General features: G+C 67.8%; 101 protein-coding genes and 2 riboswitches (2 of these 103 cut by a window edge). Of the genes, 58 read left to right on the top strand and 43 right to left on the bottom strand.

From position 1 onward, the window contains the following. The 3 genes from ACUTR7_RS16475 to ACUTR7_RS16485 form a co-directional block, all read right to left on the bottom strand. Positions 1–382: the 5' portion of a putative toxin-antitoxin system toxin component, PIN family gene (locus tag ACUTR7_RS16475; RefSeq protein WP_012206055.1), read on the bottom strand. It extends 35 nt beyond the left edge of the window; only the first 382 of its 417 coding nucleotides appear in the window; the start codon lies at positions 380–382; its stop codon lies off the left edge, out of view. Next, positions 379–606, bottom strand: a complete 228-nt coding sequence (locus tag ACUTR7_RS16480; protein ID WP_012206056.1) for an AbrB/MazE/SpoVT family DNA-binding domain-containing protein — start codon at positions 604–606, stop codon at positions 379–381. Before ACUTR7_RS16480 ends, ACUTR7_RS16475 begins: the two co-directional genes overlap by 4 nt. Positions 607–670: 64 nt before the next feature. Further along, complete coding sequence (locus ACUTR7_RS16485; RefSeq protein WP_445609300.1) at positions 671–1,426, bottom strand: GntR family transcriptional regulator; 756 nt, start codon at positions 1,424–1,426, stop codon at positions 671–673. 138 nt (positions 1,427–1,564) lie between these two features. On the opposite strand from ACUTR7_RS16485, the gene ACUTR7_RS16490 reads away from it, so the two are divergent. The 9 genes from ACUTR7_RS16490 to tsaA all read left to right on the top strand — a co-directional run bounded on the left by ACUTR7_RS16490 (position 1,565) and on the right by tsaA (position 10,738). Then, positions 1,565–2,359: an SDR family oxidoreductase gene (locus ACUTR7_RS16490; RefSeq protein ID WP_445609301.1), complete on the top strand. Its 795-nt coding sequence runs from the start codon at positions 1,565–1,567 to the stop codon at positions 2,357–2,359. Between the two features lie 62 nt (positions 2,360–2,421). Continuing rightward, entirely contained in the window at positions 2,422–3,354 is a 933-nt protein-coding gene (locus tag ACUTR7_RS16495) for a 3-keto-5-aminohexanoate cleavage protein (protein WP_445609302.1), read from the top strand. A gap of 46 nt (positions 3,355–3,400) precedes the next feature. After that, on the top strand, positions 3,401–4,279 hold the full coding sequence (locus ACUTR7_RS16500) for an SMP-30/gluconolactonase/LRE family protein (RefSeq protein WP_445609303.1): 879 nt from the start codon (positions 3,401–3,403) through the stop codon (positions 4,277–4,279). Positions 4,280–4,400: 121 nt separating this feature from the next. Continuing rightward, positions 4,401–4,793 (top strand): hypothetical protein, encoded by a 393-nt coding sequence (locus ACUTR7_RS16505; RefSeq protein ID WP_445609304.1) that lies wholly within the window; start codon positions 4,401–4,403, stop codon positions 4,791–4,793. Continuing rightward, complete coding sequence (locus ACUTR7_RS16510; RefSeq protein ID WP_445609305.1) at positions 4,750–5,721, top strand: MFS transporter; 972 nt, start codon at positions 4,750–4,752, stop codon at positions 5,719–5,721. Before ACUTR7_RS16505 ends, ACUTR7_RS16510 begins: the two co-directional genes overlap by 44 nt. 37 nt (positions 5,722–5,758) lie before the next feature. After that, entirely contained in the window at positions 5,759–7,105 is a 1,347-nt protein-coding gene (locus ACUTR7_RS16515; RefSeq protein WP_445609306.1) for an MFS transporter, read from the top strand. 147 nt (positions 7,106–7,252) lie between these two features. Further along, positions 7,253–9,526: an AsmA family protein gene (locus tag ACUTR7_RS16520; protein ID WP_445609307.1), complete on the top strand. Its 2,274-nt coding sequence runs from the start codon at positions 7,253–7,255 to the stop codon at positions 9,524–9,526. Between the two features lie 352 nt (positions 9,527–9,878). Beyond that, complete coding sequence (locus tag ACUTR7_RS16525; protein WP_013802017.1) at positions 9,879–10,241, top strand: winged helix-turn-helix domain-containing protein; 363 nt, start codon at positions 9,879–9,881, stop codon at positions 10,239–10,241. Continuing rightward, entirely contained in the window at positions 10,238–10,738 is a 501-nt protein-coding gene (tsaA, locus tag ACUTR7_RS16530) for a tRNA (N6-threonylcarbamoyladenosine(37)-N6)-methyltransferase TrmO (protein ID WP_013802016.1), read from the top strand. The genes ACUTR7_RS16525 and tsaA overlap by 4 nt, the downstream gene beginning before the upstream one ends. Before the next feature lie 29 nt (positions 10,739–10,767). Here the strand turns inward: tsaA and ACUTR7_RS16535 are convergent, their stop codons facing one another. The 6 genes from ACUTR7_RS16535 to ACUTR7_RS16560 all read right to left on the bottom strand — a co-directional run bounded on the left by ACUTR7_RS16535 (position 10,768) and on the right by ACUTR7_RS16560 (position 19,431). Then, positions 10,768–14,154 (bottom strand): error-prone DNA polymerase, encoded by a 3,387-nt coding sequence (locus tag ACUTR7_RS16535; protein WP_445609308.1) that lies wholly within the window; start codon positions 14,152–14,154, stop codon positions 10,768–10,770. Beyond that, the gene (locus ACUTR7_RS16540; protein WP_445609309.1) at positions 14,147–15,646 is read right to left on the bottom strand and encodes a Y-family DNA polymerase; all 1,500 of its coding nucleotides are present in this window, start codon (positions 15,644–15,646) and stop codon (positions 14,147–14,149) included. The genes ACUTR7_RS16535 and ACUTR7_RS16540 overlap by 8 nt, the downstream gene beginning before the upstream one ends. A gap of 6 nt (positions 15,647–15,652) precedes the next feature. Next, positions 15,653–16,525 (bottom strand): translesion DNA synthesis-associated protein ImuA, encoded by an 873-nt coding sequence (imuA, locus tag ACUTR7_RS16545; RefSeq protein WP_013802013.1) that lies wholly within the window; start codon positions 16,523–16,525, stop codon positions 15,653–15,655. A gap of 90 nt (positions 16,526–16,615) precedes the next feature. Beyond that, a complete protein-coding gene (locus tag ACUTR7_RS16550) occupies positions 16,616–17,980 on the bottom strand; it encodes an HD-GYP domain-containing protein (protein ID WP_013802012.1) in 1,365 nt (454 codons plus the stop codon). 102 nt (positions 17,981–18,082) lie between these two features. Further along, on the bottom strand, positions 18,083–18,721 hold the full coding sequence (locus tag ACUTR7_RS16555; RefSeq protein WP_012206068.1) for a 3-oxoacid CoA-transferase subunit B: 639 nt from the start codon (positions 18,719–18,721) through the stop codon (positions 18,083–18,085). Between the two features lie 2 nt (positions 18,722–18,723). After that, entirely contained in the window at positions 18,724–19,431 is a 708-nt protein-coding gene (locus ACUTR7_RS16560) for a CoA transferase subunit A (RefSeq protein WP_013802011.1), read from the bottom strand. A gap of 73 nt (positions 19,432–19,504) precedes the next feature. Between ACUTR7_RS16560 and ACUTR7_RS16565 the strand changes: the two genes are divergently transcribed. Together ACUTR7_RS16565 and ACUTR7_RS16570 are read left to right on the top strand one after the other, a co-directional pair. Beyond that, positions 19,505–20,047, top strand: coding sequence for a PAS and helix-turn-helix domain-containing protein (locus ACUTR7_RS16565; RefSeq protein WP_012206070.1), 543 nt, complete (start codon positions 19,505–19,507; stop codon positions 20,045–20,047). A 264-nt stretch (positions 20,048–20,311) separates the two neighbouring features. Further along, a complete protein-coding gene (locus ACUTR7_RS16570; protein WP_013802010.1) occupies positions 20,312–21,763 on the top strand; it encodes a catalase in 1,452 nt (483 codons plus the stop codon). Between the two features lie 66 nt (positions 21,764–21,829). Here ACUTR7_RS16570 and ACUTR7_RS16575 read toward each other — a convergent pair whose 3' ends face one another. Then, positions 21,830–22,270, bottom strand: coding sequence for a nuclear transport factor 2 family protein (locus tag ACUTR7_RS16575; protein WP_445609310.1), 441 nt, complete (start codon positions 22,268–22,270; stop codon positions 21,830–21,832). A 47-nt stretch (positions 22,271–22,317) separates the two neighbouring features. Then, complete coding sequence (locus ACUTR7_RS16580; RefSeq protein WP_445609311.1) at positions 22,318–24,339, bottom strand: oxidoreductase; 2,022 nt, start codon at positions 24,337–24,339, stop codon at positions 22,318–22,320. A 159-nt stretch (positions 24,340–24,498) separates the two neighbouring features. Here ACUTR7_RS16580 and ACUTR7_RS16585 point away from each other — a divergent pair, with 159 nt between their 5' ends. Next, positions 24,499–25,038 (top strand): PadR family transcriptional regulator, encoded by a 540-nt coding sequence (locus tag ACUTR7_RS16585; RefSeq protein ID WP_016446262.1) that lies wholly within the window; start codon positions 24,499–24,501, stop codon positions 25,036–25,038. A gap of 48 nt (positions 25,039–25,086) precedes the next feature. Here ACUTR7_RS16585 and ACUTR7_RS16590 read toward each other — a convergent pair whose 3' ends face one another. From ACUTR7_RS16590 to ACUTR7_RS16630, 9 genes are all read right to left on the bottom strand, one after another. Continuing rightward, the gene (locus ACUTR7_RS16590; RefSeq protein WP_445609312.1) at positions 25,087–26,010 is read right to left on the bottom strand and encodes an SMP-30/gluconolactonase/LRE family protein; all 924 of its coding nucleotides are present in this window, start codon (positions 26,008–26,010) and stop codon (positions 25,087–25,089) included. Between the two features lie 22 nt (positions 26,011–26,032). Then, positions 26,033–26,932, bottom strand: a complete 900-nt coding sequence (locus tag ACUTR7_RS16595; protein WP_445609313.1) for an amidohydrolase family protein — start codon at positions 26,930–26,932, stop codon at positions 26,033–26,035. Between the two features lie 4 nt (positions 26,933–26,936). Then, complete coding sequence (locus tag ACUTR7_RS16600; RefSeq protein WP_445609314.1) at positions 26,937–27,893, bottom strand: tripartite tricarboxylate transporter substrate binding protein; 957 nt, start codon at positions 27,891–27,893, stop codon at positions 26,937–26,939. 39 nt (positions 27,894–27,932) lie between these two features. Then, a complete protein-coding gene (locus ACUTR7_RS16605; protein ID WP_445609315.1) occupies positions 27,933–28,937 on the bottom strand; it encodes a Bug family tripartite tricarboxylate transporter substrate binding protein in 1,005 nt (334 codons plus the stop codon). Positions 28,938–29,007: 70 nt separating this feature from the next. After that, complete coding sequence (locus ACUTR7_RS16610; RefSeq protein ID WP_445609316.1) at positions 29,008–29,940, bottom strand: NAD(P)-dependent oxidoreductase; 933 nt, start codon at positions 29,938–29,940, stop codon at positions 29,008–29,010. Continuing rightward, a complete protein-coding gene (locus tag ACUTR7_RS16615) occupies positions 29,937–30,623 on the bottom strand; it encodes an RraA family protein (RefSeq protein ID WP_445609317.1) in 687 nt (228 codons plus the stop codon). The genes ACUTR7_RS16610 and ACUTR7_RS16615 overlap by 4 nt, the downstream gene beginning before the upstream one ends. A gap of 60 nt (positions 30,624–30,683) precedes the next feature. Next, a complete protein-coding gene (locus ACUTR7_RS16620; RefSeq protein ID WP_445609318.1) occupies positions 30,684–31,682 on the bottom strand; it encodes a Bug family tripartite tricarboxylate transporter substrate binding protein in 999 nt (332 codons plus the stop codon). Then, positions 31,679–32,614 (bottom strand): amidohydrolase family protein, encoded by a 936-nt coding sequence (locus tag ACUTR7_RS16625; protein ID WP_445609319.1) that lies wholly within the window; start codon positions 32,612–32,614, stop codon positions 31,679–31,681. The genes ACUTR7_RS16620 and ACUTR7_RS16625 overlap by 4 nt, the downstream gene beginning before the upstream one ends. An 83-nt stretch (positions 32,615–32,697) precedes the next feature. Beyond that, entirely contained in the window at positions 32,698–33,699 is a 1,002-nt protein-coding gene (locus tag ACUTR7_RS16630; protein ID WP_123693724.1) for a Bug family tripartite tricarboxylate transporter substrate binding protein, read from the bottom strand. 127 nt (positions 33,700–33,826) lie between these two features. On the opposite strand from ACUTR7_RS16630, the gene ACUTR7_RS16635 reads away from it, so the two are divergent. Further along, entirely contained in the window at positions 33,827–34,615 is a 789-nt protein-coding gene (locus ACUTR7_RS16635) for an IclR family transcriptional regulator (RefSeq protein WP_416136096.1), read from the top strand. A gap of 40 nt (positions 34,616–34,655) precedes the next feature. Here the strand turns inward: ACUTR7_RS16635 and ACUTR7_RS16640 are convergent, their stop codons facing one another. The 3 genes from ACUTR7_RS16640 to ACUTR7_RS16650 all read right to left on the bottom strand — a co-directional run bounded on the left by ACUTR7_RS16640 (position 34,656) and on the right by ACUTR7_RS16650 (position 37,505). Then, the gene (locus ACUTR7_RS16640) at positions 34,656–36,209 is read right to left on the bottom strand and encodes a YdgA family protein (protein ID WP_445609320.1); all 1,554 of its coding nucleotides are present in this window, start codon (positions 36,207–36,209) and stop codon (positions 34,656–34,658) included. A gap of 56 nt (positions 36,210–36,265) precedes the next feature. Further along, a complete protein-coding gene (locus tag ACUTR7_RS16645; RefSeq protein ID WP_445609321.1) occupies positions 36,266–36,511 on the bottom strand; it encodes a hypothetical protein in 246 nt (81 codons plus the stop codon). 91 nt (positions 36,512–36,602) lie between these two features. Then, positions 36,603–37,505: an alpha/beta fold hydrolase gene (locus ACUTR7_RS16650; protein ID WP_445609322.1), complete on the bottom strand. Its 903-nt coding sequence runs from the start codon at positions 37,503–37,505 to the stop codon at positions 36,603–36,605. Positions 37,506–37,638: 133 nt separating this feature from the next. Here ACUTR7_RS16650 and ACUTR7_RS16655 point away from each other — a divergent pair, with 133 nt between their 5' ends. Next, positions 37,639–38,565: a LysR family transcriptional regulator gene (locus ACUTR7_RS16655; protein WP_012206087.1), complete on the top strand. Its 927-nt coding sequence runs from the start codon at positions 37,639–37,641 to the stop codon at positions 38,563–38,565. Positions 38,566–38,685: 120 nt separating this feature from the next. Beyond that, positions 38,686–39,267: a peroxidase-related enzyme gene (locus ACUTR7_RS16660; RefSeq protein ID WP_026061994.1), complete on the top strand. Its 582-nt coding sequence runs from the start codon at positions 38,686–38,688 to the stop codon at positions 39,265–39,267. Here ACUTR7_RS16660 and ACUTR7_RS16665 read toward each other — a convergent pair. Further along, complete coding sequence (locus ACUTR7_RS16665; protein ID WP_445609323.1) at positions 39,236–40,729, bottom strand: aminotransferase-like domain-containing protein; 1,494 nt, start codon at positions 40,727–40,729, stop codon at positions 39,236–39,238. The genes ACUTR7_RS16660 and ACUTR7_RS16665 overlap by 32 nt on opposite strands. Positions 40,730–40,825: 96 nt before the next feature. Here ACUTR7_RS16665 and ACUTR7_RS16670 point away from each other — a divergent pair, with 96 nt between their 5' ends. Further along, entirely contained in the window at positions 40,826–41,620 is a 795-nt protein-coding gene (locus ACUTR7_RS16670; RefSeq protein ID WP_349613779.1) for an arylamine N-acetyltransferase family protein, read from the top strand. 4 nt (positions 41,621–41,624) lie between these two features. Here ACUTR7_RS16670 and ACUTR7_RS16675 read toward each other — a convergent pair whose 3' ends face one another. Continuing rightward, positions 41,625–42,629, bottom strand: coding sequence for a LacI family DNA-binding transcriptional regulator (locus ACUTR7_RS16675; RefSeq protein ID WP_445609324.1), 1,005 nt, complete (start codon positions 42,627–42,629; stop codon positions 41,625–41,627). Positions 42,630–42,858: 229 nt separating this feature from the next. Here ACUTR7_RS16675 and ACUTR7_RS16680 point away from each other — a divergent pair, with 229 nt between their 5' ends. Both ACUTR7_RS16680 and ACUTR7_RS16685 read left to right on the top strand, forming a co-directional pair. After that, positions 42,859–43,827 carry a Bug family tripartite tricarboxylate transporter substrate binding protein gene (locus tag ACUTR7_RS16680; protein WP_445609325.1) on the top strand — a complete coding sequence of 323 codons (969 nt, stop codon included), beginning with the start codon at positions 42,859–42,861 and terminating at the stop codon, positions 43,825–43,827. Between the two features lie 43 nt (positions 43,828–43,870). Continuing rightward, complete coding sequence (locus ACUTR7_RS16685) at positions 43,871–45,028, top strand: L-talarate/galactarate dehydratase (RefSeq protein WP_445609326.1); 1,158 nt, start codon at positions 43,871–43,873, stop codon at positions 45,026–45,028. 6 nt (positions 45,029–45,034) lie between these two features. Here the strand turns inward: ACUTR7_RS16685 and ACUTR7_RS16690 are convergent, their stop codons facing one another. Genes ACUTR7_RS16690 through ACUTR7_RS16700 form a run of 3 tightly spaced genes read right to left on the bottom strand, consistent with a single transcriptional unit; the run spans position 45,035 to position 49,612 of the window. Continuing rightward, positions 45,035–46,381 (bottom strand): sigma-54-dependent transcriptional regulator, encoded by a 1,347-nt coding sequence (locus tag ACUTR7_RS16690; RefSeq protein WP_013801992.1) that lies wholly within the window; start codon positions 46,379–46,381, stop codon positions 45,035–45,037. After that, positions 46,378–48,258: a sensor histidine kinase gene (locus ACUTR7_RS16695; RefSeq protein WP_034394780.1), complete on the bottom strand. Its 1,881-nt coding sequence runs from the start codon at positions 48,256–48,258 to the stop codon at positions 46,378–46,380. Before ACUTR7_RS16695 ends, ACUTR7_RS16690 begins: the two co-directional genes overlap by 4 nt. Positions 48,259–48,304: 46 nt before the next feature. Then, a complete protein-coding gene (locus ACUTR7_RS16700; protein ID WP_043821572.1) occupies positions 48,305–49,612 on the bottom strand; it encodes a dicarboxylate/amino acid:cation symporter in 1,308 nt (435 codons plus the stop codon). Positions 49,613–50,488: 876 nt separating this feature from the next. Between ACUTR7_RS16700 and ACUTR7_RS16705 the strand changes: the two genes are divergently transcribed. Together ACUTR7_RS16705 and ACUTR7_RS16710 are read left to right on the top strand one after the other, a co-directional pair. Continuing rightward, on the top strand, positions 50,489–53,995 hold the full coding sequence (locus ACUTR7_RS16705) for a Dyp-type peroxidase (RefSeq protein ID WP_445609327.1): 3,507 nt from the start codon (positions 50,489–50,491) through the stop codon (positions 53,993–53,995). 86 nt (positions 53,996–54,081) lie between these two features. Continuing rightward, a complete protein-coding gene (locus ACUTR7_RS16710; protein WP_445609328.1) occupies positions 54,082–55,329 on the top strand; it encodes a hypothetical protein in 1,248 nt (415 codons plus the stop codon). 39 nt (positions 55,330–55,368) lie between these two features. On the opposite strand, the gene ACUTR7_RS16715 is transcribed toward ACUTR7_RS16710, so the two are convergent. Continuing rightward, the gene (locus ACUTR7_RS16715; protein ID WP_074922952.1) at positions 55,369–56,943 is read right to left on the bottom strand and encodes a methyl-accepting chemotaxis protein; all 1,575 of its coding nucleotides are present in this window, start codon (positions 56,941–56,943) and stop codon (positions 55,369–55,371) included. A 259-nt stretch (positions 56,944–57,202) separates the two neighbouring features. On the opposite strand from ACUTR7_RS16715, the gene ACUTR7_RS16720 reads away from it, so the two are divergent. The 5 genes from ACUTR7_RS16720 (at position 57,203) to ACUTR7_RS16740 (ending at position 60,744) form a co-directional block, all read left to right on the top strand. Beyond that, positions 57,203–58,186, top strand: a complete 984-nt coding sequence (locus ACUTR7_RS16720) for a MerR family transcriptional regulator (protein ID WP_445609329.1) — start codon at positions 57,203–57,205, stop codon at positions 58,184–58,186. Beyond that, positions 58,147–58,779, top strand: coding sequence for a lipocalin family protein (locus ACUTR7_RS16725; RefSeq protein WP_445609330.1), 633 nt, complete (start codon positions 58,147–58,149; stop codon positions 58,777–58,779). The genes ACUTR7_RS16720 and ACUTR7_RS16725 overlap by 40 nt, the downstream gene beginning before the upstream one ends. Continuing rightward, on the top strand, positions 58,776–59,834 hold the full coding sequence (locus ACUTR7_RS16730) for an NAD(P)/FAD-dependent oxidoreductase (RefSeq protein ID WP_445609331.1): 1,059 nt from the start codon (positions 58,776–58,778) through the stop codon (positions 59,832–59,834). Before ACUTR7_RS16725 ends, ACUTR7_RS16730 begins: the two co-directional genes overlap by 4 nt. A gap of 20 nt (positions 59,835–59,854) precedes the next feature. Then, entirely contained in the window at positions 59,855–60,034 is a 180-nt protein-coding gene (locus ACUTR7_RS16735; RefSeq protein WP_013801983.1) for a DUF2256 domain-containing protein, read from the top strand. Positions 60,035–60,135: 101 nt separating this feature from the next. After that, on the top strand, positions 60,136–60,744 hold the full coding sequence (locus ACUTR7_RS16740) for a DUF4337 domain-containing protein (protein WP_012206105.1): 609 nt from the start codon (positions 60,136–60,138) through the stop codon (positions 60,742–60,744). 86 nt (positions 60,745–60,830) lie between these two features. Here the strand turns inward: ACUTR7_RS16740 and ACUTR7_RS16745 are convergent, their stop codons facing one another. Then, complete coding sequence (locus ACUTR7_RS16745) at positions 60,831–61,322, bottom strand: hypothetical protein (RefSeq protein ID WP_034394802.1); 492 nt, start codon at positions 61,320–61,322, stop codon at positions 60,831–60,833. Between the two features lie 136 nt (positions 61,323–61,458). On the opposite strand from ACUTR7_RS16745, the gene ACUTR7_RS16750 reads away from it, so the two are divergent. Both ACUTR7_RS16750 and ACUTR7_RS16755 read left to right on the top strand, forming a co-directional pair. Then, positions 61,459–61,950 carry a helix-turn-helix domain-containing protein gene (locus ACUTR7_RS16750; RefSeq protein ID WP_445609332.1) on the top strand — a complete coding sequence of 164 codons (492 nt, stop codon included), beginning with the start codon at positions 61,459–61,461 and terminating at the stop codon, positions 61,948–61,950. Beyond that, positions 61,947–62,354, top strand: a complete 408-nt coding sequence (locus tag ACUTR7_RS16755) for a VOC family protein (RefSeq protein WP_013801980.1) — start codon at positions 61,947–61,949, stop codon at positions 62,352–62,354. The genes ACUTR7_RS16750 and ACUTR7_RS16755 overlap by 4 nt, the downstream gene beginning before the upstream one ends. A gap of 392 nt (positions 62,355–62,746) precedes the next feature. Here the strand turns inward: ACUTR7_RS16755 and ACUTR7_RS16760 are convergent, their stop codons facing one another. Next, positions 62,747–63,655 (bottom strand): LysR family transcriptional regulator, encoded by a 909-nt coding sequence (locus tag ACUTR7_RS16760; protein ID WP_096916606.1) that lies wholly within the window; start codon positions 63,653–63,655, stop codon positions 62,747–62,749. Positions 63,656–63,782: 127 nt separating this feature from the next. On the opposite strand from ACUTR7_RS16760, the gene ACUTR7_RS16765 reads away from it, so the two are divergent. Continuing rightward, positions 63,783–64,535: an SDR family oxidoreductase gene (locus ACUTR7_RS16765; RefSeq protein ID WP_141831574.1), complete on the top strand. Its 753-nt coding sequence runs from the start codon at positions 63,783–63,785 to the stop codon at positions 64,533–64,535. Between the two features lie 63 nt (positions 64,536–64,598). Beyond that, complete coding sequence (locus ACUTR7_RS16770) at positions 64,599–65,273, top strand: glutathione S-transferase family protein (RefSeq protein ID WP_445609333.1); 675 nt, start codon at positions 64,599–64,601, stop codon at positions 65,271–65,273. Positions 65,274–65,284: 11 nt separating this feature from the next. Here the strand turns inward: ACUTR7_RS16770 and ACUTR7_RS16775 are convergent, their stop codons facing one another. Further along, the gene (locus ACUTR7_RS16775; RefSeq protein WP_445609334.1) at positions 65,285–66,169 is read right to left on the bottom strand and encodes a LysR substrate-binding domain-containing protein; all 885 of its coding nucleotides are present in this window, start codon (positions 66,167–66,169) and stop codon (positions 65,285–65,287) included. Between the two features lie 135 nt (positions 66,170–66,304). Between ACUTR7_RS16775 and ACUTR7_RS16780 the strand changes: the two genes are divergently transcribed. From ACUTR7_RS16780 to ACUTR7_RS16805, 6 genes are read left to right on the top strand one after another with little or no spacing between them, the layout of a single operon-like run. After that, the gene (locus ACUTR7_RS16780) at positions 66,305–67,579 is read left to right on the top strand and encodes a ribulose-bisphosphate carboxylase large subunit family protein (RefSeq protein ID WP_034394822.1); all 1,275 of its coding nucleotides are present in this window, start codon (positions 66,305–66,307) and stop codon (positions 67,577–67,579) included. A 3-nt stretch (positions 67,580–67,582) separates the two neighbouring features. Next, positions 67,583–68,989, top strand: coding sequence for a four-carbon acid sugar kinase family protein (locus tag ACUTR7_RS16785; protein WP_445609335.1), 1,407 nt, complete (start codon positions 67,583–67,585; stop codon positions 68,987–68,989). A gap of 41 nt (positions 68,990–69,030) precedes the next feature. Continuing rightward, positions 69,031–69,804 (top strand): SDR family NAD(P)-dependent oxidoreductase, encoded by a 774-nt coding sequence (locus ACUTR7_RS16790; protein ID WP_445609336.1) that lies wholly within the window; start codon positions 69,031–69,033, stop codon positions 69,802–69,804. Between the two features lie 33 nt (positions 69,805–69,837). Further along, entirely contained in the window at positions 69,838–70,848 is a 1,011-nt protein-coding gene (locus ACUTR7_RS16795; protein WP_445609337.1) for a TRAP transporter substrate-binding protein, read from the top strand. Between the two features lie 15 nt (positions 70,849–70,863). Further along, complete coding sequence (locus ACUTR7_RS16800; RefSeq protein ID WP_062794161.1) at positions 70,864–71,385, top strand: TRAP transporter small permease; 522 nt, start codon at positions 70,864–70,866, stop codon at positions 71,383–71,385. After that, complete coding sequence (locus tag ACUTR7_RS16805; protein WP_445609338.1) at positions 71,382–72,680, top strand: TRAP transporter large permease; 1,299 nt, start codon at positions 71,382–71,384, stop codon at positions 72,678–72,680. Before ACUTR7_RS16800 ends, ACUTR7_RS16805 begins: the two co-directional genes overlap by 4 nt. On the opposite strand, the gene ACUTR7_RS16810 is transcribed toward ACUTR7_RS16805, so the two are convergent. Further along, entirely contained in the window at positions 72,677–73,567 is an 891-nt protein-coding gene (locus ACUTR7_RS16810; RefSeq protein WP_096916612.1) for a LysR family transcriptional regulator, read from the bottom strand. The two genes, ACUTR7_RS16805 and ACUTR7_RS16810, sit on opposite strands and share 4 nt — an antisense overlap. Before the next feature lie 119 nt (positions 73,568–73,686). On the opposite strand from ACUTR7_RS16810, the gene argC reads away from it, so the two are divergent. Further along, the gene (argC, locus tag ACUTR7_RS16815) at positions 73,687–74,661 is read left to right on the top strand and encodes an N-acetyl-gamma-glutamyl-phosphate reductase (protein ID WP_445609339.1); all 975 of its coding nucleotides are present in this window, start codon (positions 73,687–73,689) and stop codon (positions 74,659–74,661) included. 125 nt (positions 74,662–74,786) lie between these two features. Here argC and ACUTR7_RS16820 read toward each other — a convergent pair whose 3' ends face one another. Both ACUTR7_RS16820 and ACUTR7_RS16825 read right to left on the bottom strand, forming a co-directional pair. Continuing rightward, on the bottom strand, positions 74,787–75,368 hold the full coding sequence (locus ACUTR7_RS16820; protein ID WP_013801954.1) for a GDSL-type esterase/lipase family protein: 582 nt from the start codon (positions 75,366–75,368) through the stop codon (positions 74,787–74,789). Positions 75,369–75,516: 148 nt separating this feature from the next. Further along, positions 75,517–75,936, bottom strand: coding sequence for an acyl-CoA thioesterase (locus ACUTR7_RS16825; protein WP_199960985.1), 420 nt, complete (start codon positions 75,934–75,936; stop codon positions 75,517–75,519). A gap of 218 nt (positions 75,937–76,154) precedes the next feature. On the opposite strand from ACUTR7_RS16825, the gene ACUTR7_RS16830 reads away from it, so the two are divergent. The 4 genes from ACUTR7_RS16830 to ACUTR7_RS16845 all read left to right on the top strand — a co-directional run bounded on the left by ACUTR7_RS16830 (position 76,155) and on the right by ACUTR7_RS16845 (position 81,053). Beyond that, on the top strand, positions 76,155–77,855 hold the full coding sequence (locus ACUTR7_RS16830) for an electron transfer flavoprotein-ubiquinone oxidoreductase (RefSeq protein WP_063325586.1): 1,701 nt from the start codon (positions 76,155–76,157) through the stop codon (positions 77,853–77,855). Positions 77,856–78,259: 404 nt separating this feature from the next. After that, entirely contained in the window at positions 78,260–79,231 is a 972-nt protein-coding gene (locus ACUTR7_RS16835; RefSeq protein ID WP_012206114.1) for an ABC transporter substrate-binding protein, read from the top strand. Positions 79,232–79,354: 123 nt separating this feature from the next. Then, positions 79,355–80,242, top strand: a complete 888-nt coding sequence (locus ACUTR7_RS16840) for an ABC transporter permease (protein ID WP_043825488.1) — start codon at positions 79,355–79,357, stop codon at positions 80,240–80,242. Between the two features lie 16 nt (positions 80,243–80,258). After that, complete coding sequence (locus ACUTR7_RS16845) at positions 80,259–81,053, top strand: ABC transporter ATP-binding protein (protein ID WP_012206116.1); 795 nt, start codon at positions 80,259–80,261, stop codon at positions 81,051–81,053. A 67-nt stretch (positions 81,054–81,120) separates the two neighbouring features. Here the strand turns inward: ACUTR7_RS16845 and ACUTR7_RS16850 are convergent, their stop codons facing one another. The 3 genes from ACUTR7_RS16850 to ACUTR7_RS16860 all read right to left on the bottom strand — a co-directional run bounded on the left by ACUTR7_RS16850 (position 81,121) and on the right by ACUTR7_RS16860 (position 83,917). Then, the gene (locus ACUTR7_RS16850) at positions 81,121–81,507 is read right to left on the bottom strand and encodes a cupin domain-containing protein (protein ID WP_445609340.1); all 387 of its coding nucleotides are present in this window, start codon (positions 81,505–81,507) and stop codon (positions 81,121–81,123) included. A gap of 76 nt (positions 81,508–81,583) precedes the next feature. Next, a complete protein-coding gene (locus ACUTR7_RS16855; protein WP_063325588.1) occupies positions 81,584–82,396 on the bottom strand; it encodes an AraC family transcriptional regulator in 813 nt (270 codons plus the stop codon). 60 nt (positions 82,397–82,456) lie between these two features. After that, positions 82,457–83,917, bottom strand: coding sequence for an MFS transporter (locus tag ACUTR7_RS16860; RefSeq protein WP_445609341.1), 1,461 nt, complete (start codon positions 83,915–83,917; stop codon positions 82,457–82,459). Between the two features lie 93 nt (positions 83,918–84,010). Between ACUTR7_RS16860 and ACUTR7_RS16865 the strand changes: the two genes are divergently transcribed. Together ACUTR7_RS16865 and ACUTR7_RS16870 are read left to right on the top strand one after the other, a co-directional pair. Further along, a complete protein-coding gene (locus tag ACUTR7_RS16865; protein WP_012206120.1) occupies positions 84,011–84,901 on the top strand; it encodes a LysR family transcriptional regulator in 891 nt (296 codons plus the stop codon). A gap of 255 nt (positions 84,902–85,156) precedes the next feature. Further along, positions 85,157–86,638 carry an amino acid permease gene (locus tag ACUTR7_RS16870; RefSeq protein WP_013801947.1) on the top strand — a complete coding sequence of 494 codons (1,482 nt, stop codon included), beginning with the start codon at positions 85,157–85,159 and terminating at the stop codon, positions 86,636–86,638. Between the two features lie 52 nt (positions 86,639–86,690). Here the strand turns inward: ACUTR7_RS16870 and ACUTR7_RS16875 are convergent, their stop codons facing one another. From ACUTR7_RS16875 to ACUTR7_RS16885, 3 genes are all read right to left on the bottom strand, one after another. Continuing rightward, positions 86,691–87,047 carry a VOC family protein gene (locus ACUTR7_RS16875; protein ID WP_071956184.1) on the bottom strand — a complete coding sequence of 119 codons (357 nt, stop codon included), beginning with the start codon at positions 87,045–87,047 and terminating at the stop codon, positions 86,691–86,693. An 84-nt stretch (positions 87,048–87,131) separates the two neighbouring features. Next, positions 87,132–87,899, bottom strand: a complete 768-nt coding sequence (locus tag ACUTR7_RS16880) for a helix-turn-helix domain-containing protein (RefSeq protein ID WP_445609342.1) — start codon at positions 87,897–87,899, stop codon at positions 87,132–87,134. 5 nt (positions 87,900–87,904) lie between these two features. After that, positions 87,905–88,360, bottom strand: a complete 456-nt coding sequence (locus ACUTR7_RS16885) for an Lrp/AsnC family transcriptional regulator (RefSeq protein WP_012206124.1) — start codon at positions 88,358–88,360, stop codon at positions 87,905–87,907. Positions 88,361–88,727: 367 nt separating this feature from the next. On the opposite strand from ACUTR7_RS16885, the gene ACUTR7_RS16890 reads away from it, so the two are divergent. Next, on the top strand, positions 88,728–90,437 hold the full coding sequence (locus ACUTR7_RS16890) for a sensor histidine kinase (RefSeq protein WP_445609343.1): 1,710 nt from the start codon (positions 88,728–88,730) through the stop codon (positions 90,435–90,437). Between the two features lie 51 nt (positions 90,438–90,488). Here the strand turns inward: ACUTR7_RS16890 and ACUTR7_RS16895 are convergent, their stop codons facing one another. After that, positions 90,489–90,980: a DMT family transporter gene (locus ACUTR7_RS16895; RefSeq protein ID WP_445609344.1), complete on the bottom strand. Its 492-nt coding sequence runs from the start codon at positions 90,978–90,980 to the stop codon at positions 90,489–90,491. 98 nt (positions 90,981–91,078) lie between these two features. Here ACUTR7_RS16895 and ACUTR7_RS16900 point away from each other — a divergent pair, with 98 nt between their 5' ends. After that, positions 91,079–91,996, top strand: coding sequence for a LysR family transcriptional regulator (locus ACUTR7_RS16900; protein ID WP_445609345.1), 918 nt, complete (start codon positions 91,079–91,081; stop codon positions 91,994–91,996). Between the two features lie 15 nt (positions 91,997–92,011). Here ACUTR7_RS16900 and ACUTR7_RS16905 read toward each other — a convergent pair whose 3' ends face one another. After that, positions 92,012–93,616: a fatty acid--CoA ligase gene (locus ACUTR7_RS16905; RefSeq protein WP_445609440.1), complete on the bottom strand. Its 1,605-nt coding sequence runs from the start codon at positions 93,614–93,616 to the stop codon at positions 92,012–92,014. A gap of 169 nt (positions 93,617–93,785) precedes the next feature. Next, a riboswitch (glycine riboswitch) is annotated at positions 93,786–93,897 on the top strand. A gap of 15 nt (positions 93,898–93,912) precedes the next feature. Then, positions 93,913–94,031, top strand: a riboswitch (glycine riboswitch). Positions 94,032–94,090: 59 nt separating this feature from the next. On the opposite strand from ACUTR7_RS16905, the gene gcvT reads away from it, so the two are divergent. The 14 genes from gcvT to ligD form a co-directional block, all read left to right on the top strand. After that, positions 94,091–95,224 carry a glycine cleavage system aminomethyltransferase GcvT gene (gene gcvT / locus ACUTR7_RS16910; protein WP_445609346.1) on the top strand — a complete coding sequence of 378 codons (1,134 nt, stop codon included), beginning with the start codon at positions 94,091–94,093 and terminating at the stop codon, positions 95,222–95,224. 136 nt (positions 95,225–95,360) lie between these two features. Next, on the top strand, positions 95,361–95,735 hold the full coding sequence (gcvH, locus tag ACUTR7_RS16915; RefSeq protein WP_012206130.1) for a glycine cleavage system protein GcvH: 375 nt from the start codon (positions 95,361–95,363) through the stop codon (positions 95,733–95,735). A 71-nt stretch (positions 95,736–95,806) separates the two neighbouring features. After that, positions 95,807–98,698, top strand: coding sequence for an aminomethyl-transferring glycine dehydrogenase (gene gcvP, locus ACUTR7_RS16920; protein ID WP_445609347.1), 2,892 nt, complete (start codon positions 95,807–95,809; stop codon positions 98,696–98,698). A 154-nt stretch (positions 98,699–98,852) separates the two neighbouring features. After that, positions 98,853–101,072, top strand: coding sequence for a PAS domain-containing hybrid sensor histidine kinase/response regulator (locus ACUTR7_RS16925; protein WP_043824706.1), 2,220 nt, complete (start codon positions 98,853–98,855; stop codon positions 101,070–101,072). A gap of 32 nt (positions 101,073–101,104) precedes the next feature. Next, entirely contained in the window at positions 101,105–101,791 is a 687-nt protein-coding gene (locus ACUTR7_RS16930; protein WP_445609441.1) for an RluA family pseudouridine synthase, read from the top strand. A 340-nt stretch (positions 101,792–102,131) separates the two neighbouring features. Then, positions 102,132–103,253 (top strand): branched-chain amino acid ABC transporter substrate-binding protein, encoded by a 1,122-nt coding sequence (locus ACUTR7_RS16935; protein ID WP_013801936.1) that lies wholly within the window; start codon positions 102,132–102,134, stop codon positions 103,251–103,253. Between the two features lie 97 nt (positions 103,254–103,350). Next, on the top strand, positions 103,351–104,277 hold the full coding sequence (livH, locus tag ACUTR7_RS16940; protein ID WP_012206135.1) for a high-affinity branched-chain amino acid ABC transporter permease LivH: 927 nt from the start codon (positions 103,351–103,353) through the stop codon (positions 104,275–104,277). Then, complete coding sequence (locus ACUTR7_RS16945) at positions 104,277–105,515, top strand: high-affinity branched-chain amino acid ABC transporter permease LivM (RefSeq protein ID WP_034394889.1); 1,239 nt, start codon at positions 104,277–104,279, stop codon at positions 105,513–105,515. The genes livH and ACUTR7_RS16945 overlap by 1 nt, the downstream gene beginning before the upstream one ends. A gap of 52 nt (positions 105,516–105,567) precedes the next feature. Continuing rightward, entirely contained in the window at positions 105,568–106,335 is a 768-nt protein-coding gene (gene livG, locus ACUTR7_RS16950; protein ID WP_034394891.1) for a high-affinity branched-chain amino acid ABC transporter ATP-binding protein LivG, read from the top strand. 8 nt (positions 106,336–106,343) lie between these two features. Next, a complete protein-coding gene (locus tag ACUTR7_RS16955; protein WP_034398706.1) occupies positions 106,344–107,045 on the top strand; it encodes an ABC transporter ATP-binding protein in 702 nt (233 codons plus the stop codon). Between the two features lie 167 nt (positions 107,046–107,212). Next, on the top strand, positions 107,213–108,124 hold the full coding sequence (gene pdxK, locus ACUTR7_RS16960) for a pyridoxine/pyridoxal/pyridoxamine kinase (RefSeq protein ID WP_013801933.1): 912 nt from the start codon (positions 107,213–107,215) through the stop codon (positions 108,122–108,124). Next, on the top strand, positions 108,121–108,897 hold the full coding sequence (locus ACUTR7_RS16965; RefSeq protein ID WP_445609348.1) for an SDR family NAD(P)-dependent oxidoreductase: 777 nt from the start codon (positions 108,121–108,123) through the stop codon (positions 108,895–108,897). The genes pdxK and ACUTR7_RS16965 overlap by 4 nt, the downstream gene beginning before the upstream one ends. Before the next feature lie 289 nt (positions 108,898–109,186). Continuing rightward, entirely contained in the window at positions 109,187–110,185 is a 999-nt protein-coding gene (locus ACUTR7_RS16970; protein WP_063325598.1) for a hypothetical protein, read from the top strand. Between the two features lie 141 nt (positions 110,186–110,326). Next, positions 110,327–112,449, top strand: partial view of a DNA ligase D gene (gene ligD, locus ACUTR7_RS16975; protein WP_445609349.1) — the 5' portion only. The gene runs 493 nt beyond the window's last position; only the first 2,123 of its 2,616 coding nucleotides appear in the window; its start codon is at positions 110,327–110,329; its stop codon lies off the right edge, out of view.

Genomic DNA, 112,449 nt, shown 5'->3' on the forward strand with positions numbered 1-112,449 from the left:
TCACGATCAGGCCGGGAAAGCTGTCTCGCAGCGCCAGAAGGTCGCCGTCGCCGGTGATGAGCGCCTGGGCCCGGCCCACATGCGCCAGCACCAGGAACACCTGGTCCTTGTCGTCCCGGCACAGCGGCAATGCAGGCCAGGGCTGCGGCAGTGTGACGACATCGGCCCAGGGCAGGAAATCCTCCAGCAAGGCCTGTTGCTCGGCCGTTGACAGCTTGAACTTCGGGTAGGCGAGCACACGCAGCAATTCGCTGGCCGTTTCCCTGCAGACCAGGGGCTTCAACTGCTGGTGCTGCCAGGCCCGGCGTATCCACGCAAGACGGCCGGACGTGAACAGCAATGCCGAGAGCACGACGTTGGTGTCCAGGACGACACGCATCATTTGCGCGCCCAGGAGGTCGCCTCCTGCACATCCTCTTCGGTGATGCCCATCTGCTGCAGCTTGTCGCGGACGGCCTGTGCGCGCTGGACACGCTGCACGTGCACGGGCGTGAGCACGATGCGGCCGTTTTCCACGGCCACCTCGAAATACTCTGCGGCCTCCACCTCGGACACCACGGCCTTGGGCAGGGTGATCTGGTTCTTCGACGTCAATTTGGCAAGCATGGCCGGCTCCTGCAAATGAGAGAAAACACGGAAATCTTACTTCCTTACCTCATTCCTCTGCGTCTCACCGGGCTTCTTCACCTGGCGAGGCTGGCCCGCTCAGTCCACTCACGCCGTTCAACCCGCTGTCCGCCGTCACCAGCACGCCCGCCGAAACGATGTAGTCGGCCGCGCTTTCGATGTCGCCGCGCAGCGCCTCCTTGGCGGCTGGCGCATCGCCGCGCCGCAGCGCCTCGACCAAGCGCGCATGGTGGCCGACCGCCACCTGTTCGCTCACGCGGCGCGAGCCCGAGCGCATGTCGTGGTTGAGGATGGGGCCTATGCGCAGCCACAGCGCCTCGATCATCTGCAGCAGCATGGGCATGCCGGCCGCGCTGTAGACGGCGAAGTGGAAATCCTTGTTGAAGGCGATGAGCCGCGCGCCGTCCGGCGAGGCGCTGGCCATCTCGGCCGCAAAGCGGTACTGCAGTGCGGCGATGCGTTCCAGCTCGGCGCCCGGCAGTTGCCGGGCCGCCTGCTCCGTGGCCAGGCCTTCGAGGTTGACGCGGATGCGCGTGATCTCGCGGAAGGCGCCTTCCGTCATCAACGGCACGCGCAGCGCGCGGTTGGGCGTGAGTTCCAGCGCCTGCTCGGCCACGAGCCGGTGCACGGCCTCGCGCACGGGCATGACGCTGACGCCCAGCGCGCTGGCCGTGGTGCGCAGCGAGATCTGCTCGCCCGGAATCATCTGGCCCGTGATCAGCAATTCCCTGAGCTGTGCATAGACATCGCTGCTGAGGGTCTGCCGTTTGAGTGGGGTGACTAGTTCGTTGATGGCCATGGCGGCGATGGTAGCGCGGCGCCGCCGCTGTCATGGCGCATAGGGTATTCACCATATTTGATCTGTGATCACAGATACAAAATCCAAACCCAACCCGAATCCCTTTCACCTTTGTTTGAGTTCCCAAGGAGTCCCCGCATGTGGAAAAACGATCTTCTGGCCGGCCAGCGCGTCCTGGTGACGGCGGGCGCCGCCGGAATCGGCCTGGAAATCACCCGCGCCTTTGCCGAGGCCGGCGCGCGCATCATGGTCTGTGACGTGGCCCAGACCAGCCTGGATGCGCTGGCTGCCGCTCTGCCCGGCGCCAGCGGCCGTCTTGCCGATGTGTCGGATGCCTTGCAGGTGCAGGCCCTGTTCAAGGCCGTGGACAACGAGTTGGGCGGCCTGGACATCCTCGTCAACAACGCCGGGGTGGCCGGCCCCACGGGCGCGGTGGAGACGCTGGACCTGGCCGACTGGCAGCGCACGCTGGATGTGAACATCACCGGCGCCTTCCTGTGCACGCGGCTGGCCGTGCCCCGGCTCCGGCAATCGGCACGCGAGGGCCGGCAGGCGGCCATCGTCAACCTGTCTTCGGCGGCAGGCCACCTGGGCATGCCGGGCCGCACGGCCTATTCGGCGTCCAAGTGGGCGGTGATCGGCCTGACCAAGTCGCTGGCGCTGGAGCTGGGCGCCGACGGCATCCGGGTGAACGCCATCCTGCCGGGCGCCGTGGACGGCCCGCGCATCCGCGATGTGATTGCCGCCAAGGCGCAGGCGCGCGGCCTGCCGCTGGAGGACGTCACGCGCAGCTACACGCACCAGGCCGCGCTGGGCCGCATGGCCACGGCGCGCGACATTGCCAACATGGCCGTGTTTGCCGCCAGCCCGCTGGCCGGCCATGTCACGGGCCAGGAGCTGGCCGTCGATGGGCTGACACAGGCGCTGAGCTGAGCGCCCTCTCCTCCTCTCCTCCTCCCCTCCTCTCGCCTTTTCACCGTTTGCAAGGACCTTCCATGGCCACCCGCACCAAAGCCATCATCACCTGCGCGCCCACGGGCGCCATCCACACGCCCAGCATGTCGCCCCACCTGCCCGTGACGGCCGAGCAGATTGCCCGCGCCGCCATCGATGCCGCCGAGGCCGGCGCCGCCATCGTGCACCTGCATGCCCGCGATCCGCGCGACGGGCGCCCTTCGCAGGACCCGGAGCTGTTCCGCCCCTTTCTCAAGGCGATCCGTGCCGAGTGCGATGCCATCGTCAACATCACCACGGGCGGCAGCCCGCACATGACGGTGCCAGAGCGCATGCGGCCCGTGACCGAGTTCCAGCCCGAGCTGGCCTCGCTGAACATGGGTTCGATGAACTTCGGCCTGTTCCCCATGCTGGAGCGCTTCAAGGACCTGGAACACGCCTGGGAGCGCGAGCACCTGGAAAACAGCCGCAACCTGGTCTTCAAGAACACCTTTGCCGATATCGAAGGCATCCTGCGGCTGGGCCAGGCCCAGGGCACGCGCTTCGAGTTCGAGTGCTACGACATCAGCCACCTGCACAACCTGGCGCATTTCGTGGACCGGGGGCTGGTGCAGGGGCCCGTGTTCGTGCAGTCGGTGTTCGGCATCCTGGGCGGCATCGGCGGCCACCCGGAGGACCTGATGCACATGCGGCGCACGGCCGACCGCCTGCTGGGCAGCAACTACCAGTGGTCCATCCTGGGCGCCGGGCGCAACCAGCTGCCGCTGGCCACCATGGGCGCGGCCATGGGCTCGCATGTGCGCGTGGGGCTGGAAGACTCTCTGTGGATAGGCCCGGGGCAGCTGGCCACCTCCAGCGCCGAGCAGGTGCGCCGCATCCGCACCGTGCTCGAGGCCCTGAATATCGACGTCGCCACGCCTGACGAGGCGCGCAGCATGCTGGGCCTCAAGGGTGCGGCCAACGTCGCCTTCTGAATCGCCTTCCCGGGCCAGCCCCCATGCCACCGAACAGGAGACTCCCATGCAGATCGATATCGTCGCCGACCTCAAGACCACGCTGGGCGAAGGCCCGCTGTGGGACGTCGGGCAGCAGCGCCTGTACTGGATAGACAGCTTCGACGGCCGCATCTTCCGCTGCACGGCCGACGGGCGGGAACTGCGCGCCTGGGAAGTCGGCCAGAAGATTGGCTCCATGGCACTGCGCCGCGACGGCCGCTCGGCCCTGGTGGCGCTGCACGGCGGCGTGCACACGCTGGACCTGGAAAGCGGCGAGCTGGAGCTGGTCGTCGCCCCCGAGTCCCACCTTCCCGGCAACCGGCTCAACGACGGCAAGGTGGACCGGCAGGGCCGCTTCGTCTTCGGCTCCATGGACACCCTGGAAGAGCAGCCTTCGGCGCGGCTGTACCGGCTGGACACGGACCTGAGCCTGCATGTGCTGGACGAGGGCATCATCTGCTCGAACGGCCCGTGCTGGAGCCCGGACGGCACGACGCTCTATTTCTCGGACACGTGGAGCGGCGAGATCCGGGCCTACGACTACGACACGGCCACGGGCCATGCCAGCGGCCGCCGGACCTTTGCCCCGGTCGACACCAGCGGTGGTGGCGCGGCCGACGGGGCCACGGTCGATGCCGAAGGCTGCCTGTGGCAGGCCCTGGTGTACGCGGGCCAGCTGGTGCGCTACACGCCGGACGGCCGGGTGGACCGGGTGATAGAGATGCCGGTGCGCAAGGTGACCAGCGTGATGTTCGGCGGGCCCGGGCTCGACACGCTGTACGTCACCTCCATGGGCAAGCCGCCGTTGCCGCGTTTCCCGGCCGACGGCCAGTCCCGTGGCGCGCTGTTTGCCGTCAAGGGGCTGGGCGTGCGTGGCCTGCCCGAGCAGCGCTTCGGCGCCTGAGCGCGGAGCCGGGCATGCAGGCCCGGAGCCTTCGCACCGCAACGCCGCCCGCCCCGCGAAGCGGCGCCTTCATCCACACAACAATGAAACGGCACCCACCGCTGGTGCCCGGGAGACCGCCATGGCCCAGGCCCCGCGCGCTTCGCTGCGCCAGATCCACCGCTATTCATGGGTATCCCTGCTGGTCTGCTGGCTGATCTGGGTACTGAATGCCTACGACCGCGAGATCGTGCTGCGGCTGGGGCCGACCATCTCCCGGCACTTCGGCCTGTCGGCCGACGAATGGGGCACGGTGGCCACCATCGTGATGCTGGCCCTGGCCGTACTGGACATTCCCGGCGCGATCTGGAGCGACCGCTACGGCGCGGGCTGGAAGCGCGCACGCTTTCAGGTGCCCCTGGTGCTGGGCTATACGGCGCTGTCGTTCGCCTCGGGGCTTCAAGGCGCTGAGCGGCAGCCTGGCGGGCTTCGTGGCGCTGCGCGTCGGCGTCAACCTGGGCGCCGGCTGGGGTGAGCCCGTGGGCGTGAGCAACACCGCCGAGTGGTGGCCGGTGGAGCGGCGCGGCTTCGCGCTGGGCGCCCACCACACGGGCTATCCGGTGGGCGCCATGCTCAGCGGCCTGGTCGCCGGCTTTGTGCTGTACGCCTTCGGCGAGGAGAACTGGCGCTATGTGTTCTTTGTCGCGCTGGTCGTCGCCATCCCGCTGATGTGGTTCTGGGCGCGCTACTCCACGCCGCAGAAGATGGAACTGCTGTATGCCGACATCGCCGCCCGGGGCATGACCCCGCCGCAGGCCAGCGTGGCGGCGCAGGTGGAAAAAGGCCAGGCCTGGCGCACCCTGCGCAGCACGCTGGCCAACCGCAGCATCGCCCTGACGGCTGGCAACACCCTGCTCACGCAGGTGGTCTACATGGGCATCAACGTGGTGCTGCCCGCCTACCTCTACAACATCATGGGCCTGTCGCTGGCCGAATCGGCAGGCATGAGCGTGGTGTTCACGCTCACCGGCATCCTGGGCCAGCTGGTCTGGCCGGCTCTGTCGGACGTGATCGGGCGCCGCGTCACCCTGGTGATCTGCGGCTTGTGGATGGCCGCCAGCGTGGGCGCCTTCTACTTCGCCGACACCATGGCCCTGGTCGTGGTGATGCAGCTGCTGTTCGGCCTGGTCGCCAATGCGGTCTGGCCCATCTACTACGCGGTGGCCTCGGACTGCGCCCAGCCCGCGGCCACCTCCACGGCCAACGGAATCATCACCACCGCCATGTTCGTGGGCGGCGGCATCGCGCCCGTGCTGATGGGCAGCCTGATCGCCCTGGGCGGCGGCTGGACCAGCCCCGGCGGCTATGCCCTGTGCTTCCTGGTCATGGCCGGCTGCGCGCTGGGCGGCGTGGCCCTGCAGCTGGGCACGCGCGGCAACGCCGCCTCCACCGCCACCGCCTGACTCCGCTTTCCTCCACCCATCTTTCCAAGGATTCGCCATGGTCCATCACCCATCGCCCTCCCCTGTTCACGCGCCGCCCGCACGGCCGCAGCCTGCCGCCGGCGACAGGCAGTCGCTGCTTAACGCCCGCATCTTCCGCAGGCTGATGCCGCTGCTGGTGCTGTCCTATGTGATCAGCTTCATAGACCGCACCAACATCGCGCTGGCCAAGTCGCACATCGCGGTGGACCTGGGCATCTCGGCGGCCGCCTACGGCCTGGGCGCGGGGTTGTTCTTCCTGAGCTATGCCCTGCTGGAGGTGCCCAGCAACCTTGTCATGCACAGGGTGGGCGCGCGGTTCTGGATCACACGGATCATGGTGACCTGGGGCCTGCTGTCGGCCGGCATGGCCTTCATCACCGGAGAGACCTCGTTCTACGTGATGCGCGTGCTGCTGGGCGCGGCCGAGGCGGGGCTGTTCCCCGGCGTGATGCTCTACCTGACCTACTGGTTCGGCCGCGAGGAACGGGCCCGCGCCATCGGCTACTTCCTGCTGGGCGTGTGCATTGCCAACATCCTCAGCGGCCCCGTGGGCGGCGCGCTGCTGCAGATGGACGGCATCCTGGGCTGGCACGGCTGGCAGTGGATGTTCGTGATCGAGGGCCTGCCCGCCGTGGCCCTGGCCTGGGTGGTCTGGAAGAAGCTGCCCGACGGCCCGGCCAGCGCGCCCTGGCTGACGGCCGCCGAATCGCGCGAGGTACTGCAACGCCTGCAGGCCGAGCAGGACCAGCAGGCCAGCGCCGGCCAGGTGGGCCACTCGCTCCGGGACTGCCTGCGCGACCGCCAGATCTGGCTGGCCATCCTTGTCTACTTCTGCCACCAGATCAGCATCTACACGGTGATCTTCTTCCTGCCGGGCATCATCGGCACCTACGGCCAGCTCTCGCCGCTGCAGATCGGCACGCTCAATTCCGTGCCCTGGATTGCAGCGGCCATCGGTGCGGCCTGGCTGCCGCGCTTTGCCACCCACCCGCAGCGCTGCCGGCGCATGCTGCTGGCGGGCCTGGTCACCATGGCCGCCGGCCTGCTGGTGGCCGCGCTGGCGGGCAAGGCCTCGCCAGCCCTGGGCCTGCTGGGTTTCAGCCTGACGGCGCTGATGTTCTTCGTGGTGCAGTCCGTGGTCTTCCTGTTTCCCGCCTCGCGGCTGGCGGGCGCGGGGCTGGCGGGCGGCATAGCCCTGGTCAATACCTGCGGCCTGGTGGGCGGCTTCATCGGCCCCACGGTGATGGGGATGATCGAACAGGCCACGGGCAGCACGCGCAACGGCCTGTTCATCATGGCGGGCCTGCTGGTGGTGGCCGCCCTGGCATCCACCCGGCTGCGCCAGGGCCAGGAGACGCCGTGATGACGGCCCCTTCCCAGCCGCAGGCCGCGCTGTAGGTCAATCTCCTGTATGCGGGCCTGCCGGCTGCCCGCCAGCGCGTCCCGGGCCTTGGCAAGCGTTTTCATGGCGATAGGATGGACCGAACCCCATTTAGCGGCCCCCTGCGCCATGACAGACACAGCGACCGACACAGCGAACCACAGCCCCGCCACACCAGCACCCCACCGCCCAGCCCGCCGCCGCTGGCTGCGCGCCCTTTTGTGGACGGTGTCGGCCCTGGTGCTGCTGCTCGCCGCGGTTGTGGTCCTGATCGCCACCTTCGACTGGAACCGGGCCAAGCCCTGGGTCAACGAGCGCGTCAGCGAAAGCACCGGCCGCCACTTCGCCATTGAAGGCGACCTGCGCCTGCGCTGGACCTGGCCCCAGCCCCTGGACCAGGGCTGGCGTCATTGGGTCCCGGGCGTGACCATCGAGGCCGAGCAACTGGCCCTGGGCCAGCCCGAAGGCTGGCAGGTCGAGCAGGAGCCGGCCAAGGGCAGTGCCGAGCTGCCCGCCCTGCCTGCGCCGCCCGACCAGTTGAACAAGGGCCGCCTGCCCGAGGAGAAAGCCAAGGAACAGCCCAAGGGAAAGGCGAAGGACAAGGACGAAGGCAAGGACAAGGACTCGCAGGCCAGCCCTTCCGCGCCCAAGATCGACAGCGACAGCATCGTCCTGGCCGACGAGAAAATGGCCCCACCCCCGCGCGACGCCGACACCATGGCCACGGCCGCGCGCGCCACGGCCAGCCTGCGGCTGTGGCCGCTGCTGGGCCGGCATGTGCTGCTGGACCATCTGCAACTGGAAGGCCCTGACCTGGTCTTTGCCCGGCGCAAGGATGGCAGCAACAACTGGACCTTCAAGCGCCCCGAGTCCACAGGGCCGCGCTGGCGCTTTCAGATAGCGCAATTGAGCCTGCGCGGCGGCCTGGTGGGCTGGAGCGATGGCGTGCGCCAGATGGCGGTGCGCGCACGTCTGGACAGCCTTGTGCAGCCGCCCAGTCCAGACTTTCCGTATGGCATGCGCGTCGGCCTGACCGGCCGCATCGCCAAGGCCACGGTCGAGGCCCAGGGCCTCATCGGCCCCGTGCTGGACCTGCAAAGCGAACAGGCACGCTTTCCCGTGAAGCTGTGGGCCCATGCGGGCAGCCTGCGCGCCCGGGCCGAGGGCATTCTCGACAATCCCAGGGCGCTCAAGGGCATGGACCTGCAGGTGCGCCTGCGCGGCTCCAGCATGGCCGACCTGTTCCCGCTGACGGGTCTGCTGCTGCCGCGCACACCGCCTTTCGACACCAATGGCCATCTGGTCGGCAGCCTGGAGCCGGGGCGCGCCGTCTGGGACTACGAGGAATTCGATGGCCGCGTGGGCCAGAGCGATCTGCGCGGCACGCTGCACTACGCATCGGGCAAGCCGCGCCCCAAGCTCAGCGGCGATCTGGCCTCGCGCAAGCTGCGCCTGGCCGACCTGGGGCCGGTGGTGGGAGCACCGTCCACCAAGCAGGGCCAGAAGACCCGGCAGGCGGCCAGCGGCAAGGCCCTGCCCACGCAGCGCTTTGACACCAGCAAATGGAACGCCATGGACATGGATGTGCGCTTCAAGAGCGACCGCATCGAGCGCCCCCAGGCCCTGCCCATCGAGGACTTCAGCGTGCATGCCGTCATGGACAACGGCGTGCTGCGCCTGTCCCCGCTGCGCTTTGGCATGGCCAAGGGCCGGCTGGATATCGAGGCCGTGGTGGACAGCGGCGCCAAGCCGCCCAAGGCCAGCCTCCAGGGCAAGGTGCAGGGGCTGCAGCTGTCGGCCCTGTTCCCCGAGATCGAACTGATGAAGAAAAGCCTGGGCAGCATGGATGGCGCGCTGGGCCTGGAGGGCCGGGGCCAGTCCATTGCCGAATGGCTGGGCACCAGCTCGGGCGACATCCGCCTGTATGTGCGCGATGGCCGCTTCAGCAAGCAGCTCCTGGACCTGGCCGCACTGAACCTGGGCAGCGTCATCGTCACCAAGCTGTTCGGCGCCGACAAGGAAGTGCAGCTCAACTGCGCCGTTGCCGACCTGACCGTGAAGCAGGGCATTGCGCGCACCCGCAACGTCAAGCTGGCCACGCCCGAGGCCATCATCGAGGCCACCGGACAGATCAGCCTGGCGCAGGAGACCATGGACCTGCGCATCGTGCCCGAGTCGCTGAAGTGGAAGTTCTTCTCTCTGCGCACGCCCCTGTATGTGCGCGGCAGCTTCGCCAACCCCAAGGTGGGCGTGGAGCCAGGCCCGCTGCTGCTGCGCGCGGGCGCGGCCGTGGCCGCCGCCGTGGTGGCGCCGGCGGCCCTGGCCCTGGTGCCGCTGACGGTGCCGGCCGCCGAGGAAGATGCGCAATGCCAGCGCCTGCTGGCAGAAAGCAGCAAGAAGTAAACGCGTGGCCAGGATGCGCGGCAAGCGCCGCGCTGCATTGGCGCAAAAAGGCTAGCAAACCCGGTGGCAATGTGACGAAATAGCGCCGCAGCACACAGGCATCGAGACGCGGCGCCGGCAGGTCAAGAGCCTCGCCAATGCACTCGCAGACGATGCGCAGGCAGCGGGCGCCCTGGCGGCAGCGCCAGCGCGCCGGCCCCGACGGCCCGTGTGCAGGAACGCCCTGCCAGAGCACCCCTTCGCTGTAGCGATCCATGCATTGCGTATTTCCCCTTAGCCCCTGTGACGGCGCAAGCCGTTGATTTCGCTTAACCTTGACGTTCGCTTTTCTCCTGTGCCAAGTCCTTTCCCCATGTCCTCCAAAGTCCAGTTCCGCCTGCGCGTATACAACGACAGCACCATTGCCATCGGTCCCGGCAAGGTGCAGTTGCTCGAAGCCATTGCCGAGGCGGGCTCCATCTCGGCTGCAGCGCGATCGCTGGGCATGTCCTACCGGCGCGCCTGGGTGCTGGTCGACGAGATGAACCGCGCGCTGCAGACGCCGGCCGTCAACACCAGCGCCGGCGGCGCCCATGGCGGCGGCGCCTCGCTCACCTCCACGGGCGAAGCCATCGTCAGGCATTACCGCTCCATAGAGACCACGGCGCGCATGGCGGCGGCGGCCGATATCGCCGCGCTGACACGCCTGCTCAATCCCCAGGGAACGAGCGCATGAGCGCGGCCGGCTCCACGGCGCAGGCCGTCGCCTGCCGCCCCATCGGCCATGTGCGCAGCCGCTTCACCGACCCGGTGGGCATGCCCATACAGACGGCGGGCGCGGCCGACGAGGCCGGGCGCGTGGAGCTGCTGCCCGAGTTCGAGGCCGGGCTGCGCGACATCGAAGGCTTTGACTACCTGATCCTCATCACCCACCTGCACCAGGCCGTGGAAAAGCTGGAAGTCGTGCCCTTCATGGACGACAGCAGCCACGGCGTGTTCGCCACGCGCGCCCCGGCGCGGCCCAACCGGCTGGGCCTGTCCATCGTGCGCCTGGTGCGGCGCGAAGGACTGCTGCTGCATTTCCTGGGCAACGACATGCTGGACGGCACGCCCGTGCTCGACATCAAGCCCTACGTGCCCAGGCTGGATGTGCGCCAGACCGAGCGCATAGGCTGGTTCGGCAAGCGTATCGACCAGATGCCCGACATCCGCGCGGACGACCGCATGGCCTGAGCCTGCAGCGGCAGCAACGGCAACAGCCCTCAGTGGAAATTGCGGCTCGCCACGCCGGCGCCGCCCAGGCGGCCCAGCCAGCGGCTCATGTCGCGGGCGCGGTGCACGATGAGATGGCGCACGGCGGGCACCTCCTGGCTGGCCTGCTCTGCAGGCGCTGGCTCGCCGCAGTCCTTGCCGCCGCCCCAGTCCGAGCTGCTTTGCCAGATGCCCTCCACCGCCAGCAGCCGCGCGCCCAGCAAGGGCTCGCCCCAGCGCGTGACGGTATCGGGCCAGACCACCAGGTTGACCGTGCCCGTCTCGTCCTCCAGCGTGATGAAGACCGTGCCCTTGGCCGTGGGCGGGCGCTGGCGCACGGTGACGATGCCGCAGGCCCGCACGCGCATGCCCGCCAGCGTGTCGCGCAGCTCCAGCGCCGTGCGCAGCCCGTGGCGGCGCAGGCGGTCACGCAGCAGGGCCAGCGGATGGCGGCGCAGGCTCAGGCCCGTGGCCGCGTAGTCGAACAGGATTTCCTCGCCCTCGGGCGCGGCGGCCAGTTGCACGGGCGCCTCGTGCACGGGCACGCCCGCAAACAGCGGGGGCTGTACCTGCAGGGCCGCCGCATCCCACATCTGCTGGCGGCGGTGGCCTGACAGGCCCTGCAGCGCATCGGCCGCCGCCAGGGCCTGCAACTCGGCGCGCTGCAGCCGGGCGCGCAGGGCCAGGTCCTCGGTGCTCCTGAACGGCGCCTGCGCGCGGACCTGCGCCACGCGCTCGCCCGAAGTCTTTGGCAACTGCGCCACCATGCACAGTCCCAGGCGCACGGCCGGCTGCGGCAGCTCGACGCCGGCAATGCGCTCATGCGGCGCCTCCAGCGTGCAGTCCCAGTCGCTGTGGCACACATCGACGGGCAGCACGCGCACGCCGTGGCGGCGCGCGTCCTGGATAAGTTGCGAGGGGGTGTAGAAACCCATGGGCTGGGCATTGAGCAAGGCCATCAGGAAACAGGCCGGCTCATGGCGCTTGAGCCAGGCGCTGGCATAGGCCAGCATGGCGAAGCTGTAGGCATGGCTTTCTGGGAAGCCGTATTCGCCAAAGCCCAGCATCTGGCGGAAGATGGCCTGGGCAAATTCGGCGCTGTAGCCGTTGGCCAGCATGCCGTCGATCAATGGGCGCTCGAAGCGGTGCACGCCCCCCTTGCGCCGCCAGGCGGCCATGGAGCGGCGCAGCTCGTCGGCATCGCCCGCCGAGAAACCCGCCGCGATCATGGCGATCTGCATCACCTGCTCCTGGAAGATGGGCACGCCCAGCGTGCGCTTGAGCGCCTTCTCGAGCGCGGGCTTTTCCAGGACCAGCTCGCCCCCCTGCCGCCGACGCTCTCGCGCCTGCAGATAGGGATGGACCATGCCGCCCTGTATGGGGCCGGGCCGCACGATGGCGACCTCGACCACCAGGTCGTAGAACACGCGCGGCCGCAGCCGGGGCAGCATGCTCATCTGGGCGCGGCTCTCGATCTGGAAGGTGCCCACGGTGTCGGCGCGGCAGATCATGTCGTAGGTGGCGGCGTCCTCCTTGGGAATGTCGGCCAGCTCCCAGCGCGGCCCGCGCAGCGCGGCGCGTGCCTTCAGGCTGCCGCGCAGCACGGTGAGCATGCCCAGGGCCAGCACATCGACCTTGAGCAGATTCATGGTGTCCAGATCGTCCTTGTCCCACTGGATGACCGAACGGCCCTGCATGGCGGCCGGCTCCACGGGCACCAGCCGCGTCAGCGGCCCGTCGGTCAGCACAAAGCCGCCCACGTGCTGGCTCAGGTGGCGCGGGCTGTCGCGCAGTTGCAGGGCCAGCTCCAGCCACAGCCGCGCACGCTGGGGCGACAGTTGCGGGCAGTCGTCGCCCAGCCGCTCGCGCAGCCGGGCCAGGCGCAGCAGCTTGGAGCGCACCCAGCCCAGGGCGGGGTCATCGGGTTCGGGCTCCGGCTCGGCCGCCTGGTCCTCGGCATCGCTGAACCAGTGGTGCTGCCGGGCCATGGCGTCGATCAGCGCCGCATCCACGCCCAGGGCCTTGCCCGCATCGCGCAGTGCGCCACGCGTGCGCCAGCAGCTGACCACGGCCGTCAGCGCCGCACGGTCACGGCCGTATTTTTCGTAGATGTACTGGATGACGGTCTCGCGCCGCGCGTGCTCGAAGTCCACGTCGATATCTGGGGGCTCGCTGCGCTCGCGGCTGATGAAGCGCGCCATCAGCAGCGTGGTCTTGTTCGGGTCCACGGCCGTGATGCCCAGGCAATAGCAGACGGCCGAGTTCGCGGCCGAACCGCGCCCCTGGCACAGGATGCCTTCGCTGCGCGCATAGCGCACGATGTCGTGCACGGTGAGAAAGTACATCTCGTAGCGGCATTCGGCGATCAGCTCCAGCTCATCCTTCAACTGCTTGGCGACCGATTCGGGAATGCCTTGCGGATAGCGCCCCGCCGCTCCCTGCCAGGTATGCCAGGCCAGGGTCTGGCGCGCGTCCATGCCGGGCAGCACGGTTTCCTGCGGATAGTGGTAGCGGATCTCACTGAGCTTGAAATCGCAGCGCGCGGCAATCTGCAAGGTTGCATCCAGCATGGCACGTGGATAGATGCCGCCCAGCCGCAAGCGCGAGCGCAGATGCCGCTCGGCATTGGGGTGCAGCTCGAAGCCGCACTCGGCCACCGTGCAGCCCAGGCGCAGCGCCGTCACCAGGTCCTGCAGCGGCTTGCGCGAGCGCGCATGCATGTGCACGTCGCCGCAGGCCACGCAGGACAGGCCCAGCAACCCTGCCACGTCCTGCAGGCTTTGCAGCCACAGGCTGTCGTCTGGAGCCAGCAGCAGCTCCACGCCCAGCCAGCAGCCCGGCCCCAGCTGCGCCACGGCGGCCTGCACGGCCTCGGCCATGGCGGGCACATCGCCGGGCAAAAGCTGCGCACGCTGCGGCACAACGATGCATTCGCAGCCTTCACGCAGCAGATGCCAGGGGCTGTCGGCATCGACCAGGTACTGGCCCTTTTCGGCACGGGCGCGCGCCGCGCTGATGAATTCGCAGAGGTTGCCCCAGCCGTTCAGATCGCGCGCCAGCGCCACCACGCGCAGCGGGCCCCAGGCGAATTCGCTGCCATGGATCAGGGCCATCTCGCAGTCGCGCGCGGCCTCGAAGGCCCGCACGGCGCCGGCCACCGAGCATTCGTCGGTCAGGGCCAGCGCCTGGTAGCCCAGGGCCTTGGCGCGCTGAACCAGTTGGGCGGGCGAAGAGGCACCGCGCAGAAAGCTGAAGTTCGACAGGCAGTGCAGCTCGGCATAGCCGGGCAGGCCCGGGCCCGATGCCATGCCGGACACCGGCCCGGTGGCCTGGGGCGGGGGCTGCAGCCGCTGCAGCTGCGGGGGCGGCGCCTCCAGCAGGATGTCCTGTTCAGCCATAGATGCCTTGCGCAAACCAGGCGGCGGGCGACAGCAGGGCCGGCATGCCTGGCAGCCGCTCCGATGCAGGCGTGCGCTCGCGGTAGATCCAGACATGGCCGACAGCCGCGTTGCTCGCCACGAAATAGTCACGCACGGCCAGCGCCGCATCGGCCTGCGGCTCTCCCCACCAGCCGGCCTCCAGCCGATAGGGGCCGGCCAGCAATTGCAGCGGCCCCTGCCAGCAGGGGCGGCTGCCCTGCAGGAGCAGCGGCTGGGGCGGATCAAGCAGCCAGGGCGGCAGCAGGCCCTGCCAGGGGTTGGCCGCCTTGCGCGCGTGCGCGGGCCGCCGCGGTGCCTGCGGGGTCTGCAAGGCCTCGCAGGCCGGGGTCCAGCGCTGCATGGCCTCGGGCCGGTGGTCCGATTGCAGCTGCGCCACCCGCACGCCCTGCGCACCACGGCGGGCCGAGACGCGCTCCACCCATTCATGCCAGGCCATGCCGCTGGCCGCGCCTGTCGAGCCTGCCGCCTCGCCCAGCGGCGCCGGGCCGGGCGCGGCCGGTGGCAGGCAACTGCCGGCATCGGCCGCGAAAGGCGCGGTGTCCAGCGCCACCAGCTCCAGCATGTCCGCAGGCGCGCGCCAGGGCGTGCGGGCCAGGCGTTCGCGCAGCAGGCGCTCCATGTGCTCCAGCGCCTGGGCGGGCCGGGCCGTGCGGATGTCCAGCGCTTCCCAGGCCGGCAGCTCCGTGCCGTCCACACGCCGCAGATCGTGGTGCCAGCGCAGTTGCAGGCCCAGCACGCCCTGATGGCGGGCCTGCAGCCAAGCCTGCAGCGCACGCAGCAGGGGCCGGGCGGCCTGCAGCAGGGCCTGGGCGTCGCTGGCCGGATAGCCCAGGTCGGCGCGCAATGCAAAGTGCTCGGGCAGCTCCAGCCAGTCCAGCGCATGAGGGCTGCTGCCATAGGCCTGGTCCAGCGCCAACAGGGCCGGCAGCCCGATGCGCCGCGCCAGGCCCGCGCGCGGCAGGGCGCGCAGCTCGCCCCAGCGGCGGCAGCCCATGCGCTCCAGGGCCGGCGCATGCGGCTCCAGTGCGGGCAGTGTCCAGATGGGCAGTGCGTCGGCAGGCGGCCAGGGCTGGCGCGAATCCGTACCCTGCATGCGCCAGCGCAGACGCGCCAGCGCCTGCCACGCCGTGGCGCCCCGGGCCCAGAACGGCATCCGGGGGCCGCCCGCCTGGCCGTCCTCGGGCTGCTGTTCGCGCAGCGCGCGCAGCAGGCCCAGCAGCATGGCCTGGCGACCGCCCCACAGGCGCTCCACGCTGCCCACCTCCATCAACGCCACGGCCTGCCCTGCCCCGTACCAGAGGGCCACGCGCGGCGTCCAGCGCAGGGCCCACCAGGCCTGCTGCGCGCAGGCACTGCCTTCGCCATCACTGTCGCCGTTGCCCTGGCCATCGCCCTGCGCGACATGCAGCGGCCAGGCGATCCAGTGCAGTGCTTGATTCGGCTGTGCCATGGCATCTCACCCCAGGGTGTGCGCTGCCGCCTGCAGGGCGGGCGCCTCGGCGGGCAACAGTTGCCCGTGGCCATGAAGCCAGCGCTGCGCCTCGTCCGCCTGCCGGGTGCGCCGCTGGGCCTGGGCCTGCAGCACGTCCTGCCAGGCCCAGTGGTGCAGCGGCAGCTTCAAGGGATGCTCCAGCGCAGGCCCCCGGCGCTTGAGCAACTGCACGCGCAGGCAGGCTGGCGTGCCGCCTTCGCCCGGCTCCCCCAACTCTGTCTCCACGCGCAGCCGCAGCGGCGCGGGCGAGGCCACCGTCTGCAGGGCGGCCGAGGCCTCGCGCCACAGCCACAGAATGCGCCCCTGCGCAGCGGCCGCCCATTGCAGCCGGCGCAGCGTGGCCATGGGCAGCCCGGCTGGCAGCCAGGCCAGCACGGCCAGCACGTCGCGGCAGCGCAGTGCCTGCTCACAGACCCAGGCCAGCCCTGCCCCATCGCCTGCCGGGTGGGCGCCGGGGTGGGTGTCGGCCTCCACGCAGCACAGCCGGTGCGCCGCCACGCCTGCCGCTTCCAGTCCCGGTGCAAAAGGCCTGCAAGGCGGCGCCACCAGCACCACCTGGCCCGCGCTGCGCTGCATCAGGGCCGCCAGGCCCGGCAGCAGCAGCGGCCACTCGGCATGGCCATGCGCGGGTTGCAGCAGCTCGACCATGGCACCCAGCGGCCAGCCCCCGCCCGGCAATTGCGCATCCAGCAGCGCATGGCCCGAAGGCTGAACGCGCTGCTGCAGCGCCTGCTGCCAGCCATCGCCACGCCACACGCCCTGCAACTGAGGCAGCACACGCGCCGCACCCGCCATGGGGGCGGGCTGCGCAGGTTGGGAGGCGTGGGGCGTGGTCATGGGGGAAATCTCAAATACTGTATGAATATACAGCACTCTTGATTTCCGAGAGATCCACGGATGTAAAAAAGCCGGGCAAGCCCGGCTGTCTCAGTGCGCTGGCGCTCTCGCTGCGCCGCCCGCTGGGGGTGTGGCGTCGATCTGCATGCAGGCTTCGCACCATTGCGCGACCGCTGTGTCCACGGCGTGGGTGCGGGCATTGATGGCGGGCCAGCGGCGCAGGCAGGCGTTGACGATGGCCTGCAGTTGCCACAGCGCCTCGCGGCTGAGCAGGGCCAGCTCGCTCATGCCCTGCACATCGTCCTTGAGGTAGGCCAGCAGGTCGGTTTGCTGGCTGGGATGCAGGCCGGCCTCGGCCAGCTGCTTTTGCAGGCCGCCGATGCTGGAGTCGATGTAGACGGCCGCCTGGTGGTCGGGCATGGCCTGCCAGCGCTCGGGGAAGGCCTGGCTGAACGTGTCCCACATCTGGAAGGCGGCAGACAGGGCGGCCACGCTGTGCGTGACCTCGGCCTGCAGCGGCGGCAGCGGCGTGCCCGGCGAGATCTCGTCGTACAGCAGCGGCAGCAGGATGCCGACCAGATCGGCCGGATAGCGGCGGTGGTTCATGCGCAGCATCAGCGACAGGCGCTGGCCAGGCAGGTCCTGGAATTTGTCGAAGAAGGCCGAGACCACCTCGGCCAGCAACAGGATACGGCCCATTTTGGAGATGGCTTCGCCATGCACGCCGCGCGGATAGCCCGTGCCGTCCATGCGCTCGTGGTGCTCGAGCACGGCCATTTCCACGTCCTGCGAATACGCGCCCGCGCCCCGCATGATGAGCATGCCCGTGACCGAGTGCGCCACCAGGTGCTTGCGCTCGGCGCCCGTGAGCCGGTAGTTGGGGTCGGTCCAGGCCGGGTCCATGTAGAGCATGCCCACGTCGTGCAGCAGGGCCGCCGTGGCCAGCGGGCCGCATTCACGCTCGCTCCATTCGCTTTGCAGCGCCAGGTAGATGGCCACCAGCATCATCTGCAGGCTGTGGGCGAACAGCTCGGGCCGCTGCTCGCGCATGACCGTGAGCTTGAAGGCGATCTGCGGCGGCAGCACCATCAGGCGCAGCGGCGCCAGCAGCCGGTCCGTGCCGCCCAGCGACTGCACCAGGCGGCGCATCAGGTCCACGGTCTCGCACTGCACCATGGCCTGGGCCTCGATGGCCAGCACGTCCACGCGGTTGTCCACGCCCAGGTGCTTGTCGATGGGGTCGCGCAGCTTGTGCTTGACCAGGCGCTCGTACATGTTGCCGTCGATGCGCGCACCCTTGTCCACGAGCTTGACGCCCTTGTCGTTGAAGATGGGCTCGCCGGTGACCACGTTGCAATGCTCGGCCATGTCGGTGACGGCGCGCAGGAAATGCACGCCCTCGTCCTTCCATCCCTGCGCTGTCGGTGGATTGCGCACGGCCGCGACATCCGTCATAGAGGCTCCCATTGGCTCGAAATCTGAAATATAAGCAAAAGAGCCCGCGCAAGGCGGGCTCTCGTTGCGCAGGCCTGCCAAGGCAGGCCGTGCACGGCAACATCAGCGAATCAGCGTCACGCCGGTCTTGGACTGGATGTCCTCGAAGCTCACTTCGGGGGCCAGTTCCACGAGCTTCAAGCCCTGCGGCGTCACGTCCATCACTCCCAGGTCGGTGATGATACGGTCCACCACGCCCACGCCGGTCAAAGGCAGGGTGCAGGCGGGAAGAATTTTGAGGTCGGTCGTGCCGTCCTTCTTCTTTGCCACATGTTCCATGAGCACGATGACGCGCTTGACGCCCGCCACCAGGTCCATGGCGCCGCCCATGCCCTTGACCATCTTGCCGGGAATCATCCAGTTGGCCAGGTCGCCCTTCTCGGACACCTGCATGGCGCCCAGGATGGACAGGTTGATCTTGCCGCCACGGATCATGGCGAACGACTGGTCGCTGCCGAAGATGGACGAGCCGGCAATCGTCGTCACGGTCTGCTTGCCGGCGTTGATCAGGTCGGCGTCCACGGCATCCTCGGTCGGGAAGGGGCCGATGCCCAGCATGCCGTTCTCGGACTGCAGCCACACTTCCTTGTCACCCGTGTGGTTGGCCACCAGGGTGGGAATGCCGATGCCCAGGTTGACGTAGAAGCCGTCTTCGAGTTCTTGGGCCGCGCGGGCGGCCATCTGGTCTTGGGTCCACGGCATGGTCAGGCTCCTTGTTTTTCTGTGATGGTGCGCTTTTCGATGCGCTTTTCGGGATTCGGGTTGTGCACGATGCGGTGCACGTAGATGCCGGGCAGGTGGATGTCGTCCGGTGCGATCTCGCCGACCTCGACCACCTCTTCCACTTCCACGATGCAGACCTTGCCGGCCGTGGCGGCGGCAGGGTTGAAGTTGCGCGCCGTCAGGCGGAACTGCAGGTTGCCGCTCTTGTCGGCACGGTGGGCCTTGACCAGGGAGACATCGGGCACGAGCGAGCGCTCCATCACATAGGTCTCGCCGTCGAATTCGCGCAGCTCCTTGCCCTCGGCCACCATGGTGCCCACGCCGGTCTTGGTGAAGAAGGCGGGAATGCCGGCGCCGCCTGCGCGCAGCTTTTCGGCCAGCGTGCCCTGGGGCGTGAATTCCAGCTCCAGCTCGCCGGCCAGGTACTGGCGCTCGAACTCCTTGTTCTCGCCCACATACGACGAGATCATCTTCTTGATCTGGCGCGTCTCCAGCAGCTTGCCGAGGCCAAAGCCGTCCACGCCCGCGTTGTTGGAAATCACCGTCAGGCCCTTGGCGCCGCTGTCACGCAGCGCGTCGATCAGGGCCTCGGGAATGCCGCACAGGCCGAAGCCGCCTACAGCCAGCAATTGCCCGTCGGCCACGACGCCCTGGAGCGCCTGCTCCGCGGAGGGGTAGAGCTTTTTCACACATGTCTCCTTCAGATTGGATGCGCTACGATACTACGTACTTGCATAGGTAGTTTTTCGTAAAGATTTGCCCATGGATATAGATTACCGGCTGGCGTTCGAAGCCGCCCCCGTCGGCCTCGTGATCTCGCGCAATCGCACCATGATCGACTGCAACCGCCAGGTCTGCGAGATGTTCGAGGCCTCGCGCGAGGTGCTGATCGGCCAGACCTTCCAGATCCTCTACCCCAGTGCCGACGAGTACGAGCGGCTGGGCGCGCGCATCGCGCCCATTCTCAACGCCCGGGGTTTCTACTCGGACAACCGCATCATGAAGCGCGCCAACGGCGAAACGTTCTGGTGCCATGTCACGGGCCGCACGCTGGACCGCAGCGACCCGCACGCATCGGGCATCTGGAGCTTCGAGGACCTCAGCGCCCACCGTCCCGTCAAGGCCGAGCTCACGGGGCGCGAGCGCGAGGTGGCCGCCCGCCTGCTGGAGGGGCTTACCTCCAAGGAAATCGGCCGCGCCCTGGCCATCAGCCACCGCACGGTGGAGATCTACCGCGCACGGCTGATGCGCAAGTACGGCGCCTCCACGGCCGCCGATCTGGTCCACAAGCTGGTCTCTGGCTGACAGGGCGACGGCCTACACGGGCCGTATCCGCCCGCGCAACACAATGCCTTGGCAAAAAGCATGCCCGGCACGGCGCATGCGGGAGGCGGTGAAATTTTTTGGCTATGGCGCAGTTGAGATTTGCCAATCGCCAAAGCCTTGCCGCATCCATAGAACGAAACAACAATAAAAGCAATTCGATAGCACGCAGCTATTGATTTTCCAAGCGCCGCGCTGCCTGCGTGCAAGCCGGCGCCGCTACCACCCCTCGATCAAGGAGAGACCATGACCCACAAGCTCACCACCGCCGCAGGCGCCCCGGTTGCCAACAACCAGGACTCGCTCACGGCCGGCCCGCGTGGCCCGATGCTGCTGCAGGACCTGTGGCATCTGGAAAAAATGGCCCACTTCAACCGCGAAGTGATTCCCGAGCGCCGCATGCATGCCAAGGGCTCGGGCGCCTTCGGCACCTTCACCGTGACGGGTGACATCACGCGCTACACCCGCGCCAAGGTGTTCTCCGACATCGGCAAGCAGACCGAAGTGTTCGCGCGCTTTTCCACCGTGGCCGGCGAACGCGGCGCGGCCGATGCCGAGCGCGACATCCGCGGCTTCGCCGTCAAGCTCTATACCGAGGAAGGCAACTGGGACCTGGTGGGCAACAACACGCCGGTGTTCTTCTTCCGCGACCCGCTCAAGTTCCCCGACCTGAACAAGGCCGTCAAGCGCGACCCCTACACCAACCTGCGCTCGCCCGAGAACAACTGGGATTTCTGGACCGGCCTGCCCGAGGCGCTGCACCAGATCACCATCGTCATGAGCGACCGGGGCATTCCGCGCGGCTACCGCCACATGCACGGCTTCGGCTCGCACACCTACAGCTTCATCAACGCCAGCAACGAGCGCCACTGGGTCAAGTTCCACTGGGTCTGCCAGCAGGGCATCGAGAACTTCGGCGATGCCGAGGCCGCCGCCGTGGTCGCCTCCGACCGTGAAAGCAGCCAGCGCGACCTGCTCGAAGCCATCGAGCGCGGCGAGTTCCCGCGCTGGAAGCTGTGCGTGCAGATCATGCCCGAGCATGAAGCCGAGACCTACCGCTTCCACCCCTTCGACCTGACCAAGGTCTGGAGCAAGAAGGACTACCCGCTGATCGAAGTGGGCGTGATGGAGCTCAACCGCAACCCGCGCAACTACCACGCCGATGTGGAGCAGGCCTCGTTCACGCCGGCCAACCTGGTGCCGGGCATCGGCCCCTCGCCCGACCGCATGCTGCAGTCGCGCCTGTTCTCGTATGGCGATGCCGCGCGCTACCGCCTGGGTGTGAACCACCACCAGATCCCCGTGAACGCGCCGCGCTGCCCCTACCACGCCTACCACCGTGACGGCGCCATGCGCGTGGACGGCAACTACGGCGGCACCATTGCCTACGAGCCCAACACCAAGGGCGAGTGGCAGGAGCAGCCCGCCTTCGCCGAGCCGCCTCTGGCCCTGCACGGTGCGGCCGACCGCTGGAACTACCGCGAGGACGATGCCGACTACTTCACCCAGCCCGGCGACCTGTTCCGCCTGCTCACGCCCGATGCGCAGCAGCGCCTGTTCGAGAATACGGCGCGCAACATCGCCGGTGTGTCCGAGCACATCGTGCAAAAGCACATAGCGCACTGCACCCAGGCCGACCCCGCCTACGGCAAGGGCGTGGCCGATGCCATTGCCCGCCAGAAGGCCGGCACGCTCTGACCGGCTGACGCCCACGGCAAAACGCCCCCGAAACTTCGGGGGCGTTTTTCATGGCGCGCCCTGCCCTCAGGCCACGGCCTTGAAGGCGGGAAGCTTGTCGCCCAGCCGCTTGCCCATCTCCGTGCCCAGGGCCTGCAGGCCGCTCATGGGGCGCACCATGACCTCGAATTCCCGGATCAACCCCTGCTCGTCGAAACGGATGAAGTCGATGCCCTTGAGGTTCTTGCCGCCCACGCTGGCGCTGAACTCCAGCACCACGTCCAGGCCGTCATCGCCGGCCATCTGGCGGTGGTAGGTGAAGTTCTCGAACACCTGGACCACGGTGGACAGCGCCAGCATCAGCGCGGGTGCCGAGGCATAGGGCGTGTTCGCCATGGGCGAGCGGAACACTGCATCGGGATGGACGATGGTGTGCAGCTCGCCCAGGTCGCTGGCGGCAACCATGCGATGCCACAGCTCCAAGGAGCGGGCGACTGCGGGATAGGCGTTCTTCGGGGGCTGGGACATGCTTGTCTCCTGGTGGTTGAGGTGGAAAACGGAATCGGGCGGCGCCCTCAAAGGCTGGCCGCCAGCGTGGTGCCTTGCAGAATGGCGCGCTTGGCGTCGAGTTCGGCCGCCACGTCGGCGCCGCCGATCAGATGCACGCTGCAGCCCGCCGCGCTCAGGGCCGCATGCAGCTCGCGCTGCGGCTCCTGGCCCGCGCAGAGCACGACGTTGTCCACCTCCAGCAGTTGCGGCTGGCCGTCCACGGTGATGTGCAGCCCGGCGTCGTCGATGCGCTCATAGGCCACGCCCGAGCCCATGGCGACGCTGCGCGCCTTCAGCGAGGTGCGGTGTATCCAGCCCGTGGTCTTGCCCAGTTGGTCGCCCACCTTGGTGGACTTGCGCTGCAGCAGGTGCACGCGGCGCGGCGAGGGCTCGGCCTGCGGCTGCGCCAGGCCGCCGGCCCGGGCGTAGTCCGTGTCTATGCCCCACTCCGCATAGAACTTGCGGGGCGCCACGGCGCCGCTGTCGCCGGCATGGGTCAGGTACTCGGCCACATCGAAACCTATGCCGCCCGCGCCGATGATGGCCACGCGCTCGCCCACGGGCCTGTCGCCCTGCAGCACGTCCAGATAGCCGAGGACCTTGGGATGGTCCACGCCGTCGATGGCGGGAACGCGCGGCCGTATGCCCGTGGCCAGCACGATCTCGTCATAGCCGCCCTCGATGAGCTGGGCGGCCTCCACGCGGTGGCCCAGTCGCAGCGCCACGCCGCCCAGCTCCAGCTGGCGGCGGAAATAGCGCAGCGTCTCGTGGAACTCCTCCTTGCCGGGCACCTTCTTGGCAATGTTGAACTGCCCGCCGATCTCGCTGGCCGCATCGAACAGCGTCACCGCATGGCCGCGCTGCGCGGCGGTGACGGCGAAGCTCAGGCCCGCCGGGCCGGCGCCCACCACGGCGATGCGCTTGGCGGCGGGCGCAGGCGCAATCACCAGCTCGGTCTCATGGCAGGCGCGCGGGTTGACCAGGCAGGAGGTGATCTTGCCGCCAAAGGTATGGTCCAGGCAGGCCTGGTTGCAGGCAATGCAGGTGTTGATCTCGTCGGCACGGCCCTGGCGTGCCTTGCGCACGAAGTCGCCATCGGCCAGCAGCGGCCGGGCCATGGAGACCATGTCGGCATAGCCCTCGGCCAGCAGGCGCTCGGCCACTTCGGGCGTGTTGATGCGGTTGGAGGTGATCAGCGGGATGCCCACCTGCCCCATCACGCGCTGCGTGACCCAGGCATACGCGGCGCGCGGCACCTTGGTGGCGATGGTGGGAATGCGCGCCTCGTGCCAGCCTATGCCCGTGTTCAGCAGCGTGGCGCCCGCGGCCTCGATGGCCTGGGCCAGCGCGATCACTTCCTCCAGCGTGGAGCCGCCTTCCACCAGGTCCAGCATGGACAGCCGGTAGATGATGATGAAGTCCGGCCCCACACGCTGGCGCGTGCGCCGCACGATCTCCACCGCAAAGCGCATGCGGCCCGCGTAGCTGCCGCCCCATTCGTCATCGCGGTGGTTGGTGCGCGCCGCAATGAACTCGTTGATCAGATAGCCCTCCGAGCCCATGATCTCCACGCCGTCGTAGCCCGCATGGCGGGCCAGGGCTGCGCAGCGCACGAAGTCCTCGATGGTCTGCTCCACCTCGTCGCCCGTCAGCGCATGCGGCACGAAGGGGTTGATGGGCGCCTGCAGCGCGCTGGGCGCCACCAGCCCGGGCTGGTAGGCATAGCGGCCGAAGTGCAGGATCTGCATGGCGATCTTGCCGCCCTCGCCATGGACGGCCTGCGTGACGATGCGGTGCTGGTCCGCCTCGTGCTCATTGACCATCATGGCGCCGCCCTTCATGGGCCGGCCGCGCTCATTGGGGGCAATGCCGCCCGTGACGATCAAGCCCACCTCGCCGCGCGCCCGCTCGGCGTAGAAGGCGGCCATGCGCTCGAAGCCATTGGGCGCCTCCTCCAGGCCCACGTGCATGGAGCCCATGAGCACGCGGTTTCTGAGCGTGGTGAAGCCCAGGTCCAGTTCGGCATTCAGGTGGGGGTAGTGGGTCATGCCTGTCTCGCTTTTTATGCAACTGATTGCATGAATGTAGTCAGCCTCCTTTATTTATGCAACTGGTTGCGCAAAAAATTGCAGAAATGACTGCAGCGCTTGGCCACACCTCCATGCACGCCCGTAAGATGGCGCCCAGCGCCAGTCCCTTTGTTGCCGATGTCCCTGCCACACGCCCTTCTCACCGCCTTGGTCGAGCACCCCTGCTCGGGCTCGGAACTTGCCGAGCGCTTCGACCGCTCCATCGGCTATTTCTGGAATGCCACGCACCAGCAGATCTACCGCGAACTCGCCCGGCTGGAAGAGGCGCAATGGATCGAGGCCCTGCCCGCCGAATCCGGCCGGGGCCGCAAGCGCCAGTACCGCATCCTGCCCACGGGCCGCAAGGAGCTCAAGCGCTGGGTGGCCGAGCAGGAAGACCCCAAGCCGCTGCGCGAGGAATGGATGGTCCGCCTGCGTGCCGAGGCGGTGGTGGGCCCCTGCGGACTGCAGGACGAAGTGCAGCGGCTGCTGGCACTGCACCAGGCGCAGCTGGACGTCTACCAGCGCCTGGAGCAGCGCGACTTCCTGGACAAGCCGCCCACGCGCGAGCGGCGGCTGCAGCACCTGGTGCTCAAGGCCGGCATACAGCAGGAGCAGTTGTGGATAGGCCTGCTGCAGGAAGCCCGGGAGATCCTGGACATGCCGGCCAGGCCCTGAGGAACGGTTGCGACGACTGAGACGGCTGAGAAGGTCGCGACGGCCGCCTCAGCCCTTGTTCAAGCCGTGCAGCACCAGCCCCGGCGCCTCCAGCCGGGCACGCAGAATGCGCCCGTGCGTGGAGTCCGTCACATACAGCGTGCGGCGGTCCGCGCCGCCAAAGGCCTGGTTGGTGAGCGAGCTTCCCGGCACGCCACGCAGCACCTGCACGGGCTCGGCGCGGTGGTTGAGCACCCACACCAGGCCCAGGCCCGGGTTGGCCACCAGCAGCCGGCCCTGTTCATCCACGGCCAGCCCGTCGGGGCCGCTGGGGCCGTAGGAGGTGAAGAACTGCCCCACCTTGGCCACGCTGCCATCGGGCAGCAGGGGCACGCGCCAGACGCAGTTGCCGCGCGTCACGGCCAGGTAGAGCACGCGGCCATCGGGCGACAGCGCCACGCCGTTGGGGCTGGGCACGTTGGCCAGCAGCAGGTCCAGCCGGCCGTCCGGCCGCAGGCGGTACAGGCGGCCGCTGGGATCGTGCAGGCCACTCTGGCCCTGGTCGGTGAAGTAGAGGTTGCCTTCGGCATCGAAGACCAGGTCGTTCACGCCCTTGAAGCGCTCGCTGTTGCGCCTCTGCAGATAGGGGCTGATGCGCCCCGTGGCCACATCCAGGCGCATCAGGCCGTTCTTGTAGTCGGTGATCAGCAGCGTGCGCTCGTCAAGGAACTTCATGCCGTTGGGCTCGCCGTCGTACTCGGCCACCAGGGTCCAGGCGCCTTGCGGATCGATGCGGAAGACGCGGCCCCAGGGAATGTCGGCCACGTACAGATGGCCGGCCGCGTCGAACACCGGCCCTTCGAGGAAGGAGTCGGTCACGGCGCCGCTGCGGTTGGCATCGGCCCAGTCGCTGCGCTCGGGGCGGCGCAGGGCGTCGGGCATGGTGGTGAACGATTCGAGGTCGCAGACCTGGGGGGCTTGCAGCAGGAACATGGTGTCTGTCTTTCTTGGAGTGTCAGGCCGCGCCGTCGAAGCCATACAGCCTTGCGGGGTTGTCCACCAGGATGCGGTCCATGGCCTCGTCCGTGCCGGCCCATGCCTGCAGCAGGTCCACCAGGTCGGCGTCATTGACGGAGCCCGGCGCCTCGGTGGTGTGCGGCCAATCGCTGCCCCAGACCAGGCGCTCGGGTGCGGCGCGCACCAGGTCGCGGCCCAGCGGCAGCGTGTCGGCATAGGAAGGGCCGCCCACCGATGAACGCATATAGGCGCCGGAGAGCTTGACCCAGGTGTTGCCACCATCGAGCAGCCGGCGCAGCGCGGCATGGGCCGCGCCCTCCACGCCCTCCATGCCTTCAGCCGGGTCGATGCGGCCCAGGTGGTCCACGACCAGGGGCACGGGCAGCGCGCCCAGCACTGGCGCCAGCGCCACCAGCTGTTCGGGCTGCACAAAAATCTGCACATGCCAGCCCAGCCGTGCAACCCGGTGCGCCAGCGTGACCAGCATGTGGGCCGTGGTCTCGCCCCAGGACTGCGGCGAGACAAAGTTCACGCGCAGCCCGCAGACGCGGTGCGCGGCCAGCCGGTCCAGCTCGGCATCGGCCACGTCGTGGGCGACCACGGCCACGCCGCGCGCCACATCGCCCAGGCGCTCCAGCGCATCCAGCGTGCAGGCGTTGTCCGTGCCATAGGTCGAGGGCGTGACCACCACGGCGCGCGAAGTGCCCAGGCGCTGCTGCAGTTGACGGTACATGGCCACGTCGGCCTGCGGCGGCGTGCGCGGCCAGTGCGGCGAGGGCGCAAAGCGCGCATCGAAGATGTGCATGTGGCTGTCGCAGGCCAGCGGCGGCAGCGTGCGCAAAGGCCGGTTCGTGCCGGCCGAATGCGCAACGGCGATGGTCGATGCGTTCATGGCCATGCGCTCAGTCCAGCACGATGGCGCCCTTGCGCACCACCTCGCCCCACTTGGCGTCTTCCTTCCGGAGGAAGGCCGCGAACTCGGCCGGCGTCGATGCCATGGGCTGGGCGCCCAGGTCGCTCAGTCGCTGGCGCACCTCGGCTTCCTGCAGCACCTCGGACAGCGCCTGGTGCAGGCGCGCGGCCACGGGCTCGGGCGTGCCCGTGGGCAGGAAGATGCCGTTCCACTCATAGGCCTCGTAGCCGGGAATCACGGTCTCGGACACGGTGGGCACATCGGGCAGGCGGGCCGAGCGCTGGGGCGCGGCCACGGCCAGGGCGCGCAGCTTGCCGCCCGTGACCAGCGGATAGGTGGCCGCCATGGTGCCGAACATGAAGTCCACCTGCCCGCCCATCACATCGGCAATGGCCGGCCCGCCGCTCTTGTAGGGCACATGGACCATGTCCAGCTCCAGCCGCTGGCGAAACAGCTCGGCCGCCAGGCGCTGCACCGTGCCGCTGCCGCCCGAGGCGAAGTTGATCTTGCCCGGCTGCGCCTTGGCCCTGGCCGCCAGGTCCGCCACGCTGCGCACGGGCGAGTCGGCCTTGACCACGACCACATTGGGCATGAGCAGCACCAGCGACAGCGGCTGCAGCGCGCTGCGCGCATAGGGCAGCTTGGCAAACAGATGCGGGTTGATGGAAAACGGCGTGGCGTCGTAGAGCACCGTGTACCCGTCGGCGCGCGCCTTGGCCACCTGGCTGGCGCCAATCGTGCCGCTGGCGCCGGGCCGGTTGTCCACGATGATGCTGGTGCCCAGCCGCGCGCCCATGCGCGTGGCCAGCAGGCGCGCGGCCGCGTCGGCGCCGCCGCCGGGCGCATAGGGCACGACAAGGGTGATGGGACGCTCGGGAAAGGCGGCCTGGGCCACGGCGGCGGCCAGGGCGCAGGCCGCGATCAGGGTTCTGGCAAGGAATTTCATGGCTTGTCTCCAGATTTTTTCGAGGGGGCGGCGGCCGAATCAATCCGCCTTCAGGTTCAGTTCGCGGGCGATCTGCGCATAGGACGCCGCTTCGCTGGCCACGCGCTGCGCGAAGGCGCTGCCGCAGCTCGACTCGGCATCCATGCCCAGGCCATGCAGCTTTTCCGCGGCCGATGCGCTCTTGGCAAACTCCACTGCCACGCGCTCCAGCGCCTGGGCCACGCTGTCGGGAATGCCGGCCGGCGCGAGCACGCCATACCAGACATCGGCCGAGTAGTCGCCACCGCCCGCTTCTGCAAAGGTGGGCACCTGGGGCAGCAGGGACGCGCGTTTGGGCGAGGCCACGGCCAGCGCCGTGAGCTTGCCGCTGCGCACCTGGGGCAGCACCGAGCCCAGCGTGGCGAACGAGCTGTCGAGCTGGCCGCCCATGAGGTCGGTCACCACGGGCGCCGCGCCCTTGTAGGGCACGTGGTTGAGCTTCAGGCCCTTGGCCCGCGCAAACATCTCGGTGGCGAAATGGCCCGAACTGCCCATGCCCGCCGTGCCGGCCGTGACGCTGCCGGGCCGGCTGCGCGCCTGGTCCATGTACTCCTGAAGGCTGCGCGCCGGCATGCCCGGCCCCACGACCAGCACCGTGGGGCTGCTGGCCACCGTGCACAGCGGCCGGAACGAGCGCACCACGTCGAACTTCACGCGGCCCTGGTACAGCGCCGGGATCATGCTGTGGTTGGTGGCGCCGAATAGCAGGGTGTAGCCATCGGCCGGCGCACCAGCCACGGCCTGCGCGGCCACGATGGTGTTGGCCCCGGGCTTGTTGTCCACCACGAAGGGCTGGCCCAGCGCCTTGCCCGCATGGTCGGCAAAGGCGCGCGCCACCACGTCGGTGGGGCCGCCCGCCGCAAAGCCCACGACCAGCCGCACGGGCTTGGCCGGATAGTCCTTCTGCGCCAGCGCGGGCTGGGCGCCCAGCGCGGCCAGCCCCACGGCGGCCAGCAGGCCGCCGCGCAAGGCCAGGCGGCGGACCTCTTGGAAATTCCTCGACATCGCTTGTCTCCTCAAATCACATGCATGCACATGCATCGGCCAAGGGCGCGCACGGCGCCCCTGCCCTGGCTCAGGCGCCGGCCGCCGCAGGCACGCGGGCCAGCACCTCCAGCACATTGCGGGCCGCGCCCACGCCCATGTTCACGTAGGCATCGCCGGTCACGCCGCCGATATGGGGGCTGAGCACGAAGTTCTTCTCGCCCTGGAACGGATGGCCGGCCACCATGGGCTCCACCGCAAAGCTGTCCAGCCCTGCAGCCGCCACCTGGCCCGAGCGCACGGCAGCCAGCAGCGCGGCCTCGTCGATCAGGCCGCCGCGTGCGGTGTTGACCACGATCACGCCGCGCCTGCAGGCCGCCAGTGTGGAGGCGCCGAGCATGCCCCGGTTTTCCTCGGTCAGCGGGCAGTGCAGCGAAATCGCGTCGGACTCGCGCCAGATGGTTTCCAGGTCCACGGGCTGCACGTAGGCGGGCAGGTTCTTTGCGAAGGGATCGAAGCCGATCACGCGCATGCCCAGCGCATCGGCCATGCGCGCAAAGCGCAGCCCGATGGCGCCCAGCCCCACCAGGCCCACGGTGCGCCCGCCCAGCTCCAGGCTCTTGTGCGTGGCCTTGTCCCAGTGGCCTGCGTGCATGCGGGCATCCAGCGCCACCACCGACTTGGCGCAGGCCAGCAGCAGGGCCAGTGCCTGCTCGGCCACGGCCGCCGCGTTGGCGCCGGCCGCAGCCACCACGGCAATGCCGCGTTCGGCGGCGGCCACCTTGTCGATGGTGTCCGTGCCGCTGCCGTGCTTGGAGATCACGCGCAGCGAGGGCGCCGCGTCCATCACGGACGCGCCCACCTTGCCGTAGCGCACGATGATGGCCACGGGATCATGGGCGCGGCACAGCGCGACCAGGTCCTCTTCGGTGGGCGTCTTGCCCGCATAGACGATCTCGTGCTGCGCCAGCAGGTCCAGCGCCTGTTGCGCCAGATCGGCGCCGGTGACGATGATGGTGCTCACAGCGATTCCCCTTCCTTGAGCACGCCGGCCGCGCGCAAGGCGGCGGGCAGCCATTTCGATGCGGTGTCGCCGCGCGCAATGGCCTCGATGCGGGCGGCCTCGTCGGCCACCTTCTTCACGGCCAGCTCCAGCATGGCGGGTGCCTTGGCGCGCTCGATGACGACCACGCCATCGGCATCGCCCACCACCAGGTCGCCCGGGTGAACCGTCGTGCCACCAGCGGAGATGGCGTGGTTGATGCGGCCCGGCACGAACTTGGTCGGGCCTGCGGGATTGAAGCCTGCGCTGAACACGGGGAAGTCCAGCTCCAGCAGCTCCAGCCGGTCGCGGATGGCGCCGTCCACGATGACGCCGGCCAGGCCCAGCTTCTTGCAGGCGCTGAGCATCAGCGTGCCCATGAGCGCCGCCGCCTGGTCGCCCTTGCCGTCGATGACCAGCACGTCGCCGGGCCGGGCCAGCGCAATGGCGGCGTGGATCATGAGGTTGTCGCCGGGGCGCACCTCGACGGTGAAGGCCGGGCCGGCCACCTTCATGCCCTGGTGCACGGGCGCCACGCGCGCATGCATGGTGCCGCGGCGGCCCGCCACGTCGGCCAGGATGGCGGCCTGAAAGCCTGCTGCGCGTTGCACGACTTGGGCGTCCACGCGCTCTATGTCACGGATGATTTCTGGGAGTTGGCTCATGGTGGTTGGTGGTTCAGTGAGGTGGGGAGGAAAGAAAAAGAAGGGGAAATGCCGAAGGCCTCACTCGGCCTTGATGCCGGCCTCGCGGATGAGTTGCGCCCATTTGGCGGAGTCGGATTTCTGCAGCTCGCCCAATTGCCGGGGCGTGCCGCCGACCAGGGTCACGCCCAGCCGCTCGGCCAGCGCCAGGACGGCCGGGTCCTTGAGCGCCTGGCCGATCTCCTGGTTCAGGCGCTGCACGATGGCGGCCGGCGTCCTGGCCGGCGCAAAGACGGCCTGCCACTGTTCGACCACGAAGTCGCCGATGCCGGCCTCGGCCATGGTGGGCACGTCAGGCAGGGCCTTCAGGCGCTCTGCCGAGGTCACGGCCAGCGCGCGCAGCTTGCCGCCCTGCACATGGGGCAGCGCCGCGGCCACGGGGGCGAACATGAACTGCACCTGGCCCGCCAGCGTGTCCTGCAGCGCGGGCGTGTCGCCCTTGTAGGGCGCATGGATGAAGCGCACGCCGCCCTTTCTTTGCAGCAGCTCGCCCTGCATCTGCAAGATGGTTCCGCTGCCGCCCGAGGCAAAGGCCAGCTGGCCCGGCTGCGCCTTGGCGGCGGCCAGCAGATCGGCCACCGACTGGAAGGGCTGGGCCGCGCCCACCACCAGCAGATGGGGGATGGTGCCGATGGTGATGACCGGCTCGAAGCCCGCAATCGGGTCATAGGGCAGCTTGCCCATGAGGTGGGGCGCGATCGCCTGCGGGCCGATGGAGGTGCCCAGCAGCGTGTGGCCGTCCGGTGCCGCCTTGGCCACGTAGGCCGCGCCGATGGTGCCCGTGGCGCCCGCGCGGTTGTCCACGATCACGGTGCTGCCCAGGGCCTTGCCCAGTTGCAGTGCCACCTGGCGGCCCAGCACATCGGTGCTGCCGCCGGGCGGGTAAGGCACGACCCAGGTGATGAGCTTGCCTGCCGGCCATGCGGGCTGCGCGTGGGCGGCGGCGCTGCACAGCGCCCCCAGCAGGGCGGCGCCGCCTGCGGCCAGCAGTGCGCGGCGCGCGGGATGGAAGGTGTTCATGATTTGTCTCCTGCTTGTGTGCAAAGCGATGTCGGCGCTGCGGTCTCGAAGCCGTACAGCGCCCGGGGGTTGTCCACCAGCACGCGCTGCAGCGTGGCGGCACCGCCGGCATGGGAGGTCCAGTCGGCCAGGCGGTCGATCTGGCGGGCGTCATCGGGCAGGGGCTGCATGCCTGCCGAGGCGCTGACATGGGGCCAGTCACTGCCCCAGAGCACGCGCTCGGGCGCGCAGCGCAGATAGCTGGCGGCCAGGGCATCCAGCGCCGGGTCTTCGACCGACTGCAGCGCGCTGACGATGTAGCCGCCGGACAACTTGACCCAGGCCCGGCCGCCCTCCAGCAGCTCCAGCAGCAACGCATGGCCCGCATGGCGCCCCGCCTGCACCGGGGCGATGCGGCCGAAGTGGTCGAACACCAGCGGCACCGGCAATTGCCGCAGCACGCCGGCCAGGGACGCCAGCAGGTCCGGCGCCATCAGCAGCTGCAGGTGCCAGCCCAGCGGCGCGATGCGGCGGGCCAGCGGCGCCAGCAGCTCGGCCGTGCCCGTCACGCCAAGCGACAGGTTCATCCGCACGCCGCGCACGCCCAGGCCGTGCAGGCGCTGCAGCTGGTCATCGCTTTCGCTGCCATCGATCACGGCCACGCCCCGCGCCTGCGGGCCGAGGGCGGCCAGCCCGTCCAACATGCAGCGGTTGTCGCTGCCGTAGGTGGACGGCGTGACCAGCACGCAGCGCGAGGTGCCCAGGCGCCGCTGCAGCGCGCGGTAGTCGCCGGCCGAGGCATCGGGCGGCAGCAGCCGCGCGCCCGGGGTTGCCGGGTAGCGGCCGTCATAGACATGCACATGGCAGTCGCAGGCATCCGGGGGCAGCACGGCACGGGGCCGGGCGCTGCCCTGCGAGAAACGGACGGGCACGGCAAGGCTGTCGCAGTCCATGGCGAGATCTCGATGGAGGAAAGGAAAGGAAGGGAGGTGGGAGCGAGAAGGAAGCGAAAGGGCTGGCGCCCCTGCCCCCGGGCTCAGTCCAGGCTGGCGCCCGAGTCCTTGACGATGCGTGCCCAGCGCGGCACCTCGGCGCGCAGCAGCGCGGCGAACTTCTCGGACGAGCCGCCCAGCACCTCGCCGCCTTCGGAGCGCAGCTTCTCGGCCACCTCGGGCACGAGCAGCGCGTCGTTGATGGCCTTGTTCAACTGCTGCACGATGGCCTGGGGCGTCCCGGCCGGGGCCAGCACGCCGAACCAGGTGACGGCCTCGAAGTCCTTGTAGCCCGACTCGGCCAGCGTGGGCGTCTGCGGCAGCTGGTCGGAGCGCTTGAGCGAGGTCACCATCACCGCGCGCAGCTTGCCGTTGCGCACCTGGCCCAGCAGCGTGGGTACGGCCGACATGTAGAAGTCGATCTGCCCGCCCACCAGGTCGGTCATGGCCTGGGCCGCGCCCTTGTAGGGCACATGGCGCAGCTTGATGCCGGCCGCGTTCTCGGCCAGTTCGCCGGCCAGGTGCGCCACCGTGCCGTTGCCCGAGTAGCCCAGCGTGAGGCCGTCGGGCTTGGCCTTGGCGGCCTTGACCAGGTCGTCAAAGGTCTTGTAGGGCGAGTTGGCGGGCGCGGCCATCACGATGGGCGCGGAAGACACCAGCGCCACGGGCACCAGGTCCTTCAGCGGGTCATAGGGCAGCTTGGCGTACAGCGAGGGGTTGATGGCCAGGTTGCTGGTCTGGCCCATGACCAGGGTATGGCCGTCCGGCGCGGCCTTGGCCACGGCATCCACGCCCAGGTTGCCGCCGGCGCCGGGCCGGTTGTCCACCACCACGGTCCACTTGTTGTGGTCCGCCAAGCGCTGGGCCACGGTGCGCGCGATCATGTCCGTGCCGCCGCCGGGCGGAAACGGCACGACCAGGCGGATGGGCTTGCGGGGATAGGCGTCCTGGGCCTGGGCAGCGCCCATGGGCACGATGGCGGCAACGCCAACCAGGGCGGCAAGAAGGCGTGCGTTGAGGCAACGCGAAAGCGAGGGAATCGGCATGGCGGTTTGTCTCCGTTTGTTGTGTCCAACGCCCGCATGGCTGCGGTGCGTGGGACGAACTTTATGAAAACGTTTCAACCCATACAATGCCGTTTCATACAGCGCAACCAATTGCATGCCTTGCACCATGAACAAGCCCCCCAGCACCCCTTCCCCGGCGCAGCCACCCGATGACATGGCCAGCCCGGCCAAGGACGGCGGCGTGATTGCCGTCACGCGTGCCTTGCAGTTGCTTGGCGCCTTCGCCCTCGGAGAGTCGCACCTGTCCCTGGCGGAACTGAGCCGGCGCTGCGCGCTGCACAAGACCACGGTGCTGCGGCTGGCGCGTACGCTGGCGCAGTCGGGCTTCATGGTGCAAAGGGACGATGGGGACTGGCGCCTGGGCCCGGCCGCAGGCTGGCTGGGTGCGCGCTACCAGGCGGGCTTCGATGTGCAGAACGTGCTGGAGCCCGCGCTGCGCGCGCTCACGCAGGCCAGCGGCGAGAGCGCGGCCTTCTATGTGCGCGAGGGCAATGTGCGCACCTGCCTCGTGCGCGTGGAAGGGCCGCAGGCGCTGCGCCACCATGCGCGCATGGGCGAGGGGCTGCCGCTGGACCAGGGCTCGCCGGGGCGCGTGATCCTGGCCTTTTCAGGCGAACCGGGGCCGGTGTACGAGCAGATCCGCCAGCGCGGCTACCACTGGTCCATCGGCGAGCGCGAACAGGGCGTGGCCACGGTGTCGGCGCCGGTGTTCGGCATGCACTGGCGGCTGATGGGATCGGTGTGCATCTCCGGGCCGGCATCGCGCCTGCCCGAGTCCCGGCTGGAAGCCATGGCGCAGACCGTGGTGGCGGCGGCCAACCAGCTGTCCTATGCGCTGGCGGGCAGCGCCAGCACACAGGCCCCTGTGGTGCGCGCCAGCCAGTGGCACCCCTGAGACCCCCTTCCGGGGCGACGCCCGGAAGGTGGATGGCCGCTTACTGCAGCGCGCCCATGGGCAGGGCGATGGGCTTGCCGTTGAGCGTGACCTGGCCGGCCTGCATCTTGAGCGCGCTGACCAGCTTGTCGCCTTCCAGGCGGGCATAGCCCGTGGCCTGGGCCATGCCCAGCATGCCTTCCACATCCTCGGCCGAGACATCGGGCTTGCCCGATGCCTTGATCAGCGGCTCCAGCCAGGCCTTGGGCAGGCTGGCATTGGCCTGCAGTGCCGAGGTCTTGAGCAGCGCCGGCATCCAGCCAGCCTGGGCGACCTGCTCCTGCGTGGGCGCGCTTTGCACTTCGGCGCCGTACTCCAGATGGCCGGTCTGGTCCTGGTAGGTGGCCTGCAGCTTCATGGAGTAGGCCGGCAGGGCCGCCACCAGGCGCGGGGCGTTCTGCATCAGCACGCCCATGCCCTGCTCTTCCAGCGATTCCAGCGCCTTGGCCAGGCCCTCCTTGCGGTAGCCCTCGACCATGACGCGCTGGAAGCCGCGCAGCGCCTCGATGTCCAGGCGCTGGATCTTTTCCTCGTAGCCCACGGACTCGAAATCGATGGGGCCGATGCGGCCCGTGCCCTTGACCTGGGTGGTCATGCCCAGCGTGGTCTTGTCGGACTCGATGACCGAGCTGCCGTCCACGTTCTTGAGGTCCAGCAGCGTCTTGGCCTCGCCGCCTTCGGCGGGCGTGCTGCTCATGCCGAAGCGGGCGATGCGCACGCTGGCCTTGCCGGGGCCCAGGCCCCACAGGCCGTCGATGACCTTGTTCTCGAAGCTGCTCTCCAGGCCCGTGAGCATGATGCTGGTGCGCTCCACCGGCACTGCGGCCGGCTGGGTGGGGAGGGCCTCGTCGTTGTCGGATTCCTCCTCCTCGCCCTCTTCCTCTTCCACGCCCATGGACTTGTCGCGGCTGGGCAGGCCCAGCAGGGCCACCTCGGGCCAGCGCCAGGTGCCCTTGACGCTGCCACCGCCCAGGGCCGTGTCCAGCACCATTTCCTGCCAGCGCATGGTGACTTCCTGGTCGCCCAGCTCGCCGGCGGGCAGCAGCAGGCGCACATCCTGGCCGCCCGTGAAGTGGTGCACGCTGGTCAGCGTGGGGGCTGCGGCCTTGGCCAACATCTGCGTGCTCTTTTCGTCCAGGCCATCGAGCGCAAAGCGCGTCTCGGAAACCGCTGCCGCCAGTCGGCCACCGGCCAGCGGGCCGTGGCGCACCGTGGTGTCCACCACCAGGCGCACGGGCTTGGACGCAGCGACCGGTTCTGCGGCGGCGGGCGCTTCAGCTGTGTCGGCTGCTTTTGCCGCGTCAGCCGTTTCAGCCGCCTCGGCGGCCTGAGCTTCCGCCGCAGGCCACTGCAGCACCAGCTTGGCCTGGGAGGAGAGGAATCCCTTGTGGTACTCGTCGGTCACGACGACTTTCTCGCCCAGCACCTTGCGCAATTCGGCCACGGCCTCCTTGTAGCCAGCCTCGGCCCGCTGGCCGGTATACCACGTGGTTCCTCCATACCCCACGACGGCCAATGCCACGGCAGCGGCCACTACGGTTTTCTTGTTGCTCATTGTGAATATCCCGTGATGAATAAGACCCTCCCCCTCGGGCGGGCCGCGCGACTGTATCAGTTCGGCGTTTCACCACAGATCGCCAATGGGCTGCGCATTGACGCAGCCATGCCTCCTGTCGCAGGCACGCATGTACGCAGGCCCTTGCCCAGGGCTTGCCAGGCCTTGCCTGCAGCGGTTTTCAGGATCTGCGCCCCCGGCATTGCCCGCGCAAGACAGGCACCCGGATTTTTCAATTGCTTACCATTGCCGCACATGATTGGCATGCCAATTGAATTCGGAGGAAAACGCCATGGCGTCATGCATATGGCGTCACGGATATGGCGTGAATGCACCTTTCCCCTCTTTGCCGGCTTGCCCGAATGCCGTACCGAGTGCCTCCAATGACGGCACTTACCCGGCCTGCAGCAGAAATGGCAGGGCCGCGTCCAGCAGTGCATCGGGCGCCTCCTCGGCGATGTAGTGCCCGCAGGCCAGCGGCCGGCCGCGCACATCATTGGCCACGAGCTGCCACTCGCGCAGCGGATCGAAGCAGCGGTGCACCACGCCCTCCTCGCCCCAGAGCACCAGCAGCGGCATGGACAGCCTGCGCCCGAGCTGGCGGTCTTCGCGGTCATGCTCCAGATCGATGCCGGCCGAGGCGCGGTAGTCCTCGCACATGCCGTGCGCGCTGCCCGGCAGCGCCAGGCAGCGCTGGTACTCGGCCAGCGCCCGCGGATCGAAGGGCGCCAGGCCGGCGCTGCGCCTGCCCATGATCTCGCGCACATAGGCGGCGGGATCGGCCTCGATCAGGCGCTCGGGCAGCGGCGCGGGCTGGATCAGGAAGAACCAGTGCCAGTAGGCGCGCGCAAAGGCCTCGCCGGTCTGCTCGTACATGGCCAGCGTGGGCGCGATGTCCAGCAGCACCAGGCGCTGCACGCTGGCCGGATAGTCCATGGCCAGCCGGTGCGCCACGCGCGCGCCCCGGTCATGCGCCAGCACGCTGAAATGCTCATGGCCCAGCCGGGCCATCAGCCGCAGCAGGTCGCGGGCCATGGTGCGCTTGCTGTAGTTCACATGCTCGGGGTCGCCGGCCGGGCGCGAGGAGTCGCCATAGCCGCGCAGGTCGGCCAGCACCACGGTGAACTGCTGCGCCAGCCGGGGCGCGACGCGGTGCCAGATGGCGCTGGTCTGCGGGTGGCCGTGCACCAGCAGCAGGGCCGGACCCTGCCCGCCCACCCACGCGTTGATCTCCACCCCGTCATCGACCGTGATGCGCTGCTGGCGCAGGCCCGGCATCCATGGATCTGTGTGCATCCCGGAGATTCCTTCTACGTTGTTCATGACTGTCAGCCTGCCATGCTAATCAGTAAACCAGGCTGCATAAATAGCAAAATACTGCATTGATCCATCAGTTCAATTTACGAATCAACCATCCACCGCATCCACCATGGACGGCTTTTCCGACCTGCGTTTCTTCTCGCTGCTGATCCGCGAAGGCAGCCTGGCCGCTGCGGCCCAGCAGATGGGCGTGACGCCGCCCGCCGTCAGCCGCCGCCTGTCCCTGCTGGAGCGGCGCCTGGGCGTGCGCCTGCTGCAGCGCACGACACGGCGCATCCACCTGACGCCCGAGGGCGAAGCCTACCTGCTGGACGGCGCGCGCATCCTGGCCGACCTGGAGGCGCTGGAGCGCAGCATCTCGGGCACGCGCGCCACGGCGCGCGGCCCGCTGTCCATTGCCTGCACGCTGGGCTTTGGCCGCCAGCGGCTGGCGCCCGCGCTGTCGGCGTTTGCGCGCGCCTATCCCGAGGTGCAGGTGCAACTGCAGCTGACGGACAGGCCCGTCAACCTGGTCGAGCAGGGCTTTGACGCCGTCGTGCGCTTTGGCGCCCTGCCCGACTCCGCCCTCACCGCCCGCCTGCTGCTGCCCAACCGCCGCGTGCTGTGCGCCGCGCCCTCCTACCTCAACGCCCACGGCGAGCCGCGCCAGCCCGCCGACCTGCAGGCCCACCGCTGCATCGTGATCCGCGAGAGCGACGAAACCTATGGCAGCTGGCGCCTGAGCCGGCGCACGCGCCAGGGCCTGAGCGAGCACAACATCAAGGTCAACGGCGTGATGAGCACCAACGACGGCGCAGCAGCCCTGGCCTGGGCACTGGACGGCCACGGCATCCTGCAGCGCTCGCTGTGGGACGTGGCCGCGCCGCTGGCCGCAGGCGCGCTGCGCGAGGTCCTGCCCCAATGGCAGCTGCCTGCGGCCGACATCTACCTGGTGCACGCCACGCGCAGCGAGATGTCGGCCAGGATCCGCGCGCTCACCGGCTTTCTGGGCGACTGGTTTGCACAACGGCCTGAGCCGGACATGGCGCCCGCCTGAGCCCGGGCGCAATCTGCAACCTCGGCGGCAGGCAGGCTGTCATGCGCGTTCACCCCGCGCAGCGCAGGCCATGCGAACATGGCCCGCAACGACAACCACCACCCCCAGGAGACAAGACCCATGGCTACCGCCCGCTACCCCCAGCCCGAACTGTCCAGCCTGCCCGAGGACATCCGCACCCGCATCCTTGAAGTGCAGGAAAAGGCGGGCTTCATCCCCAACGTCTTCCTGGCCTTTGCGCGCCGCCCTGCCGAATGGCGCGCCTTCTTCGCCTACCACGATGCCCTCATGCTCAAGGAAGAAGGCAGCCTGACCAAGGGCGAGCGCGAGATGATCGTCACCACCACCAGCGCGGCCAACCAGTGCCTGTACTGCGTGGTGGCCCACGGCGCCATCCTGCGCATCTACGAAAAGCAGCCCTACGTGGCCGACCAGGTGGCCGTCAACTACCGCAAGGCCGACATCAGCGCCCGCCAGCGCGCCATGCTGGACTTCGCCATGAAGGTCTGCGAACGCAGCCATGAAATCTGCGAGGCCGACTTCGAAGCGCTGCACGCCCACGGCTTCGACGACGAGGACATCTGGGACATCGCCGCCATCACCGCCTTCTTCGGCCTGTCCAACCGCATGGCCAGCTTTGCCGGCATGCAGCCCAATCCCGAGTTCTTCCTCATGGGGCGCGTGCCGCGCGAGAAGAAGTAGGCTGGCCGACATGCGCCCCCTGGCGCGCCGCAGCACCCTCGACCAAACCCCGGCATATCTCCCCCACCTGCCCCACGGCCCCCAGCAGGCGCGGCGTGGGCTCGTTGGCGCAGTTCAGGCGCAGGTGGTTGGGCAGGTCCGAGCGCGATGAGAACAGCGGGCCGGGGCTGACGCCAATGCCCAGCTCCAGCGCGCGGCGGTGCACCTCCAGTGCATTCACCTGGCGCGGCAATTCCACCCACAGCAGAAAGCCCGCGCGCGGGGCCGAGACGCGGGTGCCGGGCGGAAAGCTGGCCTCGACCCTTGCCGTGACGGCCTGCACCCCGGCCTGCACGCGGGACTTGAGACGGCGCAGGTGCCGGTCGTAGTCGCCGCTGGCCAGCACCTCGCTCACGGCGGCTTCCAGCAGCGGCGCACCGGCCCAGTCGCCCGCCAGGCGCACCTGCAGCACCTGGCCATGGAAGCGGCCCGCCGCAATCCAGCCCACGCGCCAGCCCGGCGCCAGGGTCTTGGACACGGAGCCGCAGTACAGCACGTTGCCGCTGCCGTCGAAGGCCTTGCAGGCCGGCGGGCGCTGGCCGTCGCCCGCAAGGTCGCCATAGACATCGTCTTCGATCAAGGGAATGCCCGCCCGCTCCAGCAGCGCCACCAGGGCCTGCTTGCGCTCCACCGGCATGCTGGCGCCCAGCGGGTTCTGCACGGTGGGCGATGCCAGCACGGCAGCCGGCCGGTGGCGGGCAATGGCCTCGGCCAGCGGCTCCAGCAGCAGGCCTTCGCGGGGATCGGTGGCAATCTCCAGCGCCTTCAGGCCCAGGTCCTCCAGCAGCAGCAGGCTGCCGAAATAGGCGGGCCGCTCTACGGCCACGACATCGCCGGGCTTGCACACGGCGCGCAGGGCCAGCCGCACGGCCTGGGTGGCGCCGGCTGTCAGGACCAGGTCATCGGGGCCGAAGCGCGCACCCCATTGCGCGGCCCGGGCTGCGATCTGGCCGCGCAGGTCGGCACGGCCCGGCGGCATGCTGTAGGTCTGCCCGTGCGCGTCCAGGCGGCGCCCGGCGGTCTGCAGCGCGCGCTGCAGCCGGGCCGTGGGCAGCCAGGCCGGATCGGGCAATGCCGCACCCAGCGGGATCAGGCGCGTGTCGGGGCTGCTGAACAGCGAGCGCGCCAGGGCCGACAGGGTCACGGGCACGGGACGCGACGACGGGCGGGACGCCTGCAGCGCCGCGCCGCCCGTTGCCTGCCGCACAAAGTAGCCCGAGCGCGGGCGCGCCACGATCAGGCCCTCGGCCTCCAGGCAGCGCAGCGCCTCCAGCGCGGTGGGCAGGCTGACCTGTTCGCGCTCGGCCAGGCTGCGGGCGGAGATCAGCCTGTCGCCGGGGCGCAGTGCGCCGCAGGCCAGCGTCTGGCGCAGGGCCTGGGCAATGCGGCGGTACTGGGGCAAGGGTTCGTTGGTGGTGGGCATGCCAATCTGTACAGGTCAGTTTTCTTGGATTCTGCTTATACAGGCATTGGTGGCCCCGATTTATCGTTGCAGCCATCAAGCAACCCGAGGAAACCCATGCAAGCCAGCAATTTCGATCTCCAGGCCTATTTCCGCCGCATCGGCTTCAGTACCGGGGACTCCGCCCAGGCGAATGCCGCCACCCTGCATGCGCTGATGCGCCAGCAGCTGTTTTCCGTGCCTTTCGAGAACCTGGACGTGCAGGCCGGCAAGATCGTCTCTCTGGTGCCCGAAGACATTGCGGGCAAGATCCTCGGCGGCGCCCGGGGCGGCTACTGCTACGAGGTGAACGGCCTGTTCGCCATGGCGCTGCAGGCCCTGGGCATTGCCTACCGCTTTGTGGCGGCGCGGCCCATGTTCTATCCGGCACGCCGCCCCCGCACCCACATGGCCCTGGTGGCCGAGGTCGAGGGACGGCGCTGGCTGTGCGACCTGGGCTTTGGCAGCTACGGCATACGCGCCCCCATGGCCCTGGACGTGCTGGACACCGAGGTCCGCCAGGACGGCGACACCTTCCGCCTGAGCCTGGACGACCAGGGCGAATACCTGCTGCAGGCCCGCGTGGACGGTGAATGGGCCAACCAGTACGCCTTCAACCTGTCGCCCCAGGAGTGGGTGGATTTTGCGCCCGCCAACTACCTGAACTCCACGCATCCGGACGCCATCTTCGTGCAAAAGCGGGTGGTGGTGCTGCACCAGCCGGCCGGCCGCATGATCCTGGTGGGCGACGCGCTCAAGACCATCACGGCCAGCGGCACCGAGACCAGGCAGCTGGCCCCTGATGAGATCCAGCACGCGCTGGGCAGCCTGTTCGGGCTGGCGACCGAGCGCCAGGCGGCTGCCGTGTGCTGACCCTCTAAGCTCGGCGGGTCGAATCCCGCTCGATCAGCTCGAACCCCAGGTCGAACGCCGAGCGCACGGCACTGTGGCCCTTGCAGCGGGCCAGCACGAGTTCGGCGGCCAGGCGGCCTATGCCCGGTCCGTCCACATGCACGGTGGTCAGCGACGGCAGCAGGTGGGCCGCGAAATCGGCATTGCCGAAGCCCGAGACGGCCAGGTCCACGGGCACGCGCAGGCCGCGCGCCTGGGCTTCCACCAAAATGCCGTGGGCCAGCATGTCCGAGCTGCAGACCACGGCCTGCAGATCGGGCTGCTGCGCCAGCAACTGGCCCAGCGCCTGCCGGCCCAGCTCCAGGCTGCCGGGCGCGGATACGGTGACCGTGGGCACCTCGCGGCCCCAGGCTGCGAGAAAGCCCTCGCGCCGCTGCTGGGCCCGATGGTCGCTGCCCGTGGCCATGCCCACGCGCTGCAGGCCGCGCGAGAGGAAATAGCCGGCCAGCGCGCTGCCCACCTTGAGGTGGGAAAAGCCCACCACCATGTCCAGCGGCCGGTCGCTGAAGTCCCAGGTTTCCACCACGGGAATGCCGGTCCTGCGCAGCCGCTCGCGCGCCTTGTCGGACTGCACCAGGCCCATCATCACAATGCCGTCGGGCTGGCGCCCGATCATGGCGTTGAGCACCTCTTCCTCGCGCTGCTCGTCGTAGAAGGTCTGGCCCAGCAGCAGTTGATAGCCCTCCTGCGCCAGCGTGGCCGTCAATGACTGCACCGTGGGCAGGAATTGCGACACCGACAGCGCAGGCACCACGCCGGCCACCATGCGGCTGCGCCTGGACTTGAGCCCCCCCGCCAGCAGGTTGGGGATGTAGCCCGTGGCCTCCACGGCCTGGCGCACGCGCTCGCGCGTCTTCTCCGAAACGATGGAAGGATTGCCCAGTGCGCGCGAGGCCGTGATCAGCGAGACGCCGGCCGCCTCGGCCACGTCGTGCAGCGTGGCGGGCCTGGGTGGTGTGGGTGTGTTCATGGGCAAGCGCGATCGCGGGCTGGTATCGGGGACGGGCCTGAAGATAGCAGACCGCCCTCCACGCACGGGCGCCAGGCCTGCCCTGCATCGCAGAAATCGTGATTGACAGCCAAAATGACAACGATATCATTTTGCGGGAAGCGCAAATCCTTGCATCTAAAAAATGGCATCGGCGCTTTTTCATTTCCCCGGAAATGACAACGATGTCATTCACAAATCAGGAGACAAGATGAATCACATTCTTCGTGCCATGGCGCTGGCCCTGGCCGCGCTCGCTGCCTTTTCTGCATCGGCCCAGGCCTGGCCCGACAGGCCCGTCACCCTGGTCGTGCCCTTTCCCGCCGGCGGCTCCACCGACCAGGTCGCGCGCGCCGTGGCGCCCAGGCTGGGCGAGAGGCTCAGGCAGTCCTTCGTGGTAGAGAACAAGGCCGGCGCCACGGGCACCATCGGCGCAGCCTTCGTGCAGCGCGCGGCGGCGGACGGGCAGACCTTTCTCGTCACCTCGCTGGGCCCGCTGGTCATCGTGCCCCACCTGATCAAGAACCTGCCCTACGACGCCCTCAAGGACTTCGACCTGATCACCGTGGCCGTGCAGTCGCCCAACGTGCTGGTCGTGCCTGCCGCCTCGCCGCACAAAAGCGTGGCCGACGTGGTCGCCCACCTCAAGGCCCATCCGGGCAAGATGAGCTTTGCCTCGGCCGGCCACGGCTCCAGCGACCACCTGACGGCCGAACTGTTCTGGCAGCAGACGGGCACCCAGGGCGTGCACATCCCCTACAAGGGCGGCGCGCCCGCCCATGCCGACCTGATCGGCGGCCAGGTCGACGCCTCGTTCCAGAACATCAATGCCGTGATCCAGCACATCCGGGCCGGCAAGATGCGCGCCCTGGCCGTGACCAGCCCGCGCCGCTCGCCCGTGCTGCCGGACCTGCCCACGCTGGCCGAGGCCGGGGTGAAGAACGTGGAAGTCGCCTCCTGGCAGGCCATCGTCGCGCCCAAGGGCCTGCCGCCTGCGCTGCGCGACAAGGCCCATGCGGCCTTTGTCGAGGCGCTCAACGATCCCCGGGTGCGCGAGCAGTTCGTCTCCATCGGCTACGAGATGGTGGCCGGCACGCCCCAGCAGTTCGCCGAGTTCCAGCGCCAGGAATACGCGCGCTGGAAGACGGTCATCGAGGCCGGAAAGATCAGGATCGACTGATGCCTGCCCCTGTCCTTTTTCCAACCACCGCACTCCCGCAGCCATGACCTCTTCCGCGCTCTCCGAAACCACCAGCCAGGACCGCATCCAGTGGATACGCCTGTCGTCCTGCTACCTCCCCCTGGCCCGGCCCATCAGCGATGCCAAGGTGCTCACGGGCCGCCAAAAGCCCATGACCGAGGTCGCCATGCTGTTCGCCGAGATCCAGACCCGCGACGGCCACCGGGGCCTGGGCCTGAGCTACGCCAAGCGCGCAGGCGGCCCCGGCCAGTTCGCCCATGCCAGCGAAATCGCGCCCACCCTGCTGGGCGAAGACCCCAGCGACATCGCACGGCTGTGGACACGCATGTGCTGGGCCGGCGCCTCCGTGGGCCGCAGCGGGCTGGCCGTGCAGGCCATCGCGGCCTTCGACGTGGCGCTCTACGACATCAAGGCGCGCCGCGCGGGCCTGCCGCTGTCCAAGCTGCTGGGCTCGCAGCGCGAATCCGTGCGCTGCTACAACACCTCGGGCGGCTTTCTGCACACGCCGCTCGATGAGCTCAAGCGCAACGCGAGTGCCTCGCTGGAGCGCGGCATTGGCGGCATCAAGCTCAAGGTGGGCCAGCCCGACTGCGCGCTGGACATACGGCGTGTGGAGGCCATGCGCGCCCACCTGGGCGATGCCGCGCCCATCATGGTCGATGCCAACCAGCAATGGGACCGCCCCACGGCCCAGCGCATGTGCCGTGTCTTCGAGGAATTCAACCTGGTCTGGATCGAGGAGCCGCTGGACGCCTACGACCACGAAGGCCATGCCGCGCTGGCCGCGCGCTTCGACACGCCGATCGCCACCGGCGAGATGCTGACCAGCGCCGCCGAGCACGGCGATCTCATACGCCACCGCAGCGCCGACTTCCTCATGCCCGACGCGCCGCGCGTGGGCGGCATCACGCCCTTCCTGCAGATCGCCGCCCAGGCCGAACTGGCCCACCTGAGCCTGGCGCCCCACTTCGCCATGGAGCTGCACGTGCACCTGGCCGCCACCTGCGCCAACGAGCCCTGGGTGGAACACTTCGACTGGCTGGAGCCGCTGTTCAACGAACGCCTGGACATCGCCGATGGCCGCATGCTCGTGCCCACGCGCCCCGGCCTGGGGCTGAGCCTGAGCGAGCAGGCGCGGCGCTGGACGCGCGAAAGCGTGGAGTTCGGGGAGCGGGGTTGAGGGTGCCTACCCATCCAGTCCGTACTTGCGGATCTTGTCGTGCAGCGTGGTCTTGGGCATGGACAGGGCTTCGGCCGTGCGCGCCAGGCTGCCGGCGTGGCGGCGCAGGGCGTCGGCGATGAGGGCGCGCTCGAAGGCCTCGACAGCGGCGGACAGCGGCCGGGGCGCGGCGTCCTGCGCCGTGGTGCCGGCCGGCTGGCCGAAGGGGGGCGAGCCGGTCTCGATGCCCAGCACCGTGCGCTCGGCCACGTTGCGCAGCTCGCGCACGTTGCCGGGCCAGTCATAGCCCAGCAGTTGCTGCACGCGCGCGGTGGTCAGCTCGGGCACGGGCCGCTGGTGGCGCGCGGCGCCCTGCAGCGCGAAGTGCTCGAACAGCAGCGGCACGTCCTCGCGCCGCTCGCGCAGCGGCGGCAGCGAGACGGTGGCCACGTTCAGGCGGTAGTAGAGGTCGGCGCGGAACAGCCCTTGCCGGCTCAACTCCAGCAGATCGACCTTGGTGGCCGCGATCACGCGGCAGTCGATGGGGATCAGGGTGTTGGAGCCCAGGCGCTCCAGCACGCGTTCCTGCAGCACGCGCAGCAGCTTGATCTGCATGGGCAGGGGCATGCTCTCGATCTCGTCCAGGAACAGCGTGCCGCCGCTGGCGTGCTCCAGCTTGCCGATGCGCTTCTTGCCCGCGCCGGTATAGGCGCCGGCCTCGCTGCCGAACATTTCGCTGTCGAACAGCGTGTCGGGCAGGCCGCCGCAGTTGACGGCCACGAAGTTGCCTTCGCGCCGCGCGCTGGCTTCGTGCAGGCAGCGCGCCACCAGTTCCTTGCCCGTGCCGGTCTCGCCCTGGATCAGCACATCGGCCGCGCTCTGCGCCAGCCCCGTGAGCATCTGGCGCAGCTGGCGCATGTTGGGCGCGCGGCCTATCAGCCGGTGCTCCAGGCTGTCGCGCTGGTCCAGCTGCTGGCGCAGCGCCCGCACTTCCAGCACCAGGCGGCGGCGCTCCAGGGCGCGGCGCACGGCGCCGACCAGGGTTTCGGGGGCGAAGGGTTTCTGGATGAAGTCCTGGGCGCCGTCCTTCATGGCCTGCACGGCCATGGAGATGTCCCCGTGGCCGGTGATCAGCACCACGGGCAGCTCGGCATCCATGGCCACCAGTTCGCGCAGGAATGCCATGCCGTCCATGCGCGGCAGGCGGATGTCGCTGACCACGATGCCCGCGAAGTCGCGCGACAGGCGCCGGCGCGCCTGCTCGGCGCTGCCCACGCTTTCGCAGGCGATGCCTTCGAGCTGCAGCGCCTGCTCGCAGCCGAGCACGATGTCGGGGTCATCCTCGATGATCAGGACTTTGAGGGCGTCGGTCATGGTGTGTCGGCAGAAGGTGTGGAGGGTGCCAGGGCCAGGCTCAGCGTGAAGACGGCGCCGCCGCCCGGATGGTTGCTGCCCGTCAGCGTGCCGCCGCATTCACGCACGATGCCGGCCGACAGCGCCAGCCCCAGGCCCAGGCCCACGCCCTCTTCCTTGGTGGTGAAAAACGGCTGGAACAGATGGGCCTGCGCCGCTTCGCTCAGGCCCGGGCCGTGGTCGCGCACGGTGACCTGGGCGCGGCCATCGGCCACGGCGCAGGCCAGCTCCAGGCAGGGCGCGGGCTGGCCGCGCATGGCGTCCAGAGAGTTGTTGATCAGGTTGATCAGCACCTGCTCGATGCGGTTGCGGTCGCACCAGGCCACGGCCTCGGGCACGCCGTCATCGCGCAGGATGCGGGCGCCGGTCTCGGCCACGCGCGACTCCAGCACGGCCAGCGCATTGTCCAGCGCATGCGCCAGCGGCACGGCCTGGCTGGCGCCGCTGGACTTGCGCGCAAAGTTGCGCAGCTGGCCGGTGATGCGGCCCATGCGGTCGGCCAGCTGCGCCATGCGCTCCAGGTTCACGCGCGTGGTTTCGGTATCGCCGCGCTCCAGAAAGCGCTGGCTGTTGCCGGCCAGGGTGCGCAGCGCCGTCAGCGGCTGATTGAGTTCATGGGCGACGCCCGTGGACAGCTGGCCTATCACGGCCAGCTTGCCGGCCTGCACCAGTTCGTCCTGGGCGGCGCGCAGCGTGGCCTCGGCGTGGGTGCGCTCGGCCACCTCGGCCTGCAGCGCCTCGTTGGCGGCCGACAGGTCGGCCGTGCGCTGCTCCACCTTGCGCTCGAGCTCGTCGTGCGCGGCCTGCAGCGCCTCGCGCGCGGCCAGCCGGTCGCGCAGGTGGCGGCGGCGCTCGTTGACCATCATGGCCAGCAGCAGCACAAAGGCCGCGCCCACGGCCGCGGCCAGCGCGCGGCTCTGGGCCAGCTGATCGACCTGCTCCAGGTGCGAGAGCACGGTGATCGTCCAGGGCGTACCCGGCAGCTGGCGCGACTGGGCCAGGAAGCGGCCGCTGACCGGGTAGACCGAGCCTGGCGATTCCTCGCCATGGCGGGCAATGCGCACCAGGCGCGCGCCCTGGCCCAGGTCGCGCAGCACCTGCAGGCCCAGCGGCTCCAGCGCGCGGCGGTTGTACTGGCGCGTGTGGTCGAAGGCGGCGCGCGTGCCCTCGTCCAGCGTGCGCAGGGTGGTGAATTTCCAGTCGGAGACCGTGCCCAGGATGACGACGCCGTTCTCGTCGCCCACCAGCACGGGCGCCTCCACCGTGGACCACGATTGCTCCAGCTGGTCCAGGCTAACCTTGACCACGGCCACGCCCAGCGTGTGGGTGTCGTCGCCCAGGGTGGAGGCCAGGTAGTAGCCGGGCTCGCCGCGCGTGGTACCTATGCCGAAGAAGCGCGCGCTGCCCGTGGCCATGGCGGTGCGGTAGTAGGGGCGAAAGCTCAGGTCCTCGCCCATGTAGCTGTCGGTGCGCCGCCAGTTGCTGGAGGCCACGACGTGGCCGCGCGCATCGACCAGGTAGGCGGTCAGCGTGCCCGCGCGGTCGTTGAGCTGCTCCAGGTAGGCGTTGACGCGGTTGGTGAGCTGCTCGTCGCCGGGCTCGGCCAGCAGCCTTTGCACATTGCCTTCCAGTGCCAGCACGTCGGGCAGGAAGGCGTATTTGCCGATCTCGCGCTGCAGGCTGGCGCCGTACAGCTCCAGCCGGTGCATGCCCGTGGCACGCAGATCGGCGATGCCCAGCCGCTGCGCCAGCAGGTACGCACCCCAGCCGCTCAGCCCGCTCAGGGCAAGCCACAGCAAAAGCAGGATGAGCTGGCGCAGGGGGCGGCGGGCGGGCATGGTGAAGGCACCGATGTTATCAGTGCCCCCCAGCGCCGCCTGGGCCTCAGGCCGAGACAGCGGGCCGCCCTTGCTCGGAATGGTCCGTGGGCAGCAGGGACTCGTCGTCATCCGTGGCCGCGGTCGGATCGACGGCGCCTTCCCACTTGGCCACCACGGCCGTGGCGATCGCATTGCCCAGCACATTGGTCAGCGTGCGGCCCATGTCCAGGAAGTGGTCGATGCCCAGGATCAGCAGGATGCCCGCCTCGGGCAGGCCGAACATGGGCAGCACGGCGGCCACCACCACCAGCGAGGCGCGCGGCACGCCGGCAATGCCCTTGCTGGACACCATCAGCACCAGCAGCATGGTGATCTGGGCCGTCAGCGTCATGTCGATGCCGTAGGCCTGGGCGATGAAGATGGCCAGGAAGGTGGTGTAGACCATCGAGCCGTCCAGGTTGAACGAGTAGCCCAGCGGCAGCACGAAGCCGATGATGCGCGGCTTGATGCCGAACTTCTCCAGCTGCTCCATCAGCTTGGGATAGGTCGATTCGCTGCTGGCCGTGGAAAAGCCCACCAGCAGCGGGCCGCGGATCAGGTTCAGCAGGCGGAAGATGTCACGGCCCAGCACGCAGTAGCCGGCCACGATCAGCAGCACCCACAGCGTGGCCAGGGCCAGGTAGAAGCACAGCATGAACTTGCCGAACACCGACAGCATGCCCAGGCCATGGATGGTGATGGTGCCGGCCACGGCACCGAACACGCCCACGGGGGCGAAGCGCATCACGTAGTCGGTGACCTTGAGCATGATGTGCACCACTTCGTCCATCAGGCCCACCATGGAGCGCGCGGCCTGGTTGTGCAGGTTGCCCAGCGCAATGCCGAAGAACAGCGCGAACACCAGGATCTGCAGCACCTCGTTGGTCGCCATGGCCTCGAAGATGTTCTTGGGGAACACGTGGGCGATGAAGTCCTTGAGGTTCAGCGCCGAGGTCTTGAGGTTCAGGCCCTCGGCCGACGACGGCAGGGCCACGCTCAGGCCATGGCCGGGCTGCAGCACGTTCGCATAGATCAGGCCGATGGCCAGCGAGCAGAACGAGGCCACGATGAACCAGCCCAGCGCGCGGCCGCCGATGCGGCCCACGGCCTTGGCGTCGCCCATGTTGGCCAGGCCCGACACCAGGGTGGCGAACACCAGGGGCGCGATGATCATCTTGATCATGCGCAGGAAGACATCGGTGAGGATGCCGAAGTAGCTGGCGATTTCCTTGGCGGCCTCGGGCGTGGGTGCGTAGCTGTTGCAGGCATAGCCCACCAGCACGCCGAGGACCATGGCCACGAGCACCATGGTGGTCAAGCGGTTGAATTTCATGCGGATTTTTTCGTTGGACGTATTTCGGTCTTGCAAGCGAGCCCGGCCACCACGGCTGCCGGCCACGGGCCGGATGCCACAGCGAAGACGGGCTTGTCTCCCTGCATACACAACCACGATGCACGTGGCCTGCGCCTGACAGTGCACAGACCGTGCCAGCCGCATCCGGCACCTGCACCCCGCGCTAACTGCTTGATTCGCCTATATCGACCTTACTTTTATGCATAAGGTGACACGGAAATCCGAACGATGGAACGCCTGCATCGTTCGGAAAACCGGATGGCCGGGCCTGCCGCCTCCGACCTGCCTGTGCGCCCTGTCCACGCCTCTTTTTTTGGGGGTGGCGCTGGGCCGTGGACCTGACGAGCACCGTCGCCATTGGAAAACCCTGACTCCGGGAAATGCGGGCTTGTCGATCGAATCGCCAATCGAGCCGATGCTATAGGGATGGATATTCAATGGATTCATTGCGGGCCTGGCATTGGCGACATCGCTTGAAATCGCTCGTAATCGCTCGTAATAGCGAGAGCACGCAAGACTCCCGATAACGATATGGCAATATCAAATAACCAAGATGTCCAGGGTATTTATGGATGGATCGCCCGGGCGTGACAAACCGAATCATTCGTTGTAATGAAGCAGGCGTCTGCGCGTATAGCACAAGGCGAACAAATATCACTCTATCCGAGTAAACAAGAAGAATTTATATTCAGTTGGAAAATTTTTTACATTTGGTTTAACTTGCGATCCGGTTCGGGACGTGGGGTATTGAGCGGCATCCATCGCCGCCTGCTCCGCAGTCTTGCTGCCGGAGTACCGCTTTGAACAGTCTTTACGAGCGTTGCTTCTTTTCAATCCCCATCGCAAGGAAGTCGCATGTTTGCCAACGTCGTCAAGGGTGCTCAACGCGGCCTGTTGCTGCGGGCCTTATTCGGCCAGGTTCTCACCATCACGCTACGGGACCATGGACCTGCCAGCCAGCAGGCGGTGCTGGATGTGGTGCGCAAGCTGGCCCAGGCCAGCGAGGCTGCGCCCCAGCCCTCGGGGCTGGTGGCTGCATTTGCACCGCAGTTGTGGGGCCGCTGGCAGAACCGCGAGATTCCGGTCAGCCGCAAGGTGCTCGACCATTCGCCCAAATTGCGCAATACCGGCGGAGATGTGCTGCTTTTCCTCAAGGCGCCCGATGCAGAGACTGCGCGCCGCCTGGTGAGCGAATGCATGTCCGCGCTGGAAGCACTGGCCAGCCACATCGACGTAGTGGAGGCCGGCAAACGAGAGGATGGCCGTGTCATCGGCGGCCGCTATCTGGACGGCATCACCAATCCCAACGATCCCATCAGTCTGGCCGCGGATATTTTGCTGGGCGATGCGTATGCGGGCGCCTCATTCGCCTTCACCCAGAAATTCCTGTTTGATTGGCGCGCCATTGCCGCCATGTCGCCGGACAGCGAAGACGCCATGATCGGCCGCGATACGGATGGAGCCATCTTGCCGCAGGCACCTGGAGACGCGCATATCCACCGCGCCCATGTGCGTGATGCCAATGGCGACAACCGCAAGCTGCTGCGCCAGGCACTGCCATTTGGCGAGCAGGCCGGCCACGCGGCGCGCGAGACGGGGCTGATGTTCGTGGCCTTCTGCAACGAACAGGAGCGTTTCGAGAAAATCCTGCACCACCTGATGGGTGACATGCCCGATCGCCCCGTCGATCGGCTGATGAGCGTGGTGCAGGGCGTGGCGGGCGCCTACTGGTATGTGCCGGCGGCTGCAGAGCTGGACGTGGCCCAAGTGGCCAGCGTGGCCGATACCGAGGAAGACCCGCACTGGGACGTGCGCAGCCCCAACGGCTACATGTTCTACAACTCGCAGGACTACCTGCACCAGATGGCCGAGGGCGGCTATGCGCCCGGTGACCCGCCCGGCCCCCGCCTGCTGGCCTTGCTGGGGCGCACCTTCTCGCACTGGAGCGACGGCTGGCTGCGCCGCCAGCCCTTTCCGCGCCTGCCGCACCTGTCCACGCTGACGACACCGGACGAAGCGCCGGTGCTGCAGGGCTCGGCCCTGCTGCGCAAGGGGCTGGCCAACCAGAAGACGCTGGCCGACCTGCTCTCGGCCCCGCACTCGCGGCTGGCGCAGGACAACCAGCTGCTGCGCATCTACCCCGAAGAGTTGCTGGTGGGCATCATTCCCGACTTCACGCTCGGGCGCGGCAAGGAAGTGGTGCCCTACCTGAGCGAGCAGGAGACCATTGCAGCCTGGCTCAAGGGCGAGCTCAACGAATGGTCGGCCATGGGCCATGTGGTGCCGCACTACCAGCGCCTGGTCGATCTGGGCCTGGGCGGCCTGCTGGCGCAGCTGCAGCAAAAGCAGGCACAGCCCGGCCTGGCGGCGGCGCAGCAGGAGTTCTATCAGGGGGCGATCTGGTCGCTGCAAGGCGTGCAGCGCTACCTGCTCAACTGGGCCGAACATGCCGAGCAGTCCGTGGCCCGCGCCACCACGCCGCAGGACGCACAGAACATGCGCGACGTGGCCGCCCGCCTGCGCCACCTGAGCAGCGAGCCGCCGCGTGATTTCCATGACGGCGTGCAGCTGATCTTTTCCTTTCACTGCTGCCTGCACCTGCTGGGCGAGCTGACGGCCCTGGGGCGGCTGGACCAGATCCTGTGGCCGCTGCTCCAAAAGCATCCGCTGGACGAGGCCCGTGCGCAGGAGATCATCGACTGCCTGTGGCTGAAGATGGGCGAGAACGCCTTCGTGAACCGGGCCAACATCACCGACTACGTCAACTACGGCACCACGGCCGTGTGCGGGCTGGGCGGCAACTTCCCTCAGGGCGGCGGCATCAACCAGTGGGTGCAGCAGATCACCGTGGGCGGCTATGTGGCCAATGACGATGCCCAGCCCACCGGCGGCGTCAACCCGGTGACCATGCTGTGCCTGAAGGCGGCGCGCCGCATACCGGTGAACGCGCCCACGCTCTCGCTGCGGGTCTACAAGGACATGCCCCAGGAGGTGCTGGACGCGGCGGCCCAGTCGCTGCTGGCAGGCGGTGCCCACCCCATCCTCTACCAGGATGACAAGCTGTGCGAAGCGCTGCGCCGTTCGGGCAAAGACGTGTCGCTGCGCTGGTCGCGCGACTATGCCGCCGACGGCTGCTACGAGCCGATGCTGGCAGGTGCCACAGAGTTCGCGTTTGCCAACGTCACGCCCATGACGGCGCTGGAGCAGGCGCTGAACCAGGGCGCCACCTATGGCGCGGCCGGGCCGATCTACCTGCGCGGCCTGAAGCAGACGTTCCGTTCCCCGCCCGCACATGAGATAGACAGCTTCGAACAGCTGCAGTCGCAGTTCCTGCGCCAACTGGAATGGCTGGTGATCCAGACCTACAACGTCATCCTCGGTGCCTACGGCAATCTGGGCGACATCTGCCCCAGCCCCCTGCTGTCCACGCTGATCGACGGCTGTGTCGAGTCCGGCCGCGACCTGACCAACGCCGGGGCGCGCTTTCACATGATTGCGCCGCTGTGCGTGGGCGTCTCCAACACCATCGATTCCCTCTATGCGATCAAGAAGCTGGTGTACGACCGCGAGACGGCGATTGCCACGCTCCCCGAGCTGGTGGACTGCCTGATCAACGACTGGGGCTACACCCCGGTCGAGCCCTACCAGAACGCGTTGATGGGGCCTGCGGCGGCGGGCGAGCGCGCACGCCGCTACCAGGAATGGCGCGACATCGCCCTGCAGCTGCCCAAATGGGGTAGCGGCCACAAGGACGTGGATGAACTGGGCAATTGGGTGATGGACCACCTGATCCACCTGTGCGTGGATGTCATCCGCCAGCCCCATCCCGCGCTGCAGCCGGTGCTGGACGGCATTGCCAAGACCTATGGCGCGTTCGAATTCGTCGTCACCCCGGGCATCGGCACATTCGAGGGCTACGTGGGCGATGGCGCGCCCTGCGGCGCCACGGCCGATGGCCGCCGCAACGGCATGCCCATTGCGTCCGACCTGTCACCCGTGCCGGCGCCGCAGGACCTGGCGGCGGCCCCGGCCTTCCGCAACATCTACCAATCGCTGGAAAGCTGGCGCAACGAGGCCATTGACTACGGGCTCTCCAACGCCTCCCCGGTGGACATGAACATCTCCGAGAACTTCCCGCTGGAGGACCTGAAGCGCTTCCTGCGCGTCTATGCCGACGGCGGCACGGGCTCCAACCTGATCACGCTGACCTGCGCCGATCTGGCCACCTACCAGGCCGCAAGCAAGGACCCGGAACGCTACGACCTGCTGCGCGTGCGCATGGGTGGCTGGACCGAGTTCTACGCCGTGATGTTCCCCATGCACCAGGAGCAGCACCAGCGCCGCCAGTACTTCACGCCCTGATCGGCCGGCCCGCGCACCTTCAACCCACCGCCCTCCCACCTCACCGCGCATTCACAACGCACAGCGCGGGCCACCTGAAAACCACCATGATGCTGCGTGTCCTTTTATTGCTGCTGTGCGCGCTGTGCCTCAACCGCGCCGCCCTGGCGGCCTCTCCAGCCCTCAATCCGAACGACTGGAACCTTGTCCTGGTGCCCGGCTTTGAAAGCCAGGCCGCCGAAGGCAACAACCTCTCGCCCACGGGCCTCAACCACGCGCTGCGCTTTGGCCAGTTGCTCAACGGCTTGCTGGCAGGCAAGGCGGGGCAGGTGCGCCAAGTGTATGCATTCACCTATGCGGGCTCGCCCAGCATGGTGCCGCTGCAAACCATCGAGCCCTATGCGCTGCTGAACAACTTCGGGGTGAGCTCTCAGAAACTCAGCCAGGGCGATGCCAGCGTCTACAACTCCCCGGCGTACTTCGTGCAGCAGTTGCTGGGCAACCAGCCGCGTGGCACCTATGTGATGGCCATGCCGCCCGAGATGATCCAGGCCATGGCAGGCAGCCTCAGCAACGATGCGCTGGCACTGAACGGCACCCACCAGTACGTGGTGCTGTCGGGCCAAAGCCAGCCGTTTGCCTTGGGCATCTACAGCGACGGCATTGCCGATGACCCGCAGTTCCCCAGGCTGCCCCTGCCCCCGCGCGCCGCCTGTGCCCAGCCGCCGGTCACCATCCAGGCCAGGGCACCGGGCGGCTGGCAGCCTTACACCGAACAAAAGGTGTACCTGGTGCGCCACGTGGAAGCACACCCCAGCGGCAACTTCGAAAACGGCAACTACGTGTGCCAGGGGCAGTGGCGCGCGCTGGGCGCCAACGCCCGGCTCAGCGACATCATGAAGCGCAAGCCGGACCACATCTTCACGTCCGACCCCGACAACATCATCGGCTGCAACGGAACATGCTCGTACATCCGCCCCTCGCTGACCGTCGCGCCGTTCGCCATCGAGCACGGCCTGCCCCTGACGCTGGCCGAGTTCCAATGGAACGATGCCATCGACCTGGCACAGGCGCTTTTCAACCGTGCCTCCCCCTACTTCAGCCGTGCGGCGCAGGGCGGCACGGTTCTGGTGGGCTGGGAACACGCCCATATCGAAAAGGCCGTGCAATACCTGCTGACCGGCATGTACCGCAACCCGGCCGCCGCAGCGCAAGTGCCGCCCTGGAGCTTTGACGACTACGACAGCGTGTGGGAACTGTCCACCGACAGGCAAGGCAACCTGACCTTCCGCAACACCTGCGAGGCCATTTCCACCACCGCCTTGCCCAGCACCTGCCCGGCGTTTTTCCAATAGCCAGCAGGGCCGGGGGCAACTGCGCTGCTCGCTGGTGCCTCAACCCTGCGCCTGGGGCCCCAGGCGAAAAACGCTCACGGACTGCACAAGGTCATGCGCTTGCTGCCGCAGGCTCGTGGCTGCCGCCGCCATTTCCTCCACCAGGGCCGCGTTTTGCTGCGTCGCCTGGTCCATCTGCATGACCGCCTCGCCCACCTGCGCCACGCCGCTGCGTTGTTCGGCGGAAGCCGCGCTGATCTCGCCCATGAGGTCGGTGACGCTGCGTATGCTCATCACCACTTCGGCCATGGTGCCCCCCGCGCGGTCGGCCAGCACAGAGCCCTGTTCGACCCGCTCGACGCTGTCGGAGATCAGCGCCTTGATCTCCTTGGCCGCCGCCGCGCTGCGGCCGGCCAGGCTGCGGACCTCGGAGGCCACTACAGCGAAGCCGCGGCCCTGTTCACCGGCACGCGCAGCCTCCACCGCAGCGTTCAGCGCCAGGATGTTGGTCTGGAACGCGATGCCGTCGATGACGTTGATGATGTCGGCGATGCGGCGCGAACTTTCACTGATGCCCTTCATCGTGTCCACGACCTGGGTGACCACCTCGCCCGCCTGCCCGGCCACGCCGCTGGCCTGCTGCGCGAGCGCGTTGGCCTTGCCCGCGCCATCCGCGTTCTGGGTCACGGTGGCTCCGAGCTGCTCCATGGAGGCCGCCGTCTGTTCAAGCGCGCTGGCCTGGCTTTCGGTTCGCGAGGACAGGTCGGTGTTGCCCTGGGCAATCTGCGTGCTTGCACTTGCCACGGATTCGCTGCCGCTGCGCACGACGGCCACGACCTGCGATAGCGCATCACTCATCTCGCCGAGGCTGCGCAGCAGGGTCCCCACTTCATCGTGGGTGGTGGCCTCCACCCGCTGCGTCAGATCCCCGCATGCCACCGCGCGTGCCACCTGGATGGCCCGGCCGATGGGGCCGGTGATGGAGCGCGTGACCCAGGTCCCCAGCAGAGCGGCCAGCACGACGGCCACCAGCGCGCCGCCCAGCTCGAACGCCAGCGTCATTGCCGCCAGCGACTCGGTGCGCGTCAGGCGCTCGGCCATGAGCTGCTCCTCCTCTCGCACCAGGTCCGCCTGCAGTGCGCGCAGCCCATCCATGGCCGCCTTCTCGCGCCCCAGGGAGAACTCGCGAACCAGATCCTCGACCGTCGCCGTGCCATCCTGAACTTGCCGCCGCAGAGCCTGCAGCGGCTGCACCGCCTGCACGAATTCACGGTGGCGCAGCCGGATACCGTCCAGGCGGCGCTGCTGGGCGGGGTTGTCCTCGGTCAGGCGTACGGCCTCCTGCCAGGAGGCCTCGAACTCCTTGAGTCCTTCATCCCAGGGGGCAAGAAAACGGGAGTCACCCGACAGGAGATAGCCCCGCGAGGCCGTCTCCATGTTGACCATGCCCGTGAGCATGCGCTGTCCCTGAGACATGACCTTGAAGGTGTGCTCGTTCCATTGCTGGGCCTCCTTGAGCCGGGACTGGCTGCTCACGGCCAGCGCGATGACAAGAAGAAAAATGGCGATGACGCATGCGAAGGCAGCTGCGAGACGGCGGGCCAGTGGCCAGTTGGACAAATTCATGATGATCATCGGTACGAACTGCGTGGCCGGAAAGACTGCACAAGGGCGCGGCGATCATGGTGTGAAGCCTCGCCTGCGCCTGGGGCAGTCATCTCCTGGCCGGGATCTACAAAGCACTCGCGCCAGCGGCTGCCGGGTGGCGGCCAGCGGGCCTGCGCTTTGTTTCTCTATGTAATATATTGGACAAAACATATTTTTGTCCTAGACAATTCGCAAAATCCCTCAAAACATCCCGGCCATGGCCGGACGTTTTGCTCCCTTCAGATCAATGACGCCACTTTCTGACCCCTTGCCTTTGGCGCCTGGCCCCGGGCTGCCCATCTCGGCCGTCGAACGCGAGACCGGACTTGCCAAGGACACCCTGCGTGTCTGGGAAAGACGCTACGGTTTTCCAAGGCCTGAACGGGATTCGGCAGGCGATCGCCGCTACCCGGCAGACCAGGTTCGACAACTGACCCTGATCCGGCGGCTCATGGATACGGGACTGCGCCCCAGCAAGCTGATGGGCGTGGATCTGGACGGCCTGCAGACGCTGCTGGCCCGCGCCGACACCTCGCCGGGCAAGGATTTGTCCAGGACAAATTCAGAGAACGCAGCAGACTCTGACCGCTTCGCCCCCATGCTCAACGCCATTGCCGCCCATGATCCCGGCCAGCTCAGGCATTGCCTGAGCCTGGCCCAGTCGCGCATGGGCCTGGCCGGTTTCGTGACCACGCTCGTGGCCCCGCTGACCACGGCGGTCGGCGATTTCTGGGCACAGGGGCGTTTTGAAGTGTTCGAAGAGCACCTGTACACCGAGGTGCTCACCGGCGTCTTGAGGCAGGCGATCGCCTCGCTCGCCCCCCCTTCCCCGCCGTCCGCGCCCAAGGTGTTGCTGACCACGCTCCCGCAGGAGATGCATGGACTTGGGCTGCTCATGGTCGAAGCCCTGCTGGCCCTGGAAGGCTGCAACTGCGTATCGCTGGGCACCCAGACGCCCATCGGCGACGTGGCACAGGCCGCGCGGGCGCATCGCGCCGACATCGTGGGGCTGAGCTTCAGCAGCGCACACAACGGAGCGATGGCGCAGGCTTGCCTGGGCGAGCTGCGCAGCCACCTGCCGCCGGCCATCGAGTTGTGGGCCGGTGGAGCATGCCCGGCGCTTTATTCCAGCCCGGTCGCGGGCATCACGCCGGTGCGCCATCTCACGGATCTGCAACCGCTGGTCGCCCGATGGCGGCAGACGACAAGAACATCAAGGACATACGCATGAACTTTCCCGCCCCCCGCCCCGTCTTCACCGCCAGGCGGCGCACCCTGCTGGCAACGGCCCTTGGCGCCGGCCTGCTGGCCAGCGGTTGCGCCAGCATGCGCCCGCCCGGCTCGGTCACGCCCGTCTCACCGTTCGACCTGCAGCGCTACCAGGGCCTGTGGTACGAACTGGCTCGGCTGGACCATGGTTTCGAGCGGGGCATGACCGATGTGACCGCCGAGTACACGCCGCAGGCAGACGGCAGCGTGAAGGTGGTGAACCGGGGGTTTTCCGTGCCCCGGGGCCAGTGGCAGCGCGCCGTCGGCAAGGCCTTGTTCACGGGCAAGCCGGACACGGCTTCGCTCAAGGTCTCCTTCTTCGGCCCGTTCTACGGCGGCTACCATGTGGCCGCCCTGGACCCTGACTACCGCTGGGCGCTGGTCCTCGGGCCGGACACGCAGTACTGCTGGATACTGGCCAAAGAGCCGAAACTGCCCCCGCAGACGCTGCAATCCATCGTCGCCAAGGCCGCGGAATTGGGCGTAGATACCGGCGCGCTGATCTGGGTCAGCCATGAGCGCCACCAGGAAGCGCACAGCCAGGAGGCCTTGTGAACGGCGCGCCCCCCGTCGCGGTAATCGGCGCGGGAATGGCAGGTCTGGCATGTGCACAACTGCTGGCCGAGGCCGGCTGCCGCGTGGATATCTTCGAGAAAAGCCGAGGCCCATCGGGGCGCATGAGCACGCGGCGCGCGCAGGATCCGCAGGGTGTGTGGCAGTGCGATCACGGCGCTCCATCGTTTGCGGCCCAGGACCCGGAGTTTGTGCAGGAGGTGCGCCAGTGGGAGCAGTACGGCGTTGTCGCCGCCTGGCGTCCGCGCGCAGTGCGCCTGCAGGGCAACGACGTGGTGCCAGCAGATGCAGGCCCCGACCGCTGGGTGGGCGTGCCGCGCATGACCTCTCCCGCAGCGTTTCTTGTCCAGCGGCTTGCACAACAGGGGCATGGCGCACGGCTGCACCTGCAAGCCACGGTTCAGCAGTTGCAGTACGAATCTGCCTGCTGGACTGTGCACTGTGCCGAACACGGGCAGATCGGATCGGAATACTGCGCCCTGGTTTTGGCAGTGCCTGCACCGCAGGCGGCAGCCTTGCTGGAGCCGGTCTCGCCCTATGCGGCGGCACTGGCTGCCAGCGCGCGCATGCAGCCTTGCTGGGTGGCCATGCTGCGCACCGACGCCCCCCTGCCGCTGGACTGGGATGCGGCAGAAATCACGGATGGCCCGCTGTGCTGGGTGGCACGCGACAGCGCCAAGCCAGGGCGGCAGGGGCCGCAAGTGCCGCAAGGACCTCAGACCTGGGTGCTGCATGCCAGTGCACGCTGGAGCCAGGATCACATCGAATCGGACGCCGAATCCGTGGCCCGGCAACTGCTGCAGGCATTCGAGGCCCTGGCCGGGCCACTGGCCGACTCTCTGCCAGGCAGCCTGCGCGTCACTGCCCACCGTTGGCGCTATGCGCTGCCGGCGCCGCACCTGGTCAACCGCTGCTGGTGGGACGCGCCTGCGGGCCTGGGCCTGTGCGGCGACTGGATGTGCGGCGCAGGCGTCGAAGGCGCCTGGCTCAGCGGACGGGCGCTGGCCCGGCGCGCCCTGGCCACGCTGACGCGCTGAACCACAGGAACGCCCGCGCCATGCACAAGAAGCCCCACCTGCCCTCCAAGCTGTGTGCGTGCTGCGGTCTTGCGTTCACATGGCGCAAAAAATGGGCACGTGATTGGGACGAGGTCAAATACTGCTCGCAGCGCTGCCGCACCGCGCGACTGCCGCCTGATCCCACTCCCCCATCTGCAGGCCGCCAGCCAAGGCGCTGACCTCCAAGCGGGCCATGCGCCCCGCACATCCTGGGAGCCCTGGATTGCCGCCAGGCCGGCCCCATAATGCGCCACCCCATTGCATCAAGGAATTGGCACCTATGTCTTCCGGCGGCTTTCACGTCCACGGCCCACACGATCACGAACTCGAACATGCTGCCCAGGGCGAGCATGGCCAAACCGCCCACCACGGCATCGGCGGCGGCAGCCTGACCAACCAGATCGCCATGTGCACGGCAGTCATCGCCACGGTGGGAGCCATCTTCGCGTACATGGGCGGAGCCACCCAGGCCAATGCCGGGCTGTACAAGAACGACGCAGCCATCAAGAAGACCGAAGCGGCCAACCAGTGGGCCTTCTTCCAGGCCAAGAGCACCAAGCAATCGCTGTCCGAGTTCGCGCGTGATCTGGCGACCACGGAGGACAGGCGGGCCGCCTACCAGGCCAAGGTGGAGCGCTACGAAAAGGAAAAGGACGACATCAAGCGCGATGCCGACCGCCTGGAAGCCGAGGCCCGGCAATGGGACGAGAAGTCCGAGATGCAGATGCATCTGCATCACCGCTGGGCGCAGGCCACCACCGCGCTGCAGGTCGCCATTGCCCTTGCAGCCATCGCGCTGCTGACCAAGAAGAAATGGCTGGAATACGCCATGCTCGGCGTGGCAGCGCTAGGCCTTGGCGTGGGCGGGCTGGCCATGCTGCACATCTAGAGCGTGTGGCAAAGCCGCAAAGCCGCATATCCGCCTTGGAAGGCAGCTGTGAAACAGCCCCCTGATTCCCCGGCCTTGCCCGCGGCTCAGTCCTCGCTGGGACGGGGGTAGCCTGCCTCTGCCCAGGCTTGCGCAGACGTCCGGGTGAGCTGATGGTCCGGCCTGACTCCCACCTTGGCCAGCTCGCTGCCGTCGGCGGCAGTGGCGGTGAGCGTGGCGCTGGGATTGTCCTCATCGGGCTCGATATCCAGAGAGACGGTCACGCGTGACCCGCTCACCACGATCTGCACATCCTTGTGCAACTGCGCTGCCAGATGCTGCTCATGCCGGCGCATCACCTCGTGCGCCGTCTTCACCAGCGTGTTGAAGGCGGAAACGTCCAGCGGCTTGGGATTTTTCTTGTCGCGGCCCATGGTCCACGGGCCGACCAGGCTTGGCTCCACCTGGCCGTCCTGGGTCATGGCAACGGCCCAGCCATCGTCGTCTTCATTCTTGATGACGCGGGCCTCCCAGCCGTTGTGATGCCAAAGGCGGTCTTCGAAGATTGAGACGACTTCTTGTTCGAGTTCTGCGGACATGTCCAGACCCTTCCCTTGTGGAAACTATCGAGCCCGAAATTCTACTGTCCATCCATACAGTTCGTGCGCAGGGGTCTATTCCCAAACCGTGGACTCCCAAGAGACGAAAATGCTTCCCGATGGCACCGGAGACGGCATGAACAACGACCTTGCACACCAGGATCCTGAACTGTTGCGCCGGCTGCTGCGCGCGAAGGACAGCATTGACGCCGCATCGCACGAGGCCTGGCCTGTCGGGCGACTGGCGCAGGTCAGTGGCGTGTCCGAAGCGCACTTCGCCCGGTCGTTCAAGCAGGCCTTCGGCAGTCCGCCGCACCGGTACTTGCTCACGCGGCGCATCGAGCGGGCAATGACGCTGCTGCGCGAAACCGATCTGGCCATTACCGACATCGCCTTTGATACAGGCTGGGCAAGCCTGGGCACCTTCGGACGCACCTTCCGCGATATCACAGGCGACAGTCCCAGCGCAGTCCGGGTGCGCGCCCGGGCGACGATGCGCGAGCTGGGCCGCGTGCCCGCCTGCATCCTCAGCGCCGCGCACCGCCCCGACCTCACGACCGCAGTTTCGGAGAAGCGACGCCGGGCAACAAGCGATACAAACGAACCCGAACAACAGGAGATTCCATGATTCAAGGCGTTGAAGTGGTTGGTTTGTATGTGCGCGATCAAGACGAAGCACTCGCGTTCTATGTCGACAAACTCGGGTTCCGCGTCCACACGGACGTGGCAAACGGCGACTATCGCTGGCTCACGGTGCAGCACCCGGAACAGCCGTCGTTCCAGCTCGGCCTGTTCACCCCCGGCCCGCCCGTGCTCGACGCAGCAACGGCGCAGGCAGTGCGCGCGATTGTGGCCAAAGGCGCCATGCCGCCCCTCGTACTGACCGTGGACGACTGCCGCGCGGCCTACGACCGAATGCTCGCAAGCGGGGTGGAATTCACGCAGGAACCCGTGGCACGGTACGGCACCGTGGACGCAGGCTTCCGCGATCCGTCGGGGAACGGGTGGAAGATGATCCAGGCGCGCCGCTAAGGGAGGCCGCCTTGAACTGGAACCACCGGATCCGGCAGATCCACCGCTGGCTGTCAGTCGCCTTCACGGTCACCGTCATCGCCAACTTCATTGTCCGGGCGCAGGGGGAACCTCCCTCCTGGGTCAGCTACTCGCCGTTGCCCCCGCTCTTTCTCTTGCTGTTGAGCGGTCTGTACCTCTTCGTGCTGCCGTACGCCTGCATGCGACGCAGTGGAACAAGGAAGCCAGGCGATGCGAGGTAGGTGTCTTGGCCCTTGAATGGCCGCCAGCAACCGAAGGCCACAGCCGGGCGTCGCCAGCCGGCTGCTGGCCGGTGGCTTCAGGCTGGGAACAGTCTTTCGGGGGCGAGCTGATCGACTGTCCGCAGTCGACCCCATAAGGAACATATGCAACTAACTCCCCTGCTCCTGGCCAGCGGCACCGAATGCGGGAATCCTGGAGAACACGTCGCTCATGAAGTCCATGAACGCGATGGCCCGTGTGGGAAGCAAGCGGTTTGCGACGTAGACGATCTGAACAGGCACATGCGGGGCGGTATGTTCCAGCAGGATGCGCTGCAAGGCCCCGCTTTTCAGCCCCCCCTCGAACAACCACGCGGGGCCGTGTCCAACCCCCAAACCGGCGATGACCGCTTCGCGAACCGCGTCGGGCGAGTTGACCCTCAACCGGCCTGAAACCGGAACTTCGGCGTCACGGAAGCGCCATGTCGCACCGGACGACAACAAGGTGTAGACCACGCAGTCGTGGTCACGCAGTTCATCGGGTGTCTGTGGCTCTCCGCGTTTGGCCAGATAGCCCTTGCTGGCAACGAACACCCGCTCGTACGAGCCGACGCGCCGAGCTCGCAGCGCACTGTCTTCAAGATGTCCAATGCGAATGGCAAGTTCAGTCCCCTCGTTGACGAGGTCCACGTAGCGATCGCTGATTTGCAGGTCCAGGGCCAGCCTCGGGTAGCGCTCCAGAAACGCGGGGACGTGGGGCATCACGAAGGTGTGTGCCAGTGAGGTGGGACAGGCCACGCGCAAGAGCCCTGAAGGATCGACGCTGTCCCGGAACGACGATTCCGATTCGTCCACGGCATCCAGGATGCGCCGCGCGTCGGCGTAGTAGCGCTCACCCTCCGGCGTCAGGGAGAGCTTGCGTGTGGACCGGTGCAGCAGCCGTGTCTGCAGGTGCTCTTCCAGCGCCGCAACGTAGCGGCTCACGTTGGGTTGTCCCAGGCCCAGGTCGCGCCCCGCAGCAGAGAAGCTGCCTGTCTCCACCGCGCGGGCGAAGCAGGTCATCCAGAGCAGTCGGTCCATGTTTTTCCTTTTATTCATGCCATTTTTGCATGAAATATATTGAAAAACCATATCTTATGTATTTCAAGACATGAATGCACATTACTCCCAGGCGGCCGCGGTTGGTCGTCACCCCAAGGAGAATTTCATGTCACGCCTGCAAGGCAAACGCACCCTCATCACCGGCGGCACCAGCGGCATCGGCCTGGAGACCGCCAAGCAGTTTCTGGCTGAAGGTGCCCGTGTCATCGTGACCGGAGTCAATCCCGATTCGATCGCCAAGGCCCAGGCCGAACTCGGCCCGGAGGTCCCGGTGCTGCGCGCAGACTCGGCCAGCGTCGCCGCACAGAAAGAACTGGCTCAAGCCGTAAAGGACCGCTTTGGCCAGCTGGACGTCGCCTTCCTCAACGCCGGTGTGTCGGTCTGGCGTCCCATCGAGGAATGGACGGAAGAGATGTTCGACCGCCTGTTCGATGTCAATGTCAAGGGGCCGTACTTCCTGCTTCAGTCCCTGCTGCCGGTGTTCGCCAATCCCGCTTCCGTGGTACTGACCACGTCCATCAGCGCCCATGCCGGTGCGGATCGCTCGTCCGTCTACGCCGCCACCAAGGCAGCCTTCCTGAACATGTCCAAGACGCTGTCGACCGAACTGCTCGGGCGTGGCATCCGTATCAACGCGGTCAGTCCCGGCCCCGTCGAGACACCGCTGTACGACAAGCTGGGCATCCCCGGCGCCTACCGCGAGCAGATCAACAAGGACATCGTGGCAACCATCCCGCTCGGCCGCTTCGGAACCTCCGAGGAGGTGGCCAAGGCTGTGCTGTACCTGGCGTCCGACGAATCCCGCTGGACGGTGGGCTCTGAAATCGTGCTCGATGGCGGCCGCCTGCTCAACCGCTGAGGACGCAGCGTGTGCGGTGTGTCACCGCCTGTGGCTACCGCACCCCCACTTCGAAAGAGCTTCATGATCGAGCCCCGCCTCACCCTCGTCAGCCATCCGCTATGCCCCTTTGTCCAGCGAGCGGCGATCGTCCTGCTGGAAAAGGGCGTTCCCTTTGACAGGATCACCATCGATCTGGCCGCCAAGCCCGACTGGTTCCTGGACATGTCGCCGAACGGCAAGGTCCCGCTGCTGCGCGTGCGCCAGCAAGACGGAACGCAAGCCGTGATCTTCGAGAGCATGGTGATCTGCGAGTACCTCGAAGAGTCGCAGGGCGGCGCACCGATGTATCCACGCGACGCACTGGCGCGTGCCCGCCAGCGGGGCTGGATCGAGTTCGGCACCGCGACACTAGCGCACGCCTGGCAGTTTCTCAACGCCATCGACCGCGCGGCTGCAGATGCCAAGCAGGCAGCGTTCCGGCACCGCCTCCAGCAACTGGAAGCGGTGCTCGGGTCGGGGCCCTATTTCGACGGCACCGCGTTTGGCATGGTGGACGCCGTCTTCGCTCCTGTTTTTCGCTACTTCGACAGCCTGGATCCGGCGGTGTCACACGCCATCTTCGAGAGCCTGCCTCGCGTGTCGGCATGGCGCAACGCACTCGCGCTGCGACGCAGCGTCATCGATTCCGTGGGAAGCGACTATGCGCAGCGGTTCAGGCAGCACCTGCGTGAGCACGCCGCGCTGCTCGCCGGCTGACCCGTGGGGATTCAGGGCTCCGTGGCCCGCAGTTCGTCGTGAAGCCAGTCCACCAGCTTCACCACATCGGGGCGGCGGCTGAGGTGGGGCGCGGTCCAGGACACGAGCCGGTTGGGGCCGCGCACAAAGCCCATGGGCGCCACCAGGGTGCCGCTCATCAAGTCGTCGCGCACCAGCATGCGCGGCACATTGGCCATGCCCAGGCCGCAGCGCGCGCCCTGGATAAGCAGGTAGAAATGCTCGAACGACTGGTCCACCCGCAGGTTTTGGTCTGGCTGCGTGCTGCAGCGGGCCCAGTCGGCCCAGGCGTTCGGGCGGGTGCGGGAAACCATGAGCTGCGCCCGCGCCAGGTCTTCGAAGGACGCGATGCGGTTCTGTCGCAGGTACTCGGGCGAACACACCGGCCCGATCCACTCGTGCGCGACGTCTGCACGCACGGCGTCCCGGGGCGGTTCGATCGACGACAGCCGGATCGCCACACTGACGTTGTCGTGCGCAAAGTCGATCGGCCCGTGGCTCATGTTGAAGCGCAGCTCCACCTCGGGGTGAGCTTCCTTGAAGCGACCCAGCCTGGGAATGAGCCAGTACATCATGATCGACTCCGAGCAGGCCAGGGTCAGCGGGCCCGGCTTGAGCTGCTCGACGCTGGACTGGATCAGTCCGAAACCCTTCGAGAGGCCCTCCGCCAGGCGCTGCCCTTCGCCGGTCGGCATGGCCCCCTGCGCCGTGCGCTGCAAAAGCGCCAGACCCAGCGCGTCTTCCAGCATCCGGATGTGGCGGCTGACCGCGCCATGCGTGACCGAAAGTTCCTCCGCCGCCGCGCTGAAGCTGCGCAGGCGCGCCGTCGCTTCAAAGGCCCGCAGTGCGTTGAGCGAGAGGCGGTGGGGAGTGGTCATGGATGCACTTTCCAACTAAGGGTCAACCTGGGTGCCGTGTGAGTTTAAGTCACAGCCTACCGAAATCATATCGTTTTACACAAGGAAAGATGGCTCTTATCGTTCAGTCCGGTTTCAAAATTAACTCACAGCCCGATGACCAAGAACACCACCCGTGCCGAATTCACCGCGCGCTACTTCGTCGAAAGCTCGGTCTCGTCCGAGAAGGTTGCGCAGGTCATCGCCGGCGAACAGTCCAGCGGCACCTTCCTCTCGTTGCCCGGCGAGACGGACGAGCTCAAGGAACGCTCTCGCGCCCGTGTCACCCGCATCGAGCCGCTCGCCCCTGCGCTTGAGCCCACGCTGCCCAGCGCCTATGTGGATCGCCAACCGCACGGCGGGGTGTTCCATCGGGCCGAGATCGAGATCGCGTTCCCGGAGGCCAACGTCGGAGCCAACCTGTCCAGCCTGCTGGCCACGGTGGCGGGCAACCTGTACGAACTGGGCGAGGTCACCGGTCTGCGCCTGCTGGACCTGGACCTGTCGCCCGGCTACGCCGCCCAATTCGCCGGCCCGGCCTTTGGGGTGTCCGGCACCCGGCGGATGGCCGGGGTCCACGGCCGGCCGCTGATCGGCACCATCATCAAGCCCAGCATCGGCCTCACGCCTGGCCAGACTGCCGAACTGGTCGACTCGCTGTGCGCAGCCGGCATCGACTTCATCAAGGACGATGAGCTGATCGCCGATCCACCCTATGCGCCGTTCGACGAGCGCCTGCGGGCCGTCATGCCGGTGCTGCAGCGCCATGCAGACCGCCTGGGCCGCATGCCGATGTACGCAATCAACATCTCCGGCTCCATCGACGAGATGCTGCGCCGCCACGATGCCGTGCTCGCAGCAGGCGGCACCTGCGTGATGGTGAGCGTCAACTGGGTCGGCTTCGCCGGGGTGGAACACCTGCGCCGCCACGCCCAGTTGCCGATCCACGGCCACCGCAACGGCTGGGGCGCGTTCACACGGCACCAGGGGCTGGGCTTCTCGTTCCAGGCTTACCAGAAGCTGTGGCGCCTGGCGGGGGTGGACCACCTGCACGTCAATGGCCTGCGCAGCAAGTTCTGGGAGCCGGACGACTCGGTCATCGCCTCGGCCCGCGCCTGCCTGTCGCCCTGGGCCGGACACCAGCCGCTGATGCCGGTGTTCTCGTCGGGCCAGTGGGCGGGCCAGGCGCCGGACCTGTACGCGGCTCTGGGTTCGGTGGACCTCATGCACCTGGCCGGCGGCGGCATCATCGGCCACCCCGACGGCATCGCCGCCGGTATGGCCAGCATGCGTGAAGGCTGGGAGGCGGCGGTGGCGAGCATCGGCCTGGACGCATACGCCAAAACGCACCCCGCACTCCAGCGGGCAATGGCGCACTTTGCCGGGCGGTGAACGATGACTTCGACTGACAAGCCCCAAGGGCTGAAGCTCGCGTTCTACGGCGACGACTTCACCGGCTCCACCGATGCGCTGGAGGTCCTGGCTTTCGGCGGGCTGCGCTGCGCGCTCTTCCTGTCGGTGCCGAAGTCGGCGCAGATGGCTGCGTTGGGCGGCTTCGACGCCATCGGCGTGGCCGGCGCGAGCCGGGCGATGACGCCGCAGGAGATGGATGTGCAGCTGCCCGACGTATTGAGTGGGCTCGCCGCCCTGGCGCCACAGATCGTGCACTACAAGGTGTGCTCCACCTTCGACAGCGCGCCAGCGGTGGGCAACATCGGCCGGGTCATCGAACTGTCTCGGGCGGCCTTCCCGCAGCCCGTGGTGCCGATCGTCGCCAGCACGCCGGCACTGGGTCGCTACTGCCTGTTTGGCCACCTGTTTGCGCGGTCGGGCACCGACGGCGAGGTGTACCGCATCGACCGCCACCCGATCATGAGCGTGCACCCGGTGACGCCGATGCAGGAGTCCGACGTGGCCCGGCACCTGGAAAAGCAGGCGCCATTGGCCATCGGCAACGTGCCGCTTACCTGGCTCGACACCCAGTCGCCGGCCGAGCTGGCGCAACACATCCGCGCCATGGCGCCAGCCCGGCAGGCGGTAGTGATCGACGGCCTGAGCGCCGGCCACCTGACCACCACCGGCGACTGCCTTCAGCAGATGGCTGCGGGGCTAAAAGCGCCCCTCTTTGTGGTCGGATCGTCCGGTGTCGAGTACGCATTGACGCAGTCCTGGCAGGGAGAAACGGCTGCGTCGGGCGACCGCTACGGCAGCTTCGGCGCCGTCGACCAGGTGCTGGTCGTCTCGGGCAGCGCCTCGAAGCTCAGTGCGATGCAGATCGAGGCGGCGGTGGACGCCGGCTTCCGCGAGGTGGCGATCGATGTCGAGGCGCTGGCCATCGGCCCTGACACCGCCGCCGCCGAGGCGCGCCTTGTGAGCGAGGTGGTCAGTGCGCTGGCCAGCGGCGCCAGCGTGGTGATGCACACCGCACGCGGCCCGTCCGATCCGCGCGTGGCCCGCTTGATCCAGGGCCTGCAGATGCGGGGCGCCAGCCTGGAGCAGGCGCGCCACCAGAGCGGGCGCTTGGTCAGTGAACGGCTGGGCATCGCGGTGGACGCCATCGTTCGCCGCCACCGGCTGCGTCGCCTGGTGCTCTCGGGGGGCGACACGTCCAGCCGCATCACACAGGCCCTCGGCCCCGACGCCCTGGAGATCCGCGCCCGCCTGTCGCCCGGCGCACCGCTGTGTGCCGTCCTGTCCACACAGTCCCACCTGAGCGGGCTGGAGCTGGCCCTCAAGGGCGGCCAGATGGGCGCTCCCGACTACTTCGTCCGCGCGCTGCGGGGCAGCGCCGGGGACGCCTGATGCATTGAACCATTCACACAAAACCATCCAGGAGACCTGTCTTGCCATCCACACACACTCCACACCGCGTCGCGGTCGTCACCGGCGGCGCCATGGGCATCGGCGCCGAAGTCTGCCGGCGTCTGGCCGCCGCAGGCTTTGCCATCGTCGTCGCCGACCGCGACCAGACGGCCGCCGAGACCACCGCCGCGGACCTGCGCGCCGACGGTGCGACCGCCGAGGCCCAGGCCATCGACGTTGGCGACGCCGCATCGGTCGACAGCGCCTTCGCCGCCATCGAGCAGCACCATGGACGCTGCGACGTGCTGGTCAACTCGGCCGGCATCGCCAAGGTCCATCCCTTCCTGGAGTTTCCGGACGACAACTTCGCGGCCACCATGGCCGTCAACGTCAACGGCACCTTCCTGTGCAGCCAGCGCGCAGCGCGCCTGATGGTGCGCAACCATTGGGGCCGTATCGTCAACATCGCCTCGGTGGCAGGCATGCGCGCCGTCGGCACCGGGCGGACTGCCTACGGCACCTCCAAGGGCGCCGTGATCGCGCTGACCCGCCAAATGGCAGTCGAGCTGGCCGAAAAGGGCGTGACGGCCAACGCCGTGGCGCCCGGTCCGGTGGACACACCGATGACCCGTGTGCTGCACACCGCGCAATTCCGTCGGGAGTACGAGAACGCGATACCGATGAACCGATACGGCACCGTGGGCGAAATCGCAGCGGCCGTGATGTACCTGGTGTCCGAGGACGCAGGGTTCGTGACCGGCGTCACCCTGCCGGTCGATGGCGGCTTCCTCGCCTCTGGCGCCCGGGGCATCTGAACCATCACTTTTTCCACCCTGAGAGGAGACTCCATGAACAAGCGCAACTTCATCGCGGGCGCTGCGCTCGCACTCGCCACCCTGGCCGCCGTTCCGGCCATGGCCCAGCAGGTCAAGGCCCGAATGGGCCATGTCTTCGCTGCCAACAGCACCATGGACCAGGCAGCGCAGGAATTCGCCAGGCTGGTGGGCGAACGCACCAAGGGCCGGATCGGCATCATGGTCTTCCCGGCCAACCAACTGGGCGGCGAGCAGGCACAGGCGCGCGAGCTGTCGCGCGGCTCGTTGGAGCTGGCACTGCTGAACCCCGGCTCGCTGGCCGGCCTGAACCCGCTGCTCGACATCCACTACCTGCCCTACATCGCATCCGACTTCAAGCAGGTAGATGCCATCTTCTACAACCCCAAGGGCGTTCTGCAGACGACGCTGCGCGAGACGCTGGCCAAGCAGAACATCGAGACGCTGGGCTTCTTCGAGCTCGAGTTCCGCGCTGTGACCAACTCCAGCCGTCCGGTGGAGAAGCCGGCTGACCTGAAGGGCCTGAAGCTGCGGGTTCCAGGTTCGGCTGCGATCAAGGGCTTTTTCGAGGAAGCCGGCACCCAGGTGGTTGTGATGCCGTTCCCCGAGCTATTCACAGCGCTTCAGCAAAAGACGGTGGACGGCCAGGACAACGGCGCCAGCATCACCTACGAATCGCGCCTGTTCGAGACACAGAAGTACATGACGCTGACCAACCACGTCTACGCCATGGGCACGGTGGCATCGAGCTCGAAGTTCTGGTCGGCGCTGTCCGAAGCCGAAAAGAAGATCCTGACCGACACCGCCGCCGAGGTGACCAGCAAGCAGATCGACAAGAGCCGCCAACTCAACGCAGACTTCCTGAAAAAGATCGAGGCCGGTGGAATCAAGATCGTCCGGCCGTCGGCGCAGGCCATGGCCGAGTTTGAGAAGCTGGGCCAGGGCCTGTGGGGAAAGCTGTCGGGCACCTACGGTGCTGAACGCATCGCTGCTCTGCGCCAAGAGGCTGCGGCTGCTCGCAAATAAGTGAAGGAGGGGCCCATGTCCGTCAGCAAACGCGCCAGCACGTGGCTGTTTTCGGTGGAACGCCACGCGTTCCTGGCCGAGAAGTGGATTTGCATCATCTCGCTTGTCGCCATGCTGGTGGGCATCTGCTTCAGCGTGGCGGTGAGGTACTTCAGTCTCCACCTGCCCGACGCCGGTGAAATCGCCATCTACGCCATGGCGCCACTCACTTTCGTCGGTGCAGCAATGTGTACCTGCACAGGGACGCACATCGCGGTGGACATCATCGACCAGGTCAAGCGCCCGTGGGTTCGCCGGACCGGTCGGGTGTTCACGGCGCTCACCATGATCGTCTTCGGCGCAGTCTATTTCTGGACAGCACTGGGGTTCTTTCAAAGCGCGTTGAGCTCCGGCGAGCGAGGCCTCGACATGGGCATTCCTGTCGCGATTCCCACTTTCTTCTTCCCGCTCGGCATGGCGCTGGTGGTGCTGCATGCCCTGGCCGAGCTGATCCGTGCCGCAACCAATCAACCATCGGTTGCCAAGGAACACCCATGATCATCGGTCCCGCTCTCATCTTCATTCTGTTGTTGGGTGTGCCCGTCGGTGTGGCCTTCACCTTGGTGGTGATGGTCAACGCCGAACGGTGGAACATCGACTGGTCGGTGCTGCCCTCCATCACCTATGACACCGTTACCGTTTTTCCGCTTCTGGCGATCCCGCTTTTCCTGCTGGGTGGGCAGCTCATGAGTCATGGGGGGCTGATCCGGCAGCTCACCGCTGTCTGCGATGCACTGATCGGGCGGCTACAGGCCCACCTGGGCCATGTGATGGTGCTGGCCAGCGCCCTGATGGGCGCCATCACCGGCTCGTCGGTCGCGACTGTAGCCGCGATAGGTAGCACCGTCGGCAAGGAAATGATCGAACGCGGCTACTCGCCCGGCTACACCGCGGCGCTCAATGCGTCTGCGGGATTGCTCGGCGTGCTCATCCCGCCGTCGATTCCGTTGATCCTGTACGGCTCCATCGTGGGAGTCTCGATCACCGAGCTGTTCATGGCATCCATCGGGCCCGGGATCGTCATGATGCTGGCCTTCATGATCGTGCACGCCTCGCTCGCCCGCCGCGTGCTGCCGGGTGGCAAGGAAAAGCTGGCTGCAGTGCATTCCGGTGAATCCAGCCGTACCGGCGCTGCCGCGCCCGTCTCGCGCACCAGCGTGTTCGTGCGTGCCGTGCCCGCGCTCATGCTGCCGGTGCTGGTGCTGGGAGGCATCTACACGGGCATCTTCACGCCCACCGAGGCGGCAGCGGTGGCGGCGCTCTACGCGCTGCTGATCACGCTCGCCAGCAGGGCCGTGCGCGTGCGCGACATGGAGAAGATTTTCCTGAGCGCCGCGCTGTCCGCCGCGGCGATCCTGGTGATCATCGGCTTCACCAGCATCTTCAACCGCGCCATGGTGCTGGAGCAGGTACCGCAGTCGATCGCGATGTGGGCCACCACGGTGACCGACAGCCCGATCATCTTCCTCCTGGTGGTGAACATCATCCTGCTGGTCGTCGGCATGTTCATGGAAACCAATGCCGCAACCCTGCTCATGGGGCCCCTGCTGGCGCCGACTGCAGCGAAGTTCGGCATCGATCCGATCCACTTCGCCATCATTTTGGTGACCAACATCGAGCTCGGGCTGCTCACGCCGCCGCTGGCCGCGAACCTCTATGTGGCGGCACGAACAAACAAGGTGCCGATCATCGACCTGCTTCGAAACCTGGGCTGGTTCCTGGTGGCGTGCCTGGTCGTGATGGCCATGATCACCTACGTTCCGCAGCTGCCCCTTTGGTATCGATTTTTCTAAGCCGCGATGCCCCGCATCCCCATCAAAACCTCAATCGTCACCGTCGTCGCGTCGTCATCCGGCCGTTTGCGATGCGCGATGCCCAACGCCCTTGACAGTGCCGGCCGCAGGGGCCGCGTGGTGATGCGGGGGTCAGGCTGCGGTGCGCCGGCCTCGTGGGGCAGCAGCGCGGCGCCGTAGCCCGCCGCCACCAGGCTCTTCATTGCGTCGTTGTAGTTCAGCTCGATCCGTGCCTGCGGCCGGGCGCCGCCTGCGGCAAACCATTCGGCGGTCTGGCGCGACAGCCGGGTGCCACGGTCGTTGGCGATCAGGGGGCGGGCCGCAAGCCAGGCGGGCGTGATGTGCCGCGGCGGCTTCCAGGCGGCCGGGATGAAGGCCAGCACGGGGTCCTGGCGCCAGGCCTGCACCTGCAGCCCGCGCAGCACGGGCTGTGGCAGCGCGACGATGCCGATGTCCAGGCTGCCGGCAGCCAGGCGCGCCAGAGCTTCCTCGCTGGTCATCACCGCCACCTGCACATCGATCTCGGGATGCCGGGCGGCCAGGGTTTCCAGTGCCTGGGGCAAGAGGTGTGCGAGTGCGCCGGTGGAGGCGCCCAGGCGCACGCGGCCCCCGCGCGTGGCGATCTGGCGCTGCACGGTCTGCAGGAGATCATCGGCCTCGGCCAGGAGCTGGCGCGCCTTGTCTATCAGCAGGCTGCCCGCCGATGTGGCGGTGACGCCGGCCGGTGCGCGGTGCAATAGACGTGTTCCCAGACGCTCTTCGAGCTGCGCCACATGCAGCGTCACCGTGGGCGGCGCCAGGTGCAGCACCTTGGCGGCGGCAGCGAACGAGCCCAGGTCGGCCACCGTCAGCAGGGTGCGCAGACGGTCCAGATTGATTTCGCGCATGGTGCGGTGTCCCAGGTTGCCAGCAATTCAGGAATCATGAATCCGTAGTTTGTCAGATTCAACTGGTCTGCATGCGGCAGGCGCTGCACCATGCGCTCCACACCCAATCGGAGCAACCCATGACCTCTCTTGTTTTCATCGATGGCGACCAAGGCACCACCGGCCTGCAGGTGCGCGAATGGCTGGCGGATCGGACCGACCTGCGCCTGCTGCAGCTGCCGGCCGACCAGCGCAAAAGCACGGCGTACCGCGCCGAGGCGCTCAACGACTGCGACATCGCCTTGCTATGCCTGCCGGACGAGGCTGCGCGCGAGGCCGTGGCGCTGGTGCGCCGGCCCGGCGTGCGCGTGATCGATGCGAGTTCTGCGCATCGCACCGCGCCGGGCTGGGTCTATGGCCTGCCGGAACTGGAGGCAGGCCAGGCTGAACGCATCGCCCATGCCCGGCGCGTCAGCAATCCCGGCTGCTATCCGACAGGTGCGCTGGCACTGCTCAGGCCCTTGATCGACGCGGGCCTGCTGCCCCCCGACTACCCGCTGGCCATTCACGCGGTATCGGGCTATTCGGGACGGGGCCGCGCAGGACTGCTGGACCATGAGGGCGCTGCCGCCGCGACTGCCGTGCCCCTGCAGGTCTATGGCCTGGGACTGCACCACAAGCATGTGCCCGAGATCCAGCAGCATGCCGGCCTGGCCCATGCGCCGGTGTTCGTGCCTGCCTATGGCCACTACCGGCAAGGCATCGTGCTGACCATCGCCCTGCATCTGCGGCTGCTGCCCGCTGGTGTGACCGCCCGCAGCCTGCACGCTGCCCTGCAGGCGCGGTACCAGGGCCAGCCCTGCATCGAGCTGCAACCCCTGGAGGAGGACGCCGATGCGCAGCGGCTCGACCCGCGCGCGCTCAATGGCAGCAACCGGATTCGGCTCGCGGTGTTCGGACAGCCGCAGGAGCAGCAGGTGCTGCTGACCGCCGTGTTCGACAACCTGGGCAAGGGCGCCGCCGGCGCGGCGGTGCAGAACCTTGATCTGATGCTCGGGCTGCAGCCGATGCTCCACGGCTCAACGAATCCGTCGCGAATTCCCCTCCCACTCTGAGCAAAGGGGCATGCACACCCTGCCGAGCGCGGCGAGCAGGCCGCAGCCTTGCTGCCAGCCAGACCGAAGCGGGTACCGCGCCAGTCGGCCTGAACCGTGCGGCTCGGCGGCCCGGGCCTGCGGTTTCAGCGGGGCAGCCCGTCAATCGTCTGGATCAGCAGTTGCGCCAACCTGTCGCTGGCGGCCTGGGTGCGGTGCACGCCATCCGGGTTCAGGTCCTCGTCACCGCGAAAATCGGCGTCCCAGCCGGCGTGCGGTATGCCCTGTTGCGTGGCGATGTCGTGCATCACCGCGTTCAGGGCGTCCAGGTTGTCCGTCCATTCCACGGGAAAGCGCCCCAGCGGCATGCCGGGCAGGCCCGTGAACACGGGAGTGGAGCCGCATTCCCGGCTGATGCGCACGGCCTCCAGCAGGTCGGCCCGGTACTCGTCTGGCGGGACCAGGCCGAAGCCGTCATTGGCGCCCAGGGCGATGACCGTGACGCGGCTGTTGTGCGGCACGTCGGCAAACGTCAGCATGAGTTTTTGCAGCCGCAGGCCGTTGATGCACCTGTCATCCAGCGTCCACCAGGGGCGTGCCGCCTGGATGCGCTGCACCGGCGTGATGTCCACGCCGTAGCCGTTGAGAATGCTGTCGCCGTTGAGCTCGATGCTCAACGGGCAGCGATAGCCAAACAGCCGGCACAGCAGCTTTTGCAACCAATCCATATCGAACCTCCTGGGGAATGCGGGCATGGACGACACGGCATGTGTCGTTCACCCGATGATCCGCGAGGCTCCCTCGCCCGCAGGCACTCCGGGCGCCACGGCCTGGCGTGCAGTGCCCAGGCACATCATCTGAAGGGCGCCAGGGCCGCTATCCCACCATCTCCCGCACCCAGTCCGGCAACTCGATGGCCTTCTGCCTCGGGAAGTCCACCCAGATCACGGTGCCGCCACCGGCGGCGCAGATGACGCCGGGCTCGGAGATGCGTTCCATGGTTCCCCAGGTCTCGAAGGTGGTGCGGCCGGGGTCGCTGACGTACATCTTGAGCAGCACTTCGTCGGGATAGGCCAGCTGCTGGTGGAAGTTGCAGAACGCATTGACGATGACCGGCCCCTGCCCGCCCGGCGTAGGCGCCATGCCCGCTTCAACCATCCAGTCGATGCGGGCAGTCTCCAGATAGCGAAAGTACATGGCGTTGTTGACATGGCCCATGGCGTCCATGTCGCCCCAGCGCACTTTGAATCGCATCTCGTGAACGCATTTTTTATATTCTGGAATCTCTATGCGCATGCCTGCAGTCTCCTTGTTGTAGCGCCACCGCAAGGCCCCATGCCCCGCAGCCCCCGGTCACTGTGCAGCAGGGCGGATTCCCGCGCTGTCACCTATCAGCAACGACGGGGTCCACGCACGTCATAGAATCCACCGCATTGCGGCATTTGCGCTGCAGCCGAACGAACGTTCGGTCTGCCGAACATCCTGTTTTTTCAATATCCAAGCGAGACACCCCGATGACGAACGAAGAAATCCTGGCCCAGTACGGGCCGCGCGAAGCCATGGAATACGACGTGGTGGTGGTTGGCGGCGGCCCCGGCGGCCTGGCCACGGCCATCCGCCTCAAGCAGCTGGCGGCCGAAAAAGGCCAGGATGTCTCCGTCGTCGTGCTGGAAAAGGGCTCGGAGCCCGGTGCCCACATCCTCTCGGGCGCGATCATGGACCCGCGTGCGCTGACCGAGCTGATCCCTGACTGGAAGGAAAAGGGCGCGCCCCTGACCCAGCCCGTCACCGATGACGCCATGGTCTTCCTGGGCGAGAAATCCGCCCTGCGCACGCCCAACTTCCTGCTGCCGGCCTGCTTCCAGAACCATGGCAACTACATCGTTCGCCTGGGCTATGTGGTCAAGTGGCTGGGCGAGCAGGCCGAGGCACTGGGCGTTGAAATCTTCCCGGGCTTTGCTGCCGCCGAGGTGCTCTACAACGAGGACGGCTCGGTCAAGGGCGTGGCCACCGGCAACATGGGCATCGGCAAGGACGGCGAGCCCACGGGCGACTTCCAGCTGGGCATGGAGCTGCACGCCAAGTACACGATCTTTGCCGAAGGCTCACGCGGCCACCTGGGCAAGCAGATCATTGCCAAGTACCAGCTGGACGCCGGCAAGGACCCGCAAAGCTACGGCCTGGGCATCAAGGAGCTGTGGGAAATCGACCCGGCACGCCACAAGCCCGGCTTCGTGATGCACACGGCCGGCTGGCCCATGGACAGCAAGACCTACGGCGGCGCCTTCCTCTACCACCTGGACGACAACAAGGTCACGCTGGGCTTCATCACGGGCCTGGACTATGCCAACCCCTACCTGAGCCCCTTCGAGGAATTCCAGCGCTGGAAGACCCATCCCAACATCCGCTACTACCTGGAAGGCGACGAGTCCAAGGGCATCAAGCCGGCCAAACGCCTGGGCTACGGCGCGCGCGCCATCACGGCCGGCGGCCTGCTGTCCCTGCCCAAGTTCGTGTTCCCGGGCGGCGCGCTCGTGGGCTGCGACGCAGGTTTCCTGAACGTCAGCCGCATCAAGGGCAGCCATGCCGCCATCAAGACCGGCATGCTGGCCGCCGAGGCCGCCTATGACGCCATCGTCGCGGGCCGCCAGGGCGACGAGCTGGGCGCCTATGTAGAGGCCTTCGAGAACAGCTGGCTGTACGAAGAGCTGAACAAGTCGCGCAACTTCAAGGCCTGGTTCAAGAAGGGCCTGACCACAGCCACGCTGATGAACGGCATCGAGCAGTTCGTGCTCAAGGGCAACATCCCCTGGACGCTGCACCGCGACAAGCCCGACCACGCCTACCTGAAGCCTGCTGCCGAGTGCAAGCCCATCGACTACCCCAAGCCCGATGGCAAGCTGACCTTCGACCGCCTGTCCAGCGTCTTCATCAGCAACACCAACCACGCCGAAGACCAGCCCGCCCACCTGACGCTCAAGGACGCCTCGGTGCCCGTGGCCATCAACCTGGCCAAGTACGCAGGCCCCGAGCAGCGCTACTGCCCGGCCGGCGTCTACGAGTTCGTGGACGACACGGCCCAGGGCGGCAAGCGCCTGCAGATCAACGCCCAGAACTGCGTGCACTGCAAGACCTGCGACATCAAGGACCCCACGCAGAACATCGTCTGGGTCACGCCCGAAGGCGGCGGCGGGCCGAACTACGCGGGCATGTGATCCGCACGCCACACCGGCCCTCCTCTGAAGCCTGCCCAAGCCTGCTTGTGCAGGCTTTTTCTTTGAGCGCCGTCAAAGCCATGCAGGCCCAGAAAGCATAGAAGGCCATCCGAAAGGCGCTTGCACGCAATAAAAATGCACGACAAAGCCCAAAACAAGCCCCTGAAGACGCAAACCTGCACCGCCAAACCTGTTCAACACGCATGAAAAAGTTGCACCTAGGGCATTCCCCGCAGATTTCATGCCAATTTTTAGATACAAACCTATAGGTGAAAACCGGGTCGTCCAAACGCCAAGGCGTACAGGGCGGCTGCAGTAGACTTTGCCGCGAAGCGCCGCGACCGTCCTGTGCGGCCTTCTGCTGAGCAAACAGGAACAAACACAAGCACGTTGGAGATACACGTATGAAGCACTTGTCTTGGGCGCCCCTGGGCGCGCTGGCCCTGGCAATTTCCGCCATTGCGGGCGGCGCCCACGCCGCTGACGAGAAGTCGGTCGCAGTGACCGCCATCGTCGAGCACCCTGCACTCGACGCCGTGCGCGACGGCGTGCAGGCCGCGCTCAAGGAAGCTGGCTACGAAGCCGGCAAGAACCTCAAGTGGCAGTACCAAAGTGCCCAGGGCAACACCGGCACGGCCGCGCAGATCGCACGCAAGTTCGTGGGCGACAAGCCTGACGCCATCGTGGCCATCGCCACGCCCTCGGCCCAGGCCGTGGTCGCATCGACCAAGACCGTGCCCGTGGTGTTCTCCGCCGTGACCGACCCCGTGGCCGCCAAGCTGGTGCCCAGCTGGGAGCCGTCCAAGAACAACGTGACCGGCGTGTCCGACCTGCTGGCCCTGGACAAGCAGATGGATCTGGTCAAGCAGGTCGTGCCCAATGCCAAGCGCGTGGGCATGGTCTACAACCCCGGCGAGGCCAACTCCGCCGTGGTGGTCAAGGAACTCAAGGCCCTGCTGCCCAAGCTGGGCATGACCCTGGTGGAAGCCGCCGCACCCCGTTCCGTGGACGTCAGCAGCGCCGCGCGCAGCCTGGTCGGCAAGGTCGACGTGATCTATACCAACACCGACAACAACGTGGTCTCGGCCTACGAGTCGCTGGTCAAGGTCGGCCAGGACGCCAAGATCCCGCTGGTGGCCTCGGACACCGACTCCGTCAAGCGCGGCGCCGTGGCTGCCCTGGGCATCAACTACCGCGATCTGGGCGAGCAGACCGGCCGCATGGTCGTGCGCATCCTCAAGGGCGAAAAGCCCGGCGACATGAAGACCGAAGTCAGCACCAAGATGGAGCTGTTCGTGAATCCCGGCGCCGCCGAGAAGCAAGGCGTCAAGCTGTCCGACGCGCTGGTCAAGTCGGCCGCCCAGGTGATCAAGTAATACCCGGGGTTTGCCTGCCCGGGACCAACCCGGGCAGTGCGCCCACGGTGGCAGGCGCCATGGCAACATGGCCCTGCCCTTTTTTTAAGTCGTTTTCTGTCCCACGCGCCTGTCGCTCCTCCTATGTCTCTTTTCTCATTGCTCGGTGCCGTCGAGATCGGCCTGATCTTCAGCCTGGTGGCGCTGGGCGTCTTCATCTCGTTCAGACTGCTGCGCTTTCCCGACCTCACGGTGGACGGCAGCTTCCCGCTGGGCGGCGCCGTCTGCGCCATCCTGATTTCCACGGGCACCAATCCCTGGCTGGCCACGCTGGCCGGCACGGCCGCAGGCGCCGTCGCGGGCCTGATCACGGGCTGGCTCAATGTGCGCCTGAAGATCATGGATCTGCTGGCCTCCATCCTGATGATGATCGGCCTGTATTCGGTCAACCTGCGCATCATGGGCGGCCCCAACGTGCCGCTGATCAACGAGACCACGCTGTTCACCCTGCTGCAGCCAGACAGCGTGGCTGACTATGTGATGCGCCCGGTGATCCTGTTCGTGATCGTCGTGATCGCCAAGCTGGGCCTGGACTGGTTCTTCGCCACCGAGCGGGGCCTGGCCATCCGCGCCACGGGCTCCAACGCCCGCATGGCCCGTTCGCAGGGTGTGAACACCGGCGCCATGATCCTGCTGGGCATGGCGATCTCCAACGGCCTGGTCGGCCTGGCCGGCGCGCTGTTCGTGCAGACCCAGGGCGGCTCGGACATTTCCATGGGCATCGGCACCATCGTCATCGGCCTGGCTGCCGTGATCGTGGGCGAATCCATCCTGCCTTCGCGCCGCATCGTCTGGGCCACGCTGGCCGTGGTGGTGGGCGCCATCGTGTACCGCTTCTTCATTGCAGCGGCCCTCAACAGCGATTTCATCGGCCTCAAGGCCCAGGATCTGAACCTCGTCACCGCCCTGCTGGTGACCGTCGCCCTGGTGATCCCCCAACTGAAGCGCAAGTTTGCACAGCGCAAGTCCTGATCGCCGGAGAACCCTCATGCTGAGCGCACAACAACTCGAAATCACCTTCAACCCCGGCACGCCCATCGAAACGCGGGCGCTGCGCGGCATGTCGCTGGACATTCCCGACGGCCAGTTCGTCACCGTCATCGGCTCCAACGGCGCCGGCAAGTCCACCTTCCTGAACGCCGTCTCGGGCGACCTGTCCGTGGACAAGGGCCGCATCGAGATCGCCGGCCAGGACATGACGCGCCTGCCCGTGTGGGCACGTTCCGAGCGCGTGGCCCGCGTCTTCCAGGACCCCATGGCGGGCACCTGCGAGGACCTGACCATCGAGGAAAACATGGCCCTGGCCCAGCGCCGCGGCACCTTCCGCCGCCTGAGCCGCGCCGTCAAGGCCGAGATGCGCGACAACTTCCGCGAGCGCCTGTCCATCCTGGGCCTGGGCCTGGAAAACCGCCTGACCGACCGCATCGGCCTGCTCTCTGGCGGCCAGCGCCAGGCCGTGAGCCTGCTGATGGCGGCGCTGCAGCCTTCGCGCATCCTGCTGCTGGACGAGCACACCGCCGCGCTCGACCCGCGCACGGCCGACTTCGTGCTGCAGCTGACGGCGCGCATCGTCTCCGAGGCCAAGCTCACCACCATGATGGTCACCCACAGCATGCGCCAGGCGCTGGACGTGGGCGAGCGCACGGTGATGCTGCACCAGGGCCAGGTCGTGCTCGACGTCAGCGGCGAGGAGCGTGCGCGCATGGACGTGCCAGACCTGCTGCACATGTTCGAGAAGGTGCGCGGCGAAAAGCTGGCCGACGACGCGCTGCTGCTGGGCTGAGCGCTCCGCACTTCCGGGAACAAGGGGCGCTGCGGCGCCCCTTGTTCATGGGATGGCTACGGGCTGGCTAAACCCACACATCGTTGAGCGCCGTCCTCTCGCCGCCTTCCTCCCCGGTGTTCAGCACCCCGCGCGGCTCGATCAGCATGAGGCGGGCTTCCCGCTCGGCGCTGGGCCTGTGCTCCGTGCCTTTGGGGACCACGTACAGCTCGCCCTGACGCAGCAGCACATGGCCATCACGGAAGTCGATGCGCAGCTCGCCATCCAGCACCAGGAAGGCTTCATCCGTTTCGGCATGCGAGTGCCAGATGAACTCGCCCTGCACGCGCACGATCTTGAACTGGTAGTCGTTCATCTCGGCGACGACGCGGGGGCTCCACTGGCCGGTGAAGCGGCTGAATTTCTCGGGGAAGTTGATGGCCTCGCAGGGGCGGTTTCCAACGGGGAACGTCATGGGCAGACCTTATGAAAGCGTGTGAAGCCTCCATGCTAGGAAGCGCCATCCCTCCGGTCTTGCACGATCGTGCAGCTCAGGCCGCGCCAAGGCGCCTGAGCCAGCGTGCGGGCGGCACGCCATAGGCCATGGCGAACTGGCGCGCCATGTGGCTCTGATCGAAGAAGCCGGCCTGCAGTGCAGCATCGGCCACGCCCTGCCCCGCCAGCAGCAGGCGCCGCACGGTGTCCAGCCGGCGCATGGTCAGGTAGCGGTAGGGGCTGGTGCCGTAGAGCGCGCGGAAGTCACGGCACAGCCGCCAGCGGTCCAGGCCACTGGCCTGTGCCAGGGCATCCAGGGTCACGCCCTGCACCAGCGCGTCGTGGATGCAGGCGCGGGCGCGCTCCACGGCCCCCAGGTCGGGCAGGCGCCGGACGTTGCGGCGGCCCGCCACGGCGTCCAGCGCCCATGCCAGGTCGTAGATGGCGTCGTCGCGGGCCAGCGGCTCCAGGTCTTCATCCAGGCCCTGCAGCAGCGGCAGCAGCGCGGCCTTGAGCCGCGGATCGGCAGACAGCCCGCCCTCGACAAAGGGCAAGGGCCTGCCGCCCAGCACCTGCTGGATCAGGGCCGGCTCCACATAGACCATGCGGTAGCGAAAGCCTGCGTCGGTGCCCGCGTGGCCGTCATGCAATTCATCGGGATGCAGCACCATGGCACCGCCCGGCAGGCTGTGCCGCTGGCTGCGGCGGTAGGCAAAGCTTTGCACGCCGGACAGCGTCAGGCCCAGCGCGTAGGTGTCGTGCCTGTGGGGCGCATAGCCGTGCCCGCCGAAGTAGGCCTCGATGCGCTCCAGGCCTGCGCCCAGCTGCGAATGCCGGACCCAGTCGCTGGAGATGCTCGTTTCTGCCATGTGGGTTGGTGGTGAGGGGTGTGCAAAGCAGCCGCAGATGGTAACTGCGGGACAGTGACCTCAAGGCGAGCAGGCCGGCTGCTCCGCGCCCGGCACGGCCTGGCTTGCCGGTGCGCGGCGCATGCCCGCCGACACCACCCACCCCAGCAGCGCGATCAGTGCAGCACCCCATTCGGCCTGCTGCAGCCCCCGGGCGGTGGCCTCGCGCAGCGCATCGGGCGCCGTGATTCCGGCCAGCGGCGCGGTGGCCACCATGACCAGCAGGGCCAGCCCCAGCGCCGCGCCCACTTGCTGGGCCGTGGCCGCAATGCCCGAGGCCACGCCCTGCTGCGCAGCCGCCACGCCCTGGCCGGCCACCACCCACATGGCGGTCCAGCACGCGCCCTGGCCCAGGCTGAGCACCACGAAGCCGGGCACCAGCCAGACATAGCTGCCGCCCAGCGGCAGCGCCCAGGCCATGTAGGCCAGGCCGATGGTGCCTGCGGCCCAGCCCCCCATCAGCACGGCGCGCGGTGTGGAGCGGTGCAGCCAGTGTTCGGCCCAGCGGATGCCCAGCGTGCAGACCGCCGTGGGCAGCAAAAAGGCCATGCCGGCCTGCAGCGGGCTCCAGCCGAAGATCTGCTGGAAATACAGCGCCAGAAAGTAGTACTGCACACCAAAGCTGCTCATGAAGAGCATGGTCAGCAGCATGGCCGCGCGCAGGCTGGGCACGCGCAGCAGGGACAGCGGCATCAGCGGCGAGGCGATGCGGGCCTCGATGCGCCAGAACAGGGCCAGCGCCGCCATGGCCACGGCCAGCGTCCCCAGCGTGGCGGCGCTGGCAAAGCCCCATTCAGGGCCTTGCACCAGGGCCGTCACCAGCAGGCTGCTGCCCACGGTCACGCTCAGGCAGCCGGCCAGATCGAAGCCCTGGCCCGGCGCGGCGCGCCCGGTCTGGGCCGAGGGCGGCAGAAAGCGCAGCGCCACCATGGCACACGGCCAGGCCACGGGCACCAGCACCCACAGCACCCAGTTCCAGCCCAGCGTCTGCGTGAGCACGCCGCCCAGCAGCGCGCCGGCCGCCAGCCCGCCGGCCGACGCCATGCTCCACACGGCCAGGGCGCGGTTGCGCTCGGGCCCGGCCGCATACAAGGTGTTGATCAGCGACAGCGTGGCCGGAAACAGCAGCGCCCCGGCCACGCCCTGCCCTGCGCGGCCCAGCACCAGCTGCCAGGGCTGCGAGGCAAAGCCGCCGACCAGGGAGGCCAGGCCGAACAGCGCCATGCCCGCCACATACATGCGCCGCTTGCCCAGCAGGTCCGCGCAACGCCCGCCCAGCAGCAGGCAGCCGCCAAAGGCCACGCTGTAGGCACTGACCACCCATTGCAGATGGTGCGCGTCCATCTGCAGCTGCTGGCCCATGGCGTCGAGCGCAACGAAGACGATGGTGGCATCCAGCGCAATCAGCAGCTGGGACAGGGACAGCAGCGCCAGCGCGGCGCGCGGGTGGCGCAGGGCGCCGGGGTAATCGGTCATTGGCATGGCGCCGATCCTAATTAATGCACTTGTGAAGATAAACAGCAGATTTTCATTTTTCTTATGCAAAACTGCATTAATCGAATCTGGAGACATGCCATGGATCTCAACGCCGTGCACCTGCTCATCAAGGTGGCCGAAAGCCGCAGCTTCACCCAGGCCGCCACGCTGCTGGGCACCAGCCAGCCACGCATCTCGCGCGCCGTGGCCCAGCTGGAAAAGGACCTGGGCACGCGGCTGCTGCACCGCAATACGCGCAGCGTCTCGCTCACGCCTGATGGCTGTGCGCTGGTGGACCGCTGCGCCCCGCTGATCGCCGGACTGGAAGAGGCGCGCCAGCTGGTCAGCGACCGGCGCTGCGCGCCCAGCGGCGTGCTGCGCATGACGGCGCCGTCCATGCTGGGCCGCATCGTGCTGGTGCCGCTGCTGGGGCAGTTGCTGCGCGAGCATCCGCAGCTGCAGATCGACACCAGCTTCACCGACCGCATGGTGGACATGGTGGAAGAAGGTTTTGACGCCGCCGTGCGCATAGGCCCGCTGGCCGACAGCCGCATGATTGCCCGCGCCCTGCCGCCGCTGCGCTGGGTGACCGTGGCCTCGCCCGCCTACCTGGCGGCGCGCGGCACGCCGCAGACGCTGCAGGAGCTGGCGCAGCACAGCTGCATGGCCGTCTACAACCACTACCTGGGCCGGCGCGTGCCCTGGCAGTTCCTGGCCGGCAATGGCGAGATGCTGGACTGGCCTGCGCCACAGACCGTGACCTTCGACAGCGGCGACCCGCTGGTGGAAGGCTCGCTGGGCGGCCTGGGCGTGGCCCAGGTCATGGAGTTCGCGGTGCGCGAGCACCTGCAGGCGGGCCGGCTGGTGCGGCTGCTGCCCCAGCACGAGGGCCGCGCCCGCGAACTGTCCCTGGTCTACCCGCGCACGCGCCAGGCCTCGCCGCGCATCAAGGCACTGGCCCAGTTGCTGCTGGCGCAGACACAGTGGTAGGCAGGCAGGCGGGCCGCAGACGGCGTGGCGCCATGCACACAGTGGGATCGGATTCAGTTCCGCTTATGTGGGTGAAGGGGGATTAAACTCCTGCCTTTCCACGATGGCAGCGTTCTCGGACAATCACGCCTTTTCGTGGTGCATGCACCTTGATGGGGCCGCGACACAGCGGCTCTTTTGTTTTTCCTGTTTTGCATTCCTGCCCCCGCGCCGGCCAGCGGCCGCGCGGGATCTGATCCACCAATCGACACATCCATGGCAGCAGACAACTCCAAGAATGCCGCTCCCACCGCGCTCAGGCGCGAACTCAAGGCGCGGCATCTGTCCATGATCGCCATCGGCGGCTCCATCGGCACCGGCCTCTTCGTTGCCTCGGGCGCCACCATCTCGCAGGCCGGCCCCGGCGGCGCCCTGCTGGCCTACATGATCGTGGGCCTGATGGTCTACTTCCTCATGACCAGCCTCGGCGAAATGGCCGCGAACCTTCCCGTCTCGGGCTCGTTCGCCACCTACGGCGCGCGCTATGTGGACGAAGGCTTCGGCTTCGCGCTGGGCTGGAACTACTGGTACAACTGGGCCGTCACCATTGCCGTGGACCTGGTGGCCGCCCAGCTGGTCATGGCCTACTGGTTCCCCGACGGCAACGGCATGCTGTGGAGCGCCCTGTTCCTGGCCATCATGTTCGGCCTCAACGCCATCTCGGTCAAAGGCTTCGGCGAGGCCGAGTACTGGTTCGCCGCCATCAAGGTGACCACCGTCATCCTCTTCATCGGCGTGGGCGTGCTCATGATCCTGGGCATCGTGCGGGGCGGCGCGCCTGAAGGCGTCTGGGGCAACTTTGCCCTGTGGAGCCAGGGCGACGCGCCCTTTGCGGGCGGTTTCTCGGCGCTGATCGGCGTGGCCATGATCGTGGGCTTTTCCTTCCAGGGCACGGAGCTCATCGGCATTGCCGCCGGCGAATCCGAGAACCCCGCCAAGAACGTGCCCCGCGCCGTGCGCCAGGTGTTCTGGCGCATTTTGCTGTTCTACGTCTTCGCCATTCTGGTCATCAGCCTGCTGATCCCCTACACCGATCCGCACCTGCTCAAGAATGATCTGGGCGACATCAGCGTGAGCCCCTTCACCCTGGTCTTCGAACGCGCGGGCCTGCTGTCGGCCGCCGCCGTGATGAACGCCGTGGTGCTGACCTCGGTGCTGTCGGCCGGCAATTCGGGCATGTACGCCTCCACGCGCATGCTCTACACGCTGGCCTGCCAGCGCATGGCGCCGCGCATGTTCTCGTATGTCAACAAGCGCGGCGTGCCCACGCTGGCCCTGCTGGCCACCACCGTGGTGGCGGCGCTGTGCTTCCTGACCAACATCTTCAGCCCGCAGCTGGTCTACATCTGGCTGCTCAATCTGTCGGGCATGACGGGCTTCATCGCCTGGCTGGGCATTGCCATCAGCCACTACCGCTTTCGCAAGGGCTTCGAGGCCCAGGGCCTGGACCTGAACCAGCTGCCCTACCGCGCATCCTGGTTCCCGTTCGGCCCCATCTTCGCCTTCGTGCTGTGCATGGTGATCACCCTGGGCCAGAACTACGAGGCCTTCATGGCCGACCGCATCGACTGGACCGGCGTGGTCGCCACCTACATCGGCCTGCCGCTGTTCCTGCTGATCTGGGGCGGCTACCGCCTGGTCAAGGGCACGCACATCGTGAAGTACAAGGACATGCAGCTGGGTTCCAACGTCGACTGACGCCCGGCCCAGTCCCCATGAAAAACAGCCCGCAGATGCGGGCTGTTGGCTTTCAGGCCTCTGCCGACCATACGGCCAGTTCGTAGCCATCCGGATCGGTGAAGTGGAACCTGCGGCCACCCGGGAACGCGAACACCGCGCGGCTGATCACGGCCCCGGCCGCCTCCACGCGGCGCTGTGCCTCGGCCAGATCGTCGGCGTAGAGGATGACCAACGGGCCGCCGGGACGCACCTCCTCGCCGGTGGTGAAGCCGCCCGTCAGCCGGCCATCGCTGAACTCGGTGTAGCTCGGCCCGTAGTCGGTGAAGGTCCAGCCGAAGGCCTCGCCGTAGAACGCCTTGCTGCGTGCGATATCGGCCACGTTGAACTCGATGTTGTCGATCTGGTGGTTCTTGCCCCTGATGCCCATGTGATGCTCCATTGAATGCTGGTAAGCCGCCATCTTCGGCCACGCCGTGGCAGCGGTCTTGAACAAAACGGCCAGCCGGACTGCTCAATCCAGCAGCTGCGCCATGGCGGCGCTGGGCGTGATGCCGCACAGCGCCCTCACTTCGCGCGACAGATGCGCCTGGTCCGCATACCCGGCGTCCGCCGCCAGCGCCGCAAGACCTGCCTGCCGGTCCGACCGTGCCAGGGCCAGCAGGCGCTGAAAGCGCAGCACGCGCTCCAGGGTCTTGGGGCCGTAGCCAAACTGCGCGTGGCACAGGCGGCGCAGGCTGCGCTCCGGCATGTCCAGCTGCGCGCGCATGGCGGCCAGCACACCGGATTCATCCCGCCCGGCTGCAGCCGCCACATTGAACAGCTCCATGGCCTGCCGGTCCGGCGCCGGGGCGTCGCGGCCCATTTGCAACAGTCCATGGATGAACACGGCCTGCCCTGCGCCCGGCTGCGCATCGTTGATGCGTTGCACCCACTCCCGCGCGTGCGGCCCCAGCAGATCACCCAGTTCCACCGCCTGCCCCACGATCTCGTCCATGGGCAGGCCCAGCCAGGCGCTGGCCGCACCGGGGCCGAAGCGCGCCCCCCATACCTCGGACCCCGGCACCAGCGCAGGCCGCGCAGCCACCCTGTCAGGCCCCACGGCCAGCAGTTGCCCGCCTTTGCAGACGATGTCCACGCAGCCATCGGGCACCACGAGAAAGCCGCCGGCATAGTCCGGGGCCACGGTGCTGCTCCACAGGCACTGGAAGTGCGGCTGCAGGGCGGGCGGCGGGGAGTGTTCGCGGTAGGGGGCGGGCGGCGGCGCCTGGCCAGAGGGCATGGATTTCAGACCCCCAGCGGCAGGTCGGCCTTCTTCAGCGTGCGCAGCACAAAGCTGGACTGGCTGTGGCGTATGCCCTTGATCTTGTAGAGCTTCTCGCGCAGCAGGCGCTCGTAGTCACGCGTGTCCTTGACGACGACGCGCAGCAGGTAGTCGTACTCGCCCGAGACCAGATGCGCCTCCACCACCTCGGGAATGGTCGCCAGCATCTCGCCGAATTTCTCCAGCGTGTTGTCCGAATGGCTGTCCAGAGTGACCTGCACCAGCACCGTATCGCCCAGGCCCAGCGCCAGCGGGTTCAGGCGCACGGTATAGCCCTCGATCACCCCCGCCTCTTCCAGCTTCTTGATGCGCGCCCAGCAGGGCGAGGCGCTCAGACCCACGGCAGCGCCGATTTCCTGCAGGCTGGCGCGCGCGTTGGCCTGCAGGGCGGAAAGAATCTTTCTGTCGAGGATGTCCATGGCCAGCAATCTACTGCAAAACAGGCAGGCGCAGAATAATTTTCTGTAGCAACGCCTGTTTTGAAGAAATAAAGCAGCATTTTCTGAGACCAAACGCGCACACTTGTCTGCATGGGAGCACGCTTACCGGCGCAGCAAAACCATTCACCCAGCCCCGCCGACTACCGCCAGCGCCCGGATGCGTGATCCAGACCAGGAGCCCGTTACAGGCCGCCCCGCTTATCCGCAGCGGGGCGGCCTGTTGCATTGGGGCACCTGGCAGACGGCAGACAGCGCTTTCCCGCAATGGCCGCCGGTGCACAATGGCCCCCCGCAAGCCTGCACGGCGGACATATACGGGCGCACGCCACATCAACCAATCGGACCCTTGATCCACACGCAAGACAACCCCACCGAAGGCGGCCGGAAGCACTGGCAAACGGGTGCTGCAACGCAATGGCTGGTGCAGGCCCTGGCAGCCGCAGCGCTTCTGGCACTGCTCACCTGCTTGCTGCCCAACCCCCAGGCCGCCCAGGGCATTGCGGTCTTTCCCGGCAGGAGCATGGCGCCGGCCGCCATGCTGCTGTACGCGTACATGGGCTCGGCCCTGGCCATCACGCTGATGAGCCTGATCCTGTGGTGCTGGCTCAGGGAAAGGCTCTACATTCTTTGCGCCGCGCTCCTGGCAGCCGGCTTTGCCTACGCCGCCTTCCGTTACCGGCCCGAAGGCCTGTGGCTGCCCGGCGCCGACCAGCCCCAGCATGCACTTTCCATCGCCTACTGCAGCTTCTGTGTGGTGGCGACGGTGTTTTTCAGCCAATTGTTCGAGTTCCGCCGCCATTGGATCTGGGCTGCGCACCTCTTCAGCGTGGTGGCCTGGCTGAATGCCATCGCACTGGGCCTGGCACTGTTGGGGGGCTATCCGCAGATCTCGCGTGCCGTGGTGTTCACGGCCCTGGTGTCCACATCGTTCGGTGCGGTCTTCGTGCTGTACCTGCTGGTGGTTCGAAGGCAGTGGCAATACCTGCCGGGCGCGCTGGCGTTTGCGGTGCCTTCCGCCCTGGGCATCCTGAACCTGCTGAGAACCCAGGGCCTGCTGCCGGATGTTGCGCTGCCATCGGCCCAGATGCTGTGGTTTGCCGGGCGTGTTTCCGAGGCCATCCTGCTGGGAATGGCGGTGACCAACCGCACGCGGGTGGCGGAGCGTGCCCTGCGCAGTGAGCGGATGCAGGCCCTGTCACGCGCCCAGGCTGCCGAACGCGAGCTGGAGTCCAAGGTGCTGCAGCGCACCGCACAGCTGCAAACGGCCCAGCAGGCCTTGCAGACGGCCTTGCACAGCGAGCGGGAGATGCGGCTGGAGCAGCGCCAGTTCTTCAACATGATCAACCACGAGTTCCGCACCCCGCTCACCATCGTGGACGGCGCCGCGACCGAGCTGCAGACGTTCCCGACGACGGATGCGGACTCCCTCATCGAGCAGGCGTCCCAGATACGCAGGGCCTCGCGCCGGCTGATGACCCTGGTGGACACCTGCCTGATCAGCGACCGGCTGGACGCGGGCGCGTTCCGGCTGCAACTGGAGCAGACGCCATTGGATGAACTCCTGGAGGAGTCTGCAGAGCTCGTCGGCTGGTCCCGGCGGCATCGCCTGAAACTGGATCTGGAACACGGCCCGCAGCAATGGCAATGCGACCCTGTCCTGGTGCGCATAGCCATCTCCAACCTTGTCGGCAACGCCATCAAATATGCCAAGGCGGGCGACATCACCCTGGCCGCCCGCTGCGATGCGTCCGGTGACCTGCTGATTTCCGTCAGCGACCAGGGGCCGGGCCTTGCGCCCGAAGCGGCAGGACAGGTTTTCGAGCCCTATGAACGCGCAAGCGCCACCCGGCACGTCAACGGGCATGGTCTGGGCCTGTCCGTGGTCAGGCGCATCGCCAGGCTGCACGCAGGCGACGCGTTCTTCCAGCCGGCTGCCGGAGGCGGGGCCTGCTTTGTCATCCGGCTGGGCCGGTTCCTGCCCGGCACGGCAGATGCCCGCCAGGAACGCCCGCCAGCGGCAAGGCCGGCCGCCGTGCCGCCGGGCATGCCCGCCTGACGCGGGCAAGGCCGTGGCCTTCGCCCCTGAAGCAGGGCGTGCTCGCGGCGCTTAGGGGGCCGCCGCTGCACGGGCCGTCCCGCCCTGCACCACCAGCAGCACGCCACCCAGGATCAAGGCCACGCCGGCCAGGCGCGTCGCATTGACCGGCCGTGCACCCAGGCCCATCAGGCCGAAGTGGTCCACCAGCACCGAGACCACGATCTGCCCCGCCACCACGCAAACCAGGAAGCCGCCTGCGCCCAGCCTGGGCGTGACGGCGGCCGCGCTGGCCACATAGATGGCCCCCAGTACACCGCCTATCCATAGCCACCATGGCCCCGCTGCCGCCTGGGCCATGGCCGGAGCGGGCGCGCGCAGCACCCACAGTGTAGGCACCACGACCATGACGCTCACGACCAGCGAGACCAGCGCGCCCCACAGCGGGTGGCCCAGCAGGCGGCCCACCAGGGCATTGCTGGCGGCCTGGAATGGCAGGATGGCCCCCGCCAGCAGCGCCAGGGCCACGGGAGCAAGGGCGGTGAATGTGCTTTTACCTGTCATGCAGCAAGACCTTTCTTCTTCTGTCAATCGATGCCTGCATGCTCTCGCATCCAGCACGTTGATGGAAATCGTTTGTGTGCACGGTCTATATTCATGGCATGGATGAACTGCGCCGGATCGACCTCAACCTGCTGCTGGCCCTGCACGCCCTGCTGGCCGAAAAACATGTGACGCGCGCGGCCGTGCGCCTGCACAAGAGCCAGCCGGCCATGAGCCATTCGCTGGCGCAGCTGCGCGAGCATCTGGGCGACCCGTTGCTGGTGCGGCGCGGCGGCCGCATGGCGCTGACGGCACGCGCGCAAGGCCTGGTTCAACCGCTGGCGGATGCGCTGGGCAGCCTCAACGGCTTGCTGGCACAGGCGGAGTTCGACCCGGCCCACGCACGCGGACGGCTGCGGCTGGCGCTGTCGGACTACGCATCGCGCATCGTGCTGCCGCCGCTGATGCGGCATCTGCGCCAGCACGCACCCGGGCTGGACCTGGCCATCAGCCAGTCCACGCGCGAGGTGATGCTGGCCCAGCTGGCCGATGGCGAACTGGACCTGGCCCTGGGCCCCTTCCCCGACGCACCCGACCTGCCCGAGGGCATCGAGGTGCAGGATCTGTTCCAGGAGCAGTTCGTGAGCGTGGCCGACCAGGCCGTGCTGCCGGCACGCGGCGGGCTGTCACTGCAGGACTGGCTGCAGCGCCCGCACGTCATGCTGGCCATGCGGCCCGACGCCAGCGAGGAAATCGAACGGGCGCTTGCCGCCCAAGGCCTGAGCCGCCGCGTGGTGCTGGCCCTGCCCCACTGGAGCGCGGCGCTGGAGGTGCTGGCAGGCACCGACCTCGTGCTGACCGTGGGCAGCCGCGCCATTGGCGACCTGCGCCGCCACAAAACGCTGCGCCGTTTCGCTCCGCCGCTGGAGCTGCCCCGGTTTGCCTACCAGCAGGCCTGGCATGTGCGCAAGCAGGGGGATGCCATGCATCGGTGGCTGCGCAACTCGATGGCGCAGTGCTGTACTGCGCAGAAGTAAACGCAGGCCGCAGCCTCAGGCTGCCACCACCACCCTCAGCAACTGCTTCTGTATCTTCCCGCTGGCCGTCTTGGGCAGGGCCTCGCGGAAGTGGTAGCGGCGCGGGCGCTTGTAGGCGGCCAGGCGGTCGCCGTGGACCAGGAAGGCGTCCAGCGCCTCGGCCGTGGGCGTGGCGCCAGGCTTGGCGACCACGTGGGCGGCGACGATCTGGCCCCAGCGCTCATCAGCCTCGCCGATGACGGCGACTTCGAGCACATCGGCGTGCTCGACCAGGGCGTCTTCCACTTCGCGGGGATAGACGCTCTCGGCGCCCGAATTGATCATGTAGTCGATGCGGTCACGGATCCAGAGATAGCCATCGTCGTCGATGTGGCCCAGGTCGCCCGTGTGGTACCAGCCGTGCGCCAGCGCGCGGGTGTTGGCGTCAGGGCGGTTGAGGTAGCCGGCCATCATGCAGGGGCCGCGCACCAGGATCTCGCCCACCTCGCCTGGCAGGCAGGCCTCGGCCGGATCGGTGGGGGCGTTGTCTTCGCGCAGGCGCGCCACGATGAGGTCATGGCCCATGGAGGGCAGCCCCGCCGAGCCCGCGTGCGAAAGCTGCTCGCGCGGCAGGAGGATGGACATGCAGGGCCCCATCTCGGTGGTGCCGTAGACCTGGACCAGGTCGCTGCCGACCTTGCGCGTCCATTCGCGGATCAGGTGCGGCGCCATGGAGGCGCCGCCGTACTCCACCAGCCGCAGCGCGGGCGCCTGCTCGGGCGAGGCAATGGGGTCGGCCAGCAGCATGGTGACCATGGTGGGTGCCGCGAAGAAGAAGCTCACGCGCTCTTCGCGGATCAGGCGCCAGGCCTCGGCCACGTCGAAGCGGCGCAGCAGCACCTGGGTGGCCCCGGCCTGCAGGCGCGGCAAAAAGCTGGTGTGCAGCTCGGCCGTGTGATTGAGCGGCGCCATGGCCAGGCCCACGTCGTCGCGCGTGAACTGCATGGTCTGGTGCATGAGGGCGTTGTGCGCCAGCTTGCTGCGGTGCGTATGCAGCACGCCCTTGGGCCGGCCCGTGGTGCCGCTGGTGTACATGAGGATGCAGGGGTCGCTCTCGCGCACATGGGCCTGGGGCGGCGCGCTGCTGCGGCCCCTGGCCAGGGCGGACAGGCGCTGCGTGGCCCAGATCGGCAGCGGGTCGGCCGGGGCATCGTCGGCAAAGATCCAGTGCTCGATGCCCGTGCCAGTGCCGCCGCCTTCGGCCTTGAGCAGGGCCTGGGCGCGTGCGGCCACCTCGCCGCCCTCGTGCTCGAACACCAGGGCGCGCGCTGCGCCGTCCTTGAGGATGAAGGCCAGCTCCTGCGCCGCCAGCCGGTAGTTGATGGGGTTGAAGATGGCGCCCAGGCGCGCGGCCGCCAGCATGGTGAAGACAAAGGACGGCGTGTTGTAGAGAAAGGCCGCGACCACGTCGCCATGGCCTATGCCCAGTTCGGCCAGGCCGTGGGCGTGGCGGTTGACTTCGGCATCGAGCTGGGCGTAGGTCCAGGCGCGGCGCTCGCCGCCCTCCCACGCGACCAGGGCTTCCTTGTTCGGCAGGTAACGTGCCGGCCAGGCCAATGTGTCTCCCAGCGTCTGCTGCATGTGCGCTTCTTCCTTCTCGCTCACGAGATTTCATATATCGATGCATCTCAATGTAGGAGATTTTTTAGACAGTTATGCAATTTGCAAATGCATCCATGCAGGCAAGCGCATGGAACGGCAGTCGGCCCGCGGAAATCCCGAAGCCGCGCGGACGCTGGCCGCAGCTAGAATGCGCCGGTCAGGAGAGAGTGCCCGCCCGGCCGCAATGGTCACAGGCAGCGGCACCGCCGAAGGCGCAGGGTTCGCCCCGAACGCTCAGGCAAAAGGACTGGCACCGCCTGCCGCCACGGCCGCAGGCGTTCCTAGCTGGAGAGAGATGCAGGGCACGGCGGTGTGCCCCATCCACCGAAGGAGCAAGCCCCACGCATGGAAGGTGCGGGTGAATCTCTCAGGTAAAGCGGACAGCAGGGCAGGACATCCCGGGATTCCGGGATGGCGTTGTGCCTTGCCCCTTGCCGAAAAGAGAGTCCCTCCTTGACCGCCGCCTCCACCACCGATCTGCTCAAGACCCCGCTGTTCGACCTGCACCAGGAACTGGGCGCGCGCATGGTGCCGTTTGCCGGCTACTCCATGCCCGTGCAATACCCGCAGGGGCTGATGGCCGAGCATCTGCACACGCGTGAGGCGGCAGGCCTGTTCGATGTCTCGCACATGGGCCAGATCAGCCTGCGCGGCCCGGATGCCGGCGCGGCGCTGGAATCGCTGCTGCCCATGGACGTGCTGGGCCTGGGCGAACACCGCCAGCGCTACGGCCTGCTGCTCAACGACGCGGGCGGCATCCTGGACGACCTGATGTTCGTGCGCCGCGAGGACGACCTGTTCCTGATCGTCAACGGCGCCTGCAAGCACGAAGACCTGGCGCACATCCAGGCCCGCATCGGCCAGCGCTGTGAAATCGAGCCCCAGTTCGACCGGGGCCTGCTGGCGCTGCAGGGCCCGCAGGCAGCAGCCGCCATGGAGCGCCTGCTGCCCGACACGGCCGGGCTGGTGTTCATGACGGGCGGCTACTTCGATTGGGAAGGCGCCGAGCTGTACATCACGCGCAGCGGCTATACCGGCGAGGACGGCTTCGAGATCTCCTTGCCCGCCAGCCACGCCGAGGCCTTTGCCTGTGCCCTGCTGGCCCAGCCCGAAGTCAGGCCCGTGGGCCTGGGCGCGCGCAATTCGCTGCGCCTGGAAGCCGGCCTGTGCCTGTACGGCAACGATCTGGACACGACCACCACCCCGACCGAGGCCGCCCTGAACTGGGCCGTGCAGAAGGTCCGCCGCATCGGTGGCGAGCGCGAAGGCGGCTTTCCCGGCGCGGCCACCGTGCTGGCCCAGCTGCAGTCGCCCGAGCTGCTCACGCGCAAGCGCGTGGGCCTGGTGGCCCTGGAGCGCGTACCCGTGCGCGAAGGCACGGAGCTGCTGGATGCCAGCGGCCGCAAGGTCGGCCAGGTCACCAGCGGCCTGCTGTCGCCCACGCTGAACCAGCCCGTGGCACTGGCCTATGTGGAGCCGGGCAGCGCCGCGATCGGCACCACGCTGCAGGCCATGGTGCGCGGCAAGGCCGTGCCCATGCAGGTGCAGGCCACGCCCTTCGTGGCGCCCCGCTATCACCGCGGTTGAGGACAGCCTGCGCGCTTGGCGTGGATCGAGTTCAGCGGATTCGTTTTTCCTGCCATCGCATGCCGCTACAGTGCGCACTGACCTTTCTCAAACCGCCTTTCACAGGTTTCTTTTTCAGTTTCTATCGGAGCAAGCCATGAGCATCCAGTATTCCAAGGACCACGAATGGATCAACGCCGCCAACCCTGACGCGGCCATCGTCGGCATCACCCTCCACGCGCAGGATGCGCTGGGCGACGTGGTGTTCGTCGATCTGCCCGCCGTGGGCACCAGCTTCAACCAGGGCGATGTGGCCGGCGTGGTCGAGTCCGTCAAGGCCGCCGCCGATGTCTACATGCCCGTCAGCGGCGAGATCGTCGAAGTCAACGAAGCCCTGCGCGACGACCCCTCCCTGGCCAACAGCGACCCGCTGGGCGAAGGCTGGTTCTTCAAGGTCAAGCTCAGCGACGCAGGCCAGCTGGCCGCGCTGCTCGACGAAGCTGCCTACACGGCCTTCGCACAGAGCAACTGACGCCACTTTCCGGCCAGGACGGGCGCCAGGGCCCGCCCTGGCGCTTTTCAGCTTTTGAGACAGGTCCCTCCATGCTGATGTCCTCCACCCAGCCCCTTGCCGCCCTCGAGAACGCCACCGAATTCGTGGCCCGCCATATCGGCATTGCGCCCGAAGACGAGGCCCACATGCTCAGCGCCATTGGCGCGGCATCGCGCGATGCGCTGATCGACGCCATCGTCCCGCCCTCCATCCGGCGCCACCAGCCCATGGCGCTGCCGCCAGCGGCCACCGAGGCCCAGGCGTTGGCCGAACTCAAGACACTTGCCGGCCGCAACCAGCTGCTCAAAAGTTTCATCGGCCAGGGCTACTACGGCACGCACACGCCCGGCGTCATCCTGCGCAACATTCTCGAGAACCCCGCCTGGTACACGGCCTACACGCCCTACCAGGCCGAGATCTCGCAAGGCCGCATGGAGGCCCTGGTCAACTTCCAGACCATGGTCTGCGACCTGACGGCCATGCCGATTGCCAACGCCTCCATGCTGGACGAGGCCACGGCGGCCGCCGAGGCCATGACGCTGGCCAAGCGCTCCGTCAAGAACAAGAGCAACCGTTTCGTGGTGGCGGGCGATGCCCACCCCCAGACCATCGAGGTCATCCAGACGCGCGCCGCGCCGCTGGGCATCGAGGTGCTGCTGGCCAACTCGCTGGAGGAATGGAACCAGCTGATGGAGGGCGACTACTTCGCCGTGCTGGCCCAGTACCCCGCCACCAGCGGCCGCATCGACGATCTGCGTGCCGACGTGGACAAGGCCCATGCAAAGCAGGCCGCCTTCATCGTGGCCACCGACCTGCTGGCGCTGACCCTGATCACGCCGCCCGGCGAATGGGGTGCCGACATCGTGGTGGGCACCACCCAGCGCTTTGGCATGCCCATGGGCGCGGGCGGCCCGCATGCCGCCTTCATGGCCTGCCGCGACGAGTTCAAGCGCTCCCTGCCCGGCCGCCTGGTCGGCGTGAGCGTGGACGTGCACGGCAAGCCCGCCTACCGCCTGGCACTGCAGACGCGCGAGCAGCACATCCGCCGCGAGAAGGCCACCTCCAACATCTGCACGGCCCAGGTGCTGCCCGCCGTCGTGGCCAGCATGTACGCCGTCTACCACGGCCCCGAGGGCCTGGAGCGCATCGCCCGCCGCGTGGCCTCGTACACGGCCATCCTGGCGCGCGGCCTGGCCGAGCTGGGCGCGCCGCTGCGCGAGGTGCCCAGCTTCGACACGCTGAGCCTGCACACGGGTGCGGCCACCCAGGCCATCGTGGAGCGTGCGGTGTCCATGGGCGCCAACCTGCGCGTGTATTTCAAGGAATACCTGTGCATCTCGCTGGACGAGACCACCACGCGCGCCGATGTCGAGCTGCTGTGGAAGATCTTCGCCCGGGACGGCCAGGCCCTGCCCAGCTTCGCCGCCTTCGAAAAGGGCGTGGAGCCGCTGATCCCTGACAGCCTGCGCCGCAGCAGCGACTTCCTCACGCACCCGGTGTTCAACACCCACCGCTCCGAGACCGCCATGCTGCGCTACATCCGCCAGCTGTCGGACAAGGACCTGGCGCTGGACCGCAGCATGATCCCGCTGGGCTCCTGCACCATGAAGCTCAACGCCACCAGCGAGATGATTCCCATCACCTGGCCCGAGTTCGCCCAGGTGCACCCCTTTGCCCCGGCCGACCAGCAGCAAGGCTATGCGGAACTGGACAAGCAGCTGCGCGACTGGCTGTGCCAGGCCACGGGCTACGCCGGCATCAGCCTGCAGCCCAATGCCGGCAGCCAGGGCGAGTACGCGGGCCTGCTGGCCATCAAGGGCTGGCATGCGAGCCGGGGCCAGTCGCACCGCAACGTCTGCCTGATTCCCAGCAGCGCCCACGGCACCAACCCCGCCAGCGCGCAGATGGTGGGCATGCAGGTGGTGGTCACCGCCTGCGACGCCAACGGCAACGTCGACATGGCGGACCTGGCGGCCAAGTGCGAGCAGCACAGTGCCAACCTGGCCTGCATCATGATCACCTACCCCAGCACGCACGGCGTGTTCGAGACCCAGGTCAAGGAGCTGTGCAAGCTGGTGCATGACCACGGCGGGCGCGTCTACGTGGACGGCGCCAACATGAACGCCCTGGTGGGCCTGGCCGCGCCGGGCAGCTTCGGCGGCGATGTCAGCCATCTGAACCTGCACAAGACCTTCTGCATTCCGCACGGCGGCGGCGGCCCGGGCGTGGGCCCCGTCTGCGTGGTCGAGGACCTCGTCCCCTTCCTGCCCGGCCATGCCACGGCGGGCCTTGCGGGCGGCACGGGTGCCATCAGCGCCGCACCGCTGGGCAATGCGGCCGTGCTGCCCATCAGCTGGATGTACATCCGCATGATGGGTGCCCAGGGCCTGACCCTGGCCACCGAGACCGCCATCCTCAGCGCCAACTACATCAGCGCCCGGCTGCGCGACCACTACCCCACGCTGTACGCGGGCGAGCACGGCCATGTGGCGCACGAGTGCATCCTGGACCTGCGCCAGTTCAAGGAAAGCACGGGCATCATGGCCGAGGACGTGGCCAAGCGGCTGATCGACTACGGCTTCCATGCGCCCACGCTGTCCTTCCCCGTGCCCAACACGCTGATGGTGGAGCCCACCGAAAGCGAAAGCCTGTACGAGCTGGACCGCTTCGTGGACGCGATGATCGCCATCCGCGAGGAAATCCGCGCCATCGAGCAGGGCCGCCTGCCCCAGGACGACAACCCGCTCAAGAACGCGCCGCACACGGCCGAGACGCTGCTGGCCTCGGAATGGGCCCACCCCTATAGCCGCGAGGCCGCTGCCTACCCGGTGGCTGCCCTGCGCCAGTCCAAGTACTGGTGCCCGGTGGGCCGCGTGGACAACGTCTACGGCGACCGCAACCTGTACTGCAGCTGCATCCCCGTGGACGCTTACCTGAGCTGAAGCACCTGCCACCGAAAGGGGCGCTTGTGGCGCCCCGCCTGGCGCGCGTACACTGCGGCCCTGCCCGCGCCGGGCTCCGGTAATCTGCCGGACGCCGGGCGCGGGCCACCAGGATTTGTGCGGCATGTGCCGCTTTCCCCAGCGCCAGCCCGCGATGAGCAGCCCAGACCATTCCGATCCGCCTCGCGACGACGAGCACCTGCCCCTGCATGCGCTGCTGGCGCCCGGCGCCGACCTGCCCCCCGTCGAACGCTTCCCCCTCTTCCAGCCCGAAGACGACCCGCTGCAGGCCCTGGTGGCCGAGCTGCGCAACTACCAGCGCGAACTGGAAATCCAGAACCGCGTGCTGGACTACAGCCAGGCCGTGGCCGAAAGCGCCTCCGAGCGCTTCGAGGCCCTGTTCGCCAGCATTCCCCTGCCCCTGCTGGTGGTGGACGAGCACGACATGGTGGTGCAGGCCAACGCCATGGCGCACAGCGCCTTCCAGCCCTCCGAGCATGACCGGCTGCTGGTCAATTTCGCGCCCTTCGTGCACCCGGACGACGCCGAGCGCGTGCGCGAGACCTTCTCCGCCGCACGCGAGCTGGGCCGCACCGAGGCCCACGAGGTCTGCTTCGAGATCACCGAGCAGCACCAGCTGCGCGCCGACCTGCACGTGGCCTGCATCGCCATCCCCCAGCAAAGCGGCCCGCCCATTGCCCAGTACCTGTGCGCCGTGGTGGACCAGGGCCCGCTGTTGGCCGAGCGCCTGGCGCTGCAGCAGCGCAACCACCAGCTGTTCCTGAGCGAGCGGCGGCTGGAATCGGTCATCAACTCGGCGCTGGACGCCATCATCTGCCTGGACTCGGACCAGCGCATCACCGTCTTCAATCCCACGGCCGCCGCCCTGTTCCTGTGCCCGCCGCACGACGCGCTGGGCAGCCCGCTGGAGCGTTTCCTGCCCGATGCGGCACAGGCCCTGTCCTTTGCACCGCTGACCACGCAGGCCGTGCTGGGCGAGATGACGGCGCGCACGGCCAGCGGCCGCGAGATTCCGGTCGAGGTCAGTGTCTCCTTCGAGCACCACAGCGGCGGCGAGACCACCACCGTGTTCGCGCGCGACCTCACCAGCCGCAAGAAGGCCGAGGCCCAGCGCAACGAGCTGGAAGACCAGCTGCGCGAATCGCACAAGATGCAGGCCCTGGGCACCATGGCCGGCGGCATTGCGCACGACTTCAACAACATCGTGGGCGCCATCCTGGGCAACGTGGAGCTGGCCAAGGCCGACTGCGGCGGCAATGCCGCAGCCATCGAAAGCCTGCAGGAGATCGAAAAGGCCGGCCGCCGCGCGCGCGACCTGGTGCGCCAGATCCTGACCTTCAGCCGCAACGAGCCGCCCCAGCGCAAGCCCGTTCAGGCGCGCGAAGTCATGGGCGACACGGCGCGGCTGCTGCGCGTGACCCTGCCGCCCGCCGTGGAGCTGCAGGTGCATGTGCCGCCGCAGCTGCCCCCCATGCTGGCCGACGCCATGCAGGTGGAGCAGGCCCTGTTCAACCTGTGCACCAACGCCATGCACGCCCTGGGTGAGCGGCGCGGCCTGATCCAGATGGACGCCGACCTGGTGCGCCCCGACCAGCGCCTGTGTGAGCGCCTGGGCCTGCCACCCGTCAGCTACGTGGCGCTGTCGGTGCAGGACAACGGCCCCGGCATGGATGCGCGCACACTGCAGCGCATCTTCGAGCCCTTCTTCACCACCAAGCCCGTGGGCCAGGGAACGGGCCTGGGCCTGCCCGTGGTGCACGGCGTCATGCGCAACCACGGCGGCGCCGTGGACGTGTACAGCATTCCAGGGCAAGGCAGCCGCTTCACGCTGTACTTTCCCCCGGCCGACGCCCTGGCGCCCGCCGAGTACGCACCAGCCCAGGCGCCCGTGGCCGAAACGCCGCCCAGCCTGCCGGAGCCGCTGGCAGCCGCAGAAACCCCGACCGGCCCGCAGTTCGCCCTGCTGCCCGACCCGCAGGCCGCACAGCAGCATGTGATGTACGTGGACGACGACCAGGCCCTGGTCTTCCTCGTGCAGCGCCTGCTGCGCCGTCGCGGCTACCAGGTCAGCGGCTTCACCGATCCGCACGAGGCCACCGAGGCGCTGCGCGCCGCCCCCCAGGACTACGACCTGCTGGTCACCGACTACAACATGCCCGGCTACAGCGGCATCGACCTGGTGTACGAGGCGCTGTCCATCCAGCCCCTGCTGCCCATCGCCCTGGCCTCGGGCTACATCACCGCCGAGATCGAGCAGGCCGCCATGGCCGCTGGCGCCCGGGCCCTGGTGCACAAGCCCAATGACGTGGAGGAGCTGTGCGCCACCGTGCACAGGCTCCTGAATGAGCGGTGAGCGGCTCAAGCGCTGAACGGCTGCAGGAGTGCATCGGTGCTGGTACTGCTGCCGATGCAGATACCGATGCAGGTGTCTCCTGCCTGTACGAGGACGCCGAGCTGCTGGTGCTGGACAAGCCCTCCGGCCTGCTGTGCGTGCCCGGGCGCGGCCCCGACAAGCAGGACTGCCTGAGCGGCCGCGCCTTGCAGCGCTGGTCCGATGCGCTGGTCGTGCACCGGCTGGACCAGGCCACCTCGGGCCTGGTGGTCATGGCGCGCAGCCTGGCCAGCCAGCGCCTCCTGAGCGAAGCCTTTGCGCAGCGACGCGTGCACAAGCGCTATGTGGCCGTGGTCGCCGGCCGCCCTGCCGTGCAGCAGGCCGACGCCTGGCAAAGCATCGACCTGCCGATAGCCGCCGACTGGGAGCGGCGCCCCTTGCGCATCATCGACGCCCTGCAGGGCAAGCCCAGCCAGACCCTGTGGCGCGCCATGCCCGCAGCCACCGAAGGCCAGGGCACACCCACCACGCGGGTGCAGCTGCAGCCCGTGACGGGCCGCACCCACCAGTTGCGCGTGCACATGGCGGCGCTGGGCCATGCCATCCTGGGCGATGCGCTCTATGCCGATGCCGCCGTGCAGGCCCTGTCGCCGCGCCTGCTGCTGCATGCGCACCAGCTGGAGCTGGCCCATCCCCTGTCGGGCCAAACGCTGCGTTTCGAATCCGCCGTGCCGTTTTGATCCACCGCAGAAACACGCAAACCGGCGCCCTCTGGCGCGTTGCTGCAATGCAACATTCCGTGTACGTGTTTCCCCTTCTTGCAGTCGGTCATATTGGTTTCATGCAGCACCGTCTGGGTGCACCGTCGGCATCAGGCGTTTTCGTCGCCCAAAACCGGCGTTGACAAGCGGCCTGCGATGGCATCCAGCCCTTAGCGAAAAGCCTGCATGCGCGCCAGCCCCGGGATACCCTGTTGCCATTGGTAACCAGGAGATTAATCTGTGCTTCTTTGCGCGGATCGCCCCTACAGGAGCCACCGCGTTTTTCAGAACGCTTTACCCAAAGTTGAAGGAAGTACTCATGAGCATTCCGTTCCGCATGCACACCGTCGTCGCCGCCCTGGGTTTGGCTGGTGCCGCCTTGTTCTCCACAGCGCATGCGCAAATCAAGATCGCCATGGTGGTTCCCACCACCGGCCCGCTGACGCAGTACGGCGACATGGTCAAGGAAGGCGTGAACACCGCCGTGGAAATGGCCAATGCGGCTGGCGGCGTCAATGGCAAGAAGATCGAGCTGGTGTCCGTCGATGACGCCTGCGAACCCAAGCAAGGTCCCGTGGCCGCCAACCGTGTGGTCAACGCCAAGATCGGCTACGTGATCGGCCCCGTCTGCTCGGGCGCATCGATTGCCGCCGCCCCGATCTACAACAACGAAGGCGTGGTCGTCGTGACCCCCTCGGCCACCTCCCCGGCCCTGACCGACGGCAAGAACTACCACTTCATCTTCCGCACCATCGGCCGCGATGACCAGCAGGGCCCGGCCGCCGCCAAGTTCATCCTGGACAAGGCCAAACCCAAGAAGGTTGCCGTGCTGCACGACAAGCAGTCGTATGGCCAGGGCATTGCCTCCTCCGTGCGCGACGACCTGAAGAAGGCCGGCGTGGAAGTGGCCCTGTTCGAAGGCATCAACGCCGGCGACAGCGACTACTCCGCCGTCATCACCAAGCTCAAGAGCGCCGGTGTGGACTTCATCTACTACGGTGGCTACCACCCTGAAATGGGCCTGCTGCTGCGCCAGGCTTCCGAGCAGGGCCTGAAGGTCCGCATGATGGGCCCCGAAGGCGTGGGCAACCCCGAAGTCAACGCCATCGCCGGCAACGCCGTCGAAGGCATGCTGGTGACCCTGCCTGCAGACTTCTCGGCCAACCCCAAGAACGCCGCCGTGGTCAAGGCCTTCAAGGACAAGAAGCGCAATCCTTCGGGCGCCTTCCAGCTGACCGCCTTTGCCGCCACGCAAGTGCTGCTGGACAGCATCAAGGCCGTGGGCGACAGCCCCGCCAAGGTGGCTGACCACCTGCACAAGTCCAACTTCGAGACCGTTCTGGGCTCGGTGGGCTGGAACAAGCAGGGCGACCTGAAGTCCTTCGACTTCCAGGTGTTCGAATGGCACAAGGACGGCAGCAAGTCGGTCGCTGCCAAGTAATCCCCCTCGTTGACTGGCCGGGGCACGCTTGCGCGTGTCCCGGTTGTCTGCATCCTGGCCTTTTAGGCCTTTTCCTGTTTTGGGGCGGCATTACACCATGTCAGAACTCTTACCTCAGCTGATACAGCAGCTGTTCAACGGACTGTCCCTGGGCGCCATCTATGCCCTGATCGCCATCGGCTACACAATGGTCTACGGCATCATCGGGATGATCAACTTCGCCCACGGCGACATCTACATGATCGGCGCCTACATCGGCCTGGTCACGCTGTCGGCCATAGGCACGACAAGCGGCCTGCCCGTGTGGGCCATCATCGGCCTGATGCTGGTGGTGTCGGTCTTCGTCACCGGCGTCTACGGCCTGGTGGTGGAACAGGTGGCCTACAAGCCGCTGCGCCGCAGCCCGCGCCTGGTGGCCCTGATCTCGGCCATCGGCATGTCCATCTTCCTGCAGAACTGGGTGGCCCTGGGCCAGGGCGCGCGCGACATGGCCGTGCCCTCGCTGCTGCCGGGCGCGCTGCGCTTCGGCGCCGAAGGTGGCTTCGAGATCTATGTGCCCTACTCGCGCATCCTGATCATCGTGGTCGCCATCGTGCTCATGGTGCTGCTGACGCTGTACATCCGCCATTCCCGCATGGGCCGCGCCTCGCGCGCCTGCGCCCAGGACATGCACATGGCCAGCCTGCTGGGCATCGACACCAACCGCGTGATCTCGTTCACCTTCGTGCTGGGCGCCATGCTGGCGGCCGTGGGCGGCGTGCTGATCGCGCTGGCCGTGGGCAAGCTCAACCCGTTCATCGGCTTTCTGGCCGGCATCAAGGCCTTCACGGCGGCGGTGCTGGGCGGCATCGGCTCCATCCCCGGCGCCATGCTGGGCGGCGTGCTGCTGGGCGTGGCCGAGACCTTTGCGGCAGCCTACATCTCGTCCGAGTACAAGGACATCGTGGCCTTCGGCCTGCTGGTGCTGATCCTGCTGTTCCGCCCCACGGGCCTGCTGGGCAAGCCTGAAGTGGAGAAGGTCTGATGAAAGCCAAACCCACCTTGAACCTGCGCGACGCCCTGATCGCCACGGTGATGACCGCCGTGGTCGTCACGCCCATCTTCGGCCTGCACCTGGAGCGCGCCGGCACCCGCACCATCATCAACCCCGACTGGACGGTGGTGGCCTGGGCCTGCGCCCTGGTCTTCCTGGTGCAGCTGCTGCGCCCGCTGATCGCGGCGAAGATGCCCAAGGTCTCGCTGCCCTCGCTGCCACACGCACGCCCCAGCCACCGCAACGGCCTGATCCTGGCCGCCCTGCTGATCGCCGTGTCCTGGCCCTTCTTCGCGGGCCGCAACGCGGTGGACATCGCCACGCTGGCCATGATCTACGTGATGCTGGGCCTGGGCCTGAACATCGTCGTGGGCTTTGCCGGCCTGCTGGACCTGGGCTTCGTGGGCTTCTACGCCGTGGGCGCCTACACCTATGCGCTGCTGTTCCACTGGGCCGGCTGGTCCTTCTGGGAAGCGCTGCCGCTGGCCGGCGCCGCTGCCGCGATGTTCGGCTTCGTGCTCGGCTTTCCGGTGCTGCGGCTGCGCGGTGACTACCTGGCCATCGTGACGCTGGGCTTCGGCGAGATCATCCGCCTGATGCTGGTCAACCTGACCAGCATCACGGGCGGGCCGGACGGCATCTCCAGCATCCCCAAGCCCACGGTGCTGGGCCTGGAGATGACGCGCAACCCTTCCACCGAGGGCGGCACGACCTTCCACCAGTTCCTGGGGCTGGAGTTCAGCTCGCTGCACATGGTGATCTTCCTGTACCTGATGGCGCTGCTGCTGGCCGTGGTCACGCTGTGCATCTCCAACCGCCTGGTGCGCATGCCCATAGGCCGCGCCTGGGAGGCGCTGCGCGAGGACGAGATCGCCTGCCGCTCCCTGGGCCTGAACCCCATGAAGATCAAGCTGTCCGCCTTCACGCTGGGCGCCATGTTCGCCGGCCTGGGCGGCGCCTTCTTCGCGGCGCGCCAGGGCATCGTCAACCCCGAATCGTTCACCTTCATCGAATCGGCGCTGATCCTGTCCATCGTGGTGCTGGGCGGCATGGGCTCGCAGCTGGGCGTGATCATCGCAGCCATCTTGCTGACGGTGCTGCCCGAGCTGGCGCGCGAGTTCTCCGAGTACCGCATGCTGATCTTCGGCCTGGTGATGGTGCTGATGATGATCTGGCGCCCGCAGGGCCTGCTGCCCATGCGCCGCCACCATGTGGAGGTGCGCTCATGAGGCATGCCGACACCATGATTTTTGGGACAACAGAAAGCAGCAAGGGCCGGCAATGAGCGAGTATTTGCTAGAAGTCAAAGACCTGTGCATGCGCTTCGGCGGCCTGCTGGCCGTGGACCATGTGGGCTTCAACGTGCGCCCGCAGGAAGTGTTTGCCATCATCGGCCCCAACGGCGCCGGCAAGACCACGGTGTTCAACTGCATCAGCGGTTTCTACCAGCCCAGCAGCGGCTCCGTCACGCTGGACGGCAGCGCCATCGAGGGCCGCAGCAGCCACCACGTGGCCAACCACGGCGTGGTGCGCACCTTCCAGAACGTGCGGCTGTTCAAGTCCATGACGGTGCTGGAAAACCTGCTGGTGGCACAGCACCGCAGCTCGGGCGTCAACCTGCTGTCGGGCCTGTTCAACACGGCAAGCTACCGCCGCAGCGAAGAGGAAAAGATCGAGAGCGCCCTGCACTGGCTGGACGTCATGGGCCTGCGCGAGTTCGTCAACCGCGAGGCCGGCAACCTGGCCTACGGCCACCAGCGCCGCCTGGAGATCGCGCGCTGCATGATCACCAAGCCGCGCGTGCTCATGCTCGACGAACCCGCCGCGGGCCTGAACCCGCAGGAGAAGAAGGACCTGCAGGGCCTGATCGACCAGCTGCGGCGCCAGTACGGCATTGCCGTGCTGCTGATCGAGCACGACATGGGCCTGGTCATGGGCGTGTCCGAGCGCATCCTCGTCATGGAGTACGGTAAGCCCATCGCCATGGGCCTGCCGGACGCCATCCGCAACGATGAACGGGTCATCAAGGCCTACCTGGGAGAAGCCTGATGCCTGCCATGCTGCAACTGGAGAACATCTCCACCCACTACGGCGCCATCTGCGCGGTCGACAGCGTGAGCCTGCACGTCAACCAGGGCGAGATCGTCTCGCTGATCGGCTCCAACGGTGCCGGCAAGACCTCGCTGCTGATGACGGTGTGCGGCAACCCGCGCGCCAGTTCGGGCCGCATCTCGTTCGAGGGCGAGGACATCACCCAGCTGCCCTCGCACCACATCATGCGCAAGGGCATTGCGGTCTCGCCCGAGGGACGGCGCATCTTCTCGGACCTCACGGTCACGGACAACCTGAAGATGGGCGGATTCTTCCTGGACAAGCCGCAGATCGAGGCCGGCATCGAACATGTGTTCGGCCTCTTCCCGCGCCTGCGTGAGCGCGCCCACCAGCGCGCCGGCACCATGTCGGGCGGCGAGCAGCAGATGCTGGCCATCGGCCGCGCGCTGATGAGCAAGCCCCGCCTGCTGCTGCTGGACGAGCCCACGCTGGGCCTGGCGCCGCTGATCATTGCGCAGATCTTCGAGATCATCCAGACCATCCGCACGGCCGGCGTCACGGTCTTCCTGGTCGAGCAGAACGCCAACCGCGCCCTGCAGATCGCCGACCGCGGCTATGTGCTGGAAACCGGCAAGGTGGTGCTGGAAGACACCGGCGCCAACCTGCTGACCAACGACGCCGTGCGCCGCGCCTACCTGGGCGCCTGACAACGCACAGGCGCCTGGCGCTCCACGGGCCCGCCCTTCGGCGGGCCTTTTTCTTTTCACGCGCAGATCGCACAGTGGTCTGGTCATGCGCGGCCGATTGTGGGGTCTGCGGCCTGGGCGCAGGCGTTATAAAACACGTCCCTGCCTCTCATTGCTTCCCCACGCCCATGAACGCCTGCGCCCCCCAAGACATGCTGCAACCCCTGGCCATCGACGTGGTGTCCGTGCAGTCCCAGGTCGTCTACGGCCGAGTTGGCAACAACGTGGCCATGCCCACGCTGCAGGCGCTGGGGCTGGCGGCGGCGGCCGTGCCCACGGTGGTGTTCAGCAACACGCCGCACTATCCCAGCATCCACGGCGGAGCAATTGCCGCCGAGTGGTTTGCGGGCTATCTGCAGGACCTGGGCGCGCGCGGCGGGCTGCGGCAGTTGCAGGCCGTGCTGGCCGGCTACCTGGGCGGGCCGGCCCAGGCCACGCTGCTGGCGGACTGGGTTGCCGGCCTGCTGGCGCAGCGGCCCGGCCTGCGCGTGGTGGTGGACCCGGTGATCGGCGACCACGACAGCGGCATCTATGTGGACCCCGCCATGGTCGAGGCCTACCAGCGCCACCTGCTGCCGCTGGCCGACGGGCTGACACCCAACCATTTCGAGCTGGAGCGGCTGACCGCGCGCCCTGTGCGCGGCATGGACGATGTGGTCCAGGCCGCGCGCAGCCTGCTCAAGGGACGCACGCAGTGGGTGGCCGTGACCAGCGCATCGCCCGAGCTGGACGGCGAGCCTGCCCAGCGCATGCGCGTGGCCCTGGTCACGCGCGATGACGTGCATGTGATCACCCACGCGCGGGTGGATGCGGTGCCCAAGGGAACGGGCGATCTGTTCAGTGCCGCGCTCACCGGCCACTGGCTGCAGGGCGCCAGCCTGCACGAGGCGGCCGAGCGTGCCTGCGAACGCATCGTGCAGGCGCTGGAGCGCACCCGGCAGGCGCACAGCGCCGAGCTGCTGCTGCCATCGGACCCTGTCGCCGCCCAGGCAGCGGCCGGGCCGGCAGCACGGGCACAAGCGATACCATCGCCCGCATGAACAATGCATCGCCTCTTCTTTCCCTGACGATTCTTACCGGCGCCTCGCGCGGCATGGGCCTGGCCATGGCCCGGCAACTGCTGGATGCCGGCCATGAACTGGTCACGCTGTCACGCTCCACCAGCGAAGACCTGGCCCAGGCGGCCGCCACGGCGGGCGCGCCGCTGCAGCAGTGGAGCGTGGACCTGGGCGAGCCCGAGGCCGCGGCCCGCAGGCTGGGCGACTGGCTGGCCGGCCTGGACGCCGCGCGCTACGCCAGCGTCACCCTGATCAACAACGCGGGCGTGATTCCGCAGATTGCGCCGCTGTCGCAGCTGCAGCCCGCCGACATTGCCCAGGCCATGCGCGTGGGGCTGGAGGCGCCCATGCTGCTGACGGCCGCCTTCCTGGCCGCCACCGAGGGCTGGACAGCCGTGCCGCGCAAGGTGATCAACATTTCTTCGGGCCTGGGCCGGCGCGCCATTGCCTCGCAGGCCTCCTACTGCGCGGCCAAGGCCGGCATGGACCATTTCAGCCGCAGCGTGGCGCTGGACGAGGCGCTCAAGCCCCACGGCGCGCGCATCTGCTCGCTGGCGCCCGGCGTCATCGACACCGACATGCAGGTGCAGCTGCGCAGCGCGGATACCGCCGCCTTCCCCGATGCAGGCAACTTCGCCCAGCTCAAGGAGGGCGGCAAGCTGTCCACGCCCGAGCAGGCGGCAGCCCAGGTGCTGGGCTGGCTGCAGCGTGCCGATTTTGGCGAGCAGGTGGTGGCCGACGTGCGCCAGCCCTGAGCATTTTCCGGATGGCAGCTTCAATGCGGCGATGAATATCCGGCAATGGAAAAGGTATCGCCGCACTGACCTGAATAATCCGAATACCCGCCCTGGAAAATGTTCTGCAAGAATTACCGATTGCAGGCAGCATTTTCCATATCCGGCCTGCGCATTCGCTTGAAAATCGTCATCTGGCAAAGGATGACGTTTTTCATCTGCGTTTGCCAGTCCTGCATTTCCAATCCTCCTACAGCGGCGTCTATTGCGACTGGCAAGAATGGGGCACTCAACTCCAAGAAAGTCGGCCATGTCCATTGCCTATTCCGAATCCGCGCCCCTGGCTGAAGCGCCAGTGGTCAACACGGTCGCCACCGTAGATACCTCACGCAGCGGCGTTTCATGGGCCGCGATATTTGCCGGCGCCATGGCGGCGGCATCGCTGTCGCTGCTGCTGTTCATTCTGGGCACGGGCCTGGGCCTGTCGTCGGTGTCGGTATGGTCCGGTGAAGGCCTGGATGCCGGCGCCCTGGGCCTGACGGCCGTGGCCTGGATCGCCTTCACCCAGCTGGCCTCGGCCGGCGTGGGCGGCTATCTGGCCGGGCGGCTGCGCACACGCTGGCAAGGCGTGCACACGGACGAGGTCTACTTCCGCGACACGGCCCACGGCTTTCTGTCCTGGGCACTGGCCACGCTGGCCATGGTCGCCCTGATGGGCGCCGCTGCAGGCGGCGCTGTCTCCGGCGCCTTCAAGGCCGCGCAGACCGTGGCCACCAGCGCCTCCAGCGTGGTGGGCGGCGCGATCGGCGCCGCCGGCGGTGCAGCTGCAGGCGGTGCCGCAGCCATGGCCGGTGCCTCGGGCGCCGATGCCTCGCCCCAGGGCCTGGCCTACTGGACCGGCAGCCTGTTCCGCAACTCCGGCGCCGCTACCTCCACCAGCAATGCCACCCCCGCCGACCTGGCCAGCGCCACCCGCGAGGCCGGCGTGATCTTTGCCCAGTCGCTGCGCACCGGCCAGCTGTCTCCCGCCGACGAGCAATACCTGGCCCAGCTGATTGCGCGCAATTCCGATATGTCCGTGGAAGATGCGCAAAAGAAAGTGCGTAGCACCTTTGATTCCGTGCAAATGCAGATAAAGCAGGCCGAGCAAAAGGCAGAAGAAGCCAAGCAAAAGGCCAAGCAGGCAGCCGAAGAGGCACGCAAGGCCACGGCCCATTCCATGCTCTGGCTGTTTGTTTCGCTGATGCTGGGCGCTTTTGTGGGCAGCCTGTGCGCCACCTGGGGTGGTCGTCAACGCGATGCCTTTTGATAATCCCCGGCACTGAAACCCAATCAATCCAATTCAATCCATTCAACGGAGGCTTGCCATGCGATCCATACTGCTTTTTCTCCTGGGCGTTCCCATTCCCATCATCATCCTGATTGCGCTCATCCACTGACGGATGCCGCCATGCCGGCCACGCGCAGCAAGTCCCAGGCATCCCGCCAGGCCCGCCCCACCAAAGGGGCGGCCAAGGCGGCGACACCCCAGGCCTCGCTCGCGCTGTACCGGCAAAAGCGCGACTTCACGCGCACACCGGAACCTTCGGCAGAACCTTCCAGTGAGACGATTGCAGGGCAGCCCGGCGCGGGCGCCCTGCAATTCGTCATTCAAAAGCACTGGGCCAGCCATCTGCACTACGACTTTCGGCTGGAGCTGGACGGCAGCATGAAAAGCTGGGCCGTGCCCAAAGGTCCCAGCTACGACCCGGCCGACAAGCGCATGGCCGTCCAGGTGGAAGACCACCCCATGGCCTACAACCGCTTCGAGGGCCAGATTCCACCGGGACAGTACGGCGCGGGCAAGGTCATCATCTGGGACCGTGGCACCTGGCTGCCCGAGGGCGATGCGGCCGAAGGCTATCGCAAGGGCAAGCTCAAGTTCACGCTGCGCGGCCACAAGCTGCAGGGCCGCTGGACCCTGGTGCGCATGCGCGGCAAGGACGATGCCAAAAAGCCCGCCTGGCTGCTGATCAAGGAGCACGACGGCCTGGAACGTGCTGCCAGCGAATTCAACGTGGTCGAGGACATGCCCGACAGCGTGGCCGGCCTTCCCCTGCCCACCGCCACAGCGCCCGTCACCACGCCCGTCGCTACGCACGTCGCCGCGCTCATGCCGCAGAGCATCGCCCCGCAGCTGGCAACCTTGGTGGACCATGCACCTGCAGAGGCCGGGCAATGGATCTTCGAGAGCAAGTTCGACGGCTACCGGCTGCTGGCGCGCATCGAGGACGGCGCCGTTCGCCTTTTCACGCGCAACGGCAAGGACTGGACCACCAAAATGCCCGCCCTGGCCCGCGCCTTTGCCGCGCTGCCCCTGCAATCGGGCTGGGTGGATGGCGAGGTGCTGATACTGGACAGCGACAGCCGCCCTGACTTCCAGGCCCTGCAAAACGCCTTTGACGGCGAGCGCACCGACCACCTGGTGTTCTTCGCGTTTGACCTGCTGTGGCAGGACGGCCAGGACCTGCGGCCCCAGCCCGTGGAGCAGCGCCGCCAGCAGTTGCAGGCCCTGCTGCACAAGGCGCCTTCGGACCGCCTTCGCTTCAGTGAGGCCTTTGACGCCCCGCCCGCCGACCTGGTGGCCGCCGCCTGCCAGCTGGGCCTGGAGGGCGTGATCGGCAAGCGGCGCGGCAGCGCCTATGCCTCGCGGCGCAGCGCGGACTGGATCAAGCTCAAGTGCGGCCTGCGTCAGGAATTCGTGATCGCGGGCTACACCGATCCCCAGGGCACGCGCACGGGCCTGGGCGCCCTGGTCCTGGCCGTGCATGGCGAGGACGGCCAGCTGCGCGCGGCAGGCAAGGTGGGCACGGGGTTCAACAGGCGCACCCTGGCCGATCTGCGCCAGCGCCTGGAGCGCCTTGCCACCGGCACCTCGCCGCTGGCGGACAGCCGGGGCCTTGGCAGCGGGGTGCACTGGGTGCGCCCCACGCTGCTGGCCGAGGTCTCGTTCGCGCAGTGGACCGAGGACGGCCAGGTCCGCCATGCCGTATTCCAGGGCCTGCGTGCGGACAAGCCTGCACGCAGCATTGTCAAAGAGGAGCCACAGCACGTGCCATCGACCGCATCTTCCGCCAGCGCTGCAGCCACGCATGGCGCTGCAAGAACGCAAACCCGCCATGCCAGGGCGGCGCGACTGCCCGCCTCGATGACCATCACCCATCCCGAGCGGGTCATCGATCCCTCCACCGGCATCACCAAGATGGATCTGGCGCGCTACTACGCCACGGTGGCGCCCTTCATGATCACTCACCTCAAGTCCCGGCCCGTGGCCATGGTGCGGGCGCCGGACGGCATCGAGGGCGAGCTGTTCTTCCAGAAGCACCTCGACCAGGCGCCGCTGCAGGGCATCGCCGCCCTGTCGCCGGAACTGGACCCCGGCCATGCCCCGCTGATGGAGGTGTCCCGGCGCGAAGGCCTGGTGGCGGCGGCGCAGATGAACACCATCGAATGGCACACCTGGAACGCGCGCAAGGACCGCATCGACCGGCCTGACCGCATGACCTTCGACCTGGACCCCGGCGAAGGCGTGCC

This window comes from Delftia sp. NA_296.1, from assembly GCF_052692095.1.

Coding starts and splice junctions, on each gene's coding strand:
- ACUTR7_RS16480 (WP_012206056.1), bottom strand. CDS start 606: ATGCTTGCCAAATTGACGTCGAAGAACCAGATCACCCTGCCCAAGGCC.
- ACUTR7_RS16485 (WP_445609300.1), bottom strand. CDS start 1,426: ATGGCCATCAACGAACTAGTCACCCCACTCAAACGGCAGACCCTCAGC.
- ACUTR7_RS16490 (WP_445609301.1), top strand. CDS start 1,565: ATGTGGAAAAACGATCTTCTGGCCGGCCAGCGCGTCCTGGTGACGGCG.
- ACUTR7_RS16495 (WP_445609302.1), top strand. CDS start 2,422: ATGGCCACCCGCACCAAAGCCATCATCACCTGCGCGCCCACGGGCGCC.
- ACUTR7_RS16500 (WP_445609303.1), top strand. CDS start 3,401: ATGCAGATCGATATCGTCGCCGACCTCAAGACCACGCTGGGCGAAGGC.
- ACUTR7_RS16505 (WP_445609304.1), top strand. CDS start 4,401: ATGGCCCAGGCCCCGCGCGCTTCGCTGCGCCAGATCCACCGCTATTCA.
- ACUTR7_RS16515 (WP_445609306.1), top strand. CDS start 5,759: ATGGTCCATCACCCATCGCCCTCCCCTGTTCACGCGCCGCCCGCACGG.
- ACUTR7_RS16520 (WP_445609307.1), top strand. CDS start 7,253: ATGACAGACACAGCGACCGACACAGCGAACCACAGCCCCGCCACACCA.
- ACUTR7_RS16525 (WP_013802017.1), top strand. CDS start 9,879: ATGTCCTCCAAAGTCCAGTTCCGCCTGCGCGTATACAACGACAGCACC.
- tsaA (WP_013802016.1), top strand. CDS start 10,238: ATGAGCGCGGCCGGCTCCACGGCGCAGGCCGTCGCCTGCCGCCCCATC.
- ACUTR7_RS16535 (WP_445609308.1), bottom strand. CDS start 14,154: ATGGCTGAACAGGACATCCTGCTGGAGGCGCCGCCCCCGCAGCTGCAG.
- ACUTR7_RS16540 (WP_445609309.1), bottom strand. CDS start 15,646: ATGGCACAGCCGAATCAAGCACTGCACTGGATCGCCTGGCCGCTGCAT.
- imuA (WP_013802013.1), bottom strand. CDS start 16,525: ATGACCACGCCCCACGCCTCCCAACCTGCGCAGCCCGCCCCCATGGCG.
- ACUTR7_RS16550 (WP_013802012.1), bottom strand. CDS start 17,980: ATGACGGATGTCGCGGCCGTGCGCAATCCACCGACAGCGCAGGGATGG.
- ACUTR7_RS16555 (WP_012206068.1), bottom strand. CDS start 18,721: ATGCCGTGGACCCAAGACCAGATGGCCGCCCGCGCGGCCCAAGAACTC.
- ACUTR7_RS16565 (WP_012206070.1), top strand. CDS start 19,505: ATGGATATAGATTACCGGCTGGCGTTCGAAGCCGCCCCCGTCGGCCTC.
- ACUTR7_RS16570 (WP_013802010.1), top strand. CDS start 20,312: ATGACCCACAAGCTCACCACCGCCGCAGGCGCCCCGGTTGCCAACAAC.
- ACUTR7_RS16575 (WP_445609310.1), bottom strand. CDS start 22,270: ATGTCCCAGCCCCCGAAGAACGCCTATCCCGCAGTCGCCCGCTCCTTG.
- ACUTR7_RS16580 (WP_445609311.1), bottom strand. CDS start 24,339: ATGACCCACTACCCCCACCTGAATGCCGAACTGGACCTGGGCTTCACC.
- ACUTR7_RS16585 (WP_016446262.1), top strand. CDS start 24,499: ATGTCCCTGCCACACGCCCTTCTCACCGCCTTGGTCGAGCACCCCTGC.
- ACUTR7_RS16590 (WP_445609312.1), bottom strand. CDS start 26,010: ATGTTCCTGCTGCAAGCCCCCCAGGTCTGCGACCTCGAATCGTTCACC.
- ACUTR7_RS16595 (WP_445609313.1), bottom strand. CDS start 26,932: ATGGCCATGAACGCATCGACCATCGCCGTTGCGCATTCGGCCGGCACG.
- ACUTR7_RS16600 (WP_445609314.1), bottom strand. CDS start 27,893: ATGAAATTCCTTGCCAGAACCCTGATCGCGGCCTGCGCCCTGGCCGCC.
- ACUTR7_RS16605 (WP_445609315.1), bottom strand. CDS start 28,937: ATGTCGAGGAATTTCCAAGAGGTCCGCCGCCTGGCCTTGCGCGGCGGC.
- ACUTR7_RS16615 (WP_445609317.1), bottom strand. CDS start 30,623: ATGAGCCAACTCCCAGAAATCATCCGTGACATAGAGCGCGTGGACGCC.
- ACUTR7_RS16620 (WP_445609318.1), bottom strand. CDS start 31,682: ATGAACACCTTCCATCCCGCGCGCCGCGCACTGCTGGCCGCAGGCGGC.
- ACUTR7_RS16625 (WP_445609319.1), bottom strand. CDS start 32,614: ATGGACTGCGACAGCCTTGCCGTGCCCGTCCGTTTCTCGCAGGGCAGC.
- ACUTR7_RS16630 (WP_123693724.1), bottom strand. CDS start 33,699: ATGCCGATTCCCTCGCTTTCGCGTTGCCTCAACGCACGCCTTCTTGCC.
- ACUTR7_RS16635 (WP_416136096.1), top strand. CDS start 33,827: ATGAACAAGCCCCCCAGCACCCCTTCCCCGGCGCAGCCACCCGATGAC.
- ACUTR7_RS16640 (WP_445609320.1), bottom strand. CDS start 36,209: ATGAGCAACAAGAAAACCGTAGTGGCCGCTGCCGTGGCATTGGCCGTC.
- ACUTR7_RS16645 (WP_445609321.1), bottom strand. CDS start 36,511: ATGACGCCATGGCGTTTTCCTCCGAATTCAATTGGCATGCCAATCATG.
- ACUTR7_RS16650 (WP_445609322.1), bottom strand. CDS start 37,505: ATGCACACAGATCCATGGATGCCGGGCCTGCGCCAGCAGCGCATCACG.
- ACUTR7_RS16655 (WP_012206087.1), top strand. CDS start 37,639: ATGGACGGCTTTTCCGACCTGCGTTTCTTCTCGCTGCTGATCCGCGAA.
- ACUTR7_RS16660 (WP_026061994.1), top strand. CDS start 38,686: ATGGCTACCGCCCGCTACCCCCAGCCCGAACTGTCCAGCCTGCCCGAG.
- ACUTR7_RS16665 (WP_445609323.1), bottom strand. CDS start 40,729: ATGCCCACCACCAACGAACCCTTGCCCCAGTACCGCCGCATTGCCCAG.
- ACUTR7_RS16670 (WP_349613779.1), top strand. CDS start 40,826: ATGCAAGCCAGCAATTTCGATCTCCAGGCCTATTTCCGCCGCATCGGC.
- ACUTR7_RS16675 (WP_445609324.1), bottom strand. CDS start 42,629: ATGAACACACCCACACCACCCAGGCCCGCCACGCTGCACGACGTGGCC.
- ACUTR7_RS16680 (WP_445609325.1), top strand. CDS start 42,859: ATGAATCACATTCTTCGTGCCATGGCGCTGGCCCTGGCCGCGCTCGCT.
- ACUTR7_RS16685 (WP_445609326.1), top strand. CDS start 43,871: ATGACCTCTTCCGCGCTCTCCGAAACCACCAGCCAGGACCGCATCCAG.
- ACUTR7_RS16690 (WP_013801992.1), bottom strand. CDS start 46,381: ATGACCGACGCCCTCAAAGTCCTGATCATCGAGGATGACCCCGACATC.
- ACUTR7_RS16695 (WP_034394780.1), bottom strand. CDS start 48,258: ATGCCCGCCCGCCGCCCCCTGCGCCAGCTCATCCTGCTTTTGCTGTGG.
- ACUTR7_RS16700 (WP_043821572.1), bottom strand. CDS start 49,612: ATGAAATTCAACCGCTTGACCACCATGGTGCTCGTGGCCATGGTCCTC.
- ACUTR7_RS16705 (WP_445609327.1), top strand. CDS start 50,489: ATGTTTGCCAACGTCGTCAAGGGTGCTCAACGCGGCCTGTTGCTGCGG.
- ACUTR7_RS16710 (WP_445609328.1), top strand. CDS start 54,082: ATGATGCTGCGTGTCCTTTTATTGCTGCTGTGCGCGCTGTGCCTCAAC.
- ACUTR7_RS16715 (WP_074922952.1), bottom strand. CDS start 56,943: ATGATCATCATGAATTTGTCCAACTGGCCACTGGCCCGCCGTCTCGCA.
- ACUTR7_RS16720 (WP_445609329.1), top strand. CDS start 57,203: ATGACGCCACTTTCTGACCCCTTGCCTTTGGCGCCTGGCCCCGGGCTG.
- ACUTR7_RS16725 (WP_445609330.1), top strand. CDS start 58,147: ATGGCGGCAGACGACAAGAACATCAAGGACATACGCATGAACTTTCCC.
- ACUTR7_RS16735 (WP_013801983.1), top strand. CDS start 59,855: ATGCACAAGAAGCCCCACCTGCCCTCCAAGCTGTGTGCGTGCTGCGGT.
- ACUTR7_RS16740 (WP_012206105.1), top strand. CDS start 60,136: ATGTCTTCCGGCGGCTTTCACGTCCACGGCCCACACGATCACGAACTC.
- ACUTR7_RS16745 (WP_034394802.1), bottom strand. CDS start 61,322: ATGTCCGCAGAACTCGAACAAGAAGTCGTCTCAATCTTCGAAGACCGC.
- ACUTR7_RS16750 (WP_445609332.1), top strand. CDS start 61,459: ATGAACAACGACCTTGCACACCAGGATCCTGAACTGTTGCGCCGGCTG.
- ACUTR7_RS16755 (WP_013801980.1), top strand. CDS start 61,947: ATGATTCAAGGCGTTGAAGTGGTTGGTTTGTATGTGCGCGATCAAGAC.
- ACUTR7_RS16760 (WP_096916606.1), bottom strand. CDS start 63,655: ATGGACCGACTGCTCTGGATGACCTGCTTCGCCCGCGCGGTGGAGACA.
- ACUTR7_RS16765 (WP_141831574.1), top strand. CDS start 63,783: ATGTCACGCCTGCAAGGCAAACGCACCCTCATCACCGGCGGCACCAGC.
- ACUTR7_RS16770 (WP_445609333.1), top strand. CDS start 64,599: ATGATCGAGCCCCGCCTCACCCTCGTCAGCCATCCGCTATGCCCCTTT.
- ACUTR7_RS16775 (WP_445609334.1), bottom strand. CDS start 66,169: ATGACCACTCCCCACCGCCTCTCGCTCAACGCACTGCGGGCCTTTGAA.
- ACUTR7_RS16780 (WP_034394822.1), top strand. CDS start 66,305: ATGACCAAGAACACCACCCGTGCCGAATTCACCGCGCGCTACTTCGTC.
- ACUTR7_RS16785 (WP_445609335.1), top strand. CDS start 67,583: ATGACTTCGACTGACAAGCCCCAAGGGCTGAAGCTCGCGTTCTACGGC.
- ACUTR7_RS16795 (WP_445609337.1), top strand. CDS start 69,838: ATGAACAAGCGCAACTTCATCGCGGGCGCTGCGCTCGCACTCGCCACC.
- ACUTR7_RS16800 (WP_062794161.1), top strand. CDS start 70,864: ATGTCCGTCAGCAAACGCGCCAGCACGTGGCTGTTTTCGGTGGAACGC.
- ACUTR7_RS16805 (WP_445609338.1), top strand. CDS start 71,382: ATGATCATCGGTCCCGCTCTCATCTTCATTCTGTTGTTGGGTGTGCCC.
- ACUTR7_RS16810 (WP_096916612.1), bottom strand. CDS start 73,567: ATGCGCGAAATCAATCTGGACCGTCTGCGCACCCTGCTGACGGTGGCC.
- argC (WP_445609339.1), top strand. CDS start 73,687: ATGACCTCTCTTGTTTTCATCGATGGCGACCAAGGCACCACCGGCCTG.
- ACUTR7_RS16820 (WP_013801954.1), bottom strand. CDS start 75,368: ATGGATTGGTTGCAAAAGCTGCTGTGCCGGCTGTTTGGCTATCGCTGC.
- ACUTR7_RS16825 (WP_199960985.1), bottom strand. CDS start 75,936: ATGCGCATAGAGATTCCAGAATATAAAAAATGCGTTCACGAGATGCGA.
- ACUTR7_RS16830 (WP_063325586.1), top strand. CDS start 76,155: ATGACGAACGAAGAAATCCTGGCCCAGTACGGGCCGCGCGAAGCCATG.
- ACUTR7_RS16835 (WP_012206114.1), top strand. CDS start 78,260: ATGAAGCACTTGTCTTGGGCGCCCCTGGGCGCGCTGGCCCTGGCAATT.
- ACUTR7_RS16840 (WP_043825488.1), top strand. CDS start 79,355: ATGTCTCTTTTCTCATTGCTCGGTGCCGTCGAGATCGGCCTGATCTTC.
- ACUTR7_RS16845 (WP_012206116.1), top strand. CDS start 80,259: ATGCTGAGCGCACAACAACTCGAAATCACCTTCAACCCCGGCACGCCC.
- ACUTR7_RS16850 (WP_445609340.1), bottom strand. CDS start 81,507: ATGACGTTCCCCGTTGGAAACCGCCCCTGCGAGGCCATCAACTTCCCC.
- ACUTR7_RS16855 (WP_063325588.1), bottom strand. CDS start 82,396: ATGGCAGAAACGAGCATCTCCAGCGACTGGGTCCGGCATTCGCAGCTG.
- ACUTR7_RS16860 (WP_445609341.1), bottom strand. CDS start 83,917: ATGCCAATGACCGATTACCCCGGCGCCCTGCGCCACCCGCGCGCCGCG.
- ACUTR7_RS16865 (WP_012206120.1), top strand. CDS start 84,011: ATGGATCTCAACGCCGTGCACCTGCTCATCAAGGTGGCCGAAAGCCGC.
- ACUTR7_RS16870 (WP_013801947.1), top strand. CDS start 85,157: ATGGCAGCAGACAACTCCAAGAATGCCGCTCCCACCGCGCTCAGGCGC.
- ACUTR7_RS16875 (WP_071956184.1), bottom strand. CDS start 87,047: ATGGGCATCAGGGGCAAGAACCACCAGATCGACAACATCGAGTTCAAC.
- ACUTR7_RS16880 (WP_445609342.1), bottom strand. CDS start 87,899: ATGCCCTCTGGCCAGGCGCCGCCGCCCGCCCCCTACCGCGAACACTCC.
- ACUTR7_RS16885 (WP_012206124.1), bottom strand. CDS start 88,360: ATGGACATCCTCGACAGAAAGATTCTTTCCGCCCTGCAGGCCAACGCG.
- ACUTR7_RS16895 (WP_445609344.1), bottom strand. CDS start 90,980: ATGACAGGTAAAAGCACATTCACCGCCCTTGCTCCCGTGGCCCTGGCG.
- ACUTR7_RS16900 (WP_445609345.1), top strand. CDS start 91,079: ATGGATGAACTGCGCCGGATCGACCTCAACCTGCTGCTGGCCCTGCAC.
- ACUTR7_RS16905 (WP_445609440.1), bottom strand. CDS start 93,616: ATGCAGCAGACGCTGGGAGACACATTGGCCTGGCCGGCACGTTACCTG.
- gcvH (WP_012206130.1), top strand. CDS start 95,361: ATGAGCATCCAGTATTCCAAGGACCACGAATGGATCAACGCCGCCAAC.
- gcvP (WP_445609347.1), top strand. CDS start 95,807: ATGCTGATGTCCTCCACCCAGCCCCTTGCCGCCCTCGAGAACGCCACC.
- ACUTR7_RS16925 (WP_043824706.1), top strand. CDS start 98,853: ATGAGCAGCCCAGACCATTCCGATCCGCCTCGCGACGACGAGCACCTG.
- ACUTR7_RS16935 (WP_013801936.1), top strand. CDS start 102,132: ATGAGCATTCCGTTCCGCATGCACACCGTCGTCGCCGCCCTGGGTTTG.
- livH (WP_012206135.1), top strand. CDS start 103,351: ATGTCAGAACTCTTACCTCAGCTGATACAGCAGCTGTTCAACGGACTG.
- ACUTR7_RS16945 (WP_034394889.1), top strand. CDS start 104,277: ATGAAAGCCAAACCCACCTTGAACCTGCGCGACGCCCTGATCGCCACG.
- livG (WP_034394891.1), top strand. CDS start 105,568: ATGAGCGAGTATTTGCTAGAAGTCAAAGACCTGTGCATGCGCTTCGGC.
- ACUTR7_RS16955 (WP_034398706.1), top strand. CDS start 106,344: ATGCTGCAACTGGAGAACATCTCCACCCACTACGGCGCCATCTGCGCG.
- pdxK (WP_013801933.1), top strand. CDS start 107,213: ATGAACGCCTGCGCCCCCCAAGACATGCTGCAACCCCTGGCCATCGAC.
- ACUTR7_RS16965 (WP_445609348.1), top strand. CDS start 108,121: ATGAACAATGCATCGCCTCTTCTTTCCCTGACGATTCTTACCGGCGCC.
- ACUTR7_RS16970 (WP_063325598.1), top strand. CDS start 109,187: ATGTCCATTGCCTATTCCGAATCCGCGCCCCTGGCTGAAGCGCCAGTG.